This window comes from Acidobacteriota bacterium (assembly GCA_028875725.1).
GTDB lineage: Bacteria > Acidobacteriota > Thermoanaerobaculia > Multivoradales > Multivoraceae > Multivorans.
Genome location: JAPPCR010000006.1, coordinates 1,495,368 through 1,609,225 on the forward strand (window position 1 = coordinate 1,495,368; position 113,858 = coordinate 1,609,225).

The following is a 113,858-nucleotide window of genomic DNA, read 5'->3' on the forward strand; positions in this document are numbered from 1 at the left end:
TGCCCTGGAGGCGCTGGTCGAGGCCCTGCCGGCCGGGGCGGTCGTGCGAGTGGACGGCGGCGCCCGCGTCGCCGGCAGCCGCTGAACGCCCCACCAAACGAAGGAGAAACGTCGATGATCGAGCGAAAGCGCGGCCGGTCGCACTCGTGTTCTGCTGGTCTGCTCGCCGCGGCGGCGGCTCTGGTCGCCGGTTTGATGGCGCCGGGCGTTCACGCCCAGGAGCCCGACGCCGGCGTCGAGTTGCTGCCCGAATGGACTTACGAGCTGGACGAGGTCCTGCCCGAGGATCCGGCGGTGCTCACGGGACAACTCGACAACGGCCTCCGCTACTACGTGAGGAAGAACGGCCGGCCCGAGAACCGCGCCTTCCTGCGGCTCGTCGTGCGCGCCGGTTCGGTGCTCGAGGACGACGACCAGCTTGGTCTGGCCCACTTCGTCGAGCACATGGCGTTCAACGGCACGGAGCACTTCGAGAAGGCGGAGCTGCTGGACTACCTGCAGAGCATCGGCATGCGCTTCGGTGCGGACGTCAACGCGTACACGAGCTTCGACGAGACGGTCTACATGCTGGAGGTGCCGACGGACGACCCGGACATCCTGGACAAGGCGCTTCTGGTGCTCGAGGACTGGGCCGGCGCCGTCACCCTGGACGACGAGGAGGTCGAACTCGAGCGCGGCGTCGTGATCGAGGAGTGGAGGGGCGGCCGGGGTGCCGGAGCGAGGCTTCTGGACGCCGAGATCCCCTATCGCTTCCACGGCTCGCGCTACGCGGAACGGCTGCCGATCGGTGATCCGGAGATGCTGCGCGAGGTTCCGCCGCAGCGGCTGCGGGACTTCTACAGGGACTGGTACCGGCCGGACCTGATGGCCGTCGTCGCGGTCGGCGACTTCGACGCGGAAGCGATGGGGGCGAGCATCAGGAGCCGCTTCGCCGCGCTCGAGGGACCCGACGAGCCGCGCGAACGCTTCGAGGCGGAGATTCCGCCTCACGAGGAGACTCTGGTTTCCATCTTCACCGATCCCGAGTTGACGCGTTCCTCGATCTCGGTTGCCTTCAAGGGCGAAGCGGACGAGTTCGTCACCGTCGCCGACTACCGGAAGCGGCTGGTCCGCGGCCTCTACAACGGCCTGCTGAACAACCGTCTGGCCGAGCGCGCCGAAGAGGCCGATCCGCCCTTCATCGGCGCCACGAGCAGTCGCGGCACGCTGGCCCGGACCCGCAGCCTCTACCTGCTCCGGGCCGGGGCCCGGGAGGGCGCCGAAGTCCGGGCCCTCGAGGCGCTGCTCACCGAATCGGAGCGTGCCCGTCGCCACGGCTTCGAGGAGAGCGAACTGGAACGGGCCCGGGTGAACACGCTGCGCTCGATGGACCGCGCCTACGACGAACGGGACAAGACCCACTCCGCCGCCTATGCCGGCGAGTACGTGCGGAACTTTCTCAGCGACGAACCGTTCCCGGGGATCGCTTACGAGCGCGAGCTGGCCCGCCGCTACGTCCCCGGGATCACGCTCGCCGAGGTGAACCGCGTCGCCGACGGGTGGATCCGCGACGAGGATCGCGTCATCCTCGCCAGCGGACCGCGGAAGGAGGGTCTGGAGCCGCCGGTCGAGGAGGAGCTGCTGGCCGTGTTCGACCGGGTAGGCGAACTGGAGGTCGCGGCCTACGAGGACGATGTCGGCGAGGGCGCCCTGGTGCCTGTTCCGCCGACTCCGGGCCGGATCGTCGAACGATCGGCGATCGAGGAACTCGGCGTGACCGAGTGGCGGCTGTCGAACGGTGTCCGGGTGGTCTTGCGGCCAAGCGACTTCAAGAACGATGAGGTCCTGGTCGGCGCCTTCAGTCCGGGGGGCGCCTCCCTTGTTTCGGACGAAGACTGGCTGGAGGTGAACCTGGCGACCTCGGTGGTGCAGCTCTCCGGCCTGGGAAGTTTCAGCCTCACCCAGTTGAACAAGGCGCTGGCCGGCAAGGTGGCGCGCGTCGGGCCGGTCATCGGGCCCCTGTTCGAGGGCTTCAGCGGCCGGGGCTCGCCCAAGGACCTGCAGACGCTCTTCGAGTTGATCTATCTGAGCGGGACGTCGCCCCGCCGCGATGCCGAGGCCTACGAGTCCTTCCTTACCCGTCAGGGTGCGTTGCTGCGCAACCAGAGCGCGATGCCGCAGTACACCTTCCTCAAGACGTTCGTGGAGATCCTGAGCCAGGACCACCCGCGGCGCCGGATGATCACCGAGGAGATGCTGGAAGACCTGGATCAGGACCGCATCTTCGCCGTCTACGAAGACCGTTTCCGGGACTTCTCCGACTTCACCTTCTTCCTCGCCGGCAGTTTCGAACTCGAGGCGATCGAACCGCTCGTCGAGACCTGGCTGGGCGGCCTGCCGTCGACCGGTCGCGAGGAGGCCTGGCGAGACGTCGGAGTTCGGACTCCCAAGGGCCTCATCGAACGGACGGTGTACAAGGGGCTCGAGGACCAGAGCCAGGTCGCCCTGGTGTTCAGCGGACCCTTCGAGCAGAGCCAGTTGAACCGTTACCGTCTGAACTCCATGGTCTCGTTGCTGCGGGACCGTCTGCGAGAGCGCCTGCGCGAGGAACTCGGCGGAACCTACGGTGCGAACGTGTCCGGAGGGGCCGAGAGGATTCCGGTTTCGCAGTTCTCCGTGCAGATCCTGTTCGGCTGCGACCCGGCTCGCGTCGAGGAGATGCTCCAGGCGGTCCAGGAGGAGATCGAACGTGTTCGGACGGAACTTGCCACGGACGAGGAAGTCGGCCAGATCCGGGAACAGCAGCGACGGGGCCGCGAAACGGCGAAGGAGACGAATGGCTTCTGGCTGGGCGTGCTGCAGACCGTGTACCAGTACGACGACGACCCATTGAGCATCCTCACCTACGAGGAACTGTTCGAAGAACTCGACGCGGAGATGATCCGCGGCGCCGCCGTGGACTACCTCGGCGGCGAGAACCGGGTCCAGGTGCTGCTGCTGCCGGAGGCGGCCGAAGCACGGGACGACAGCGCCGGCGAGGAGGCCGCCGAGCCGGCCGCGGCCAAGGAGGCAGCGTGAACGAGACGAGAGAGGAATCCGGACGCCACAAAGGGCGCGTCGTGCAGCGGGCCGCGATCTGGTGCCTCCTGACGGCGGTGTCATGCGTACTGCCGGCGAGCGAGCCGGAGTGGCCGAACTGGCGAGGACCCGAGCGGAACGGCTACAGCGCGCACACCGGGCTGCCCAGCGAGTGGTCGCACGAGGGCGACACGGAGCGGAACATCCTCTGGAAACTGGCGCTGCCGGACCGTTCCGGCTCGACTCCGATCGTGGTCGGCGACATCGTGTTTCTGAACGTCGCCGAGGGCGACGACCTGTCCCTGTGGCGCGTCGCTGCCGGTTCGGGCGCTGTTGTATGGAAGCGGTCGATCGGCGGCGGCAACCGCTTCCAGCGCAAGCACAACATGTCGTCGCCCTCTCCGATCACTGACGGCGAGCGGGTCTGGATCTTGACCGGAACCGGCGCCCTGCAGGCCTACGACTTCGACGGCAACCAGCTCTGGGCGCGGGAACTCGAACAGGACTACGGCGCCTTCGGCCTGAACCACGGCTACGGCTCGTCCGCTCTGCTCTGGCGGGAGGTGCTCTACGTGCCGGTCCTGCACGGCATGAAGACGGACGACCCCTCGTACCTACTGGCCATCGACGCCGACTCGGGCGAGACGATCTGGAGGCAGGAGCGGCCGACGAACGCCCGGATGGAGTCTCCGGACGCCTACATCACGCCCGCGCTCGTCGAGAGCGGCGACGGACACGTCCTGGTGCTGAACGGGGGTGACGTCGCCACCGGCCACGACCCGGGCGACGGCCGTGAGTTGTGGCGCGTGGAAGGCTTCAACCCGAGGAACAGCCCGATGTACCGCGTCGTCGCGTCGCCGGTAGCTTCAGGCGACCTGGTCTTCGTTCCCACCCGCGTCAGTCCCATGAAGGCGCTGCGGCTCGGAGACGGCGGCGAGCCGGAGATCCTCTGGGAGACCGACCGCGGACCCGATGTGCCGACCCCCGCGACGGACGGCGAGACGCTCTATCTCCTTCGCGACAACGGCCTCCTGTCACGGCTGGACGCCAGGACCGGCGCGGCGGACTGGGAGAACCAGCGTCTGGAGCCGGGCACCTACAGCGCCTCGCTCCTGGTTGCCGACGGCAAGATCTACGCGACCAGCGAGGACGGCGTGACCACGGTGGTCCGGGACGGGCCCGAGTTCGAAATCCTGGCCAGGAACCAGGTCCAGGGCTTCACGCTGTCGTCGCTGGGCGTGGCCGAGGGGCGGCTCTACCTGCGAACCGACAGTTTCCTCTACTGCATCGCTGAACCGTAGAGCGGAGGCCCGCGACCGGCGAGTTATGATCGCCTGCCGCGCCCGTCCGGTGCGCCAACCTTCCGTCACCGAGGTCCCGTCGATGAAGAACCGCCTGCTCATGCTCCCGTCGGTACTCGTCCCGCCGGCACTCGTGCTTGCGCTTGCCTGCGCGGGCGGAGACGGAGCGGACGGCGGCGCCGGCAACCCGCGGTTCCTCAGCATGGGCACCGCGCCGGTCGGCGGCGCCTTCCCGGTCGTCGGCGGCGCGATCGCCGAAGTGCTGAACGACAACCGCGGAGAGAACAACTGGCGGGTCCAGCCGCGCGGGACGAAGGGCTCGCAGGAGAACATTCGCCGGCTCGCGCGCGGCGAGCTGGAACTTGCCATGTCGAACTCGGCCATCAGCTACTTCGCGGTCCTGGGGGAATCGGGCTGGGAGCAGAGCTACGACATCCGCGCGGTCGCCACGCTGGCGCCGAACATCGCGACGTTCATCGCCAAGGCCGATTCGGGCCTCGCCGCCATGAGCGACCTGGCGGGCAAGCGGGCGATGGTCGGCGTAGCCGGCGCCGGCTTCGAGATGTTCGTCGAGCCGCTGCTGGCGGCGCATGGCGTGACCTACGACGACTTCACCCAGGTCTACGGCACCCAGAGCGGGGCCGTCGACATGCTGGGCGACGGCTCGATCGACGCCGCCTTTCTCGGCGGTGCGGTGCCGACCGGCGCGGTGACCCAGGCCAGCAGTACGCACGACATCGTCTTCCTGCCGTTCGACGAGGAGAGGCGGCAGGAGCTCGCGCGTGACTATCCCTTCTTCCAGCTCGCCACGATTCCCGCCGACGCCTACTCCGATCTCACCGAGGACTACCCCGGCCTCAACGTCGGTTCGATGCACCTGATCACTTACGCCGACGCGGACGAGGAACTCGTCTACCAGGTCACGAAGACCATGTGGGAGAACCGGCAGGCAATCGCCGAGAAGCACCCCGCCGGCCGTGCGATCAACGAGGCGAACGTCGCCCGCAACACCGGCACGCCGTTCCATTCGGGGGCGGAGCGCTACTACCGCGAGATCGGTATCTGGCCCGAAGCGGACGGTTGAACGAGGCCGCCGAGCGCACGCGCCGGGGCCTGATCGGGGCACTCGGCGTCGCCCTGTGCTTCTTCGTTCTGCTCGAGGTGAACTTCGGGCTGCTGCTGCCGCAATCTTCCCTGGCCGTGTTCGTCGGCCTCGGATTGCTGCTCTGCTTCCTCGCCTTTCCGGTTCATCCCAAGCTCGGATCGAACCTCTGGCTGCGGGGCCTGGACGTGCTGTTCGGGCTCATGGCCCTGGCGGTCTGCGCCTACGTCGTCGTGCAGACGGAGCCGGCGTTCGAGCACCTGTGGTCGGGCGGCAGGTCCCTCGGAAACCGGGCCGGCATCGAGACCACGGCGGACATCGGCCTCGGCCTGGTCGGCCTCCTGCTCGTGCTCGAGGCTGCGCGGCGGAGTATCGGCTGGATCGTTCCCGCCCTGGGCCTGACTTTCGTCGCCCACACGCTCTACTGCTACTTCAGCCTGCGCAACGGCTGGGCGCTACTGCCGGACTGGCTGTTTCCCCACGCCGGCCAGAGCCCCCGCGACGTGGTCGGCACGACATTCCTTCAGAGTCTGGGCGTGTTCGGCCCGGCGGCCTCGGTCATGTTCCGCTACGTCTTCCTGTTCGTCGTGTTCGGCGCGTTTCTCGAGATGTCCGGTGCGACCCAGTTCATCATGCGCTTCGCGGAGCGGGTGTTCGGCACCAGGCCGGGCGGACCGGCGAAGGTGGCGGTGCTGAGCAGCGGACTGCTGGGCTCCCTTTCCGGCAGCGCGGTGGCCAACGCGGTGACCACCGGCGCCTTCACGATTCCCATGATGAGGAGCAACGGCTTCAGGCGCCACGTGGCGGCGGCGGTGGAAGCCGCGGCGGCCTCCGGAGGCGCCCTGGTGCCGCCGGTCATGGGCGCCGGCGCCTACATGATGCTCGAGATCGTCGAGCCCCAGGTCACCTTCCTGCAGATCGTGCAGGCGGCCCTGCTGCCGGCCGTCCTTTTCTACCTCTCGCTCTTCCTTATCGTCCACTTCTATTCGCGGCGCGTCGGTACGCCGGAGCGCGAGGGCGAGCCGCCTCCGGTGAGGCGCTTCGACGCGCTGGTCTTCATCGCCGGCCTGGCCACCCTCATCCTGCTCCTGCTGCTGCGGTTCTCGCCGTTTCGCGCGGTGACCGGGGCGCTGATCGTCATCCTGGTGCTGGCGGTGCTGCGACCGGAGATCGACCTTCCGCGCAGGCTGCGCCGCCTGGCCCTCGGCTGTTTCGCCGGCGTGGCCCTTCTGCACCAGGTGATCTGGGGCGACCTTCCAGCGGACCCGTCGTTCCGGCAGGTCTTCGAGTCCTGGCTCTCGTCCGGCATCGTGGCGATGTTCGGGTTGATGGCGTTCGGCCTGATACACCGCGTCTTCCGGCCCCGCATCCTCGGCGCCCTGACCCAGGCGGCGCGCAACGGAATTCCGCTGGTCGCCGCCAGCGCCTGCGTCGGCGTGGTCATCGGCATCGTCCAGCAGACCGGCATCGCGGCGGACTTCTCGGCGGCGATCAAGGGCGTCGTGGCGACGAACCTGTTCCTGGCCCTGCTCGGCATCATGGTCACGTCGCTCGTGCTGGGCATGGGGGTGCCGTCCGTCGTCTGTTACCTGCTGATGGCGACCCTGATGGGTTCCCTTCTCTCGGAACTCGGGGTCATTCCCCTGGCGGCACACCTGTTCATCTTCTATTTCGGGATGATGTCCATGGTGACGCCGCCGGTCGCGCTCGCCGCCTACGCGGCTTCGAGCCTGGCCCAGGCGCCAGTCATGCCGACCGCGCTGGCGGCGTTCCGCTTCGCCCTGGTCGGCTTCACGCTGCCCTTCATGTTCGTCTACCGGCCCGCGCTGCTGATGATGGACGAGGGCGGGTCGAGCCTCTTCGCGTCCGGAGCAGCGGGGCTGCCGCCTCTGGTGCTGGCGCTCGGGACGGCCGTCGTCGGCATCGTGGCCCTGGCCTCCGGGATCGGCGGCTACCTCCGGTCCGAACTCACCCTGCCGCTGCGGGTCCTCCTGCTGGTCGCGGCCGCCCTGCTCCTGGTTCCCGATCTCGGCGGTCCGACCCTCGGGCTCGTCGTGAACGGCGTGGGTGCCCTGCTGTTCGCGGCGCTTCTCGTGTTGAACCGGCCCGACCGCGGCGCCGGTCCAGCGACTAGTCCAGGAACGTGAAGCGGTTCGCCTTCAGTTCGTACCGGGGGAGCGAACCGGCGTCGGCGATCTGGACCGGGACCCTCAGGCTGAGCCGCTCCTCGAACAGGTCCTGGAGCCTGGACCTGAGACTTCGGGATTCGGCGCCAGGCTCGGGTTCGACCTCCAGTTCGAACTCGGCCATCCGGGAGCGCCGACGAACCGTAGCGCGGTACTCCGCGACGCCGCCCACCTCCCGGATCAGGGCCTCGACCGCGCTCGGGTAGATGTTCACTCCGCGCACGATGAACATGTCGTCAGCGCGCGCGACCACGCCGCCGTCCAGGTAGACAGTTGGCCGGCCGCTCGGGCAACCGGCGGCGCGCAGGCGCGCGACGTCGCCGGTGCGGTAGCGGATGACCGGACTGCCGATCCGCCCGAGGTTCGTCAGGACGAGTTCGCCGAGGTCGTCGGCGCCGGCTTCGCCCGCGGCCGCCTCGACCGGTGGCCGCGGAGCCCCGGTTTCCCGGGCGATCCACTCGACGATGAACTCGTCCTCCAGGATGTGGAGGTTCTCACCGACGCCGCAGGGGACGCCCCAGGCGCCCACCTCCGTCGCGCCGGCGTGGTCGAAGACACGGGCGCCGAAACCCGCCGCGAGCTGCTGCTTGACCGCGGGGACGCCAGCGCCCGGTTCGCCGGCGTGGATCGTCCGCTCGACGGCGCCGCCGGCGAGGTCTATACCGAGTCGGCGGGCCGACTCGAGCATCCGCAGGGCGTAGGTGGGCGTCGACAGCAGCACCGTGCTGCCATCGTCCCGCATCATCTGCAGCCGCTGTTCGGTGCTCAGATGGCCGCCCGGCTGGACCAGGCAGCCGAGCTGCTGCGCGGCCTCGAACGCGGTCCAGAAGCCGATGAAGGGACCGAAGCCGAAGGCGGCGAAGACACGGTCCGCGGAGGTGACGCCGGCGCCCTCGTAGACTGCGAGCCAGCAGTCCAGGAACCACTGCCAGCTCGCCGGCGTATCGAGCCATCGAAGCGGGCGGCCGGCGGTACCCGACGTGCGGTGAACGCGGACGTACCGGTCGAGGGGGAAGGTGAGGTTCGTGCCCCAGGGGGCGTTCGCCTCCTGGTCGGCCGCGAGCTCGTCCTTCGTGGTGAAGGGGAGGTCGGCAAGATCGTCGAGGGTCGGCGGCGAATCGAAGCCCGCGGCCCGCCACTTTGCGCGGTAGAAGGAGTTGTGCACGTAGACCTGGTCCGCCATGCGGGCGAAGCGATCCGCCTGCCGCGCCCGGAGCCGCTGGCGGCTCCGCGCCAACCGGTCGGTCAAAGTCGTGGTTCCTCGGTGACCGGAGGCCCCGGGTCGACAGCCGGGTCCAGATCGACCTCGTCCCGGAAGCGCACGTCGATGCGGTAGGCCTCCACGTCCTCGCCGAACTGCGAGAGCAGGAACGTGCGCACGAAGTCGGCGGTCCTGCGCCGGCCGAGCTCGCGCACGAGGGCGATGTTCTCGCCCGCGCGGGCGGCCAACTGGTCCGTGATGCGGAGGCGGAGCTGCTCAAGGACCGCTTCCTCGTCGCGCAGGATCGAATCCCCCTGAACCCGGTACTCGATCGCCGAGGCGTCGACGGCCGGCCGGTTGGCTCGCACGCCGGGCGCCAGGACGTGAACCGTCGTTCCCTCCAGGGTCAGCGACCACTCGTCCTCCAGGTCGAGGTAGTAGGTGTATCGGACCGGGACCCGCGCCTCGACGACCACGTCGGGCAGCCTGAGCCGGCCCCATAGCAGGCTGGCCGAGTCCGTGCGCTCCAGCACTTCGGTCTGGTCGAGGGAGGCGAACTGGAGAAAGGAGCTGCCCGAAACCTCCGTGGCGTAACTCATGAAGGATGTCTGCACGCTGCCGGTCCGGAACGCCCGCGCGATGCGTTCCACGCTCTCCACCGCGGCGCGGCCGATCTCCCGGCCGCTTTCGACCATTTCGCCTGGCACCTGGGTCAGCCGGATGATCACGTAGCCGATCACGATGACCACGACCATGCCCAGGATCAGCGTGATGAAGCCGAGCCGCCACAGCATCTGGCTGCGCGGATTGCGCGGACCGCGGCCAGGGAAGCCGCCCTGCTGTCGGGGTGCTTGGACCATCGGAGCGCAGTCTATGTCCGACCTGCCGGCGACCTGCTAGCCTCGCGCGCGTTTCGCTCCCTCGAACCCGGACAAAGACCCAAGACCCTGGAGACCGGACCATGGAACTAGGACTGCTCGCTGGCGCCTTCGGCAGCCAGATCACCGTTGACATCGATCGCATTCGGCAGGCGGAAAGCAACGGCTTCACGTCGGTCTGGACCGCGGAGGCGTACGGCTCCGATGCCGTGACAACGGCGTCCTGGATTCTGGCCCAGACGGAGAGGATCAAGGTCGGCACGGCGATCATGCAGATGCCGGCGCGCAGCCCGGCGATGACCGCGATGACCGCGATGACCCTGAACCAGCTCTCCGGCGGGCGCTTCCTGGTCGGTCTCGGACCGTCCGGCCCGCAGGTCATCGAGGGCTGGCACGGCGTCGCCTACGGTCGGCCGCTGACGCGCACGAAGGAGTACATCGAGATCATGCGCAAGGTCTTCGCCCGCGAGGAGCCGGTGACCCACGAGGGCTACCACTACCAGTTGCCCTATCGCGGCGAGGATGGAACGGGTCTCGGCAAGCCGCTCAGGAGCATTCTGGCGGCGGATACCTCGATCCCGATCTACACCGCCTCGATCAGCCCGAACGGCCTGGCCTGCAGCGCCGAGGTCGCGGACGGCGTCTTCCCGATCTGGATGAACCCCGAGCGATATGACCTGATCGAGGACGCCCTCGAACGCGGCTTCGCGGCCGCCGGCAACGGCAAGAGCCTGGACGACTTCAAGGTCATGCCCTTCGTCACCGTCGTCATGGGCAACGACGTGGAGCAGTGCCGCACGCCGGTCAAGCAGAGCATGGCCCTGTACATCGGCGGCATGGGGGCGCGGGACAAGAACTTCTACAACGACTACGCCAAGCGCCTCGGCTACCCGGACGAAGCCCGCGCGATCCAGGACAACTTCCTCGGCGGCAAGAAGAGCGAGGCGGTCGGCGCTGTGCCCGACGCCCTGGTCGACGACGTCGCTCTGGTCGGGCCGCGGGAGCGGATCGTCGACCGGCTCGCGGCCTGGAAGGAAGCCGCCGGCAACGGCCAGGTCGCGTCGATGCTGCTCGGCTGCCGGCAGCCGGAGGCGCTGGAGGCGATCGCGGAGGCGGTGCTGTAGTAGGCGCGCCGTCCGTTTCAGCCGGGCTTGCGGCCCACGACGACCGTGATCCCGACCTCATGCCAGACGCACTCCGCCGCGAAGCCGGCCGACGCGACGGCGGACAGTTCGTCCTCCAGCGGGAAGTAGGTGTCCTCCTCCGACCACTCCTCGAAGTGCTCGAAGGCGCGCCGCTCGTCGATGCCGTGGGCCATCAGGTGGTCGGCCCAGCCGCGCCAGGTCGTCTCCCGGGCGACGGGCTCCCCGGGCATCGTGGCGTCCGCGTTGACGAAGATGCCGCCGGGCTCGAGTGTCTGGAACACACGACGGTAGAGCACTCTCTTGTCGTCCATCGCCGGGATGTGATGCAGGGCGAGTGAGGCGGCGGCGCCGCGACAGCGGGGCAGGGGTTCCAGGAAAGAGGCCCTGGCGAAGCGGGCCCGGTCGCCGAACCGTGCGAGGCGCGTTCGTGCCTGGTCGAGCATCTCGCCGTCGACGTCGATGAGTTCGACGACGGCCGCCGTGGAGGATTCGAGGATCGCCTCCGACAGGGCGCCGGTACCGGCTCCCAGGTCGATGATCGGGCCGGGCGCCGCCGGAGCCAGGGCCTGGGCGGCAACGGCGAGCATCTCCTCGTAGCCGGGGATGAACCGGCGAATCGCCGCGTCGTACTCGTCGACGGCGATGCGCAGGTGGCGGCGAACGGAATGGGATGCGGCGTCCTTCATCGCCGATCGTTCGCCCGCGGCGGTCAGGCGAGAGCCTCCGTCCCGGTCAGGAAGCGTCCAGGCCCGGACGGACGAGGCGCAACGGACCGTCGCGCTCGTAGCGGTGGGCCGGGTTGTTCAGCACTGCGGCCAGCTCCGCTGCCTGGAACGACGCCTCGACGCGTTCGGGCGGCGGCGTTCCGTAGGCGGTCGTCCGCTGCTTCGGCACGCGGCCGGCGTCGCGGATAAGCTGCTCCATCCCGGACGGCGGCAGTTCCTGTCCGTGGGCGGCGCCGGCCGCCCGGGTGATGCTCTCGTTCATCAGGGTGCCGCCCAGGTCGTTCACCCCCGCCTCGAGGCAGGCCTTGACCCCCTGCGGCCCCATCTTGACCCAGGAGGCCTGGACGTTCCCGAACCAGGGGTGAAGCGCCAGCCGGGCCACTGCGTGCATGAGAACCGCCTCGCGGAAGGTCGGTCCCTTGCGGGCGCGGCCCTTGAGGTAGATCGGCGCCTCCATGTGGACGAAGGGCAGGGGCACGAACTCGGTGAAACCGCCCGTCCGTTTCTGCAGGTCCCGCAGCCGGAGCAGATGCCGGGCCCAGTTCCGGGGACCCTCGACATGGCCGTACATGATTGTCGCCGTCGTCCGGTAGCCGACGCCGTGGGCGGTCTCCATGACCTCGAGCCACTGGTCCGTGTTCAGCTTGTCGGGGCAGATGACGGCGCGGATCTCGTCGTCCAGGATCTCGGCAGCGGTCCCCGGGAGGGTCCCGAGCCCGGCGTCCCGGAGGCGGAGCAGGTAGTCGCGAAGCGCCATGTCGAGCGTCGCCGCGCCCTGCCAGACCTCGAGCGGGGAGAAGGCGTGGACGTGGATTTCCGGCACGGCCTCCTTCACCGCGCGGCAGATGCCCAGGTAGGTCTCGCCGGTGTAGTCGGGGTGAATTCCGCCCTGCATGCAGACTTCCGTCGCGCCCCGCTGCCAGGCCTCGACGGTACGGCGCATGACCTCCTCGAGTTCCAGGTCGTACGGCTTGCCGCGCAGGTTCTCGCTCAGCTTGCCCTTGGAGAAGGCGCAGAACTGGCACTTGAAGTAGCAGACGTTCGTGTAGTTGATGTTCCGGTTGACGACGTAGGTCACCGTGTCGCCGTTCACTTCGCGCCGGATCGCGTCCGCGGCGGCGCAGACGGCGGAGAACTCCGGTCCCCGCGCCGCGAACAGCCGGGCGATCTCGTCCTCCGAGAGGTCCTCGCCCCTCCGCGCGCGGTCGAGAATGGGAGCGATGCCCGTCGCACGGTGTGGCTCCGCGCCGTTGCCGTTCGAGGCGGGGGAGGTCGCCACCGCGGCGAGGACGTCAGCCGGCGGCGCGATCTCTTCTCCCGGAGACCAGTCGTCCGTGCGGGCGAGGCCGGTGGCGTCGACCCGTTGCAGCACCGCCGTGCGGACGCCACCCAGCCGCCTGATCTCCCGGCTCTGGCCGCGGCCGTCATCCAGCCACTTCTCCCCGTCGAGCGCCCATTCGGGGTACACCGTCAGCCTCTCGACCAGCGTCTTGCCGGCGGCGGCCGTCTCCTCCGCGAGGCGCTCCAGGTGTGGCCAGGGCGCCTCGGGGTTGACGAAGTCGGGCGTCACGGGCGATACGCCGCCCCAGTCGTCGATACCGGCGTCGACGAGCCGCGGCAGCACGCCGGGGCTCAGGTTGGGCGGCGCCTGGATGTGCATCTCCGGCCCGAGCACCAGCCTCGCGGCGGCGATCGTCCAGAGCAGGTCCTCCAGCGTGGGCTCGGGCGCGCTGGCCATCCGGGTCTCTGGCTTGGCCCGGAAGTTCTGGACGATGACTTCCTGGATGTGGCCGTACTCGTCGTGCAGGTCGCGCATGGCGAGCAGGGCGTCGATCCGTTCCTCGCGGGTCTCGCCGATACCGATCAGGATGCCGGAGGTGAAGGGCACGCGGGCCTCGCCGGCGAGCCGCAGGGTCTCGAGGCGCCTCGACGGGACTTTGTCCGGACAGCCGTAGTGCGCCTGACCTTTCTCGTGCAGCCGCGTGGAAACGCTCTCGAGCATGATGCCCATGGACGGGCCCACGGGGCGCAGATGCTCGATGTCTTCAGCCGTCATCAGCCCAGGGTTGAGGTGGGGCAGAAGGCCCGTCTCGAGCAGCACCCGCTCTGCCGCCTCCCGCAGGTAGGAAAGAGTCGTCTCGTGGCCCAGCTCGGCCAGGCCGTCGCGGGCGGCCTTGTACCGTAATTCCGGCTTGTCGCCGAGCGTGAACAGCGCTTCCTTGCAACCTGCCTGGGCGGCCAGGCGGGCCTGGCTTAGCACGGAGTCGAGCGGCATGTACGCCGCCTCGCCCTTCTTCGGCGGCCGGGCGAAGACGCAGTAGTGGCAGATGTCTCGGCACAGGTGGGTCAGCGGCAGAAAGACCTTGCGCGAATAGGAAACGAGGCCGCCGTGGCCCCGATCCCGCAACTCGCCGGCTACCTCGAGCAACCGCTCGAGGTCGGCGCCAGGCTCGATGCGGGCGAGCGTACGGGCCTCATCAGGGGTCGGGCGACGGTCCAGAAAGGCGCTGAGTGGAGGGGACATGGGGATGACTGCGGCAGGCGCTGAACCGGCCGCCAGTGGGGATAGCGAACGGTATCAGTCCCGCTTCAGCGGGCGCTCCAGCCGTTCCGGCACGCCGAGTCCGCGCAGGAGTCGGCCGGTCCGGCCCTCCCGGCCGGCACGGTCGAGCCGCAGCAGTTCGGCCAGGTCGTCCGGATGGTCCACGTCGAGTCCCAGGTTCGCCAGGACGATGCTGGAGTGAGCCGCTCCGGCCCGCTCGGCTTCCCGCAGGTGCGCACGGAAGCTGCCGTCGCCGAAGCGGAACGGGATGCAGCCCGGCGGCGAACAGACAAGAGCATTCGTCCCCGATCGGAAGCGGTCGGGGGCGACGGTCACCGCCGGTCCCGGCGCCGAGTCGTCCCCCTGGCTGCTCCGATCCTCGAGGTGCCGGGCGCGGAGTTCCTCCAGGTCCGCCGCCGTCACCAGCGGCAGATCGATCGGCAGCACCAGCATCGTCGCCTCACCGCGGCGCCCGAGTTCCTCGGCGGCCGTACCGAGCGCCCGGTTCAGGCCTCGCCTGGGCTCGGACAGGACCTCGCAACCGGCTTCCTCCAGGTACGTTGCCGCGACGCCGTCCGCGGTCACGGCAAGCGTGCCCGTGACGTCGGGCACGCCCGCGATCGCGGCAAGCACGTCGTCGAGCATCGATTGGGCCAGTTCCTCCCGCTCACCGGTGCTGAGGACGGGCGACAGCCTCCGCTTGGCCTCGGACCAGGCCTTGACCGGCAGGACCGCCCAGAGACTGCCGGCGTTCACGCGGACGGTTCCGGCGGCGCGGTTTCCGCCCTGTCGCCTCGCCGGGTGTCGAGCCCGCGGGCGAAGTCGATGGTCTCCGTGGCCAGGCGTTCCCGGTCGGCCAGCGTTTCCATCACTGTGCCGGTCACCAGGGTGAGAAGGCCGAGATCCTCGATCTCCGCAGCCTGGCCGGCATCGGCGTGATCGATCACGAAGCCGTCGAGGAGGTCCCGTTGCCGGTAGTGGCGGGCAACCTCGACCGGCGTGACCGGCATCCCGAGTTCCGCCATCATCTTGGCGGCCGGTCCCTTGATCGCCGCGCCGCCGACGATCGGCGAGACCGCGACCACGGGCGCGGCCGCTCGCCGAAGCGCGACCTCGACGCCGTCGAGGGCGAGGACGGGATCGACGCTGACGAAGGGGTTCGAGGGGCAGACGAGGATCGCCGCGGTCGTGTGGTCCTCCAGCGCCTGGAGGAAGGCGGGCGCCGGTCGGGCCGTGTCGATCCCGTCGAAGCGAAACCCGGAGACGGTCGGGGCGCAGCCATCGCGAACGAAGTAGTGCTGAAAGCTGAGTTCGCCGGTCTCCGTCAGCACGACCGTGCGCACCGGGTCGTCGCTCATCGGCTGCACGCGGGCGGCGATGCCGAGCGCTCCGCAGAGGGCGGCGGTGACCTCGGTCAGGGACTCGCCGGCGCGGAGACGTCGCGTTCGCTCCACGTGGGTCGCCAGATCGCGGTCGCCGAGCCGAAACCAGGTCTCGCCGCCGAGGTGAGAGAGCGCTTCCAGGAAGGACCAGGTTTCGTGGGCCTGACCCCAGCCGGTGTCGCGGTTCGAGATGCCGCCCAGCGTGTACATCACCGTGTCGAGATCCGGGCAGATCCGAAGACCCAGGTGATCGAAGTCGTCGGCCGTGTTGCAGACGACGGTCAGCGAGTCCCCGGGCAGCACCCGCGACAGCCCGAGCGCCAGCTTGGCGCCGCCGACGCCGCCCGAAAGAGCCACGCAGTGTCTCGGGGAGTCCTTCGTCATCGCGGACCCGCCTTCACCGGAACAGGTCCTGATCGCGCGGCCTCAGCAGGTCGCGGGCCGTCTGGGCCGGTCCGAGCGGCTCGAGGCCGCGGACGCGCACGACCGGCGTGCCCTCGTCGCCCTCGCCCTGGACGATCTGGGCGGCGCTCGCGACCTGGTCGGCGATCCCGGTTTCCGAGACCAGGAGTTCTCGCTCGAACAGGTCGCGGTCACCCCGCAGGTCGCGGAGCGCCGTCATCCCGGCGACGCCGATGGCGAGCCCGACAGTGCCCAGCCGCCAGGCGCGACCGACGCTGTCGTTGACGATCACGCCAAGGCGCTCGACTCCGAAATGCGCCGTCAGGGCTTCGCGCAGGGCCGCCGCCGAGGCATCCGGATCCTCAGGCAGCAGCAGCGCATGCCCGTGGTCGTCGCCGGGACGCAGGTTGGACTGGTCGATCCCCGCGTTCGCCAGCACGAGACCGAGCCGGTGCTCGACGATGATGACTCCGGGGACGGTGCGCAGCACCGAGGTCGATGCCCGAAGCACGAGTTCGATCAGGCGTGGGTCCTTGTCGCATTTGGCCGCCAGCCGGACGGCTTCGGGACGCGCTTCCACCGTCGCCAGATCGACGATTCGGCCTTCCGCCTTGGAGACGATCTTCTGCGCGACGACGAGCACGTCGCCGGCACGCAACTTCATCCGTGCCTGCCGCATCGTTTCGGCGATCAGGACGGCCAGGTCGTCACCCGGCTGGATTTCGGGCAGGCCTGGTACCGGCTTGATGTTCAGCATGGTCTGGGAGAGCGCGGTGCTCGAAAGCCGAAGGCTACCCGCCTCCGCAAGCCGGGTGTCGCGTTCGCGGCGATCGAGCGCCGACCGTCTTCAGGGCGCGCGGGTCGGTTCGCCGGTGATCCGGATGCCCGCGCCCGCGATGCCGTACTTCCGGTTCAACTGGATCAGGACGGAGGTCAGCGCCTCCGCGGCGGCAGCGTTGTCGAGCGGCCCGGCGTGCCAGCCCCGCATGCCGAGCGCCTCGATCAGTTCGATGACCTCGGCGCGGGCGGCGGGATCGTTGCCGGTGACCAGAACATCGCAGTCGACCGCATCGTCCTCGCGCAGATGGGCGGCGCCGACGTTCTGGAAGGCGGAGACGACCCGCACATCCGGACCGACGGCCTGCTGGGCGATGACCGCGGCGCAGCCTTCGTCGGGAAGCTGCACGCGCGCGACCTTCGGCGGCACGAGCGGCACCGTGCAGTCGACCAGGATCTTGCCCTGAAGCGCCTCGCGCACCGCCTCCAGCGTGGCCCGCTGGAAAGCGTACGGCACGGTCAGCACCACGAGGTCGCCCTCCTGGGCGGCGGTCAGGTTGTCCGTACCGCGTACGGTCGCCGGCAGGCCCAGACCCCGGAGCTGCTGGTTCACGTCCTCCGCCGACCCGGCGCCCTTCTCCCGCGACCGCGAGCCGATGACGATCGGGTAGCCGGCCGCGGCCCAGCGCCGTGCGAGACCTCCGCCGAGGTCGCCAGTGGCGCCGAGCATGGCGAGCGTGGGTAGGGAGTTGGCGCCTGGCTGATTGTCTGACATGACCGTTCCCGTGAGTTGCCGTGTCGCTCTTCGCCTCGTGACAGACAGGTGATCCGAGGGCGGCGATCGTACACCGCCCGGCTCTGGCACCGCCTGCGTCTATTTGTGCCGGCGGTGGAGCGTCACGGTGTCCACTTCTCGCTTCCGCTCCCACCAGTTCTGGTAGAGGTCGAGCGCGAACATCAGCAGCAGGATGAAGATGACGATCCACTGCGGGATGTACGGAGTCGGGGAGCCGTTGACGACCATGTGAGCGCTGTGGCCCGCCTCGAGGATAAGCACGAAGCCGATCAGCAGGAGGACGAACAGGCCGAGGATTTCGAACTCCGGGTTGGAGCTGAGAAACCGCGAGATCGGGCCGGCGAAGACCAGCATCAACGCCACGGAGATCAGCACGGAGCCGACCATCACCGCGAAGATGTCCGTCATGCCGACGACGGTGAGGATCGAGTCGACCGAGAAGATGAGGTTCATGCCGACGATCAGGGCGACGACCTCGGCGAAGCGGTTCGCCTTCGCGACTTCGTGCTCGACCGCCTTCAGCTTGACGCGGAGTTCCTTCACGCCCTTCCAGATCAGGAACAGGCCTCCGATCACCAGCACCAGGGACTTGCCGTCGACGCTGCCGGCCATTTCCACGCCGAGGAACGAGCCATCGAAGCTCCAGAGTTCGGCCGTGGCCGCCCCGAGCACGAGGCTGAGGAGCAGGAGCAGCAGGATGCGGAGCGCCATCGCCAGCAGCAGGCCCAGCTTGATCGCCTGCTGGCGCCTCGCCTCCGGCAGCTTGTTCGCGATGATCGTGATGATGATCAGGTTGTCGGCGCCGAGCGCGATCTGGATCAGTGTGACCGAGAAGAGGGCCGCCCAGAAGGACGGTTGTGCCAGTAGATCCATCACGAACACTCCCGCGACGTTGCGTTCCTGTGGCGCAAGCTCCTAGACTTTGCGCCCTTCGCCTTCCAAGCCTTGACCATCAGCAGCCGACCTCCAGGAGATGTCCTGAACCATGAAGCTACACGAAGCCGCCACCGCCCCTAACTGCCGCCGCGTTCGCATCTTCCTGGCCGAGAAGGGCATCGAGGTTCCCGTCGTGCCCGTCGACCTGGGCCAGGCCGAGAACCGGCAGGAGCCGTTCCGGCAGAAGAACCCGATGGGCCGCGTGCCGGTGCTCGAACTCGACGACGGTACGTTCATCGCCGAGTCGGTCGCGATTTGCCGCTACTTCGAGCAATTACAGCCGGAACCCGTCCTGATGGGCGGCAGGGACCCGGAAGAGGCGGCCCGAATCGAGATGTGGCAGCGGCGGATGGAGCTCGAGATCGCCCTGCCGATCATGCAGGTCTTCCGCAACACCCACCCGTACTTCGCGGACCGCATCGAGCAGTACCCGGACTACGGGGAGGGTCAGCGCGGCCACGCCACGAAGCGGCTGGAGTGGCTGGACAGGGAGCTCGCCGACCGGGAGTTCGTCGCCGGCGACGCGTACTCGATCGCCGACATCACGGCCCAGATCGGTATCGACTTCGGCCGGGTGACGAAGTTCAAGGTCACCGAGGAGACACCGAACCTCCTGCGCTGGCACCAGGCGGTGTCGGCGCGGCCGAGCGCGAAGGCCTAGGCGCCGCCGGTCAGCGGCAAAGCCGGGTTGCCTGGGTCTCCAGCTCTTCGCGGAACTCGGGTGCCGCAATCCGGATCAGCCGCTGCGCTCGCTCGACGCTGTCCAGGCCGCGGACCTCGGCGATACCGTACTCGGTGACGAAGAAGTCGGCGTCGGTGCGCAACGCCGTGGCGGCATGTTCGGGCGGAAGCGCCGGGGCGATGCGGGAGAAGCGGCCGCCGCCGGCGGTCGCCTCGAGGGCGACGATCGAACGTCCGCCGGCCGACATCCGGGCGCCCCGCATGAAGTCGACGGCGCCGCCGGTGCCGCTGATCTGGCGGCCGCGGACCATCTCCGAGTTGACCTGGCCGAAGAGATCGACCTCGACCGCCGAGTTCAGCGCAACGAAGTTGTCCAGCCTGGCGATCACCCGCACGTCATGGGTGTAGTCGACGGTACGCAGGTCGATCAGATCGCAGCGGCTCGCCCAGTCGTAGAGCGCGGGTGAGCCGAGGACCATGGCCGCGACCAGACGACCGTTGTCGATCGCCTTCCGAGCGCCCGTGACGGCCCCTGCTTCCACGAGGTCCTTCACGCCGTCCGACAGCAGGCCGGAGTGGAAGCCCAGGTCACGGTGTCCGTGCAGCGCCGCCAGCACCGCGCCCGGGATCGCGCCGACACCGGTCTCGATGCAGTCGCCGTCGCGAATCAGTTCCGCGACCAGCGCGCCGATGCGCTCGGCCACGGGACTGGGGCGACTGGCCAGCGTGGGCGGTTCGACCTCGGTCTCGACGACGTAGTCGAAGCGGTCGGCCGGTACCGCCGGCGCACCCGGCAGGCGGGGCAGGGAGCCGTTCCATTCCGCGACGAAGGGGATCTCCGGGCGTTCCAGCAGCGCCGGCAGGAACCCGGCGCCGATGCCGAGGGAGCAGTCGCCGTTCCCGTCCGGCGGCGTGAACTGGGCGATCGCCAGGTCGAAGGGCGCCGCCAGAAGATCGTCCCAGACGTGCCGGTACTGCATCGGCACGAAACGGACCGAACCGGCCTCGAAGCCCGCGCGCATCTCCGGCGTGACGAAGAAGCTCCGCACCGTCGAACCGGCCCAGGGCGCGAGCGTCGGCGAGGAGATGCCGGGGATGCGGGTCACCGTGAACTCCACGCCGGCAGTCGCCTCGGGCCGGGCATGCAGCGCCGCGGCGATTCCGCGAGGTTCGTTGCAGCCGCCCAGGACGGCGACCTTCATGCCGCCGCGGAGCAGTGCCCCAACCTGTTCGGGAGCGAGTTTCTTCATGTCGCGTCGTAGCGTAGCCGCACGCGCGACGGGCGCCCTCTCCCTCTCGGTACGTTGATACTCTGCCGCCGCCATGACCACGACCGCTGCAGCACACAACGGCCTCCCGGCCATCTCCCTCGCCGCCGTTCCTGGTCGGCGCCGACTGACCCTCGACCTGGCGCGGGAAATCGAGCGCCGCGGTTTCAGCGGCATCTACTGCCCGAGCATGGGCGACGGTCTGGCGCTCTGCGAAGCGATTGCGCTGTCCACCGAGCGCATCCACTTCGGCACGTCGATCGTGAACATCTACACCCGGCACGTGACGGAGTTCGCCCACACGGCCTCGTTCATCCACGAGGTGTCCCAGGGCCGCTTCTGGTTCGGCGTCGGCGTCAGCCACGCGCCGGCGCACGCCCGGCTGGGCGTTACCGTCGGCAAGCCGCTGGGGGACATCCGCGCCTTCGTGGACGAAGTGAAGGCGGTGCGGGGCGCCGGCGAACTGCCGCCGATCGTCCTCGCCACGCTGCGCGACCGGATGATCGCCACCGCCGCCGACATCGGCGACGGCCTGGTGTTCGCGAACGGCGCCCGTTCCCGCATGAGCCACTCTCTGGCGGCGGCGGGGGAGAAGGCGACCGATCCGGACTTCTTCGTCGGCAACATGATCCCGACCGTGATCTCCGAGGATCGTGACCTGGCCGCGGCTCGCAACCGCAAGACCCTGAGCCGGTACGCCCTGCTGCCCAACTACCGCAACTACTGGAAGGCGGCCGGCTACGTCGAGGAGATGGAAGCCGTGGAGCAGGCTGTCGAGCAGGGCGAGACGGAGCGCATTCCGGCCCTGCTCTCCGACCGCTGGCTGGCGGATTGCACCCTGTTCGGGACAGCCGCGGAGGTTCGCGAAGGAGTCGAGCGCTGGTTCGACGCCGGCATCCGTACGCCGATCCTGGTGCCGTCGTCGGCGGCGGGCAACCAGATCAAGGCCTTCGAAGAGCTGTTCGCCGCCTTCGACGGGAGTTGAGGGGATGACCACGGTCAGGGAGCGGCTGGAATCACTGGGCATCGAACTGCCGGAACCTGCGGCGCCGGCCGCCAACTACGTTCCCTTCGTGCGCATCGGCTCGCTCGTCTTCGTGTCCGGCCAGGTTCCGGTCAGGGACGGAAAGCTGGCCTATCGCGGCAAGGTCGGCGTCGACTATTCCCTCGAGGAAGCGCGGGAGGCCGCCCGCCTCGTCGGCCTCAACATCGTCGCCGTCGTGGGTGCCGCCTGCGAAGGTGACCTGGAGCAGGTGAAGCGCTGCGTGAAGCTCGGCGGCTTCGTCAACTGCAGCGACGACTTCGAGAACCATCCGGCGGTGATCAACGGCGCCTCGGACCTGATGGTCGACGTGTTCGGCGAGAAGGGGCGGCACGCACGCTTCGCGGTGGGGACGAACAAGCTGCCGTTCAACGTGCCGGTCGAGATCGACGCCGTCTTCGAGGTCGACTGAAGGGCTGACAGCGCGTCATGTCCACCCAGCGAGTCGAGATTCTGGGCGACACGATGCGCCGGCTGGCCCGCCGCGGCGCTCGCCGGAACCTGTCCCGGGTACTCAGCAAGGTGCGGCCGGGCGATGTCGCCGCCGCGCTCAGGAAACTGGTGCCGACCGAGCAGTTGTTCGTCGTCCGGCTGGCCCTGGAGGACTATCCGGATTCGGCCGGCGAGGTCCTGCTGGAACTCGAGCCGGGCGAACGGCGGCCGCTGCTGGAACAGCTCGCTCCGTCCGAGATCGCCGGCCTGCTGTCGCCGCTTGCGGTCGACGACAGCGTGGAGATCGTCGACGGTCTCGAGGACGAGCTGCGGGAGGCCGTGCTGGCGCTGCTCGACCGGCCGGACCGCGACGAGTTGCAGACGCAGTTCGCCTACGAAGAGGACACGGCCGGCCGGATCATGAACACCGAGTTCTTCTCCCTGCCGGAGGGAACCTCGGTCGGCGACGCGATCGCCAAGATTCGCGAACACGGCGAAGTGGAGATGATCTTCTACCTCTACGTCGTCGATCCGGAGGGGCGCCTGGTCGGCGTCCTGTCGCTGCGCGAGCTCCTGCTCTCCGTCCCGAGCCGCACCCTGAACGAGATCATGAACCGCGGCCTGGTTACGGCGAGGACGGACACGGACCAGGAGGAGGTGGCGCAGCTCGCTTCGCGCTACGACTTCCTTGCGATTCCGGTAGTGGACGAAGGCCGGCGCCTGCTGGGGTTGGTGACCGTCGACGACGTGATCGACATCGTCCAGGAGGAGGCAGAAGAGGACTTCTACAAGATGGTCGGCACGTCCGACGACGAGTTGCTGTACCGGGAGCGGGCCTGGCGGGTTGCCGGCATCCGGTTGCCCTGGCTCCTGGTCAACCTCATCGGCCTGACCCTGACCGGCGTGCTGATGAAGCAGTTTCAGCTCCGACTCAACGAGGCGTTCCTCCTTGCCTTCGCGCCGGTCGTCATGGGCATGGGCGGCAACATCGGCAGCCAGACGATGACGCTGACCGTGCGCGGCCTGGCGACGGGCCGGATCGGCGAAGGTGGCGGCAGGATGCGCCGGTTTCTGTTCCAGCAGATCCGCATTGGGCTCGTGGTGGCGCTCGTCTGCGCCGCCGTCGCGGCGGCGGTGGCGGCCTTCCTGGAGCAGAACCCGGCGTACAGCGCGGTCGTCGCCAGTTCACTGTTCCTGGCCATCGTGCTCGCCTCCCTGATCGGCTCGTTGCTGCCCATGGCGTTCGAGCGGATCGGGATCGATCCGGCAATCGCTTCCGGTCCGATGGTCACGACCAGCAGCGACATCACCGGCATCCTCGTCTACTTCGGGCTGGCCACCCTGATGATCGACTGGCTGGTCCGCTGAGCGGCGGCGGGTTCCGGGCATGAAGCAGTACAGCGGCGAGGCGCTGCTGCTCCAGACGACGGACCTGCACGAACGGGACCGCATCGTCGTCTTCCTCAGCCGCGACCGGGGCCTGAAGCGCGGAGCGGCCCGCAGCGCGCGGACGCGCTTCAGCCGATTCGGCGGCGAGCTGCAGCAGCTCGCCAAGGTCCACCTGACGTGGTTCGAGAAGCCGGAGCGCGAGCTCGTGCGGATCGGCGAGGCGGAGATGATCCGCAGCGCGCGGTCCCTGCACGAGGACCTGGAAGGGATCCTCGTTTCGTCCTACCTGGCGGAACACATGCAGGTGTTCGCGCAGGAGGACGAGCCGGAGAACCACCTCTACCGCCTCCTGGACACGACCGTCCAGGCGCTGCTCGACGGTTGCGACCGCTGGCTCGCTTCGCGCTACCTGGAATGCTGGACCCTGCGCCTGAGCGGCGTGTTCCCTGCGCCCCGCCGCTGTCCCGCCTGCGGCAAGGCGATCGCTGACGAGGCCTTCCTGGCAGTCGACGCGGCCGGCCTCCTGTGTCCTTCCTGTGGGGGCGGCGCGGGCGCTAACCGAAGGGTGGGGGCTGAGCCTCTGGACTTCCTGCGCCGGATCGGCGGCTCGGATCTCGCGAGCCTGCAGGCAAACGGACAGGTCGACGAGGCGACGCTCAGAGCGGTCGAGTCGTTGACACGCGAGGTGCGCCGCGCCTTCCTGGGCCGGGAACTGAAGAGCTACGGCGTGATGCAGCGGACCCTGCGGGACATGACGCCCTGATGGCCGGATCCGACCCGGAATCCCCCGGCCTCCAGCGGCTTCCCGACGCGCTGATCTCCAAGATCGCGGCAGGCGAGGTGGTGGAGCGGCCGTCTTCCGTGGTCAAGGAACTCGTGGAGAACGCTCTCGACGCCGGCGCCGGCCGCGTCGAGATCGAACTGGAGAACGGCGGCCGCGACCTGATCTCGGTGGCCGACGACGGCAGCGGGATCGCCACCGAGGACGCATCCCTTGCACTCGAACGCCATGCGACGAGCAAGATCCAATCCTTCGAGGATCTGCTGGAGGTGGCGACCCTGGGCTTTCGCGGGGAGGCCCTGGCGTCGATTGCGGCAGTGTCGAAGTGCGAGCTTCTGACCGCCCGATCGGCCGGAGACGGACATCGGCTGGTGGTCGAAGGCGGTCGGCTTTCGGTCGACGAACCCGTGAGCCGTCCCCGCGGCACCACGGTGACGGTCGAGTCCCTGTTCTATAACGTGCCGGCCCGCAAGCAGTTCCTGAAGCGTCCCGCGACGGAGCTCCGTCGCGCGCTGACCGTGGTCCAGGGTTACGCGCTGGCCCGGCCGGACGTGACCTTCGTCCTGCGCCACGCTCGCGATGCGGAGTCGCCGGGTCGGGAGCTGCTGCGGGCCCAGGCGACCGGAGTCGACGCGGCCGGCCGGCTCGACCGGATCGCGCAGTTGTTCGGCGAGAATCTCGTGAAGCACCTGATTGCGCTGCCCGAGGCAAGGAAGGAGCAGGGCATCTCCGGCTTCGTCGGCGACCGGGAGACGACGAAGGGCCGCCGCCTGTTCCTGTTCGTCAACGGCCGGCTGCTGAGGGACCGCGCCGTCCTGAGCATCTACTACAAGGCGGTCCGTGACTTGATGAAGGGAGAGCGGCCGCCTGCCCTCTTCCTGTTCCTCGACATCCCGCCCGAGTCCGTCGACGTCAACGTTCACCCGCAGAAGGCGGAGGTCCGGTTCCGGGACGCGGCGCTGCTCGGCCGCGTCGGCAGCGCGCTGCGCCGGGGACTCGAGGCCGCCAAGGGGGAGGAACCGGCGCCGCTCCGCGAGTTGGGAGGACCGGTGGCACCGCCCGCCTGGACCGGCGCCGGACAACTGCGCGAGACCGCCGCGGCGGCGTGGCGGCGTCCAGGCGCGGCAGGAGAAGACCACCGGGAAGAAGGGGCCCCGGCGCCGGAGGCCCCCGCCTGGGCGGCCGAGCTTGCCGCCCGCTATGGCGGCACCCAGCCGGGACCTGCAGGAAAGCTGGCGGAGGTCGCCTACCGGCCGCAGCCGTCCCGCCCGGTGCGTTTGTCGGGCAAGGCGCGGGAGTCGCTCCGGCTGATCGGACAGTACAAGGGCACGATGATCCTGCTCGAGGGGCCGGAGTCGTTGCTGGTCGTGGACCAGCACGTGGCCCACGAGCGCATTCTCTACGAGCGGTTCCGCCACAGTCTCGCCGAACGGCAGCCAGCCAGCCAGACCCTGCTCGTACCGCGGGTACTGGAACTCTCCGCGGCTGAGAACGCGGCGCTCGGGGAGTGCTCCGCCGGGTTGGAGCGCTGCGGCTACTCGGTCAGCAGCTTCTCGGGCGGCAGCGCCGCGATCACGGCCATCCCCGCCGTGCTGCCGGACAAGGAAGCGGAGAGCCTGGTGCTGCGGATCGCGACGCAGGTCGCCGGCGGGGATGAGCTGCCGAGCGAGGAGGACGCGCTGGGCGAGTACCTCCTGACGCAGCTGGCGGCTAGCCGGGCCTGCAGGGCCGCGGTCAAGATGCACGAGGCGCTGTCGGCGGAGAAGATGGAGAGCCTGATCGCGGAACTCTTCGCCTGCGAGCATCCCTACACCTGCCCGCACGGTCGCCCGGTGGTGCTGGAACTCACCGACCGGGATCTGGAGCGGCGCTTCAAGCGCCGCTAGAGCCGTCCTCCATCCCGGCCAGAGCCCGGGCGGCGGCCCGACGCTCGGCTTCCTTCTTGGAGTGGCCCGAAGCCGCGGCCACGGCGCGGCCTCCGACCCAGCACTCGACGTGAAACATGGGATCGTGATCCGGCCCGTCACGGCCGACGTGGCGGTAAACCGGGGGTTCGAGCCCCTGACCCTGGAGCGATTCCTGTAGATCGGACTTCGCGTCCGGTGCCTCCATCGCTTCGGTGGCCTCTACCTCGATCCACGGTTCGACCAGGCGGCGGGCGGCGTGTAGGCCGCCATCGACGAACACGGCTCCGATGACGGCCTCGAGGGCATCCGCCAGGAGGGACTGCTTTCCGCTGCCTCCCGACTGCTCTTCGCCGTGGCCGAGCCGGAGCGCAGGGCCGAGATCCAGCTCGCGGGCGCGCCGGGCCAGGGCGTCGGCGCTGACGACATGGGATCGGGTTCGCGACAGCACGCCTTCCGGCGCCGCCGGATGACATCGAAAGAGCCAGGCCGCTACGACCAGTCCGAGGACCGAATCCCCCAGAAACTCCAACCGCTCGTTGTCGTGTTCCAGACCCCGTTCGTTCGCGAACGAGCTGTGCGTCAGGGCCTGCTCGAGCAAGGCGCGGTTCCCGAACCGGTGGCCGAGGCGCGCCTCGAGATCCTCGACCGGGTCCGTCAGGGGTAGATCCGGTCCATCGTTCGCGGATAGGGGATCGTCTCCCGGAGGTGGGGCACACCGGCCATCCAGGCGACGAAACGCTCCACGCCCATCCCGAAGCCGCTGTGCTCGAACGTGCCGTAGCGGCGGATGTCCAGGTACCACTGGAAGGAGTCCAGCGGCAGGTCGTGTTCCTTGAGCCGCGCGAGCAGAAGATCGTGGTTGTGGATGCGCTGGCTGCCGCCGATGATCTCCCCGTAACCCTCCGGAGCGATCACGTCGAGCGCCAGAGCGAGCGACGGATCGTCGGGATCGGGTTCCATGTAGAAGGCCTTGAGCGAGGTCGGGTAGTGGGTGATCATGACCGGACGGTCGAACTCCCGGGTGATCGATGTCTCTTCGGGGGCGCCGAAGTCCTCGCCGAACTCGATCCCGGAACCTTGCGTGCGCAACAGGTCGATCGCCTCCTCGTAGCGGAGCCGCGGGAACGGTCCCTGGATGGCTTCGAGCTTCGAGGGGTCGCGCTCCAGGATCGCCAGCGGATCACCGCAGTTCTCCAGCACCCGGCCCGCGAGGTAGACGATGAAATCCTCCGCCAGTTCGCAAAGCCCTTCGAAGTCGAGGAATGCGGCCTCCGGCTCGACCATCCAGAACTCCATCAAGTGCCGCCGGGTCTTCGACTTCTCGGCCCGGAAGGTGGGGCCGAAGCAGTAGACCTTGCCCAGCGCGGCGGCCGCGGGTTCGAGGTAGAGCTGACCGGACTGGCTGAGATAGGCGTTGCCGTGATCGAAGTACGGGGTCTCGAACAGCGTCGAAGTGCCCTCGCACGCCGCGGGCGTCAGGATCGGCGAGTCGACCAGGTAGTAGCCGCGCTCGCGGTGGAAGTCGTGGATCGCCTGGCAGACCTCGCTGCGTATCCGCAGTACCGCACGCTGCCGGCTCGAGCGCAGCCAGAGGTGGCGATGGTCCATCAGAAAGGCGGTGCCGTGCTCCTTCGGGGTGATCGGATAGCCATCGGCGCCGTGGACCAGGGCCAGGGACGAAACGTGGACCTCGACTCCGCCCGGTGAGCGGGGATCCGCCGCGGCGGTGCCGGTCACGGCGACCGTCGATTCCTGGGCCGCTTGCTGGAGCACCTCCCAGGAGGCCTCGTCGACCTCCTTGCGGCTGACGACAAGCTGAACGGTGGCGCCCGAATCCCGGAGCTGGATGAAGCCGATCTTGCCGCTGGAGCGGCGGCCGTCAACCCAGCCGCGCAGCCTCACCTCCTGGCCGATCAGGCCGCCGAGCTCGGGAATCGAGTTCCACTCCGTCACCGATCGACTCCCACGGCAGGGATCATACCGATGCCGCCGCGGCCACCGGCGGGAACGAGTCGCTACACTAGCGCCCGATGCTTCGCCAGCGTCTCGGGCTTTCGACCCGAAACGTCTCTGCCGGGTCTTCCGGAAGGCCCGGCTGGAGGCGCGTCAGGCTGTTCGCGTTCGTGACGCCAGGTCGGGCCACCGCGGCCGTCGCCGCGGGCTGCTGCCTGGTGATCGGAATGGTCGTGGCGGCGCCGCTTGTCGCCGCATCCGGCGGTCGGGCGGCCACGTTTCTGTACGCGGTCTTCGCCCCGGTCTGCCATCAGCTCGCCGAGCGCAGCTTTCACCTGGCAGGTCACCCCCTCGCCGTGTGCCACCGCTGCTTTGGCTTCTACGCCGGCTTCACTCTGGGACTGATCGTGCTGCCGCTGGTTCGTCCGGCGCGCGACTGGCTGCTCGACGAGCCCAGGCGCATTCTCCTGCTTCTCGCGCCCACGGCGGTCGACTGGCTGCTGCCGATGAACACGCCGGCGAGCCGCTCTGTGACTGCCGTTCTCGCCGGGGCCGCGATCGCCGTCCTGATCTGGGCTGCGATCGGCCAGATCGTCCAAGAGATGCCTCGAAACTTGCCACCCGGAGAAGGCGCAGTGCGTGATGCCGGCGCGTTCTCCGGTTCGACTTCTGAGGAGACTTCATGACACCGAAGAAACTGAAAGCCGCCGCCATCGGCGGCGGGGCGGCCGGGATCGCCTCCAGTATTCCCCTCGTCAACCTGGCCAACTGCGCGTGCTGCGCGCTGGTCGTGGGCGGCGGCATCCTGGCGGTCTACCTGGCGATGCGTGGAGAGGCCGCTACCGAGAAGGCGCCGCTTGGTGATGGCGCCATGATCGGCGTTCTGGCGGGCGTCGCGGCCGCCGTGGTCGGTGCGATCGTTGCAATCCCGCTGGCGGCGGTCGTTGGTGATCCGATGGAGCAGATGCGCTCGATCATGGAAGGGATCGAGGGCATGCCGCCGGAAGTGCTCGAGGCCCTGGGCGGCGAAGAGGCCGATTTCGGGGCGGCGCTCGGGTTGATCGGGTTCCTGTTCAACCTCGTCACCAGCGTCATCTTCTCAGGCATCGGTGGCGTCATCGGCGCCGCCGTGTTCCACAAGAAGCCCACCCTCGAGAGCGGAGCCTAGGAGGTGTCATCGTGACGGGTAAGGAAGTCGGTGCGGCAGCCATCGGCGGAGGAGCGGGCGCCGTCGCCTCGCAGATCCCCGGCCTGCAGTTACTCAACATTGCCTGTTGCGCCCTGGTCGTGGGCGGAGGCATCCTGGCGGTCTACCTGGCCTTGAAGGACGATCCGCCCGCCGCGGCCGCGCCCTACGGTGAGGGAGCGAAGATCGGTGCACTCGCCGGCGTCTTCGGCTCCGTGCTGAGCATTCTGCTGGCCCTCCTGATCCTGGGCGGCATCACGGGCGTGATGGGGATCGGGGCTCTCACGGCCGAATCCGTCGAGGACTTCGAGGCCTTCAGCCTGATTAGCGCGGTCGCCGGCCTCGGCGTCATCGCGATCGTTGCCTTCTCGCTGATCATCAATGTCGCGTTTTCGACGATTGGCGGCGTGATCGGGGCGGCCATCGTTCACAGGAAGGCGCCCGCGGCGGAATAGCTCCTCGCGGCAGGAGTCAGCGGCTGAGGATGGTGCCCGGCCGGTAGTAGCGCTGGTGCCAGATGCCGGCCTGGTCTTCGTCGTCCACCGGCATGCGCCAGGTGCGGACGGACGCCTGGCCGAGAGGTAGGCGGTAGAGGCCCCGCGGCTGGTCGATCGTGGCCTGGATGTAGTCCTCGGCCGCGTCCTCCGGGACGTAGCGGCAGGCGATTCGCCGGTAGCGGTCGCGCCAGACGTCGTCGACGCCGATGTCGTGGACGAGTTCCGCTTCGCCCTCGGCGAGGACCTTGCGGTAGGGGGGGTTCTGCTCGTCGATCGCCAGACAGGTCCGGGGATCGCGGCGCAGGTTGGCGAACCAGACGGAGTTCTCACGCGGCGTGAACCAGATCGCGTCTTCCTCGAAGATGAACCAGATGGGCGTCACCAGGGGCCGGCCGTCGTCGCAAACCGTGCCGATCCGCATCAGGATGCCGGGCTCGGCGAGGAAGGCGTCGCGTTCGCTGTCGGTCATCGTCGGCATGGGTCGCTAGTCCTCCTCGGGGGCGCCGAGGGTCCGCGCCGCCGCGATGTCGGCGGAGTAGTCGCGGAGCTTCGTCGGCATCAGGGTCATCTCCTCGATCACGGTCCGTTCCGGCAACGCCGCGGCCGTCAGGATCGCCTCGGCGATGTCCTCGGAGGCCATCATGCCGGCCCGCTCGTCGGCTGAGGGCGGCCGCGGCCGGTTGTCGAGGATCGGCGTGTCGACTTCGCCGGGCAGGACGCTGGTCGCCCGGATGCCGAGCTGCCGGAGTTCCGCGCCGAGACCGAAGATGTAGTTCCGGGAGGCCGCTTTCGCGGCGCCGTAGGCGGTGCCTGCCATCACGCCGGGGCGCAGAGCCGCCATCGACGAAACCATGATGACCGTGGCGCCGCCGTGGTCGAGCATCGCCGGCAGCAGCGCCTTGGTGAGCATGGCAGGCCCGGTCGCGTTGACCGCGATCACGCTGTCCCACTCTTCCTGGGAGATGTAGCGCGTGCTCCTTACCTTGGAACTGTGTCCGGCATTGTGGACCAGGACGTCGACCATGGCGTGACGCTGGAGGATCGCCGCCGCCAGCCCCTGAACGGCCTCCGGATCCTCCATATCGGCCGAGTGGGCCCAGGCGTTGCCGCCCGCGGCCTCGATCTCGGAAACAACCGCTTCGAGCGGTTCGAGCCGCCGGCCGGAAACGATGATCGACGCGCCTTCGCGGGCGAAGAGCAGCGCGGTCGCCCGGCCGATGCCGGTGCCGCCGCCTGTGACCAGAGCTGTCTTGCCTTCGAGTTTGCCCATCTCAGTGCCTTCCTCCCGCCGGTACTCCCGGGCCGATGAAGCGGCGCGCGGCCATACCGAGAGTCGCAGTCCGCGCCGCCATCAGGCCGACCATGCTGAGCCACAGCAGGTTGTTGTCGTCAAAGTGAACCGCGACCCAGAGCAACGGCGCGAAGCCCAGGCCGCAACTGATTGCCATCGAACGGCTGAGCAGTTTACCTTCGGTGAGACCGAGGTAGAAGCCGTCCAGGGCGTAGGCCAGGGCCGCGAACAGGAGCACCGGAAGCAGCCACGGATTGCTCCCGGCGGCGAGTTCGACGACGTCCTCGTGGTCCGCGAGCAAGCCGTAGATCGTCTGCGGCAGGAGCAGGACGGGTAGCAGGAAGGCGACCGCGCAGAGCTCGGCGACGAGGACCGTGAGAAACAGGACGCGCCGGACCTCGGCCCGGTCGCCGGCGCCAGAGGCCATCCCGGCCAGCGTCTCGCCGGCGAAGGCCGCGCCGTCGATCAGGTAGGACGCCACTCCCAGCAGCCGCAGGATGAGCCCGTTGGCGGCGAGCCTGGCGGTGCCGAAGAGGGCGCTCACGTTCGTGAAGGCGGCGAAGGCCGTGATCAGTAACAGCGTCCGGATTACGAGGTGGCCGTTCAGAGCGACGATGCGGCGCAGCTCTACGGGCTCCAGGAACCGCCGCAGGGAGACGGCCGGTAGGCGGCTGCGAACGGCCAGCGTCAGGCCGATGCCGGTCGCCAGCCACTGCGCGGCGGCCGTGGCGACGCCGGCTCCGTACGCCGCCCAGCCGAGGTGGATGATGAACCACCAGTTGAGCGCCACGTTGGCGAGGTTCGCCGCGGCGACGACGACCAGGGCGCGGCCGGCCTCCGCGCGGCCGAGGAACCACCCCGTCAGGGCGAGGTTGGCGAGGGTCGCCGGCGCTCCCCAGATGCGTGCGTCGAAGTAGCTGCGGCCCGCCTCCTCGACTGCGGGCTCGCCGGAGAGGAGCCGGAAGCCGAGATCACCCATCGGATCCCGGAGCAGCAGGAACAGGGCACCCAGAATGGCCGCCAGGAGCAGCGCTCGGTACAGGTGGGCGGCGATCTCGAACGGGTCCCCCCGGCCCCGCGACTGGGCCGTCATTCCGGTCGTGCTCATGCGCAGGAACGCGCAGCCGAAGTAGAGGTAGTCGAAGATGAGCGCAGCCAGGATCACGCCGGCCAGGAAGCGCACGTCGTCGAGCCGTCCGAGCATCACCGTGTCGGCCAGACCGGCGAGTGGCACGGTGAGATTCGAGGCGGCGTTGAGCGCCGTCAGGCGCGCGAACCGGTGGAGAAGGCTAGTCCCGGGAGCGCCCATCACGGCCGGAGCGCTGGTGGTAGCCTGCGCGCGCTCATGGCGTCAGCACCAACCCCTGGCGGCTTCCCGGCACGTTTTGTGGCCTGGACCGATCGTCTCAATTCGCGTATCGGCGTCGCGGTCTCCTGGCTGACGCTGGCCATGGTCGCGGTTGGAGCGTACAACGCGGTCGTGCGTTACCTGGGCCGGTTCACCGGCTGGAACCTGAGTTCGAACGCCTACCTCGAACTCCAGTGGTACATGTTCAGCCTGGTCTTCCTGCTGGGCGCCGCGTACGCGCTGCTGACGGGCGCCCACGTCCGGGTCGACGTGATCTTCAGCCGGCTGCCGGAGCGCTGGCGGCGGCGGATCGACCTCTGGGGTTCGCTGCTGTTCCTGATCCCGTTCGCCGTCTTCGGACTCGTCATGTCCTGGCCGGCCGTACGGAACTCCTGGGCGGTGCTGGAAGTGTCCTCCGATCCGGGCGGTCTGCCGCGGTATCCGATCAAGAGCGTGCTGCTCGTGGCGTTCACGCTCCTCGCCCTGCAGGGACTCGCGGAGGCGGCGCGGAACTGGCTGCGCCTGCGCGCGCTCAAGGCCGGCGCGGAAGAGGAGGAGCTGCAGCAGGAGGGGCTGCTGTGAGCGGCGACTTCCTCGGCCCGCTGATGTTCGTGGTCGTCTTCCTGTTCATCTTCGCGGGCTACCCGGTCGCCTTCTCGCTCGGCGGCACGGCCCTGATCTTCGCCTTCATCGGCATCGAGCTCGGCCTCTTCTCCTGGAACCTGCTCTACGCCTTCCCCGAGCGGGTTTTCGGCGTGATGTCGAACGGCGTCCTGCTCGCCGTGCCCTTCTTCATCTTCATGGGCACGATGCTTGAGAAGTCCCAGCTCGCGGAGGACCTGCTGCGGACGATCGGCATGCTGTTCGGCCGCCTGCGCGGCGGGCTGGCGTTGGCGGTGGTCGTGGTGGGCGCCATGCTCGCGGCCGCTACCGGCGTGGTCGGCGCCTCGGTGGTCGCGATGGGCCTGATCTCGCTGCCGGTCATGCTGCGCTACGACTACTCGCCGATGCTCGCCACCGGCGTGATCAGCGCCGCCGGTACCCTGGGGCAGATCATTCCGCCCAGCGTCGTGCTCGTCGTGCTGGCCGACCAGCTCGGCATCTCGGTCGGCGACCTGTTCATCGGCTCCCTCATTCCGGGCCTGATGCTGGCGGGCTTCTACGCCGTGTACGTCACCGGCGTCGCGATCGCCAAACCGGCGGCCGCGCCAGCGCTGCCGGCCGAGGAACGGACGCTGGTAGGCGCCGCGCTGGCCCGGCAGGTGGCCGTCGTGATGTTGCCGCCCATGGTGTTGATCCTGGTCGTCCTGGGCAGCATCTTCGCCGGCATCGCGACCCCCACCGAGGCGGGGGCCCTGGGCGCCGTCGGCGCCATCGCCCTGGCCCTTTCGCGCGGGCGGCTGACGATGAAGGCCGTGAAGGAGACGATGGACGCGACGGCGAAGCTGACCACGATGGTCATCTTCCTGCTGATCGGCTCGACCGCCTTCGCACTCGTCTTCCGGGGTCTCTACGGCGACATCTGGATCGAGGACCTGCTGACCGGGTTGCCCGGCGGGAAGATCGGCCTCCTGATCGTCGCGAATCTCGCGATCTTCATCCTCGGCTTCTTCATCGATTTCTTCGAGATCGCCTTCATCGTCATCCCGCTGATCGCCCCGGCGGCGCGCATCCTCGACGTCGACATGGTGTGGTTCGGCGTGATGATCGGCATGAACCTGCAGACGTCCTTCCTGACGCCGCCCTTCGGCTTCGCGATCTTCTACCTGCGGGGCGTGGCGCCCCGGCGGATCACGACGGTCGAGATGTACCGGGGAGTGATCCCTTTCATCGTCATCCAGCTCATCGGGCTGGCGCTGATCTGCCTGTATCCCGAGCTGGTGACGGCGCTGCTGTAGCGGGCGTCAGGCAGGTTCTCAGCCGCCGCCGAAGGAGAAGCGTGCGTACGCCTGCTCGGCGGTGCTGAACCAGCGGAAGGAGGACTGACGGACCTCGTCCCAGGACTCGAAGATCTTCCGGTAGCCGGCGTCCGCGGCCGCGTTCTCGTTCATCAGCTCGAACGCGGCGTCGCGCGACGCGGTCATGATCTCGTCGGAGAACGGTCGCAGCGTGACGCCGCCGTCGACCAGGCGCTTGAGCGCACCCGGGTTGACGGCGTCGTAGCGCGAGATCATGTCGACGTTCGCCTCCGCGGCGGCGGACTGAACGATGGACTGGTACTCGGTCGGAAGACCGTCCCAGGCGGTCCGGTTGACGTACACGGAAAGCGTCGGGCCCGGTTCCCACCAGCCGGGGTAGTAGTAGTTCTTCGCCACCCGCTGGAAGCCGAGCTTCTCGTCGTCGTACGGGCCTACCCACTCGGCGGCATCGACCACTCCGCGTTCCAGCGCGGGATATATCTCTCCGCCGGGAATCGTCTGAACGGTCACTCCGAGACGGCTCAGCACCTCGGCGCCCAGACCGGGGATACGCATCTTCAGACCGCGCAGTTCGTCCAGCGTGCTGACCTCGCGGCGGAACCAGCCGCCCATCTGCCCGCCCGTGTTACCGGCAGGGAAGTTCACGATGTTGAAGTCCGCGAACACCTCGCGCATGAGTTCCAGGCCGCCGCCATGGTAGAGCCAGGCGTTCTGCTGGCGCGTGTTCAGGCCGAACGGCATGGCGGTGTCGAAGGCCACGGCCGGGTTCTTCCCCGTGTAGTAGTAGCTCGCGGTGTGGCCGAGTTCGACCGTGCCCTGCTGCACCGCGTCCAGGACGCCCAGCCCCGGGACGAGTTCGCCTGCGGGGTAGGGGCGGATCCGGAACCGGCCTTCGGACAGGCTCTCGACTCGTTCCGCGAACACTTCCGCGCCGCCGAAGATCGTGTCGAGGCCGCGCGGGAAACTGGAGGCCAGACGCCAGTTCAGGCGGGGCTTCGTGACCACGGCCGGTGCGCCGTCCGGTCCCGCTGCAGGGCCGCCGCAGGCGGCGACGGCGCCCGCTCCCGCGGTGACGGCAACCGCCTTGCCGAGGAAGTCCCTGCGTCTCAGTTTGGTCATCGGGTACCGTCCTTGCTTGGGTGGTGGCCGGTCAGTCTACTTCGGAGAGCCAGCGTTCCGCGTCGATCGCCGCCTGGCAGCCGGTTCCGGCGGCGGTGACCGCCTGCCGGTAGATCGGGTCCATCACGTCGCCGCAGGCGAAGACTCCCTCGACGTCCGTTGCCGTGCCCGGATGGCGGACCTTGAGGTAGCCGACGTCGTCCATCGGCAGCTTGCCCTGGAACAGCCCAGTGTTCGGGTTGTGGCCGATCGCCATGAAGACGCCCTGGCAGGCGAAGTCCGATTCGGCGCCCGTGCGGGTGTCGCGGAGGCGGACGCCGCTGACGCCCTGGTCCTGGGAACCGTGGATCTCTTCCACCGTGGCGAAGAACCGCCAGTCGATCTTTTCGTTCGCGGCCGCGCGCTCGCGCATGATGATCGAGGCTCGCAGCTCGCCGCGGCGATGCACGATCGTCACCTTGCTGGCGAACTTCGTCAGGAAGGTGGCCTCTTCCATCGCCGTGTCGCCGCCGCCGACCACGACGAGCTCCTTGTCGCGGAAGAAGAAGCCGTCGCAGGTGGCGCAGGCCGAGACGCCGTAGCCCATCAGCTCCGCTTCCGATGCCAGCCCCAGTTGGCGGGCAGAGGCGCCGGTGGCGATGATCAGGGCGTCGGTGGAGTACTCCCCGCCGTCCGTCCGGACCCGGAACGGGCGCTCGTTCAGGTCCACGGCCAGGCCCGTCTCGAAGCGCGTATCGGCTCCGAAGCGCCGGGCCTGAGCCCGCATCTGGTCGATCAGCTCGGGCCCCATGATCCCCTTCGGGAAGCCCGGGTAGTTCTCGACATCGGTCGTGATCGTCAGTTGCCCGCCCGGCTGGCCGCCCTCGAGAACCAGCGGCGAGAGATCGGCGCGTGCCGCGTACAGGGCCGCGGTGAGTCCCGCGGGTCCTGATCCGAGGATGGTCAGCCGGTGGCGCTCTGGAGAGGCGGACGGAGCGGTCGTCATCGGCCGCGGAGCGTAGCAGCGCGAAGACGGATCGCCCGGCGGCGTCGCCTGAGGCGGCGAGCGAGCCAGGCGGTCGGTCCGGAGAGCGCGTAGCTGGCCGCGCCGACCAGGAAGAAGACACCGATATGGATCAGCGCCAGCACGGCGATCGAGGCGATGACGAGAACTACCCGGAAACTCCGGCGGCGGCGGAAGTCGATCTCCTTGAAGCTGACGTAGCGGAAGGTGGAGACAGCGAGCAGGCCGACCACGACCAGCGCGGACAGAACGACGATCTGGAACAGAAAGGAGTCGCCCCGCGTGTCGACAAAGAAGAGAATCGAGCCGATCGCCCCCGCGGCGGCGGGCGCCGGCAGCCCGATGAAGTAGGCGGGGTCGGCCGTGCGGCGGCTGACGTTGAAGCGGGCCAGGCGGGCGGCGTTGCAGAGCAGGTAGACGGCCGGCGCCGCGAAGCCCACGCGCCCGAGCTCGTGGAGCCCCCAGAGGTAGCAGAGCAACGCCGGGGCCAGGCCGAAGGAGACGAGGTCGGCCAGCGAGTCGTACTCCCGGCCGAAGGGGCTCGCGGTTCCGGTCAGGCGGGCTATCCGGCCGTCCAGCGTGTCGAGGCAGGCCGCGGCGAAGAGCATCAGCACGGCGGCCTGGAACTGCCCCTCGAGACCTGCCAGCAGAGCGTAGAAGCCGAGCAGCATGTTCGCGGTCGTGAAGAGGCTGGGGATCACGTAGGCCCCGGCCCGCAACGGTCTCGGTTTGCGCGGCTTCCAGTTCATGATTCGTCTCCGGTTCGGACGGCGGGTCGCCGGACCGGAAGGTCCTCCGGCGGCGGCGTGGACGGGTCCGTGGGCATGGCGAGCGGCGTTTCGCCGGAGATCACGCGCTGGCCCTTCTCAACCAGGGGGTCGTAGGACAGCGGCACGAACACGTCGACGCGGGAGCCGAACTTGATCAGGCCAAGGGGCTCGCCCTGGATCACGCGCTGGCCGGCCTGGACATGGGCAACCACGCGTCGGGCCACGAGACCGGCGATCTGGCGCACCGCGATGAGATCGCCCTGGGGCCGGCGCAGCAGGGTGAGGTGGTTCTCGTTCACGTCGCCCGCCTCCTTGCGGAAGGCGGGGAGCTTCTTCCCAGGCGTCGCGATGCTGCCGATCACCACGCCCTCGACCGGCGTCTTCTGCGTATGGACGTTGAAGACGGACAGGAAGATCGAGATGCGCCGCCAGGCTTCGTCCCCGAGGGCGCTGTCGGTGATCACCTCCACGGCCATCACCGTTCCCTCGGCGGGAGAAAGGACGACGTCGGGCGGTCCCTCGTAGTTCCGCGTGGGGTCGCGGAAGAAGAGGAGGACCAGGACGCCGAGGACGGCCATCGTGCCCGCGGCTACGTGCCAGCCAAGGGGCCATAGGACGGCCGCCGCGGCGAGGAACGGCAGCACGAACGGCCAGGCCTCCCGGGCGAATCTCATCTAGCACCCCGCGCCGCAGACTTGCTTCGCTTGCGTTCTGCGGCGCAGGTTCCTAGCTGGCTGCTTGAAGGGCGTGGGACCGGATGATCGACTCCATGCGGTCCTTGAGAGCGAGCTTGTGGAGCTTGATGCGCTTGGCCTCGGACTGATCCGTCGGCGAGAGGACGGGGCGGCCGACCAGTTCTTCGAGTTGACTCTCACAGGCCTGATGCTCTTCGTAGAGCTTCTTGAACTCGCCCTCCTGCGCCAGAAGTTCTTCCTTGACTGCGTCATCGCTCATTCGGTGCGCGCCTCCCTTCGTGGTCGTTCGGTGGCCTTCCGCGGAGCTTGCTTCGAGCGTACCAGCTTGGGCGGGCTCGTCGCGGGCGGGCGCAGGTAGAGAGGTTCGACGAGCGTCGAGGGATCCCAGCGAAAGTCACCGCTTTGCATCAGGTGCAGCATGCTCGGGGCAAGCTCCTTCGCTTCGACCGCACCGGCCGGAACCTCAAGCGCGGCCGCGCCGTGGCCGACGAGAGGAATAGCGGTCCGGTTGAGATCGGTCCGACTCATGATCTCAGCCGGCCCGTCGACCTGGGGCGTGCCGTTCGCTCTCAGCAGCACGCGCTGTGCGAACCAGCGGTCCCGATGCGCATCGACGACCGCCAGCACCACTGGCTCCGGCGCTGCCGCGCGCTCGGCGTAGTGACCGGCCAGGACCTCGAAGGTCGAGACCGCGCCCGCGCGCACTCCGGAGGCCTGGTGCAGGCCGATCGCGGTGGCCAGTCCAACCCGCAGGCCGGTAAAGCTGCCCGGTCCCCTGGCTGCCCCGATCCCTGCCAGGTCCTCGGCTTCGAGACCCGCGCGGGCCAGTAACTCGTCGATCATCGCGATGAGTTCGCGCGACGAACGGCCCTGAGGCGTGGCGAGCGTGTCGACCCGGTCGGGAAGAGCGAGCGCCACGCTGACGACGGCCGAACCGGTGTCGAACGCGAGCAGCGGCCCGGAAGCCATGGCCGCTCACTATACTGGCGGCCGTCCGTGGACGGGAGCGCTGCAGAGAACGCGGGGGATTCACGGACACCCGCCGGTCGATCGGCTGGGCCGGCCCGGGACGTCGCCACCCTCACGCCGATGCTCCGGCACTACCTGACGGTCAAGGCCGACTACCCGGACGCGATTCTGCTCTACCGGATGGGCGACTTCTTCGAGCTGTTCTTCGAGGACGCCACGACCGCCGCACCGGTACTCGATGTCGCCCTCACCGCGCGGCAGAAGGGAACCGCCAGCGAGGCCCCGATGTGCGGGGTGCCCCACCACGCGGTCGACTCCTACATCGCCAGGCTGCTCGACGCGGGCTACAAGGTCGCCGTGTGCGATCAGGTCGAGGATCCGGCGCAGGCCCGGGGGCTGGTGCGCCGGGAGGTCACGCGGATCGTGACGCCGGGAACGATCAGCGACCTGGAGATGCTCGATCAGAACCGGCCGAACTACCTTGCCGGGATCCGCTTCAACGGCGGGGCGGGCGCCGGTGCGTTCCTGGACGTCTCGACCGGCGAGTTCTTCGTGCGCCGCTGGCCGGACGCTGCGTTCGCGGTGGACGATCTCGAACGGCTCGCGCCGCGTGAGGTTCTCACGTGCGGCGCGGACTTCGAGAGGGGTGGCGCCGACCCAGCCGGTCAGCTTCCGGCCTGGATCGACCGTGCCGGAGTTCCGCATACGGCGGTCGACAGCTCGGACGCGCTGCGCTCAGCCTCCGCCGAGCGCGCCCTGCGCCGGCAGTTCCAGGTCGACAACCTGCGCGGCTTTGGTCTGGTCGAGGGTGAGGCCGCGGTTGCAGCGGCCGCCCTCGTGCTGGAGTACGCACGTAGCGCCGCCAGATCGGACATAGATCACGTAACGGGTCTCGAGGTTCAGCACGACGACCGTTGCGTGGTGGTGGATGACACGACGCTGCGCAACCTGGAGGTCTTTCGGCACCTCCAGCACCAGGGCGGACGGACTCTCGTCGACGTGCTCGACCTCACGCTCACGGGGCCCGGCGCCCGCGCCCTGCGGCGCTGGCTGAGCCGGCCGCTCCGGGAAGCGGGCGCCCTGGAGGAGCGCCACGACGCGGTCGACGTGCTGCTCCGGAACATCTCGCTGCGGGAGTCGCTTCGCTCCCGATTCAGGGGCATGGCCGATCTGGAGCGGCTGACGTCGAGGCTGGTCCTGGGCCGGATCACTCCGCGCGAGGCGGCGGCCCTCCGAGACACGCTGCGCGACGCTCCTCCCACACTCGCGGCGGTGGCGGGGCTGGATGCCGACCTCCTCGCACGCATGGCAACGACCGACGCGCTGCCCGGGCTGCGAGCGAGGTTCGATGCAACACTTGCGGAGGCACCGGGCTCGCTGAGCGACGGTGGCGTGATCGCAACCGGCGTCGATCCGGAACTCGACCGACTCCGGTCCCTGGCGCGGGACGGCAAGGAGCACATGGCGGCCCTCGAGGCCGGGGAGCGGGAGGCGACGGGGATCCCTTCGCTGAAGGTCGGCTACAACCGCGTCTTCGGCTACTACCTGGAGGTCCGCAAGACCCAGCAGGAGCGGGTTCCCGACCGCTACGTGCGTCGGCAGACCCTGACCAACGCCGAACGCTATGTCACGGAGGATCTGAAGACGCTGGAACAGCAGATCCTGGGCGCCGAGAGCGGCCAGCTTGCGCTGGAACAGGAGCTCTTCGAGTCGCTCCGGGCCGAGGCCGCCCGGGAAGCCCCGCGCCTGCTTGCCCTGGCAGCCGCCTTGGCCCGGCTCGACTGTCTGATCGCACTGGCGGAGGCCGCGGGCCGCTACGACTACGTCCGACCGCGGATGCTGGCCGCGGCCGGCAGGATCGACATCCGCGAAGGCCGCCATCCCGTGGTCGAACGATCGACGGCGGCCATCCGCGGCGCTTCCGGTTTCGTACCGAACGACGTGTGCCTTGATCGGGACCGGGAGCAGATCATCCTGCTGACCGGTCCCAACATGGGCGGCAAGTCGACCTATCTCAGGCAGACCGCGCTGATCGTGTTGATGGCTCACGCGGGGTGCTTCGTGCCCGCCGGGAGCGCCGAGATCGGTCTGGTCGACCGGGTCTTCACCCGTGTCGGCGCCAGCGATGACCTGGCTCGCGGCGAATCGACCTTCATGGTCGAGATGGTCGAGACCGCGAACATCCTGCGTCACGCGACGCCTGACAGCCTGGTCGTCCTGGACGAGGTCGGCCGGGGCACATCGACCTACGACGGTCTTTCCCTGGCGTGGGCCATCATCGAACGCCTGCACGAGCACAACGGCTCGCTGGCGCTCTTCGCCACCCATTACCACGAACTCACCGGCCTGCCGGCGACGCTTGCGCGGGTCAGGAACTCGCGGATGGCGGTGAAGGAGTGGCAGGACCAGATCCTGTTCCTTCACAGGGTCGCGGAAGGCCGCGCCGACAAGTCCTACGGTCTGCACGTGGCGCGTCTGGCCGGTGTGCCTCGGGAGGTCGTCGAGCGCGCTGCCGCCGTGCTCTCGAACATCGAGTCCCAGCAGTACGGCTTCTCCGGCAGGCCCCGGGTCGTCGACGGCGCTTCCGGAGCGCCGCCGAGTCCCGGCGCGGACCAGCTCGCGCTGTGGGGCGGCGAAGACGAGGCCGTGATCGAGGCGCTGAAGACGGTCGACGTGGATCAGTTGACGCCGGTGGCCGCCCTGAACCTCCTCCAGACCCTGCAGAGCAGGCTTGGCGTAAAGCGCTAGCTAGCGCTAGAACGGGATGTCGTCGTCCTGTTCACCGGCGTCGAAGCCCTGGTCCTGCGGCGCCGGCTGGCCGGCGTCGGGCCGGTTGCGCGAGCCGTAGCCCTGTCCGCCGCCGTCGGCCCGACCGCCAAGCATCTGGAAGTTGTCGCAGATGATCTCCGTCCGATAACGCTTCTGGCCGCTCTGCTGATCGTCCCAGGAGCGGGTCTGCAGCCGCCCCTCGACCGAGACCAGGCGGCCCCTGGTGAGGTACTGCCCGGCAACTTCCGCCTGACGGCCCCAGCAGACGATGTAGTGCCACTCCGTCTCTTCCTGGCGGTTGCCGTCGCGGTCCCGCCAGCGCCGCGTCGTGGCGACGCTGAAGTTCGCGACCGTCTGGCCGGACTGGGTGGTGCGGATCTCCGGGTCTCGTCCCAGGTTCCCGATGAGGATCACCTTGTTCAGCATGTACTTTTTCCTTTCAGAATGACTTGAGGCGGCGGCCTGACGCCGACCGCCAGGGAAACTCGTGTTCACGGGCCGCAGCGAAGCCCGGAAGCCGCGTCGCGACGGCCGGGCCTTTCCTGGCCCTGGCCGTCGATCGTAACCCCGGCAGGCTTTCAGAGCTATCGTGCGGGCATGCGGCTGGTCGTTCAGCGAGTGGCGCGAGCCGAGGTTTCGGTCGACGGCCGGACGGTGGGGAAGATCGGTCCGGGCATGGTGGTCCTTGCCGGCGTGGAAACCGGCGACGGACAGGATCAGGTGGAGGCGGCCGCTGCCAAACTGGTCGGACTCCGGTTCTTCGACGACGAGCAGGCGCGGATGAACCTCGACGTGCGCCAGTCAGGCGGAGCGGTGCTTCTCGTGTCGCAGTTCACACTGGCCGCCTCGACGCGCAAGGGGAGGCGGCCGTCGTTCGACCGGGCGGCGTTGCCGGAAGTGGCCGAGCCTCTGCTCGAGACGCTGCGCCTCCGGCTGGAGGCGGCCGGCGTGCAGGTGGAGAGCGGCCGTTTCGGAGAGCGAATGCGTGTGGACCTGGTCAACGATGGACCGGTCACCTTCGTCCTGGACTTCTAGCTAGAGGTTCTTCAGTTCCTTGCCGAGCTTGAAGCGAACCGTCTTGCCGGGGGAGATCGTTACCTCGACGCCGGTCTTCGGATTGCGGCCCACGCCGCGCTTGCGATCGCGCACCTGGAAGACGCCGAAACCGCGCAACTCGATCCGCTTGCCGTCGCCGAGTGCGTCCTTCATCGCGCCGAGGATCGTGTCGACGGCGCGGGCCGCCTTGACCCGGGGAAGATCGGAATTCTCCGCGACACGGTTCACGATGTCCGCCTTGATCATCTCGACGCCTCCTCCCTGAATCGGCCCGCCGTCACGACCGGCCACGGTCCGATGTGGACTCCCGAGTCTAACCCGGGCGGCGGTCCCGGTAAAGAGCTGAAGCGGCCGAAGTGGTCACGGGAGAGTGCTACCCTTGGCCGTCCCATGCACCGTGAGGAAACAGGCTTCCGGTCCCTCCCGGGCCGCGCGTTGGGCCTCGTCGCGCCAGTAGCCGCGATCGCGGTGCTTTGCCTCGGAGCGCAGTCGACTCGGGCGCAGGAAGCCTCCGCCACGCTTTCCGGGAGCGGACCGTTCCTGTTCACCGCGGCGCGGCTGCTGGCTGCCGAACCGGACCGGGAGGAGGAGGCGCTCGATCTCTTCGAACGGGCGGTGGCCGCGGATCCGGACGCTCCCTTCCTCCGGATTGGCCTGGCGGAATTCCTGGCCCAGAAGCTGCGTCGTTTCGACGAGGCGGCCGAACACACGCGGGTCGCCTACCGTCTCGCGCCGGACGACGTGGATGTGCTACGCGCCCACGCTGGCGCTCTCGTCAGCCTGCCCAGAGGCAATGGCGGCCGGTACGGCGAGGCGCTCGATCAGGCGCTCGAGGCACTGGAGCGTCTCCGTCGCCTCGCCCCGAGCGACATCGACGGCATGATGCTCCTCTACCGGATTCGAGAGAGCCTGGAAGAATACGACGAGGCCGCTTCGGTACTCGAGGAACTCGTCAGCTACCACAACGGCCACCGGCAACTGCAGGGCATGCTGGTCGATGCGTTCCGGCGCGCGGGCGAGGACGACCGGGCCGAGGCGGTCCGGAACGAGATGCTTCGACTCGACGGTCTCTCCCTCGAAGCCAGAATGGAACTGGCTCATCGGGAGAGCCAGCGGGGCAACCACAGCGAAGCGATCGAACTGCTTGAGGGCGCCGTCGCCGAGCAGCCGGAGAGTATCCCGGTGCGTGGCGCCCTGGCCGAAGAGTACTTTCGCCGCGGGGTCGCCCGCGGACGGACCCCCCAGCAAAGGGCGGACGATCTCGCTGAGGCGCTTGGACGCCTGCGTGAGCTGCCTCGCGCGGCCCGGGCGAACCCTCGCGCTCGCCTCCTGGAGGCGACGATCCTGGCCGAATCGGAACGGACGTCGGAGGCGATCGAGCTGCTCGAAGACCTCAGACGGGAGTCGCAGGACGATCCGCGCATCGTGCGGGAACTCGTGCGCCTGCTGATGCGCGAAGGGGAGTGGCGCCGGATCAGGGACATCGGCCAGACGATGGTCGACCGGGCCGACCGGAGCACCGTCGAGGGCGGGCAGGCGGGAGATCTCGGTCTCAGTCTCGTGGTCGAGGCCTTGCGCCAGTTGGGAGAGATCGACCGCGCGCTGGAGGTCCTGGAAGCCGAGGAGGAGCGGGCCGGAGAGTCCGCGGAACTGGTTCTCAGTCAGGCCGAACTGCTGGCGGAAGCCGGCAGAAAGCGCAGGGCCATGGCCACGCTGCGCCGGGGCGTCGTGGCCAATGAGCGGCTTCTTGTGGCGGGCGACGACGGCGAGCCGGAGTTCCCGGCGCTTCAGAAGAAGGCGAGGCTCTACTTCAACCTGGGTGCGGACAAGCTCGCCCTGAGGGTCTACGAGGACCTGGCCTCGAACGGAGATGTCCGGCGTCTCATGCTCGTCGCCGAGTCCTGCCGCGAGCAGGGACGGTTCGGCGAAGCCATCCCCTTCCTCCTGCGGGCGCTGGCGCGAATCGACGCCGGCGCCGCGACGGAACTGGACATGGACAAGGACGCCCTCCGCGCGGCACTGCGGTTCCAGCTCGGGGAGGCCTACGAACGCAGCCGGCGCTACGACGAGGCGGCGGATCAGTTCCGGGCGGTCCTGACGCTCCAGCCCGAGAACAGTCACGCCTTGAACTACCTCGGCTACATGTGGGCGGACAACGGCGAGAACCTCGAGCAGGCGCTGGAGCTCATTCGACGCGCGGTCGATCTCGACCCGAACAACGGCGCCTTCGTCGACTCCCTGGGCTGGGCCCTGTTCCGTCTCGGCGAGTTCGAGCAGGCCCGGCGTCACCTGGAACGGGCGAACCAGCTCGTGCCCCGGGACTCAACGATCCTCGAGCATCTCGGGGACGTCTATGTCGCGCTGGGCGAACCGCAGCGGGCCCGGGAGGCCTACGAGCAGGCGTTGGCGATCAACGACGAGGAGAACGTCGAATCGCTGCGCCGCAAGCTGAGTGAACTCTCCCGGCGCTAACCGGCTGCAGCCAATCTTCATGCGGCGGTCGTTCCCGCTGTTTCTGCTCAGCCTGGCGTGGCTTGGCGGCTGCGCCAGCACCGGACCTGGTCGCGAAGCGGGGGTTGCCGCTGGCCGTCCGGTTCCGGCCACCGCGCCGTGGGAGATTCCCGAGACGGAATGGCGGACCCAGCGCATCGTCCGCATGCACTACGACGGACCGGAAGGAAACGGCACGCTGCGTCTCGTCCTGCGTTTCGAGGACCCGGAGCGTTTTCACGTCTCGGCCTCCGACCGCCTGGGACGACGATGGTGGGACCTCAACGTGAGGAAAGGAGACGCCCTCGTGCTGTGGGTGCGCGAGCGCACGTTCTGCCGGTATGCGGGCGACCTCGAGGTCCCGGCCCTCTCGCTGGGTCCGGTTCCGGCCCGCGCCGTCGCCGCCCTGTTGATGCGGCGGTTGCCGTCGCCGCCGGCCGATCCCCGCGGATGGGCGGAGACCGCGGTCACCGGACAGTCGGGCCAAAGCGTGGAGATCGACTTCGAGGACAGCCGTGGCCGGCGCTGGACGACCGAAGCGACCCTGGCAGGCCCAAGTCGCTGGACGTTGTGGCATGGCGATCGCGCAAGGGCCTCCTGGAGCGGAGGGGTGGAAGGAGTGGAAAAAGTGGCGCGACTCGTGGAGTCCGACACGGGTCTCGAACTCCGCTGGCGCCAGCGGCGGCCCGCAACGGAACTCGCCGGACTGCTTCCAGCTCCCGAGGTTCCCGCCGGATACCGGCCCGGCCTCTGCGGCTCGGATGCCTGATGCCCGCCGAACTCAGCCTTGCATGCCCGGCCAAGGTGAACCTGAGTCTCCGCGTTCACGGCCGCCGGCCCGACGGTTTCCACGAGATCTCGACCGTCCTGCAGACCATCGACCTCTGCGACCGCCTGGTCATCCATCGCGCCGACCCGGCGAGTCCACTGCGGATCGAGGTCCCGGGCGGCGGCGCTCCGGCCGACGACTCGAACCTGGTGCTCAAGGCGGCGCGCGCCTTCTTCGGCGTCCTCGGCGAGCCAGCGGGCGGCGTCCGTTTCAGACTGGAGAAGCGAATTCCCGCGGGCAGCGGTCTGGGCGGGGGCAGCAGCGACGCGGCGGCGGCGCTGCTCGGCCTCCAGTCGCTCTGGGGAGAACCACTCGACGCCCGGCAGTTGCACGGGGCCGGAGCGGCGGTCGGCTCGGATGTCCCGTTCTTTCTGGAGGGGGGCACGGCGTTCGCGACCGGCCGTGGTGAGCGGGTCGAATCGCTGGACGACATGCCCTCAGCGACTGTGCTGGTCGTCGTGCCGGCGGTCGAGGTGTCGACCGCCGAGGTCTACGGCGATTGGAAGGGTGCGATGGCGGCAGGCAGCAGGGGAGAGGAGGGACTGTCCACCCTGTTGCCTCCTCCCTCACGCCGTGGCGACGCCGCCGCCTGGGTTCTCGGCAACGACCTGGAGCCGGTGGTTCGCCGGCTCCACCCCGAGGTGGACGGCCTCCTCCTGGCGCTCGGGCGGGCCGGGAGCACGGGCGGTGGCGGCGGTCCCCAGGTTTCGGGCAGCGGCGGCGCCGTGTTCGCGGTCGGCGAGGCGCCCGGCATCCAGGCCGCACTGGCCGGAACGGGCGTGCGTGTGTTCCGGACGCGAACGCTGCCTCGGGAAGTTCGCGGGCTCTTCATGTAGTCGTCACTTTCTGTAAGATGGGCCGTCCCGTCTGGGGCGTCGCCAAGTGGTAAGGCACGAGACTTTGGATCTCGCATTCGGGGGTTCGAATCCTCCCGCCCCAACCACGAGTGCGCCGCAGCCAACTCCCCCTGAATTCGAACTGATTCCGAGGTCGCCCGTGTCGAGAGTCTCCGTGCACGCGGATGGTCCCGGCGCGCACCGGCGTCCGGACTTCCCGGAAACGATCGCTGGCGGGTCGCTCAAGTGACCCTCCATCCCAACAACGTCGAACGCACCATGTACACCGAACTCAAGGTCTTCGGCGGACGGGCGCATCCCGCGCTGACCAACGAGATCTGCAACTACCTCGGCATGGTGCCGGGTCAGGTCACGGCCTACAACTTCGCGGACGGCGAGATCTTCTGCCAGATCCAGGAGAACGTGCGCGGCGCCGACGTCTTCATCGTGCAGCCGACCTGTACGCCGGTCAACGACAATTTCGTCGAGCTGTTGATCATGCTCGATGCGGTGAAGCGGGCTTCGGCGGCGCGGGTGACGGCGGTGTTGCCCTACTACGGCTACGCCCGTCAGGACAAGAAGGACAAGCCCCGCGTGCCGATCACGGCCAAGCTCGTGGCTGACGTGATGACTGCCGCCGGGGCCGACCGCCTGCTGACGATGGACGTCCACGCGCAGCAGATCTCGGGCTACTTCGACATTCCGGTCGACCACCTGTTCGCGGCGCCCGTGCTCCTTGACGCCATCCGCGCGCTCGGCATCGAGGATCTGATGATCGTCGCCCCGGACGCCGGCGGGGTGGCCCGGGCGCGGGCGATCGCCAAGCGGCTGCAAACCGAACTCGCGATTATCGACAAGCGTCGGGTGGCCGCGAACCAGGCGGAGGTGATGAACGTGATCGGCGATGTCGAGGGGCGCGACGTGCTGATCCTCGACGACATCATCGATACCGCCGGCACGCTGATCAACTCCGTCGAATCCCTGGCGGCGCAGGGCGCCCGGAGAATCTTCGCCGCCGGCATCCACGGTGTACTCTCCGCCTCGGCCATCGAGAGGATCGAGAAGTCCAGCCTCGAGGGCGTCCTGGTGACGAACACCACACCGCTCGAAGAGAAGCTGGCCCGCAGCACGAGGCTGCGCCCCCATAGCGTCGCCGCCCTGCTCGGGGAAGCCATCCGAAGAATCCACGACAACAGCTCCGTGACATCGCTCTTCGTCTGAGCCTTACGTCACCTGAGGAGTTCGAAGTGAGCGAACCCACCGTTACCGTCCGGCTGCGCGAGCAGACCGGCAAGAACGCGAACCGCCGCCTCCGGGCGGCCGGTGAGATTCCCGCCGTGGTCTATGGCGGCAGCGCCGATTCGGCCGCGATCCGCGTCGACGGCAAGATGGTGCAGGGCCTGATTCGGGAGGGGGGCGAGAACGCCGTCTTCCTGCTCCAACTCGAGGGCACCGAGCGGACGCGCCACACGATGATCCGCGACTTGCAGTGGAATCCACTGACGGGCGCGCTGGTCCACATCGACTTCCAGCGAGTGAAGATGGATCAGGAAGTCCAGGTTTCGGTGCCGATCGAAGTCGTGGGGACGCCCGAGGGTGTGCGGAACGAGGGCGGGCTGCTCGAGTTCATCACTCGGGAAGTCGGCGTCGTCTGCCTGCCCGGCGACATTCCCGTCTCGATCGAGCTCGATGTCTCGCCCCTGCACATCGGCCAGCATGTGGAGGCCGGGGAACTGGTCCTTCCGGACGCCGTGATCCTCAGCGAGGAAGAGAGCAAGGTGATCGTGTCGGTCGCCGCCGCCCGGGTGGTCGAGGAGGAGGTCGAGGAGCCGGAGGAAGGCGAGCTGCTCGAGGCCCTCACCGACGAACCCGAACGGGTCGGCGACGAGGACGAATCCGAAAATGGAGACACGTAGCGAGGAGGCGCGTCTGGTTCTGGGGCTCGGAAATCCGGGCGGGCGTTACGCCGACACGCGTCACAACCTCGGCTTCCGGGTCGTCGACGAGTTGTCTCGGCGTCTGGGCGTTCGACCTCGACTGAACGTGTGCGGGGCGGTCTGGGCCTCCAACGACCGAATCGACCTGGCGATGCCGCAGACCTACATGAATCGAAGCGGCTACAGCGCGCGCTGTCTCTCCGAACGGAATGGCTATGCTCCCCGGAACATCCTGGTCGTCTACGACGAAGTCCACTTGCCCCTGGGGCGGCTCCGGCTTCGTGGCAAGGGGAGTCCCGGCGGGCATCGCGGCATGGAGTCGGTCATCGAGAACCTGCGCACGACGGCGGTGCCGCGGTTGCGTCTTGGCATCGCGCCGGACGAAGCGGCGGCGGCCGCGGCCGGCCGCGGGGAAGACCTGCCGGATTTCGTGCTCGCCCCCTTCGCGGCGGGCGAGATCGAAACGGCGGAACGAATGGTGCGGCGGGCCGCCGACTGCGTCCTGAGCTGGGTTGACCGAGGCGTCGAAGTCACGATGAACGAGTACAACGGATGAGAGGAAACGGATAGTGGACACGATGTACTACCTTCTGCCCGCCTGCGGCGCGGCGGCTTTGTTCTACGCCTTGCTGCGGAGCAGGTGGATCAACAGACAGGACGCCGGCGACGGCGCGATGCCGGAGATCGCCGGCCACATTCGGGACGGGGCAATGGCGTTCCTCGGCCGCGAGTACCGCATCCTCGCCATCTTCGTCGTCCTGGCGGCGGCCCTGCTGGCGCTCGCCAACTGGGACCGCGCCGGCAGCTCCCCCTTGATCGGGCTGTCCGTTCTCGGCGGCGCCCTCTGCTCGGGGCTGGCCGGCTTCTTCGGCATGCGCGTGGCGACATCGGCCAACGTGCGCACCGCGGCAGCCGCCCGCACGAGCCTGAACCGGGCCCTGGCCGTCGCCTTCTCGGGCGGCGCGGTGATGGGTTTCGCGGTCGTGGGGCTCGGCATCCTCGGCCTGTCCCTGCTGTACCTGCTCTACGCCGCGATGTTCGGCAGCGGCGACAACGACTCGCTGGGCCAGGTGGTGACCGTGCTGACCGGCTTCTCGTTCGGCGCCTCATCGATCGCCCTGTTCGCCCGGGTCGGCGGCGGCATCTACACCAAAGCCGCCGACGTGGGCGCCGACCTGGTGGGTAAGGTCGAGGCCGGGATTCCCGAGGACGATCCACGCAATCCGGCGGTGATCGCCGACAACGTCGGCGACAACGTGGGCGACGTCGCCGGCATGGGGGCCGACCTGTTCGAGTCCTACGTGGGGGCCATCGTCGGAACGCTCGTGCTCGGCATCAGCACGACCACCCTGGCCGGGGAGGCGTTCACGCCGAACCTCATCCTGCTGCCGATGCTGCTCGCCGGCCTCGGCATCCTGGTCTCCCTGGCCTCCACGCTGCTGGTCCGCACGAAGGAGGGCGGCAACCCGCAGCATGCCCTGGATCTCGGCACTTTCGCTGCGGCCGGCGTGATGCTGGTCGTCACCTACTTCACGGCGCAGTACCTCCTGGGCGACAGCAGGTACGTCGTCGAGGGGAAGGAATTCGGCTTCATGGGCGTGTTCCTGGCCACGGTCGCGGGCCTCGCCGCCGGACTGCTGATCGGGCTGATCACGCAGTACTACACGGCCGAGTCCAAGGCGCCGGCGCAGAGCATCGCCAAGGACAGCCAGACCGGAAGCGCCACGAACATCATCGGCGGCCTGGCCGTCGGCATGCAGTCCACCGCGCTGCCGATCGTCGTCCTGACCGCCGCCGTCCTCGTGGCCCACAGCCAGGCTGGCCTGTACGGCATCGCGATCGCGGCCCTCGGCATGCTCTCGACGACGGGCATCCAGCTCGCCGTCGACGCCTACGGACCGGTCGCCGATAACGCCGGCGGCATCGCCGAGATGAGCGCTCTTGGTCCGGACGTGCGCGCCCGCACCGACAAGCTGGACGCCGTCGGGAACACGACGGCGGCGATCGGCAAGGGCTTCGCGATCGGGTCGGCGGCGCTTACCGCCCTAGTGCTGTTCGCGGCCTTCCGCACGACGGTCGGCCTGGAGAGCATGGACCTGGTCAACCCGCGGGTCATGTGCGGGCTGTTCATCGGCGCCATGCTGCCGTTCCTGTTCTCCTCGATGGCGATGAAGGCGGTCGGCAAGGCGGCCTTCGAGATGATCGAGGAGGTCCGCCGTCAGTTCCGCACGATTCCGGGCCTGATGGAAGGCGAGGCGAAGGCCGAGTACGCGCGCTGCGTCGACATCTCCACCGCGGCCGCCCTGCGCCAGATGGTGGCGCCGGGCCTGCTTGCCGTCCTGGTTCCGGTGTCCGTCGGTTTCTGGGACGTCGAGGCTCTGGCCGGGGTCCTCGCCGGCGTGACCGCCGGTGGCGTTCTGCTCGCCATCTTCATGGCGAACGCCGGGGGCGCTTGGGACAACGCGAAGAAGTTCATCGAAGCGGGGGCGCACGGGGGCAAGGGTTCCGACGCCCACAAAGCGGCCGTCGTCGGCGACACGGTGGGGGACCCGTTCAAGGACACGGCCGGGCCCAGCCTGAACATCTTGATCAAGCTGATGTCGGTCGTGTCGCTGGTCATCGCGCCGCTGCTGGTGCTGTAGCGGAGGGCCGGCGATCGACCGTGATAGATTCCGCCGCCGACTCGTTCCGGTCCGCAGACCGGCGCACCCTGGCGGCGCGGGAACGCGCCGCCAGCGTCGCGGCCGGAACGCCCGTCGTCGGGCGATCCGGCGCCCACATCAAGAGGATGAACGATTGACACGGACATACGAACTCGTCTTCATCGCCGATCCACGTCTCTCGGATGAGGAGGCCGTGGAGTTGAGCGATGCCTTCGGCAAGCTGCTGGTGGCTGACGGCAAGCTGCGGATCACCCAGGAGGAATCCTGGGGCAAGCGGCGGCTCGCCTATCCGATCAGGAAGTTCACCGAAGGCCGTTACCACATCTACTACCTGGAGTCCGACGGAGGCGACAACGGCCTCGCCGAGATCGGACAGCGGATGCTCCAGAACGAGCAGGTCCTGCGCCACCTGGTGGTGCGGACCGACCTCGACCTGAAACGCGCCGCCAGCAAGGGCAAGGAGCCGGTCCAGCAGACGACCATGGCCAATATCCCGAGCCAGGCGGCTGGAGGCGTCTAGAAATGCCGAAGCGCAGAACCTTCTTCCGCCGCCGCAAGGTGTGCAAGTTCACCGCCGACGGGATCGAGTACATCGACTACAAGGATGTCGCCACGCTGCGCTCCTTCGTGCCGGAACGGGCCAAGATCCTGCCGCGCAGGATCTCGGGCAACTCCGCGCGGCACCAGCGGATGCTCGCCCGCGCGCTGCGACGGGCCCGTTTCCTGGCCCTGATCCCCTACACAACGGACTGACCGCAGGCATCGGCGGCGACCGAGGCGGCGAGGAACGAGGCAATGGAAGTCATCCTGCTACAGGACATGAGAGGACTGGGCACGCGCGGCCAGGTGGTCGACGTGAAGCCCGGGTACGCCCGCAACTACCTCTATCCGCGGGAGCTGGCGGCGCCTTCCACCGAGTCGAACAAGCTCTGGTTCGAATCGCAGAGGAAGAAGTTCGACGCTCGCCACGAAGCGGAGCGTTCGGCGGCCGCCGAGGTCGCGGCGGAGCTCGCGGCGGTCAAGCTGACGATCCCCAAGCGAGCCAGCGAGACGGGGACGCTGTACGGCTCCGTGACCCCCACGGAGGTGACCGAGGCGCTCGCCGCCGCCGGTGTGCAGGTGGATCGCCGGATGATCGATCTCACCGGCGGCATCAAGACGGTGGGCGAGCACCTGGTGCGGGTCGACCTCCACACGGAGGTCATCGCCGAAGTCGCCATCGAGGTAGTGCCTGAAACCTAGGGCCGATAGCGAAAGCTCCGGCGCGGGAGCCTCACCGGAAGTCGCCGACTTCCTGGGAGAACAGCCCACGCGTGATCTCGGCGACTGGCGCCATCTCTGGGAGCGGGACATTCCGTTTCCGATTCGCAGCCATCGCGGTGTCGCCGGCCGTCTGCTCGTCGCCTTCAAGCGGCTTCTGCGCCCCTTCGTTTCGCTGCCCCAGAACGATCTCTGGGAGCGGCAGCGGGTTTTCAACCTGATTCTGCTCGATGTCTTCGAGCACCACCTCCAGGCGTGGAGGGACCACCAGGAACGCGTGGAGCGACTGTTCGAGCAGCGTATCGGCGACTTGGACCACCGGACGCGGCACCTGGAGAACTTCCTCCGCGAAGGGCTCGACGAGGTCATGCGCCACGACGACGCCCTGTTCGGCCGGGTCGACCGCAAGCTGGACCGTTACCGGAGGGAAGCGGACGAACTGGCCGGGTTGTTGCGGTCGGCCCTCGCCCAGAGCCCGGAGGGGCACAAGGAACTCCGAGAGGCCGACGCGGACGTCTCCTACATCGACTTCGAGCACAGGTTCCGAGGCAGGGAAGAGGACATCCGCGACCGCCTCCGCGTCTACTTGCCGCGGCTCCGTCGGGCGGCGCCGGTCCTGGACCTCGGCTGCGGCCGGGGTGAAGCCCTGGCGCTGCTGGAAGCCGAGGGCGTGGAGTGCCGCGGCGTCGATCCCTCCTCGGCGATGGTGCGGCACTGCCGTGAGCAGGGTCTTGACGTCGACGAGAACGACGCGCTGACCGCGCTGGTCCAGACCGAGCGGGCATCTCTGGGCGGCGTCGTCTCCTTCCACGTCATCGAGCATCTCGCTCCGGAGAACATCGAGCGTCTGGTCCGCCTCGCCTTCGCGGCCCTGCGGCCGGGAGGGATTCTGGTGCTGGAGACGCCGAATCCGCTCTCCGTCGCGGTGACGGCCCGCAGCTTCTGGCTTGATCCGACACACGAGAGACCGGTTCATCCGGAGGCGCTGTCCGCGTGCTACGAACAGGCGGGCTTCACCGGTATCGAGCGACTCGACCTTCGGCCGTATCCCGAGGAGGAGCGGTTGCCGGAGATCCAGGTCGACGGGTTGGACGGGCAGAGCCGGGAGCTGGCCGACCGGCTGAATCGGCTCCGCGACGAGCTCGACGACTTCCTGTTCGGCTACCGCGACTACGCCCTGATCGGCCTGCGGCCGGAACGCTAGCGCCGCCAAATCTGTCGCAGGCTCCATGTTTGGCCCCAGCCCCCACCTCACTAGCACCCTGCGTCGCAGCACTTGCTTCGCCGCGTTCTGCGGCGCAGGCTCCTAGAGTCCCTCGGCTCTGTCGCCTTTCTGCCAGCCGCGCATGATCGGCGTCCAGTCGAAGAGGTCTTCCGGCATGTTCTCTCCCGCCTTCGGCTCGCCGTACAGTGCGCGTTGCTGGTACCACGGCAGGTCGTAAACCGCGCGAGTCTCGGGGTCGAACGAAAGGACCGGCTCGGTGCCTACGATGAAGGCCTCTTCGATGACGCGCTGGCCGGACCGGCGCCGCGCCGGCAGGAGGCCGGAGTGGTACTCGACCTGCCGCAGCCGCACCTGGTTGGGCCTGGTGAAGGTCAGAGTGGGGTCCAGCCAGCCGTCCTCGATACCCAGGCGGAGCACCTCGTTCCAGATCGGCAGAGCCGCCACGGCGCCGGTCATGTTCCTTCCGATTCGCTGCTGCTGGTCGTAGCCGACCCAGACGACCAGGGTGTACCGGGGTGTGAAGCCCGCGAACCAGGCGTCTGTGAACCCGTCTGTCGTACCGGTCTTCCCGGCGACGGCCGCGAGGCCGAGAGCCCGCGCAGACTGGGCTGTGCCGCGCTGGACCACACCCGAGAGGACGTGGGTGAGCAGGAAGGCGACCTCGGGCGTGACGACGGTCGATGCCTGTGGCACGTGAGCATCGAGTTCGCGGCCGTCGCGGGTCGTGACGCGCTCGACGAAGTAGGGCTCCACGTGGACACCCAGGTTGGCGATCGTCGCGTAGGAGGTCGCCACCTCGAGCACGGTCAGGTCGGCCGCGCCCAGGGCGAGGCTCGGATAGGGAAGGAGCGGCGAGCGGATGCCCGTGCGGTGGGCGAAGTCGACGACCCGTTCCGCACCGACGATGTCGTGGAGCTTGACCGACGTGACGTTGATCGACCTTTCCAGGGCCCGCCGCAAAGTCACGATGCCCAGATACTGCCGGTAGAAGTTCCGGGGACTGTAGTTGAGCTGGTTGTCGGCGCCCAGGAACGCGGCGGGCGCGTCGAACAGGGTGTCGGCGGGGGTGAAGCCGTGCTCGAAGGCGGCGCCGAACACGAGCGGCTTGAACAGGGAGCCGACCTGGCGCCGGGCCTGAAAGGCGCGGTTGAACTCGCTGCGATCGTAGTCCCAGCCTCCGACCATCGCACGCACGGCACCGGTCGCCGACTCGAGCAGCAGGACCGCGCCCTCGATCCGCGGTTCCTGGACGAGCTCCAGCTCGAAGCGCGCCTGGTCCGTGCCCTCGTCGCCATCCGTAGCGGCATCATCGCTGACAGACCGCAACTCGAACCACGCGACATCGCCCCTCCGCAGCGGCGGAGAATCCCTGCGCGTCCACTCGTAGCCCGAGGCCTCCAGCATGAAACGGTGATCCGCGATCCGAATCTCCGCGTTCTCCCGCCCGCGCTGGAGAACGACACCCGGCGCCCAAACGCCCACCTCGGGCTCGAAGCCGACCCACCTGGCCAGGACGCCGCCGAATGACTCGGCCAGGTCCGGAGCGGTCAGATCGTCCTCGTTCACCCGGGCGACCGCTCCACGGTAGCCACGCAGACGGTCGATCCTCACCAACCCTCCGCGCAGCGCCTGCCCCGCAGCGCTCTGCATTCTCTGGTCGAGAGTCGTCTGCACCTGCAGGCCGCGCTCGTACAACCCCTTCTGCCCGTACGAGCGGTACAGGTCGAGGCGGACCTTCTCCGCGAAGTAGGGCGCGACCGGCTTCGGCTCTCGCTGCGTGACGACGTTGAGCGATGTCGCTGCCGCCTCGACGGCCTCGTTCCGCGTCATCACGCCGCGTTCGCCGAGCATCCGCAGGATGGCGTCGCGTCGTGTGCGCACGATCTCCGGCCGAAGGTAGGGCGTCCACACGCTCGGACTCGGCACGATCGCCACCAGGGTCGCCGCCTCGCTGTAGGTCAGTTCGGCGGACGGCTTGCCGAAGTAGTAGAGGGACGCGGATTCGACGCCGTAGTTGCCGTGGCCGAAGTAGGTGAGGTTGCAGTAGAGAGTGAGGATCTGCTGCTTGCTGAGACGCTTCTCGAGTTCGACCGCCAGCAGGGTCTCCCGGATCTTCCGACGCCAGACCTTGGCCCGGTCCAGGAAGAGCATCCGCGCCACCTGCATGGTGATCGTGGAGGCGCCCGAGAAACGCTCCCCGCGCCGCCAGTTCTGCAGGACCGCGCGAAAGACGCCGATGATGTCGAAGCCGGCGTGGGTGTAGAAGCTCCGGTCCTCGGCGGCGAGCAGGACACGCGCGAACGGTTCCGGCACCTCGCCCTCGGCGAGCAGGATGCGCTTCTCGACGGAGTAGCTCCTGAACGGCTCTCCGTGGCGGTCGCTCAGCCGGGTGATCTGGCTGGGCGTCAGTTCGGCCACGGTCTCGACCTGCGGCAGATCGATCACCGCGGCAACGCCGACGCCCAGGAGCACGCCCGCGATCGGGGTGACGGCGACCGGCGCCAGCCAGCGCCAGTGCCTGACGCACCAGCCTCGCACCGCGTCCGGGGCTTTCCGCACCGCGTTCATCTCGCGAATATCATAAGGCGCGTTCCATGACTCCCGAAGCCGACCAGGCGTCCGACCTGCCGCCGCTGCCGGAACCCTTCCCCGAGCCGACGGCGGCTCAGCCGGCGGACCCGGATCGGAAGCGTCGCGGCTGCCTGGTCGGAGGGCTTGTGGGCTGCGGCCTGATCGTCGTGCTGTTGCTGGTCGGCCTCGGCGTTTTGGTCACCCAGGCTGACGAACTGCTCGAATACGTCCTGGACTTCAGCCGGGAACGGATCGTGACCGAGCTGCCGGAGGACGTGCAGCACGCCGAACGTCAACGTCTGGAGCGGGCGTTTGATTCCGTGCTCGAGCACTACCGGAGCGGAGCGGCCACGCCGGCAGACAATCGCCGCCTGCAACTGGCGCTCACCGACGCGCTCCGGAGGCTCGAGCGGGGCCTCTTCGATCAGGACGACCTGCGCCGGCTGACGGAGCGCCTTGAGAACATCGCGGCGTCCGACCCGGGAGGCTGACTTGCGGCGGGCCGTCGATTCCCGGGCCGAGTTCCCCTCCGACGCCGGGAGTACCGGACGTTTCGAACTCGTGTCTCCCTTCAGCCCGCAGGGCGATCAGCCGGCGGCGATCGGTGAACTCGCGGACGGAGTCCGGACCGGCCTCCCCGAACAGGTTCTGCTCGGAGTGACCGGTTCGGGCAAGACCTACACCGTGGCCAAGGTGATCGAGGCCGTGAACCGGCCGACGCTCGTCCTCTCTCACAACAAGACGCTGGCGGCCCAGCTCTACCAGGAGTTCAGGAGCTTCTTCCCGCACAACGCGGTGGAGTACTTCGTCTCCTACTACGACTACTACCAGCCCGAGGCCTACGTTCCTCAGTCCGACACCTACATCGAGAAGGAGACGAGTATCAACGACGAGATCGACCGCCTGCGGTTACGGGCCACGATCTCCCTGTTCGAGCGCCGCGACGTTCTGATCGTGGCTTCCGTCTCCTGCATCTACGGTCTTGGCGCGCCGGACGTCTTCTTTTCGATGCTCCAGTTCTTCGAGCGCGGGGTCGAACTGCCGCTCGAACGGGCCCAGCGGAGCCTGGCCGAGATGCAGTACGAGCGCACCCGCCTCGATCTCTTCCACGGCAGCTTCCGGGTGCGCGGCGATGTGCTCGAGATTCTCCCCGCCTACGACGACCGCGGCATCCGGGTCGAGTACTTCGGCGACGAGGTCGACCGGGTCTGCCGCTTCGACGTGATCAGCGGCCGGGTCCTCGAGGAGGTGGACCGAATCCCGGTCTTCCCGCGCAATCACTACGTGACGCCAGAGGAGCGGATGCGGCGCGCGATAGCGTCGATTCGGGAGGAACTCGGCGAGCACCTGGCGGCCCTCGAGCGGGAGAACCGTCTGCTCGAGATGCAGCGGCTGGAGCAGAGAACCCGCTACGACCTGGAGATGCTCCGCGAACTGGGCTCCTGCGCCGGGATCGAGAACTACTCCCGCCACCTCTCCGGACGGGCGCCGGGCGAAGCGCCGCCGACCTTCCTCGATTACCTGCCCGAGGACTTCCTGCTCGTTGTCGACGAGAGCCACCAGACGATTCCGCAGGTCGGCGGCATGTACCGCGGCGATCGGGCGCGCAAGGAAACCCTCGTGGAGTTCGGCTTCCGGCTGCCGAGCGCGCTGGACAACCGGCCGCTGCGCTTCGACGAGTTCGAGGAGCGTTGCGGCCAGCGAATCTACGTGTCGGCGACCCCGGGGCCGTTCGAGCTGGAACGAACCGGCGGGGTCGTGGTGGAGCAGATCATCCGGCCGACCGGACTGCTCGATCCGAGGATCGAACTGCGGCCTTCGGCGAATCAGATCGACGACCTGGTGGCCGAGGCCCGCGAGGCCATTGACCGTGGTGAGCGCGTCCTGGTGACGACGCTGACCAAGCGCATGGCGGAAGAACTCACCCAGTACCTGAACGAGCTCGGTCTCAGGGTGCGCTATCTGCACAGCGACATCGACACCCTGGAACGGGTCGAGATCACAACCGCCCTGCGCCGCGGCGACTTCGACATTCTGGTCGGCATCAACCTCCTGCGCGAGGGCCTCGATCTGCCCGAGGTGTCGGTCGTCGCCATCCTGGACGCTGACAAGGAGGGCTTCCTGCGTAGCGAGGTGTCGCTGATCCAGACGGCGGGCCGGGCGGCCCGCAACCTGAACGGCCGGGTGATCTTCTATGCCGACCAGCGGACCGAGTCGATCGACCGGTCGATCAGCGAAACGGAGAGACGGCGCCGGGTGCAGGAGAGCTACAACCGGGAACACGGAGTCGAACCGGCCTCCATCCTGAAGGAGGTGCACAGTCCTCTGGTGCAGATGAGCAACCTGGACTACTTGCACAAGGCGGGAGCGGAAGCGGAGGCCGCGGTGGAGGACCTGTTGCGCGAGGACGCGGCCGAGATGCCGCTGGAACGTCGAATCGCGCGCCTCGAGAAGGCGATGAAGCAGGCTTCGAAGCGACTCGAGTTCGAGCAGGCCGCGGTGCTCCGGGACCGGCTCAGGGAACTCCGGGAACTCAAGGTGATGGGCTGATGCACCCGGAGCTCTCCCGCAAGCTCGGCGAACTGCCGGACCTGCCGGGGATCTACATCTTCAAATCGGAGGCGGGGGAGGCGCTGTACGTCGGCAAGGCGAAGTTCCTCAGGCGCAGGGGCGCCGCCTACCGCAAGCCGGCCGACGATCCGCGCATCGCGCTGATGCTCCACGACGCGGTCGACGTCGAGTTCGTCGTGACCGACTCCGAGGCGGAAGCCCTGCTGCTCGAGAACAACTGGATCAAGAAGCGCCAGCCGCGCTTCAACATCCGTCTCCGCGACGACAAGACCTACCCGTACCTCAAGCTGACCCTGACCGACGGACATCCGCGGCTTGCCTTCACCCGCCGCATCCGTCGCGACGGGGCGGAGTACTACGGTCCCTACCTGCCGGCCGGGCTGGCCCGCAAGGCGATCAAGCTGACCCAGAAGCTGTTCGGCATCCGGGTTTGCCGGATCGACATCGACGGCAGCCTGCCGCGGCCCTGCCTTTACTACGACATGAAGCGCTGCCTCGGTCCCTGCGTCGACGGGCTGACCACGGACGAAGCCTACGCCGAGGCGGTGGAGAAGGCCCGGCTGTTTCTGGCCGGCCGGAACGAGGAACTGCTGAAGGACCTGCGTGCCCGGATGCGGACGCTCGCGGACCAACTCGAGTTCGAGGCGGCGGCCCGGCTGCGCGACACGATCCACGAGGTCAACGAGGTCAGCCAGCGCCGCAAGCTCAGCTCGGCCCGCGGGGAGGACGTCGACATCTTTGGCGTTCACACGAGCGGCGACAACGCGGCAGTCACTGTTCTGGTCATGCGGAGCGGTCAGGTGCTGGACCGCCGCGAGCTGTTCTGGGAAGGCGTCCCCAGGATCACCGCCGAGCGCCTGCTCTCCGAGCTGCTGCCGCAGCTCTATGACCGGACGACGCTGATTCCGAAGGAGGTCCACCTGCCGGTGCCGATCGAAGGCGAGGAGGCGCTGATCGAATGGCTGAGCAGCCGCAGGGAGTCCAGGGTCTACCTCCGCATGCCGTCGCGCGGGCCGAAGGCGCAACGCATCGCGCTCGCCAACCGCAACGCCGCGATGGCCTTCCGCCGCCGGTTCCGCGGCGGGGGCGCGGGCGGCGAGGCCGGCTCGGCGCTACGGAAGGCGCTCGACCTGGCCGATCCGCCGCGGCGGATCGAGGGCTTCGACATCTCGACCTTCGGCGGCAGCCAGACCGTCGCCTCGCTGGTCGTCTGGAGCGACGGGCGGATGGTCAAGGGCCAGTATCGCAGCTTCAACATCCGCGGTCTCTCCCAGGCCGACGACTTCGCCGCGATCCGCCAGGCGGTGAGCCGCCGCTACCGTCGCGTGCTCGACGAGGTCGGAGAGATGCCCGACCTGATCCTGATCGACGGCGGGCGTGGACAGTTGAACGCCGCGCTGGAAGCCCTGGTGGACTTGGGGGTGGACGAGACCCCGGTGGTCGGGCTTGCCAAGAAAAAGGAGGAGCTCTACGTTCCGGCCCGTCCCGCGCCGCTCAGGCTGAGGCGGAGCCATGCGGGCCTTCGCGTGCTGCAACAGGTTCGGGACGAGGCCCACCGCTTCGCCGTCTCCCGCCACCGACGCCGCCGCTCCCGGAGGGCATTGCACAGCCGGTTCGACGACCTCCGGGGTATCGGGCCGCAACGGCGCAAGCTGCTGGTGCGACGCTTCGGCAGCTACGCCGGCGTAGCCCAGGCCTCGGAACAGCAACTGCGCGAAGTGCTCGGACCGAAGCTGGCGCGCTCGGTCCACGCCGCGATCCACGGCGAGCGCTCACGCTCCCGGCAGTGAAGGGACGGAAACCGCGGCGCACGCTGCTAGTCTCTGCCCTGCCGGAGGACTGGACGCGGTCGCTGCCGGCGGGAAACCGCCGGGGGAGGAAAGTCCGGACTCCAACGGACGGCATGCTTGCTAACGGCAAGGCGCGGTGACGCGACGGAAAGTGCAGCAGAGAGCAGACCGCCCGCCCTCGACCCTCGGGGTCCGAGAGGATCCCAGGGATTGTCGAGGGCAGGCAAGGGTGAAACGGTGCGGTAAGAGCGCACCGCTCGGCCGGCGACGGTCCGAGGCGATGGCAAACCCCATGTGGAGCAAGACCAAATAGGGAGAGCGGATCGGGTTGTCCGTCCCGGTTCCGGCCGCTCGCGGCGCGGGACGTTCTCCGGGTAGGTCGCATAGATGAATGGCCGCCTCCCGAAGCCCTCGGGCTATGGGATGAACAGAATCCGGCTTACGAGGTCCTCCGGCACTTGACCTTCCAACCCGGCCAGCGTGTTTCCGCCGCCGAACGTCCCCCCGCGGCGAAGCCCGGCGACCGGGTGGGGATCGCCGCGCTTTCGGGCCGAATCGACCGGGACCGGCTGGCCGCCGGCGTTGCCGGCCTGGAGGAACTCGGCTTCGAGCCGGTTCTCGCAGCCAACCTGCGGCCCGAAGCGTCGCTCAGCGGACGGCCGCTGTTCGCGGGCTCGGACGCAGAGCGCCTGGAGGCTTTCCATGAACTTGCGGCCGACGTCTCGATTGCGGCGATCGTCTTCGCGCGCGGGGGCTACGGCGTCCCCCGCATCCTCGGACAGGTCGACTGGGCTCTGCTCGCCGCCAGGCCGCGCCCGTACGTCGGCTACTCGGACCTGACGCCCCTGCTCCTGGCGCTGGTCTCGAGGACGGGGACGATGGCCTTTCACGGCCCCATGGCGGTGGACTTGGCGCGGGGTCTCTTGCCCGAGGAGCGCCGTTCTTTCCTGGACGCGCTCGCGGGCCGGCTTTCGGGCCCCTGGGCGCTCGACCGGGTTTCCGCGGGATCGTCGGCCGGCCGACCTCCGGCGATCGAAGGCCGTCTGCTCGGAGGGTGTCTCACGATGTTGGCCGCGTCGGTCGGAACGGGGCTGCTGCCGAGCTTCCAGGACTCGATCCTCGTCCTCGAGGACATCGACGAACCGGAGTACCGGATCGACCGGCTGCTCACCCAGCTTCGGACATCCGGTCAGGCGACCGGTGTTCGCGCCGTGATCGCCGGCCATTTCACGAACTGCGATGCGCGCGCCAGCCTGATCGACTTCGCCGCTGCGCTCGGCGCGCCGCTGTTCACCGGACTGCCGGCCGGCCACCAGGCGCCGAACCACACCGTGCCGTTGGGCGCCAGTGTGTCCCTCGACGTCCGGAACGCGACGCTCGAAGTCGAACGGTAGCTCTGGCGGGGACGATGGACGCGCGCGATCCGATCACCAGTGCGCGCGGCGTCGGGCCGGTGCTGGGGCGCCGTCTGGCCGCCGGTGGCTGCCGGCGGATCGCGGACCTCCTGGCGCACCTCCCGCTCCGCTACGAGGACCGTCGCACGCTGGGCCGGTTGCCCGGAGCCGACGACGACGCAACCGAGTCCGTGCAGCCCGGCCTCCTGACCGTGGTCGCGCGACTTGAGAACCTGAAACGAGTGTTTGGGCGGCGACGTTTCTCCCGCGTGGAGGCGGTCGCCTGCGACGGTGCAGCCAGGGTCGGCGTGGTTTGGTTCAACCGCCCCTACCTGGCGCGGCAACTCGAAGAGGACGTGCCCTACCTCCTGCACGGCCCACTCCGCCGACGCGGTGCGGACGGTCCCTGGCAACTCTCGAATCCGTCCGTCGAGCGGATCGGTGGCGGAGAATCCGACGGCGGCGGCGTGCGGCCGGTCTACGGGCGGATCGGGGAGGTACCGCCGTCCCGAGTGGCTCGGCTCGTTGCCGGTGCGATCCGGACGCTGCGGGACACCTCGGGACCCGAGTGGATCGAGGAGTGGCTTCCACGCGAGGAGCGGACGAAGCACGAGCTACCCCGACTGGCGGAGGCCCTGACGGAAGTCCACTCGCCGTCGCGGGAAGCCTCGATCGGGGAACTGAACGCCAGGCGGAGTCCGGCCCATGCCCGCCTCGCCTACGGGGAGTTCCTGCTCCAGCAGTTGCAACTCGCCGTGGTCCGTCGCCAGCGGCGTCGATCCGGGAAACCCCATCGCTACCGCGCCCACGCCGACGCGTGGGCGGCGGCGACCCGGCTTCTGCCGTTTCGCCTGACCGGCGCGCAGGAACGGGTGCTCGGAGAGATAGGCGACGATCTCGCCGGAGAGGAGCCCATGCTCCGTCTGGTACAGGGCGACGTGGGCAGCGGCAAGACGGTCCTGGCGGCCCTCTCCTGTCTGATCGCCGCCGGGAGCGGCCTGCAATCGGCGCTGATGGCGCCGACCGAGCTCCTGGCCGAGCAGCACTTCGCTTCCCTGGAACGACTGCTCGGCTCCAGCATGACGGTCGCCCTCGTCACTTCGGGGCAGCGCGTGACCAGCGACGGCGGCCCGGTGGAGGAGGGGATCGCGGACGGCCGGGTAGACCTCGTCGTCGGCACGCACGCCCTGATCGAGGAACGTACGAGGTTCGCGCGGCTGGGCCTCGCCGTGATCGACGAACAGCATCGTTTCGGCGTCGTCCAGCGCCAGTCCCTCGTTCGGAAGGGCCAGCGACCGGACCTCCTGGTCATGACGGCGACCCCGATTCCCAGGTCGCTGGCGCTGACGGTGTACGGTGATCTCGACGTGTCGATCCTGGACGAGATGCCTCCCGGTCGCCGCCCGATAGAGACCAGGGTGACGACGGACGGCGGGATGGAGGAGGCGGTGAACGACGTGCGGAGGCGACTGAAGCGTGGCGGCCGGGCCTACGTCGTCTTTCCCCTGATCGACGGCGGGGAGGGTGCTGCCGCCGGACTGCCTTCGCTCACGGAGTCCGGCCCGAAATGGGCGCGCGCGCTCGCGGTTCCCCACGGCGTCGTGCACGGACGCCTCCGGCGCCAGGAGCGGGATGAAACGATGAGCCGCTTTGCCGGTGGGTCGATCCAGGTCCTGCTGGCGACGACCGTGATCGAAGTCGGCGTCGACGTGCCCGAGGCGACGGCGATGGTCATTCTGGGAGCCGAGCGTTTCGGTCTCGCCCAGTTGCACCAGTTGCGGGGGCGGATCGGTCGCGGTACGGATCCACGGCTGGGAGAACCGCTCTGCATCGCGATCGCGGGGGAGCCCTCGGCCGAGGCGGAACGGCGGCTGAGCGTGTTCGCGGACTCGACCGACGGTTTCCGGATCGCGGAAGAGGACATGCGGCAACGGGGACCGGGCGAGATTCTCGGTACGCGTCAGGCCGGTCTGCCGCAGTTTCGGTTCGGCGACCTGGCGCGCGACTGGGATTGGCTGGTGGCGGCGCGGCGGGACGCGTCCGAACTGCTGGACCGTCTGGCGGATCCCGAGAACGACGCTCTGCGGCGACAGGTGGGGCGGCGCATCCCCGGCTTTCTGCCATGAGAGTGTTGCTGGTCGCCAACGTGCTGCCGCCGAAGGACCTGTCCGGCGCCGGGGAACAGGTGCTGCAGCTCGCCTGGGGGCTGAGGCAGGCCGGTTGCGAAGTCGACATCATGGGTCGTGACCGTTGTGGACCGAACGTCTCGAAGGTCGCCTTTCCCTGGCGGGCGCGGAGTGCTGTCCGGCATGTGGTCCGGGAGTGGCGGCCGGAGATCGTGCAGGTGCACGAAAGCGACGGCGGCCTGGTGATCCGCGATCTCGCGCGGCTCGACCGCGCGTCGAGGCCGCTGCTGGTGGCACTCCAACAGGTGAGCTACGTGCGGGAACGTCAGGCGGTCCGCCCACTCGTCGATCGTGACCAGGATGCCAGGGTGGTCGCCCGACCCGTTCGGAGCGAATTGCTGTTCCGGGCGCTCCGGACTCCCCTGCACATCGCGCTCGGCCGGCTGACCGCGAGGCGGTCGGACGTGCGGCTCGCCCCGAGCCGGGCGACCGCGCGCGAGATCGAGCGTGACTACGGCGTGGAGGATGTGCGCGTGGTGCCGAACGTCACCGGCGCGCCGTTCGACGCACGCGCGGGGGAGTCGGCGGCCGCCGCCGGCCGGGACGAACCGGTTGTCGGCGAACCGTACGTGCTGGCCGTGGGCCGGCTGCGAATACGGAAGGGAATGGAGATTCTGTTGCAGGCGATGGCGCAGGTCCGTGATCGCGGCCACCGCCCGCGCCTAGTCGTGGCCGGCGACGGCGAGCGCCGGGGGGCGCTCGAGGCAATGTGCGAACGGCTCGGACTTGACTCCTGCATTCACTGGGCGGGACGCTGCTCGCGGTCGGAAGCGGCGCGGTTGAGGCGGCGGGCGACCGCGCTGATCGTGCCCTCGACCTACGAGGGCATGCCTCTTGTCGTGCTGGAAGCGATGAGCGACGCCGTCCCCGTCATCGCGTCCGCGGTCAGCGGCATTCCCGAGGTCGTGGTCGATGGGGAGACCGGCTGGCTCGTCCCGCCTGAACGCTCGGCCGCGCTCGCCGCCGCGCTGATCGAGGCGATTTCCGATCCTGGTGCGGCGCGAGTTCGCGGCGAGGCTGGACGGCAGCGCCTCGATCGGCGGTTTCGCCCGCACCACGCGGCCCGGCACTGGTTCGAGGCTGTGGGCTCGGCGGGCCTTTCGGTGCCGGCAGTGTGGGAGAATCCACCCGGATGAAGCTCGTGGATGGGCACGGCAGCCTGTTGCCGGCGTCGTGGAGGGTCCAGCTCCCTGCTTTCGAGGGTCCGCTCGACCTGCTTTTGCACCTGGTCCGCATCAACGAGATCGAGATCACGGACATCCCGGTCGCGCTGATCTGCGACCAGTTCCACGAGTATCTGGCGCTGATGGACGAGCTCGATCTGGACATAGCCGCCGAGTACATCTACGAGGCTGCACTGCTGATTCAGCTCAAGGCCAGGGTGCTGCTGCCCCGACCCGAACCGGAAGCGGGCGAAGCGCCCGAGGACCCGCGACGGGAGCTGATCGAACGCCTCCTCGAGTATCAGCGGCTGAAGGAAGCGGCACAGACGCTCGCGGAGGTCGACGATCTCCGCCATGGGCTGTGGACGCGGAGCGGCACGCCTGCCGCGGCGCCCGGGGACGACGACGAGGAGTTCGACATGGGGGATCTCTCCCTCTTCGACCTCCTGCAGGTCCTGCGCAACGTGCTGAAGCGCTACGACGAGGAGCATCCGAGTCCGCTGACCTACCAGGGCGAGACGTTCAGCGTTCGAGGCCAGATCGAGAGGCTTCTGCGGCGCTTCGATGGCGGCCGGTCGCTCGACCTCCAGGATGACCTCTTCGCGCTGTCGAGCCGGGCCGAGGCGATCGCCTGCTTCCTGGCGGTGCTCGAGATGGCGAGACTGAACCTGGTCCGGCTCCACTCATCCGGGGACAGATCGGTACTGATCTTTCGCACGACCCGGCCGCTGGATCCGATCTTGCTTGAGGACTTCACCGGATGACCGACCAGGCGGAGATGGCAGCGGTGTTCGAGGCGTTGCTATTCGCGAGCCCGGATCCGCAATCCGAAACGAAGCTGCTCGAGGTTTTCCCCGAGAACTCCCGGGAGCAGGCGCGCGAAGCTCTTCAGACCGTCCTGGCGCGCTACCGCGCCGATGAGTCCGGCGCGCAGCCTGACCGCGGAGTCGTCGTCGATCACGCCGGCGGCGGCTACCGGCTCGTGACGCGCCCGGACCTCCATGCCTATCTGCGGAAGTACTTCGATGTCGCCGGCCGTAGCAAGCTCTCGATGGCCGCGGTGGAAACGCTGGCGATCGTCGCCTACCGTCAACCGGTGACCACCCCCGAGGTCCAGGACCTTCGGGGCCGCAACTCCGCCGGTGTCCTCAAGACGCTGCTCGAGCGGCGGTTGATCCGTATCGCCGGCCGCAAGGAGGTCGTGGGCAGCCCGTTTCTCTATGCCACGACGCGCGACTTCCTGCTTCACTTCGGCCTGCGCTCACTGTCGGAACTGCCGCCGCTCGAAGAGTTCGAGGAGACCTTCCTGGCGGCGGCGGCGGAAGAGGTCCCTCAGTCCGAGCTCACCCTGGCGCCGGTGGACTCAGGAGATGGCTGAGCGGCGGCGGGGCGAACGGCTCCAGAAGGTCCTCTCCCGAGCGGGTATCGCGTCTCGTCGGGCAGCGGAGGATCTCATTCGGGAAGGGCGGGTCACGATCGACGGCCGCGTGGCGGTGCTCGGCGACCGGGTTGCCCCAGCAGGAGAGCCTCCGGTCGCGGTACTGGTGGACGGTGAGCCGATCCGTCGGCGCGCCGCCTCGCGATACGTCCTGCTGAACAAGCCGTCGGGCTACGTGACCACGCGGTCGGACCCCGAGGGTCGGCCCACGGTGATGGACCTCATTCCTGACAGGTGGCGCCGGCGGCTGAAGCCGGTCGGGCGGCTCGACTACGGCACGGAGGGTCTGCTGCTGGTAACCGATGACGGCGACCTCGCGCATCGCCTCACCCACCCTCGCTTCGGCTGTTCAAAACGGTACCTCGCCAAGGTCCGGGGCCTTCCGGCGGATTCGTCGATCGCGCGCCTTCGAGGCGGCATGGTGATCGCGGGTCGCCGGACCGCACCGGTGAGATTGACCCGGGCGCCGGCCCGGCGCGGCGCCCGCCCGGCCCGTGCCTCGAGTTGGTGGGAGATCGAGTTGGTCGAGGGGAGGACGCGCCAGATCCGCGAGATGTTCTTCCGCGTCGGGCATCCGGTGCAGCGGCTGCGTCGCGTGGCAATCGGCCGCCTTGAGGACGCGGAGCTTCCGCTCGGGTCCTGGCGAGAGCTCTCCCCCGATGAACTCGCCGCTCTTCGCGGGAACTCGGGACCTGGGCCGCGCAAAGGCTCTCCCGGCCGGCGCCGACGGAAACCGCGTCGCCGATGACCGTCGTGGCGATCGACGGTCCCGCCGGCGTCGGCAAGAGCACCGTGGCGCGCCGGGTGGCGGCGCAACTCGGCGTGCCCTACCTCGATACCGGCTCCATGTACCGGGCCGTCGCGTGGAAGGCCCTGGAGGAAGATCTCGATCCGGCCGACGGGCTGGCAATGAGCAGGTTGATCGCGGGGCTCCACTTCGAGTTACGCCCACGCAATGACGAAGCCGAGGTGGTTGTGGACGGGGCAGCGCCGGGCGTTCAGCTCCGAACCCCGCGGGTCGACGCGGCGACCTCGCGGGTTGCCGTCCACCCGGCGGTGCGCTCCTGGCTCGTTGCGAAGCAGCGCGAGTTCGCCGCCAGGGAGGGCGCGGTGGTGGAGGGAAGGGACATCGGCACGGTCGTCTTTCCGGAAACCCCGCACAAGTTCTATCTGGATGCTCCGCTCGAGATCCGGGCCGAGCGCCGGATGCGCCAACTCGCTGGCCGCGAGTGCGGCGACCGCGGCCGGTTGCTGAGGGAGATGCGCGCCCGGGACGAGCGCGACATCCGCCGTAGCGCCTCGCCGCTGAGGCGCGATGAAACCTACGAGCTGATCGACACCTCGGCCGGCGACGAAGAGCAGGTTGCGGCCCGGATCCTCCGGTCCGTACGGGCGGCAGCGACGGAACCATGACTGCCTCGGCGGGCCGGCGCGGCGGAGGTACGGCCGAGCTTCGCATCATCTTCGGCCTGTTTGGTCTGGCCGCCGTCCTGTTCGCGGTCGATCGCTGGCCACGGAGCAGCGACGAGGCGCCGCTACCGACGCGCGCCCAGACGGCCGCGATGGAATCCACCTACCGGGACCTGCTGCTGGATTTGCTGGCGGATGCCGAACGCGCGGCCGAGAGTGTCCGCAGCACCGTCGACGTGCCCCTCGGTTCGGTCGAGGCCAGGCTGAGCGTGTTCGAGGAGCTGGACCGGGCCAGCCGTACGGGAGGACGCACCTTGGTTCTGGTCGGTCCCGACGGCCTGGCGCAGGCCTGGGGCGGTTCGGGACTTCGACACGATCTGCCCCTGGATCGGCTGTTGCCTGGAGGCATCAGCCAGACCGCCGGCTTCACGGCGGTTTCGCTCTATGCAGCCATCGACATGAGCGCGGGAGAGGGCGGTTGGCGGCTGATCGTCGGCAACAGCTTCCCGACCGACTCGTTGCCGTTCCCTACGCCCTTCGGACTCAGGCGCCACGGCGTCAGGTGGTCAGTTCGGGATCACTCCGCGGAACCCCTGACCCCCGCTCTCGAGGCACTCGGCATTCGCGAGCTGGGTCCGCCCGATGGCGTTCCCGGACCCTGGCTACGGCTCCGGTTCGAACCCGCGGCCGAGCCGTCCTCGTCCATCGGCACCTGGTTCACTCTGGTGACCTTCGCTCTCGGGGTCGGCCTGTCGGTGGTCTGGCTGTTTCGGCGCTGGAGCGCCCGGACGCCCGCGAGGCCTCACCCGGGGATCGCGACTCTCGGCCTGACCGGCATCGTGGCGGCAACCGGCTACGGTCTCTTCCGGTGGCGGATCTGGGTGACCGAAGCCACCGGTGCGCCGCCGGATCCGGGGACTTCCTTCGGGGGTCCGATCGGTGACTGGGCGGTGTTGCTGGCGGCCTGGCTGATCCTCGCGGCAGCCTTGTTCTGGGCGCTGGGTTGGTCGCAGGGGCGGGACTGGATGCATGTCTTGTTGACGGCTGCCGCGGCGGCCACGGGCGTCGGCCTGCTTGCGGAAGTCACCCACAGGCCGGCGCTGCGCGCAGTGCTCATGGAGAACGTTCGAGCGGGTCTCGATGCTCCGCCTCCGGAGGGAGTCGCGGCAGTTGCGGAAAGGACAAGCGCGTTCCTCGCGGCGACCGACTTGAGAATGCTGGCCCTGGGTGACCCACACGAACTCGACGATCACCAGGACCTGGCTCTGGAACTCTGGAGCCGATCACCCCTGGCGGCTTCCGAGATGGTCTCCGCACTCGCCGTGATCCGCGAGAGCCCGGTTTCAACCTTCTCCTACGGCTTGCCGGTCGATTCGGAAACAGGCGGCCTCGACGCGGCCAGCGCCCGCTGGCCATCGGGTGATCTCCCGATCTGGCAGCAGCAGCGAAGCGCCTCGGACGAGTTGTCGCTGAGCTCCGCCGGGCAGGAATGGGGTACGGTTCGTTTCTGGACGGCGGCACTGCCGAAAGTCGACGTCTGGAGCCCCGTCACGTCGGGCGCCGGTGGTGAGCTTCAGGTACGCCTGCTTCGGGGCGGCCCGGACCGAAGTCGAAGCGGCTCGGTTCCGTCGGCGAATGCGGAACTTGCCTATGTCGACGGCGCCGGCCGTCCCCTCGTCTCGCCGTGGCAGGAAGACTGGCTGTTGCCGCCGCCGTCCGAGGCCGTGGATCCGCGCCGGTTCCTGAAGGTCGAGACCCCCGCGGGACCGGCCCTGGCCTGGTTCAGCCCTACGGATCTGCCGGGCCTCTGGATCGTCGCGCTGCTACCGGAGGAGGCAGTGGCGGAGCGTCTTTGGCGGATCGCCACGGTGGCAACGCGGCTCGTGCTGGCGGTCTCCGCGGCGGCATTCGCCGTTCTCCTGATCAGCCTGCCCACGGCGAAGCTGCGGAGACGCCTGCTACCCGACATCCGGCGCTACTCCGTGCGCCTCACGGCGGTGCTTGCCCTGATCGCCATCGTGCCGCTGACGCTGCTCAATGGTCTCCTCTTCCGGAATCTGGCGGCCCGGGTTCAGGCAGAGCAGGAGGCCGCGGGCCGTACCGCTCTCGTGTCGCTCGAGTACGTTCTGACGGACTTTCTACTCGGTCTGGAAGCAGGTTTCTCGATTGACGCCCAGTTGGACGACGAGCTTCTGTCCTGGCTCGCGGAGGTCGTGGGCCACGAAGTGAACCTGTATTGGCGGGGCAGCGTCTACGCGTCCAGCAAGCCGGACCTCTTCACCGCCGGCCTCATGCCGGAACGGATTCCGGGGAACGTCTACAGCCGGTTGGCCCTGCTTGGCCATCCGACGGCCGCGCGGGTACAAACCACGCGGCAGGGCACGTCGTACCTGGAGCTGTACACGCCGGTGTCTCTGGGGGAAGTGCGCCCGGGAGAGTCGGGGCTGTTCGTGTCCGTGCCGCTGCTGGCGCAACAGGAGGCGGCTACGCGAGAACTGGCCGCCCTCAGGCGGCAGGCCCTGGTCGTCACAACCGCCCTCGTGCTACTGCTGGTCACCGTCGGCGCGCGGCTCGCGCGAGGATTCACCCGTCCGCTGGTGCGAATGATCGACGGCGCCGACCGCATTGCCGGCGGAGCGGCCTCGCTGGGCTTCGCACCGCGGGAAACGGAGCTCAGGACGCTGGCCGAGGCGATCGACGGCATGGCGGCTCGTATCGCGTCGGCGCGGGCCGATCTGGTCCGCGCGCAACGACTCGAGGCCTGGGCCGAGATGGCGCGGTTGATCGCGCACGAAGTGAAGAATCCGCTGACGCCGATCCGGCTCTCGACCGAACACCTGCGACAGGTGTGGCGGGATGCCCCGGACCGCCTGGAGGAAGTATTCGACCGGTGTACCGGCAACATCCTGAGGCAGGTGGAAGAGCTGGCGCGGACCGCGGGCGAGTTCTCGACCTACAGCAGGATCCCGCTCGCCCGACCGGCGTCCGACGATCTGGCGGAAGCGGCTCGGGAAGTCGTCGAGGGGTACGGAAGCACGGCGCATGGGGCAGTGGCCGTCCTTTTCGAGTCGGAGCCTGGAGCGGCGGATGCCGCCCTCGCGTTCGACCGGCGCCTGATGCAGAGAGCGCTGCGCAACCTGATCGAGAACGCCCTCCGGGCCAGCAGCAAGGATGGAGAAGTGCTCGTGAGAATCGAGCCCGGGGGTCCGGACGGCGCAGTCGCCCTGACCGTCTCGGACCGGGGCCCTGGCGTCTCGGACAGCGATCTGGAGCGGATCTTCGAGCCCTACTTCTCGACCTCGAGCGGAGGCACCGGTCTGGGGCTTCCGATCGCTCGCCGGATCGTCCAGGAGCATGGCGGATCGATCACCGCGGCCGCCAGGCCTGGCGGAGGACTCTCGGTTCGCATCGTCCTTCCGGGGGATCAGTCGCACGAATCGTCCGTCGGAGCCTCCAACTGAATCGTCCGCGTGGGGAAGGCGATGCGCACCCCGAGCCGGTCAGCGAGTCGAAGAATGTCCAGGGCCAGATCGTGACGGAGCCGCAACTCCGTACTCCAGTCCGGGGCCAGGAAGAAGACGTAGAGCATGATCTCCAGGCCGTCGGCGCCGAACTCGTTCAGGTGAATCTCGAAGGCGTCCTGCCGCATCGACTCGTTGGCGCGGACGATCTGCCTGAGCCCCTCGCAGAAGGCGTCGACGGTCTCCGGCGGTGTGTCGTACGTGATGCTGATGCGAGTGCTCCACCGGCGAAACGGCCGCGCGCCGTAGTTGTCGACCGAGGCGTCGATCAACCTGGCGTTGGGGAGGGTGATCAGTGAGGCGTAGAACGTCCGGACGCGGGTGCTGCGGAAGCCGATCTCCTCGACCACACCTTCGACGTCACCGACCTTGACCCAGTCGCCGATGCGAAACGGCCGGTCGAGCAGGACGGTGACCGAACCGAACAGGTTCTTGAGCAGATCCTGCGCCGCGAGGGCCACCGCGAGGCCACTCAATCCCAGGCCGGCGAGCAGCGCCGTCACGTCCCGCCCCTGCTGGGCGAGCAGGAAGACGAGGCCGAGGATGGCGACCGCCACCTTCAGCGTCTTCGTGACGAACGGGACCAACTGGTCCTGGAACCGGTTCTCGGCCCTGGCGGCGCGCGCTCGAAGCGCCGTTCCGAGCAGATCGATCTGGGCGAATGCCACGCGGCCGAGCGCCAGCAGAAACAGCACGAGAACGACCACGTCCAGCCAGGCATGGACGCGGGGCGGCAGGCCGAGCCACTGGAGTCCAAGCCACCACACTCCGGCCATGACCAGCAGTCCGGTCGGGCGCAGGATACGGCGCGCACCCTGGAGATCGAGGGACTCGTAGCGTCTGTTCAGCGGTCCGGACAACAGACCGTAGGCGATCCAGACGACGATACGGTCGATCAGCAAGCCGATCAGGACGAGGATCGGCAGCGCCAGCCACTGCCACGGGTGGAGGACGAAGCCTCCGGTCCGCAGATAGGACGGAACACGATCCCGGAGCCAGGTCGCCGCCGTTACCGGCGCTTCCTCGACCCCTTCGACCACCGATCGGTCCCGCAGATCCTGGTACAGCGTCGGGATGGCTGCCACCGTCTCGCGCGTGAACAGCCAGTTCCCGTTCTCGTCCGGCGCCAGCACGATCGGTGCGGACAGGTCGTCGTTGAACACCCACCGGTCCAGATCGCCGTCAACGGGTATGCCAGCGAGGTCCACGAACTCGAGCCGGTCGATCACGTGCTTCAGTTCGCTGGCCAGGTTCCTTCCCTGCCGCGCCCGCACCGGGAACGGGAGATCCCCCAGATCGAGGCAGCCGGCCGCGGTCTCCAGATCCGGACGACCATCGTCGGTCGCGAAGGCCTCGAGGAAGGCGCGCATCGTTTCCCGTGGACTCGACAACGACTGGTCAGCCGCCGGCTGGGCAAAGGCGAACCAGGCCGCGGCGAGGAGCGCGCCACTGGCGAGAAGACTGACTCTTCGCAGGACGGGAGAGGTCATGGCGGCGACACTCTTCCAACCGCCGCCGGAACCGTCAAGCGTGGCCCAGCGCCACGGGCTGCTAGCGTGGCCGTCGGCACATGCGCAAGACCCTCCCGGCCCTCAGCCTGTTGAGCTTGGCCCTGCTCCTCGCACCGGCGTGCACGCCGGCCGAGTCGAGCGATTCATCGACGAACGATGGGACTGGCCAGCGGCAGCCGGAACCGGAACGCTGGCTGGTCGAGATCCTGGACCGGCGTCCACACAACCCCGGGGCCTACACACAGGGCCTGCTGTGGCGCGATGGAGTGATCTACGAGAGCACCGGCTCCTATGGCGCCTCGAGCCTGCGCTCATGGCGCTGGGACGACGGTTCGGAACTGGCGCGGGTCGATCTCGACCGTGACCTGTTCGGCGAGGGCCTTGCCTTCGTCCCGGGCACGAAGGAGCGACTGATCCAGTTGACCTGGCGGCGAGGCGTGGCCCTGGTGTGGTCCCTGGACTTCACCGAACTGGGCAGGATGCGGTTCGACGGGGAAGGATGGGGGCTGGCCTACGATGGATCCGAGCTCATCATGAGCGACGGCACACCTGTCCTCACCTTCCGCGATCCCGAAACCCTTACGGTACGGCGGCGATTGCGGGTGACCAGGAGCGGAATGCCCGTTGACGACCTGAACGAACTCGAGCTGGTGGATGATCTGCTCTTCGCGAACCTGTTCGGCAGCGACGAGATCGTCGCCGTCGACACGGAGTCCGGAGCGGTGGTCGCCATGGTCGATGCTTCGGGCCTCCTGACCGAGGAGGAGGCGGAGGAGGCGGACGTCCTCAACGGCATCGCCTACCGGCCGGACACCGGGACCTTCCTGCTGACCGGGAAGTACTGGCCCTGGATCTTTGAAGTGCGGATCCTGGGCTACGATCCGCCGCCCGCCCAATGAACCTGAAACACGACGAAACCTGAGGCGCGACGAAACCCAGGGACCGAAACAGGAGTACTTCAGAGCATGAGCGATCAGATCTGGTACGTCGCCGTCGATGGCAAGCAGGAAGGACCGTACAAGGCGGAGGAGATCGAGGAGAGGATCCGTTCCGGCTCAGTCGCGCGCAGCGCTCATGTCTACCGGGACGGCATGGGCAACTGGGCGCCGGTGGTCAGCGAGCCGCGGTTCGCCGCCGCCTTCGGTACGCCGATTCCCAAGCCGCCGGGCGGCGTCGCCGACGAGATCGACTTCGTGATCGTCGGCGAGGAGATGCAGTTCGTCGAGATCACGCTTGATCCGGGCGAGGCCTGTATCGCGGAAGCAGGATCGTTCATGTACATGGACCCCGGCATCGAGATGAACACGATCTTCGGCGACGGTTCGGAGCGTGGCGGCGGCGGCTTCATGGACAAGCTCCTTTCCGCCGGCAAACGGGTTCTGACGGGGGAGTCCCTGTTCATGACGGTATTCGGCAACGGCGCCGGTGCCCGCCGGAACGTGGCGTTCGCCTCGCCCTATCCGGGGCGCATCATTCCCCTCGACCTTCCGGCCCATGGGAACACGATCCTCTGCCAGAAGGACGCCTTCCTCTGTGCCGCCAAGGGCGTATCGGTGGGCATCGCGTTTCAGCGGAAGCTCGGGGCCGGTCTGTTCGGCGGCGAAGGCTTCATCCTCCAGAAGCTGGAGGGAGACGGCCTCGCGTTCGTCCACGCCGGCGGCACGGTGGTCGAGCGCGATCTCGGCCCCGGCGAAACGCTCCGGCTGGACACGGGCTGCCTGGTCGCCTTCGAACGTCAGGTCGACTACGACATCCAGACCGTGCCCGGGATCAAGACCGCGCTGTTCGGCGGCGAGGGGTTGTTCTTCGCCTCCCTGACTGGACCCGGCAAGGTGTGGATCCAGTCGCTTCCGTTCAGCCGGCTGGCGAGCCGGGTCTACGCTGCGGCACCCCAGACCGGCGGGACTCGCAAGGGCGAGGGTTCCGTACTCGGCGGTCTGGGCGGCCTGGTGATGGGCGATCGTCGATAAGGCCCGACGCCCGCTCGGCCCGGCCCGCGGCTCAGGTGGCGACCGACTCGATCTTCAGCATGCGGGCCCACGCCGCGCGCAGGCTCTCAGGCAGGTCCAGGTCGTCGAACAACTCCCGCACATCATCCCGGGAAACGTAGTCCCAGATGTCTTCCCACTGCGCATAGCGCAGCATGCAGGAGATCGCGGTGCAGCGATCTTCGCGGCTCCCGCCATGGAGCATCACTTCGAGTTCCTCGACGGTCACGTCCCGCTCCGGGAAGAAGTAGAGGGGCTGGGAGCTGCGGACCATCAAGCGCGAGGACGAGGGGCGTAACGGTGCACATCATAGCGTCTTTTTCCGAGGTGGGGCCGGGGTGCTTGACCGTCCGCAGGGGCTGGGTTACCTTGAACCCGGTCTGAGCGCCTGCGGGCATAACTCAGTTGGCAGAGTGCCAGCTTCCCAAGCTGGATGTCGCGGGTTCGAGTCCCGTTGCCCGCTCCAGACGCCTCAGCCGGCGTGTAGCCTGGTCCGGAACGAGTCCAAGAGACAGGAAGGGTACAAAGAGCAGATGGCGTTCTTCAAGAAGGATCTCGAGGAAACAGCGGCGGAAGCCGCGCTGACGCCTCCCGGGGAGGTGAGGTCGCCTTCGGCCGCGCCCGCGCGCACCTACGTCGCGCCGGGTTCACACATCGACGGCAGCATCGCGGGCGATGCCGAGGTTCTGGTCGACGGCTCTCTGGCGGGGAACGTGGAGCTCAAGGGCCGTTTCGTGCTCGGACGGCGAGGGCGGATCGAGGCTGACGTGGTTGCCCAGTCCGTCCAGGTTTCGGGCCACGTGAAGGGCGATATCCGGGCATCGGAGAAGATCGAAGTGCTGTCGTCGGGCTCCGTTGAGGGCGATCTGACCGCTCCCCTCGTGTCCATCGCCGAGGGGGGTATCTGCAACGGCAGGATCGAGATGAGCGGCACGCTGGCGATCGGCGCGACGCCAGGTCGGAGTTACGCGCAGGCTGCCGGCGGCCCGGGCGACTCCTGACGAGCGATCGCCAACCCCTGATCCAGGCGACAGGCCTTGCACAGGGTCTGAAGGTCTTCGGGCACCTGAGCGGTGAAGGCGCGCGAGGGTACGCCGCCGAACCCCGGCAGCGTGAGCCGCAGAGCGTGGAGAGCCGGTCGCGGGAACTCGCGAACCGGCCGGCGCATGGATGGCTCGAGGCTTCTCCAGCGTGCCTCGCCGTAGGTCGGATCGCCGACAAGAGGGTGTCCGATCGCCTTGCAGTGAACCCGGATCTGGTGGGTTCTGCCGGTCAGGATTTCCAGTTCCAGCAGTGAAACGCCGGCTGTCTCGGCCAACAGCCGGTATCTGCTGACGGCTGGCCGTCCGCCCCTGGACTCACTCACTACCGCCATGCGGGTGCGCACCGCCGGGTCGCGGCCGATCGGTAGTGTGATCTCACCCTGCGGCGGTTCGGGCCGACCGTAGACCACGGCCAGATAGACCTTGTCGACCTCGCGTTCGGCAAAGGCGCGGCTCAGCCGCCGGTAGGCGCCATCGCTGCACGCGACGGCAAGGGCGCCGCTGGTGCCCGCGTCCAGGCGATGAACGATGCCGGGCCGTTCAGCGGACCCGACTCCGGCGATGCCGGGGCGGTGGTGGAGGAGCCTGTTCACCAAGGTGCCTCCCGGCACGCCGCTTCCGGGGTGCACGATCAGGCCGGCGGGCTTGTCCACGATGAGCAGGTCCTCGTCCTCATGAATCACCGAGACGGGACCGGCCTCAGCGAGCGGCCGCTCCGACGGGGGCGGAGGAAGGCGGTAGGCGATCTCCTCGCCGCCGCGGAGCACGTAGGACGGCTTGAGGGGCGAGCCTCCAGCCGTGACAAGACCGCGGCGGAAAAGACCCTGAACCCGGTTCCGGGGCTGATCGAGAACCCGCGCGAGGTAGACGTCGACCCGCTGGCCGGCCGCCGAGGCCGGCGCCTCGATCGAGGTCACTTCGACGTGCCGGCGCCGACCAGGTCGCTTCGGCCTGCCCTGGCCTTGGTGGTCCGGTTCCCCAACGACGGAACGAAGCTGTGGACCAGCATCAGGACGATGCCGACCGTCACACCGCTGTCGGCAACGTTGAAAGCGGGCCAGTGATGCGTGCCGACGTAGACGTCCAGGAAGTCGGTAACCGCTCGCAGCAGGATGCGGTCGACCAGATTGCCGACCGCGCCGCCGAGCACCAGGGAAAGGGAAAGGAGAAGCAGCGGCTCCCGTTCGGACGTGCGCCGGAAGTAGATCGAAACGATGGCGAGCGCGGCGAAACCGAGGGCGGTCAGCACGAGTGTGCCGCCGAGTTCACGCCCGGCCGGGAACAGTCCGAAAGCGATGCCGGTGTTCTGCACGTGCACCAGATCGAAGAAACCCGGCACGACTTCCACTCGCTCGTGCGGCTCCAGGGCGCCTTCGATCCAGAGCTTGGTCCACTGATCCAGCGCCAGAATCAGAGCGGAAACAACGAGAAACCTAGCTCGCATGGCTGCCCTGCGTGAGCCGTCGAGGCGCGGGATCAGTACAGCTGGGGATCACTGGCGTCACGGGGCCGCATCGTACCAGCCGCCCCGAGCCAGGCGGTCTCGAGATCCACCGCCGCCCGCTGGTCGACAAAGGCCCTGATCGCCGCCACGCCGTGCGCACCGGCGTGGGCGATCGCGGACGCGTTGCCGGCATCGACACCGCCGACGGCGAGCACCGGCAGGCCGACCTTCACAGCCCGCCGAAGCCGCTCCAGACCCTGGGCCGGGCCGAAGCGCCGCTTCTCCGGAGTATCGAAGACGGGGCCGAACAGGGCGTAGTGGGCTCCGGACTCCGACGCGGCCTCGAGTTCCGCCACGCTGTGCGTGGAGACGCCCAGCAGCAGACCCCGTTGGAGAACGCCCTCGCTCAACTCCCGCCACGGCGCGTCGGATGGGAGGTGAACGCCATCGGCATCGCAGGCCACGGCGGCCTCGAGGTCGCCGTTCACGATCAGGACCCCGTCGAAAGCCCTTCGGAGGCTGCGGCCGAGGCGGATCAGGTCGGCCTGATCCAGGTCCTTCTCGCGCAACTGGATGGCCGTACCCGCCGGGAGTGACCGGGCCCAGGTTCCTAGTCCCGCGACGCCGCCGCAGAGTTGCCTGGCACTGATCGCAAGCAGTTCCGGAATCCTGGGCCGCTCTCTCACGCGCTCGAGCAGGCAGAGCCCGGTCACGGGCTCGCCGGCATCAGTTCGTCGTCAGGGAACGAGCGGCGGCGTCCGTCCGCCGCCGCCCGAGGGCGGCGAAGACGAGGAGGGTGAGGAAGAGGGCGGAGAAGACGGCGGCGAGTAGCTTGACGGGCTTGAGGATGGAGGAGAGTAGCTCCTCGGCGGCGAGGAAGATCGTGGCGAAGAAGATCGCGGCGACGAACTCCTGGGCGTGGACCGCACTCGCGTAGGCCGCGACGAGGACCTGGGGGTAGAGGCCCTCGGCGTTGACCGCACCCGCGTTGGAGGCGCCACCTTGGGCGTCGAACTCCGCGGCGTCGACCGCACCCGCGGTGGAGGCGCCGCCTTGGGCGTCGAACTTCGCGGTGTGGACCGCACCCGCGTGGGAGGCGCCGTCCTGGGCGTCGAACTCCGCGGTGTGGACCGCACCCGCGTGGGAGGCGCGGCCCTGGGCGTCGAACTTCGCGGTGTGGACCGCACCCGCGTGGGAGGCGCGGCCCTGGGCGTCGAACTCCGCGGTGTGGACCTCACCCGCGTGGGAGGCGTTGCCTCGGGTGTGGCACTCCGCCGTGTCGACCGCACTCGGGTGGGGCTCGAACTGCCGTCCCGGCTCCGGATGGCGTCCAGTACGCGGCGACCGGCTGTTGGCCGTCGGCTCGGAGCAGGGACGGCGCCAGGGCTCGCGGGCGCTGCTTTCCTGACAGATACGCCCTGCTTCCCGGGTTCGTCGTCCCGGGTCGAGAGAACCGGGGCGGACCGCCGGATCCCGGTTTCCGCATCGCCGTTCCGGACCACGCCGGCGCGGGCTGCCCGGCTTGCCGGAGCTGCCCGAACCCCACCCGCTGTGACGCGGGCCAACCCGGAACTGCTCCCGGAAGGCGGTTCGCGACGCACCGACACGACGGCGGGGTCGCCGTCGCTGCGTCTGATCTCGCCACGGAAGGAGGGGTCGAGGTCGGGAACGCGCGCCACGAAGTTGTCGGCGTTCGGGATCTCGCTTTCGTCCAGGCCGCCGCGCCGGTTGATCAGGACCCGCTGGGTGGCCGCCGGATCGCGCCAGTTCCGGCGGTCGATGCCGCGGGTGTCTGTCGTGATGATGCCGCGCTCGAGTTGGGGATGGTGGCGCCGCAGAGAACGGCCGTAAGTGTAGCCGCGGCCGTAGCCAAAGTAGCCGGTCGGGCAGAAGATCCATGTATTGAACGGATCCCAGTAGCCGCCCGCCCAACCGTAGAGCCCGAAACGGAGGCCATAGCCCAGCCCCCCGTAGTAGTGCTGGTAGTAGCCGCGCGGAATCCAGCCGACGTAGGACGGCCCCCAGTACCAGTAAACATGGCTGGGGGCGTACCGCAGACCTGGGAACCAGATCCATCCCCAGGCCGGATGCATGTTCCAGCTGCCGTAGTGATAGGTGAGCGGACCCCAGGGATCCCGAGCCACCCAGTAGAGCCCGGCGGGAGTATCCGTCCACCGGCCCCGGCTGTAGGGCTGCCAGTTCTGCTCGACCCGCGGCTTCCAGGCCCGCCTATCGTCGACCTCGACCCACTCGCCATGCGCGCCCAGCGTGTCGCGGTAGCCGCCGACATCGACCGCGGCATAGGCCACGAGACTGGCCCGATGGCCTTCCGTCCAGTCAGCCAGCGCGGCCGCCGCCACGCCTGCACCGTTCTGGAGCTCGATCCAGGGGTTGTCGAGACCGTTGGCCACGAGCGTCTCGCCGCTACGAACGATGACCGACCCCCGCTGCGTCACGACCTCCGTGAATCCGGCAAGAACCGTCACCTCGGTCCAGCGGCTTCCGTCGCTGTGAACCTGGTAGCGACCGTCCTGCTTGACGTAGACCCTGGCGTTGGCGGTGTCCACCACCGGCAACGCCGGTTCAAGAAGGTGATCTGCGACGTCCAGACTCAGCCGGCCCCGGTGGAGAACGTAGAGCGAGTCCTGGTCCTCGCCGTCCGGCGATCCGGCAATGCGCTCGAGGGTGATCTCCGAGTCGTGGTCCAGGGCCAGGATCGAACGGTCCGACATGAGGACGGCGAGTCGCGCGCTCGGCGTCGTCCAGATCCGGTCGCCTCGCAGAATCGGCAAGTGGAGTTCAAGTTCGCTCTGAGCGCCGGAACGGGCCGCGAACAGGGTCGCGTCTCCCTCCAGCGCGCCGACAAAACTGTAGACGCCGGCGAGTCCCTCCGCCTGTTCCTGGCCAGGAGTGTTTGCTGCCCAGGCAGCGGATGCGGCAAGGATCATCGGAAGCGCGAGGACGCTGATCGGAAGCGGGTGTCTCATCTCTCGGTCCCCCTGAGGAATCGGAGCGAAGGAAAGTTACCACTCCTCGCTTCGAGCAATCTGCGTGCCAGGGGGTGGGGTGAGCCCGCAGGCGACATCGCACTTTCCACAAGGAGCAGAGCGCTTCGAGTGGGACACGCCTGTCACCTCCAGGGGACGACCGGGGCGTGGTTGGCACCTTCTCCCGTATGATCCCGCCAGCCCCCGCTTCGGCCAGGTAGCGCATGACCGTCCTTCCCATTCGTCAATACCCGGATCCGGTGCTGCGGGCACGGTGCGCGCCTGTGGTCGACTTCGGTCCGGATCTGAGACGGCTGGTCGAGGACATGATCCAGACGATGCACGATGCCCCCGGAGTCGGCCTCGCGGCGCCGCAGGTCGGCGTGGAGTTGCGCGTCGCGGTGGTGGATGCCACGGCGGGCGCGGATCCGGCAGCGGTCCGGGTGCTCGTGAACCCGGAGATCCTCGATACCTTAGGCGTCGAGGCGGAAACCGAGGGCTGTCTGTCGATTCCCGACTTCACGGAGCAGGTCACACGGCCCGCTTCCGTCCGGGTCGCCGCCCGAGATCTGGAGGGGAGGGCGTACGAGATCGACGCGGACGAGCTCGAAGCGAGGGCGATCCAACACGAGCTGGACCACCTTGACGGCATCCTGTTCGTCGACCGTCTCCGCGGATTGCGCCGACAGCGCGCCCGGAGCTTCCTCCGCCGTCTGCGGTCGCCCGAACCGGCCGTCGCCGGCGGCAACTGAGACCTCCGCGTCCGCCGGATCGGTGCGCGTTCCGATGGCAGCGACGATCCTCGCCACGGTGTTCCTGCTCGCCTGCGAGAGTGGGGGAAGAAGTCCGACCGCTCCGGTGAGCCCGGTCACGACCGGCGGGGTCAGCTTCTTGCCTGTGTCGCCCAACGGCGCCGCGATCGCTCTCCGTGGCGGCGCGAGCGGGTCGGCGCTCGAGATCGAGGTCTACGCCGTCGGCGTCGACGATCTCTACGGCCTGAGCTTCGAACTTCAGTTTCCGGCGGATCTGCTGCGCTACGAGAGTCCCGGACGTGGCGTCTTCCCGAACGTGGAGGTGACGGAGGCGACAGCGGGCCGGCTCCTCGTCGGCGCCACCCACCTGGGACCGGTAGCCGGCCTGTCGGGCGGAGGCGCCGTCGTCGTCGCCCGCTTCGCCGCCATCGCCAACGGCACCGGCCGCTTCGACTTCAACGGCGAGGAGGCTCTTGACAGTTTCGGCGACCCGCTGGCCCTGAACTGGCACGGAGGAACGGTCGCGATCGACCTCTGAGAGCGACCCCGGGCTGGTCATTTCGACGGCTGGACCCGGGTCGATGCCCATTGCTACTGTCGCTCCCTCACGCCCGGTTGCCTCCGGTAGCCGACGGAGCCAAAAGTGAAACTCTTCAACTCCCTCGGACGGCGCCTGCAGGAGCTCGAGCCGCTCGAGCCCGGTCACATCCGCCTCTACACCTGCGGTCCCACGGTCTACGACCGTGTGCACATCGGCAACCTGCGCACGTTCATGTTCGAGGACGTCCTTCGCCGCACGCTTCAGTTCCACGGCTACCGGGTCACGCAGGCGATGAACCTCACCGACGTCGAGGACAAGATCATCGCCGCCGCGCTCAAGGCGAAAGTCGACATCGGTACCTTCACTGCGCCCCATGTCGGGTCGTTCTTCGAGGACCTGGCCACTCTTCGCATTGAACGGGTGGAGCACTACCCCCGGGCGACCGAGCACGTCGCCGAAATGGTCGCCATGATCGAGCGTCTGCAGGCGACCGGCTACGCCTATCGCGCCGACGACTCGGTCTTCTTCCGGATCGCCGCCGACGAGGACTACGGAAAGCTGTCGGGAATCGACCTCGATCAGGTTCGGCGCGGCCAGCGCGTGCAGAGCGACGAGTACGACAAGGAAGATGCGCGCGATTTCGTCCTCTGGAAGGGGGCGAAGAAGGGCGAACCCAAGTGGCCGTCACCCTGGGGACCGGGACGGCCGGGATGGCACATCGAATGCTCGGCGATGAGTCAGAAGTACCTGGGCAAGACCTTCGACATCCACTGCGGCGGCGTGGACAACCTCTTTCCCCACCACGAGAACGAGATCGCCCAGAGCGAGTCGGCCAACTGCTGTCCGCAGGCGCGCTACTGGCTTCACTCGGAGCACCTGACGGTGGACGGCGAGAAGATGTCCAAGTCCCTCGGCAACTGCTACACCCTGGGCGACCTTCTCGACCGCGGCCTTTCCGCCCGCTCGATCCGCTATCTGCTGGTGTCGGTGCACTACCGCCAGCAACTGGACTTCACGTTCGACAAGCTGGCTGAGGCCGACCGCGCACTGAAGCGCGTCGACGACATGCGCTTCAGACTCGCCCACGGGGTGGAGAAGGAGAGCGATCCGGCACCGCTGGAACGGGCCGCCGGCGACTTTGAGACCGCCTTCGCGACGGCTCTGGCCGACGACCTGAACACAGCCGCCGCGCTGGGCGCGGTCTTCACGTTCGTGCACGAAGTGAACGGGCTCATCGACCACGGCCTGCCGCCCGGTGGCAGGATCCGGGTCGAGGCCTGCCTCGACCGGGCCGATGAGGTACTGGCCGTACTCGACGCCGCGGCCTGGGCGGAGTCCACGGCAACCGGAGGCGAGCTGAGCGACGCCGAGATCGAGGCCCTGGTCGCGGCCAGGAGCGAGGCGCGGGCGAGCCGCGACTTCGCCGCGGCAGACCGGATTCGCGACCAGCTGAGCGAGGCCGGAGTGGTCGTGGAGGACGCACGGGACGGCAGCCGCTGGAAGCGAACCTGAGCGGACCGGGCGCCGTGTGTCCTGCCAGGGGATCGCCGCCGCGCCTGAGCGGCGCGGAGGCTGAGCGGGCCGCGGCCGACTTGCTCGAGGCACGAGGCCACCGGATTCTGGAACGGAACTTTCGCTCGCCGGTCGGCGAACTCGACCTGATCGCGATGGACGGCGACACGCTCTGTTTCGTGGAGGTCAAGGCCCGCTTCGACCCGCGATTCGGCGGCGCCGCCGCTGCCGTGGACCGCCGCAAGCGCGGGCGTCTGGTTCGAGCCGCGGAGGCTTTCCTGTGCCAACCGGAGCGGTCAGCTCTCCGGCGGGGCCCCTGCCGCTTCGACGTCGTGACGGCGACCTGGTCGGACGCCGAAGGCGACTGGACCTTCACGCACTATCCCGACGCATTCACGGTAGACGACGCCGGGCGCCGAAGCTGGCTGTGACCCGCGCGGCGAGTTGACACTGTCCAGAGGGGAACCGTATTCTCGCGCATCAGGGCCTGTCGGTCGCACGGCCGGGTTCGCTCGGGCGCGGGAATAGCTCAGTGGTAGAGCACAACCTTGCCAAGGTTGGGGTCGCGGGTTCGAATCCCGTTTCCCGCTCCATGCGATCCGCTCGGTCTGAGACCGGTAGCGAGGTCCCCCGAGGCGACGTGGCCAAGTGGTAAGGCGAGGGTCTGCAAAACCCTTATTCGCCGGTTCGAATCCGGCCGTCGCCTCCAGACTTTCGACTCGCAGCGCGAGTTCAACTCGCACCGGAAGGGGCCGGAGTGGCGGAACGGCAGACGCAGGGGACTTAAAATCCTCCGCCCATCAGTGGGCGTGCGGGTTCGAATCCCGCCTCCGGCACCACCGTTCCCCGGCCACGGCGGCAAGCTCGGCCGGCAACTGGTACGCTCCCGGTCCGAAATGGACCGAACCTTGGCCGACGTGGCCGACTCCAGCGACGGGCGGTTGCTTGAGATCGCTGAGGTAACCGGCACCGACGCCGACAGCAGACGCCTCCGGGAGATCGGCTTCTGCGCCGGAGCGCCGGTTCGGTTCATTCGCCGGGCGCCGCTCGGCGATCCCGCGATGTACGAGCTCCGCGGTGCGCTCATGAGCCTCCGCCGCAGCGAGGCGCGGCGGATCCGGGTCCATCGGGCCGGCGCATGACGACGCTGGTCCGGTTGCGACCGACCGCGCCCCCGAAGCGGCCGGGACGTATCGCGATCCTGGGGGCGCCGAACTCGGGGAAGACGACCCTGTTCAACGCCCTCACCGGGCACCGGGCCAAGGCGGGGAACTACCCGGGTGTCACGGTCGATCGTCGCGAGGGCGATCTCCAGCGAAGGTTCGGAGCCGACGACGTTCGGCTGATCGATCTGCCGGGCGTCTACAGCCTCGAGCCGCAATCGGATGACGAAACGGTCGCTGTCCGGGTGCTCGAGGGTGGTTTCGGCGAGCCGGTTCCGGACGGCGTCGTGGTGGTCGTCGACGCAACGACGATCGAACGGGGGCTGCCGCTGCTGGCCGAAGCAGCCGGCCTCGGCCTGCCGGTCTGTGTCGCCCTGACGATGATCGACGAATTGAAGGCGCGACACGGCCAGATCGACACGGAGGAACTCCAGCAGGAACTCGGCGTGCCGGTGGTTGGAGTGGTCGGCAACCGCGGCCTCGGTATCGACGATCTGGGGGCATTGGTCAGCGCGCCCTGGGACTGGACCCAGAGCCCCGGCCTGTCGCAAGGCGCGGAGGCGAAGACTCCCGAGGACCGATTCGCCTGGGCCCGCACGGTCCTGGGCGCCTGCCGCCGGGACGCGCCGGAACCGAATCGCTGGACCCGGCGCCTGGACCGCTTCCTGCTTCACCCGGCCATCGGTTCCGCGGTTTTTCTGGCCTTCGTGGCGTTCTTCTTCCAGGCGATCTTCACCTGGGCCACTCCCGCCATGGACTTCCTGTCCGGACTGATGGACGGGCTTGCCGACCAGGTCCTGGCGACGCTGCCGGACACGGCGCTCACCCGCCTGCTCGCCGACGGCGTGATCCGCGGCGTCGGCGCGGTGATCGTCTTCCTGCCGCAGATCGTGCTCCTCTTCGCGGTCATCCTGTTCCTGGAGGCTTGCGGCTACATGGCCCGGGCCGCTTTCGTCGTCGACCGCGTGATGGGTTGGGTCGGCCTGGAGGGCCGCTGCTTCATCGCCCTCCTGTCCTCCTATGCCTGTGCCGTGCCCGGCATCATGGCAACGCGAACGATCCCGTCGCCGCGCGATCGGCTGACGACGATCCTGGTTGCTCCGTTCGCGACCTGCTCGGCCCGGCTGCCCGTCTACATCCTGCTGATCGCGGCGTTCATCCCCGCCGACCCGGTGTTGGGCCCCTTCACCTGGCAGGGCCTCGCGCTGACGGGCCTCTACTTCCTGGGCACGGCGGCGGCATTGCTTTCGGCGGCCGTGTTCAAGCGCGGCCTGCTGCGCGGCGCCACGTTGCCGTTCTACCTCGAGCTGCCGCCGTACCGGTTGCCCCGGCCCAGCGACATCGCTCTCGGCGTCTGGGACCGGGCGAAGCTCTTCCTGCGCCGAGCCGGCACGATCATCCTCGCTGCCAGCGTCGTCCTCTGGTTCCTGCTCAACCTGCCGCGGCGTTCGGCGGACCCTCAACTGTCCGTGGCCGAGAACCAGCGGGCGGTCCTGGAGGGTAGCTACGCGGCTTCCGCCGGGCGGCTGCTGGAACCCGTGTTCGCGCCCATGGACTTCGACTGGCGGATCAACGTCGGCCTGGTCGCCTCGCAGGCGGCCCGCGAGGTGATGGTCGCCACCCTGGCGCAGATCTACGCCCACGAGGGCGAGGACGGAGAGGGTCTCGGCGTTCTGCTGGCCGGCAGCGGGGAAGGCAGCGCGCCGCCGCTTCTGTCGCGGGCTTCGGCGCTTGCTCTGCTGGTCTACTTCGCCCTCGCGATGCAGTGCATGTCGACGCTGGCCGTGATCCGACGGGAGACCGGGGGTTGGCGATGGCCGGTCTTCACGTTCACGTACATGAACGGCTTGGCCTGGCTGAGCGCCTGGCTGACGTTCGTCCTCGCCTCGGCAGCCGGTGCCTGACTACTCGGTCAGGCGCCGACGAATCGCGGCGGGCGCCGTTCGGTCATGGCTCGCACCCCTTCCGCGAAGTCCGCGGTCTGCCGCAGCCGGTTCTGCTCCGCCTTTTCGTGGTCCGTGGCGGCGCGGATTTCCGCCGCCAGCCGTCCGCGCATCATCTCCCGGATCGAGCGCACCGCGAGCGGCGCCGAGACAGCGATCTCCCCGGCAAGCTCCCTCGCACGCGCACGTATCTGGCCCAAAGGCACGAGATCGTCGCAGAGACCGATCCGCAGCGCTTCCTCGCCCTTGACCCGGCGGCCGGTGTAGAACAGCTCCATCGCCCGCTGGCGGCCGACGAGGCGCGGCAGCGTCACGGTCAGCCCGAAACCCTGTACGAAGCCCAGCCGAGCAAAGTTGGCCGAGAAGCGCGCCTCGGGGCAGGCGACCCGGAAGTCGGGCATCAATGCCAGTCCCAGGCCGCCGCCGACGGCCGCACCCTGGACGGCCGCAACGATCGGGGTCTTCGTGTCGAACAGGCGAACGGCCTCGTCGTAGAGATGGCGCTCGCCACCGTCGCCGGTCGCGTCCCGCCGCGCGTTCAGATTCGCGCCCGCGCAGAAGTGCTTGCCCTCCGAGCAGAGCACGGCCGCGCGGCAGTCGTCCCGTTCGTCCAGTTCCCCGATCACCGTCGCCAGTTCGCCGATCAGGTCGAGATCGAAGAAGTTGTTGGGTGGCCGGTGGATCTCGATCTCGGCGACCAGGTCGTCACCGATCGTCACCGTCACTTCGCCGTTGCCCTGACCGCCATCGCTCATCTCGCGCCTCGCTTCCTCTCCTCGTTGCCGTGGGGGCGAGTCTAGGAGCTTGCGCCGTGAAACGCTACGCGTGAGTGCGCGGCGCAGGCTCCTGGGCCAGGATGGGATGGGCCGAAACCCCGAGTTGCGAGGGGTTCTGGGGCGCTATCCCCCCGGAACCGGCGCGGCGGTGCCCTGGCCCCGGTAGTCTCCGAACAGCATTTCGACTCCGAAACGCAGGATCGGTACGGAGTCCCTGGGCTGACCCGGTTCCTCGCGACGCCAGGCCAGGCCGGGACCGACCTCGAGGAAGAACCACTCCCGGAGGATCTGCTGCCGAAAGATGAACCGCACGAAGTAGTTCTCGACGACAACCGGTGCGCCGGTCTCGCCATTGGCGCCGATCTGGTGCGCGAGAGCGCGGCGGCGGCCCAACCGGTGGTAGTAGCTCAACTCGGTGAACCAGTCGGCCCCTCTCGTGATGTCAGAGACCTTGCCGGCGCCGCGCCATCGCAGCATGGAACCGGCCGGAAAGGCGTGCTCGTAGTCGATCCGGGTTGCCAGCCCCCAGCCGTCGTCCCGCTCCCAGAACAGGGTGTACCGGAATCGGACCAGATCCGCCTCCGAGAGAAAGGAACGGTGCTTGTAGCGAGCCCGGATCCAGGGCTCGACGGGGAAGTTGAAGTTCATGCCAAGGTCGAAGTCGAGGTCGCTGTTGCGGCTCGAGATCGGCCGGTAGCCGAGTCCCACCAGCCACTCGTCGTCTTCGGGGTCGAACATTCGCGGCAGGGAGGTCGCCCCGCGGCGCTGGGCGTCCTCCAGGACGTCCTCCCGGTCGTCGCGACCGATGAAGGCGTTGAGACGGCGTTCCATGTTCGGGAAGTGGAGACGGGCGCGAAAGCTCAGGTCGTCCTCGAACCCGTAGTCCTCGTCCCAGACCACTCCAACGAAGGCGCGCCCGTAGGTCGCTTCCAGCTTCTCGTCCAGACGGTAGTCGCCAAACAGGTGGTCGAACCACAGGGCTGTCTCACAGGCGGTACGGTGGAGGCCGAGGTTCAGCCAGTCGATCCACGATCGTCCCTCCAGGTACTCGGAAGCGCAGGGATCGGCCTCCTCCGCGGTGGTCTCTGCGGCGGCGGCTTTTGAACCGGCCGGCGGATCGCCCTCCGGCTCCTGGCCGGCCGCGGCGGCGCTGATCAACACACCCAGACAGGCCAGCGCCGGCCAAGCGAGCGACGCGAACGGAGAGGCACGTTGGTCCATGGGCTCGTCGCTTCATCTTGGCACGGGGCACGAAATCCGCAGGCTCGCCAGCGGGGCTTCTGGAGCTTGTGGCGGCGCTAGCGCCCCGAAACCCCTCACAAGCTCAGTGTTTCGGCCCATCCCGTCCTCGCCTAGGGGCTTGCGCCGCAAGCTCACCCGTAGCGTTCTACGGCGCAAGCCCCTAGGCTAGGAGCCTGGAGGAAACGTGCGCGCGCCGGTCGAAACCACCCACAGTCTGCCGCACAGCGAGGAGTCAGAGCGTGCGGTGCTGGCCGCGATCCTGCTCGACGCGGAGCGGCACCTGGCCGCTACGTCCAGCCGACTGAAGCCCGAGGACTACTACTTCGAGCGCCACCGACTGCTGTACGAAGCGATGCTGGCGCTTCAGGAAGCGGAGAGTCCCATCGACCTGCGCACGCTCCAGGCCCGACTGGAGCAACGCGGCGAGTTCGAATCGGCCGGCGGCGTGGCCTATCTGGCCACGCTCGAAGTCGACCTTCCCGACCTGGGCCGGGTGGACACCTACGTCGAGATCATCAAGGAGAGAGCTCTACGGCGGCGTCTGATCGACGCCTGCACGAAGATCTACAGGACGGCGCTGGACGGCGGCCTGGAAGCCCAGCAGGCCCTGGCCGAGGCGGAACGGGAGGTCATGGACCTGAGCGAGGAGGCCGTATCGAGGACCTTCGTGCCGCTCGACCAGATCTACCGGGAGACGATCGAGCACCTCGAACAGAGCGCGGCGAACGACTTCCCGGGCCTGCGCACCGGATTCGTCGACCTCGACCGGATGACCCACGGCCTGCAGCCCGGAAACCTGGTCATTGTTGCCGGGCGGCCGGGAATGGGCAAGACGAGTCTGGCGCTGAACATCGCCGCTCACGTCGCCCATCAAGAGGGTCGGGCCGCGGGTTTCTTCTCGCTGGAGATGAACGAGCGGGAGATCGCCATGCGGGTCTTGTGTTCGACAACCGACATCCCGTTTCATCGGCTACGCGGCGGCCAGTTGTCCCCGCGGGACTGGAGCCGCCTCCACCAGGCGGTCTCCAACAGTCGTAACTCGCCGCTGTTCATCGACGACTCGGCGAACCCGTCCTTGCTCGAGGTCGCATCCAAGGCGCGCCGTCTGAAGGTACAGAGCGGTCTCTCTCTGCTGGTCGTCGACTATCTCCAATTGATGAACGCGGGCGGCCGGTACGAGAACCGCAACCTGGAGATTGGCGCCATCACGCGAGGCCTGAAGCAGTTGGCCAAGGAACTGGAGGTGCCGGTCGTTGCCCTGTCGCAGCTCTCGCGGCTACCGGAGCGAAGAGGCAAGGACCATCGGCCGCAACTCGCCGATCTCCGGGAATCGGGGAACATCGAGCAGGACGCCGACATCGTCATGTTCGTCTATCGCGAAGAGGTCTACGAGCCCGAGGATCCTGACGTCGAAGGGCTGGCCGACCTGATCATCGCAAAGCACCGGAACGGTGAGACGGGTTCCGTGCGCCTCGTCTTTCTCGGCGACACGACGACGTTCCGTAACTACGACGGCCATCACGCGCCGCCGGAGGGGCCGAACTGAATAGCAGCCCAGGCGCGCGGGTCGAGATCGATCTCGGCGCCCTGGCGGTCAACCTTCGCGCGGTGCGGCGGTCGGTCGGTCGGGCGGCGGTCTACGGAGTCGTCAAGGCGGACGCCTACGGCCACGGCGCGCCGGACGTGGCTCTGGAACTCGAGCGGCTCGGCATCGACGGCCTGGCGGTGGCGGTCGCCGCAGAAGTCGAGGAGCTCCGCGACGCCGGGTATGGCGGGCGCATCCTGCTGCTCGGCGGCCCGGAGTCGTCCGAGGACCTGGCCCGCGTCGTTCGCCGGGGTGCGACGCCGGTGCTCACGCGCCTCGGGCAACTCGCAGCATGGAGTGTCTGGTTGGGCCGTCGCGGGGCTGGCGCAGGAGAGGCGCTGGAGGTCGTCGTCGAAGTGGACACCGGCATGAGCCGTGCCGGCCTGAAACTGAGCGACTGGCCGGCCGCGCTCGACGACCTGCGTACGGCGCCGGAGTTCCGGCTTGCGGGCTTGATGTCTCACCTGGCTGAGTCCGAGCTGGCCGAAAGTTCCTTTACCGGAGAACAGGAGCGGCGCTTCGCCGACGCCTTCGAGCTTCTCGACTCGGGTGAGCGCCGTTCGGTTCCTGTACACCTCGCGAACTCGTCCGCGGCGCTTGGACGCGCCTCCGCCCGCTGGACCGCGGTGCGGGTGGGCGGAGCCCTCTACGGGCTCGACCTGGCGACCCTGGTCGATGGCTCGGAAACGCCCGGCTTGCGGCCGGTCATGAGCGTCAAGGCCCCGATCGTCGACGTGCGGCCAGTACCGGCCGGCGCCGGCGTAGGCTACGGGCGCACCTGGCAGGCGCCCGATTCGGCCAGGATCGCCCTGATCCGGATCGGCTATGGAGACGGTTTCAGCTCGGGCTTCGGCAGCGGCGAGGTTCTGGTCAGGGGTGATCGTTGCCCGATCGTCGGTCAGATCAGCATGGATTCGCTGACCGTCGACGTCACCCGGGTTCCAGGCGCCGCGATCGGCGACGAGTGCGTCCTGCTCGGAGGACAGGGGCAGCAGCGGATCGGGGTTGGCGAACTGGCTGGCCGCGCCGGCATCGCGGCCTACGAGGTGTGGTGCGGTCTGAGCCGCCGTCTGCCACGCCGCGTGATCGACCGCCGCGACCGCGCTAGAGAACCGGATCGCGGCCGGTGACCCGGCGGAACGCGTCGAGATAGCGCTCCCTGGTCTCGTTGACGACCTCGGGGGTCAGTTCCGGCGGCGGAGAGGCCTTGTCCCAGCCGGTCCCTGCGACCCAGTCGCGGACCGGTTGCTTGTCGAAGGAGACGGGCTCGGTACCGGGGCGCCACTGCGCCGCGTCCCAGTAGCGCGACGAATCCGGAGTCAGCACTTCGTCGATCAGGATCAGACGCCCATCGACCATGCCGAACTCGAACTTCGTGTCGGCGAGGATGAGGCCGCGGCCGGCCGCGAGTTCCCGGCCCCGGTTGTAGAGCTCGAGCGTCACCCGCCGGAGGGTCGCCGCCATGTCGGCGCCGACGCCTTCAACCAGGGTGTCGTAGTCGATGTTCTCGTCGTGGCCCTCCTCGGCCTTCGTCGCCGGCGTGAAGATCGCGTCGTCCAGTTGCTCGGCCCGGGTCATTCCGGCCGGCAGATCGTGGCCGCAGGCGCGCCCAGTCTCCTGATACTCCCGGAACGCGCTGCCGGCGAGGTAGCCCCTGGCCACGCACTCGTAAGGCACGACCTCCGCTTTTCTCACGAGCACCGACCGGCCGTTGAGGTAGTCGGCGTGCGCCTGCACGTCGGCGGGGAAGCGGCGAACGTCGGTCTCGACCAGGTGATTGGGGATGACGTCGCCGAGCCGGTCGAACCAGAAGTTCGTCAACTGGTTCAGCACCTTGCCCTTGTCCGGAATCTCCGGAGAGAGGACGAAGTCGTAGGCGGACACGCGGTCGCTCGCCACCAGCAGCAGCCGGTCGCCGAGATCGTAGATGTCCCGCACCTTGCCGCGGCGGGGCTCCGGAAGACCTTCGAGGACGTTCATGGCGACGGGAATGTAGCATGGGGCTCACTGGTAGAAGGAGTCCCCGGAACGATGCGCACGGGAGGGCGAAGAAGAGCGACCGCAACGTCGGTCGGAGCGCCTCCAGGGTGAAGTACGACGTCGCGACCTTCCGTGGCGACCTGTTCGGAGCGCTGACGGCCACCGTCGTCGCTCTGCCCGTTGCTCTGGCGCTCGGTGTCGCCTCCGGCATGGGAGCGGTGGCTGGCCTGCACGGCGCCATCGCCGTCGGGTTCTTCGCCGCCGTGTTTGGCGGCACGCGGTCCCAGATCTCGGGCCCCACGGCGCCGATGACCGTCGCGATGACGGTCATCCTCACGACCCATGCATCCAACCTCACCGAGGCGTTGACCGTCGTCGTCCTCGGCGGCCTGCTCCAGATGCTCCTGGGCCTGGCGCGGATCGGCCGCTTCGTCGTGTACACGCCTTACGTCGTCGTTTCCGGTTTCATGTCCGGAATCGGTGTCATCGTCATCCTGATCCAGGTCCTGCCATTCCTCGGCGCGCCGCCCGCGGCGGGTGGTGCACTGGGCGCCGTTCGCGCCATTCCGGAGGCCGCGGCCGGGGCGAATCTGAGCGCCTTCGCCATCGGCGCCGTCACCCTGGCGGCCGGCTTTCTGTGGCCCCGGCGGCTTTCGCGGTACCTCCCGGGACCCCTGCTCGCCCTCGTTCTCGGCTCCGTCGTGGGCATCCTCTGGTTGAGCGGTGCTCCGGCACTCGGTCAGGTGCCTGCGGGTCTGCCGACGCTGAAGATCGGTCTGCCGAGCGCGGGCTTCCTGCTGCAGGCCTTCCAGCCGGCCCTCATTCTCGCGCTGCTGGGGTCGGTCGACAGCCTGCTGACATCCCTGGTGGCGGATTCGCTGACGGGCACGCGCCACAAGCCTGACCGCGAGCTGATCGGCCAGGGCATCGGCAACATGGTCTCCGGGCTGTTCGGCGGCCTGCCGGGCGCCGGCGCCACGATGGGCACGGTCGTGAACATCCGGGCCGGCGGCTCGACACCCGTGTCCGGCGCCCTGCGGGCCATCTTCCTCCTGCTCCTCGCTCTGGGCCTCGGGCCGCTCGTCGAACCGATTCCTCACGCCGTTCTGGCGGCGATCATGATGAAGGTGGGCTGGGACATCATCGACTGGCCGCTGGTCGCACGCATCCACCGGATTCGTCGGGAGCATCTCTTCGTCATGCTGTTGACGTTGGGTCTGACGGTCTTCGTGGACCTGGTAACCGCGGTTGCCGTGGGTCTCATCGCGGCGGGGATGGCGCATGCCCGGCGCCTGGAGGGGCTCGAACTCGACAGTGTTGTCTCGGTGCCCCTCCTCGACCGGACGTTCTTCAGCGACGGCGAGGAACGGGCGAACGTCGACCCCTACTCGGCGCGCGTCGGCCTGGTGGCGCTCAAGGGGACCCTGACGGTCGCCTCCTCGAACAAGCTGGCGACCGTGATCGGCGGCGACATCAAGGACCACGAAGTCGTCATCTTCGACTTCTCGGAGGCGGTCTACCTCGACGACAGCGCGGCCATGGTGATTCAGCGCCTCCTCAAGGTGGCCTCGGCCGAGGAGACGGGCGTCGTCATCTGCGGCCTCAAGGGATCCGTCGCGAGGACCCTGCGTACGCTCGACATTCTCCGCGATCTTCCACCGGGTCGGCAGGCCGGCACGCTTGGGGAAGCGCGCCCTATCGCGCTGGGGCTGATCGAAGGCTGACAGGCGCCGAACAGCCCTTCGGCGGGGGCTCCGCGGGCCTCGCCGCGGCATCGCTTAGGCTTGCCCGCCGGCGCGCCAGGCCGGCGCTCCGTGACGATCCGGCGTAGGGTTGCTGAAACAACCTCGCGCCTCTCGCGTCAAAGAGGAAAGACACGACGCGCCGTGACCATCGCGGTCAGGGCGCCGTCGAAGGAAGGACCACAGCCCGATGAACCTGTTCCCAAAGCAGAGCGTCCGCGGATCCGCGGCGCCGATCATCGCACTCTGCACCGTCCTCGTCCCGGCAGCGGTCTGGAGCCCCCCGGCAGCGGGGCAGGTACAGGTCGGTTCAACCTGGATTACCGAGCCGATCGCACCCGATCTGGACATCGCCGATGGACAGCTCCGGCTGGAACTGGACCAGGCGATCGCGATCGCCCTGCAGAACAACCTCGGACTGCTGGTCCAGCGCTACCAGCGCTCCCAGTCGCTGTTCCAGGTGAACCAGCAGTACGGCATCTACGACACGGTGCTCGGGATCAACACCAGCGTCAACAGCGACAGCCGGCCCTCGGCCTCACAGCTCGACGGCGCCCTGGTCACCGAGAATGAGACGATGACGGCGAACGTCGAACTCCAGCAGCCGGTTTCGTCGGGCGGCACGTTCTCGATCAACTGGCAGAACAGCCGGTTCGAGTCCAACTCGCGGTTCTCGGACATCAACCCGAGCCTGCGGTCCAGCCTGCAGTTCGCCTTCGATCAGCCGCTGCTGCGGAACCGGGGAAAGCGGATCACCGAACGGAACCTGGCCGTCGCCCGGCTGAACAGCGACATCAGCATGGGAGATCTCGCGGTCCAGGTCATCGACACCGTGCAGACCGTGGCCAACGGCTACTGGGCGCTGGTAGAGGGTCTGGAACAGCTCAAGGTAGCGGAGGAGAGTCTGGCGCTGGCCCGCGAGCTGCACGAGATGAACCGCATCCAGATCGAGGTGGGGACGTTGGCGCCGCTCGAACTCGTTCAGAGCGAGGCCGGGATCGCGACCCGCGAGGAGGAGATCATCCGGGTCCAGGCCCAGGTTCAGGACGCGGCGGATGAGTTGCGGCGGCTGCTGAATCTGGACGAGCGGTCCTTCTGGGACCTGGAGATCGTGCCGATGACGTCGCCCGAGATTTCACGGGTCGCGATCGACCTGGAGGCGTCGCTGACTTCGGCGCTCAACAAGCGGGTCGAGATCGATCGTCAGGAACTCCGGATCGATACGCTCGAGATCGACTCCACGTTTCTCCGCAACCAGCGCAAGCCCGACCTGAACCTGAGCGTGAGCTACGGTCGGAACGCACTGGGCGGCGACCGGACCGTCTGCGAGCGGCCTGGTCCGCCCAGCATCGCGGATCTCTTCGAGCCCTGCCCGGAGGAGTTCATCCGGGTCGATTCGCTTGACTTCCTGTCGACGCTCGGTCAGTTCTACGAGGGGATTCTGGGCCAGGTCTTCGAGGGCTGGAACGTGGGTCTCAACCTGTCGAAGCCGCTCCAGAACCGCTCGGCGAAGGCGCAGAGCCGGATTGCCGACCTGGCGCTCGACCAGGGACGGCTGGAGCTGCAGGACCTGATGCTGACGATCCGGACGGAGGTGCGGACAGCGGCGCGGGGCGTGGAGACAGCGGGCAAGCAGATCGACTCGGCCCGGGTGTCGCGGGAACTGGCGGAGAAGAACCTGGACGCCGCCCAGAAGCGCTACGAGAACGGGCTCTGGACCAGCTTCCAGGTCCTCGAGATCCAGGAGGACCTGACGGCGGCCCGCAGCCGCGAAGTCGAGGCCATCACGGGCTACCGCCGCGCTCTACTGGCCTACTTCCGGGCGATCGGCGTCCTGCTGGAGCAGGAAGGCATCGAACTCGTCGACGACGCCGACAGCTAGGAGCAGGGTGCCAGCAAGGTGGAGGCTGGGGCCAAACATGGAGCCCGCGACAGGTTTGGCGGCTCTAGCGAAGGACAGTGGTGGTGCCGGAGGTGGGAGTCGAACTCACACGCCCCAGGGGGCGCAGGAGTTACTGGAGTCCCCGACAGGGGACGCGCTACGCGGAAAGCAATGGTGCCGGAGGTGGGAGTCGAACCCACACGCCCCAAGGGGCGCAGGAGTTACTGGAGTCCCCGACAGGGGACGCGCTACGCGGAAAGCAATGGTGCCGGAGGTGGGAGTCGAACCCACACGCCCCAAGGGGCGCAGGAGTTACTGGAGTCCCCGACAGGGGACGCGCTACGCGGAAAGCAATGGTGCCGGAGGTGGGAGTCGAACCCACACGCCCCAAGGGGCGGGGGATTTTGAGTCCCCTGCGTCTGCCATTCCGCCACTCCGGCACGAAGCTGCGCGAGCAGAGGGCTCGCGCGGAGCAAGGTCAGGACAGTAGCAGGACCGGTAGCCCCTGTTCCAGCCTGAAGCCGTCAAACCCAGCGGTGTCAGTGACTTAGAGCCAGCCGTGTGGCGGTGGCGCAAACGGGGCGGGAACAACTTGACGCCAGAGCCCTCTACGGCTACAATCAGCGACCGTTAACTGCGTGATTTTCTGTAACTTAGGCACACAGCGCCAGACAAGCAACTCGCGGCCGATCCCGGAACTGAAGACGGCGTTCCGGCGATCCTGCCGAAGTGTGCACCTGCCACCAGTTTGAAGGGAGATCAGAGTGTTCCGAGTGGGTGAGAAGGTCGTGTACCCCAACCACGGGGTCAGTGTAGTAGAGCGAATCGCGGTGAGCGCACCGGATGGCGGTGAGAAGCAGACCTACTACCACCTCCGCCTGCTGGCGAACGACTCCAAGGTGATGGTTCCCGAAGAGAACCTGGACCGCGTCGGCCTGCGACGCCTGGCCAAGGAACGGGAGATCAAGGACCTCCTCGCTCTGATTGAGGACGGCAACATCGACGTCTACAAGGACTGGAAGGGGCGCTACAAGCAGAACCTGGACAAGATGCGGACCGGTGAGTTGACCGATGCTGCCGAGGTCCTCAAGAATCTCCGTCTGGTGAGTCAGAAGAAGAGCCTCTCGTTCCGTGAAAAGAAGATGTACGAGAAAGCCAGGTACTTCATCGTGAGTGAGGTGCTTCACGTCCGTGAAATCAGCGAAGAGAGCGCCGAGGAGCTGGTCGAGAAGGCGCTTACCACCAGCCTGGACAAGATCTCCAAGGCCAAGGCGAGTTGAGCCCGAGCGGCCGCCGCGGTCCCGACTCCTGACACGCGACCAGGGCAGGTTCGATCAGAAGCCGGGCGTTCAACCCGAAGACCGCAACGGGTTCGCGAGACGGTGACACGGCTCCTCGTCATCCTGATCGCCATCCTGCTGGCGTGGATGTGGATCGCGCGGATGATCCGCGGGGCGTTGCGGTCGCCCCGAGCTGCGGAAGCGCGTTCCCTGCTGAGGCTGCTGCAGGTTTTCCGGCGAACGGCAGGCGGCGGTCCGACCGCCAGCGGAGGAGCGCCGCGCAGCCGTGCCGCGACGACCTCAAGAGGCGGCCAGCCGAAAGCCCTTCTCCGATGCCGGCGCTGCGGAGTCCACGTGCCCGAGGCCCAGTTGACGGCCGGCGTATGCGGAAACTGCCTGAATGAGGACCGCACCGCCCACGATTGAGGCGGCCGAGTACGCTGCCGTCGCGGTTCCGCTGCCGCTGCCCGAACCCCTGACCTACAGGGTGCCGCAGCCGTGGCGTGCGCTTGCCCGGGTCGGAGTGCGCGTCCGGGTACCTGTCGGGCGGCGCCGGCTGGTCGGCTGGATCGTCGATCTGCCGGCGGCGCCGCCCGCCGGTCTGGACAGTGAACTACGATCGATCGAGTCGGTGATCGACTTCGAGCCGTTGCTGCCCGACGACTTGATGAGGCTCGCCGACTTCACGGCGTCCTACTACGCGGCGCCGATCGGCGAAGTGCTGAAGTCCCTGCTGCCGGGAGTGTTTCCTGCCTGGGGTGACCGCCGCGTGGAACTCACGAACCGCGGGGCGCTGGCCGATTGCCGCGATCCGGCGGACCGGGCGTTCCAGCGGTTTCTGCTGGAGCGGGGCCGGGTCGCCCTGACCGAAGTCTGGGACGAACTCGGCGACACCACACTGCCGGACCGGATCGATCGCTGGCGGGAAGGCGGACACCTTCGGATTCACGAGCCGGGCGGACGGAGCGCCCGCTACCGCCAGGCGGTCGAGCTGCCGCCGGGAGACCGCAAGAGCCAGCTCGACCGTTGCGGCCGCTCGCCGGCCGGCAGGGCGGTCGTCGAGTACCTGGCGGCCCTCGGCCGGCCGGCCACCATTCGGGAAGTGCGCGACGGAGTCGGTTGTTCGGCGGCGGTCGTGCGCCGGTTGGTGACGCTCGGCGTCCTCCGTTCCTTCACCCAGATCGACGCGATCGATCTGGGGCGCCATCGCCTCCAGGGGGACGCCGCGACGGCGCCGTTCGCGCTACGGCCCGATCAGGCGGCGGCCGCACGGGAACTCGTGGAGCAGGTCCGCAGCGGTCGCTTCCGGCCCTGCTTCCTGGGCGGGATGACGGGGTCGGGAAAGACGGAGGTGTATCTGCGGGGGGCCGCTGCCGCCCTGCAGGAGGACCGGTCCGTTGTCATCCTCGTGCCGGAAATCGCACTGGTACCCGCGCTGGCGCGCGCACTTCAGGAACGCTTCCACGACCGGGTCGCGATGCTGCACTCGAACCTCGGTAGCGCTGAACGACGCCAGGAGTGGGAGCGGATCCGCGACGGCGAGGCTCGAGTCGTGATCGGACCGCGGTCAGCGATCTTCGCCCCGGTCCGGAAGCTTGGCCTGATCGTCGTCGACGAGGAACAGGACGGCGCCTACAAGCAGGACACGCGGCCACGGTACAGCGGCCGGGACCTTGCTCTCGTGCGAGCTCGGACGTCGGCGGCGACAGCTCTCCTGGTTTCCGCGACGCCGAGTCTTGAAACCCGCCTGAACGTCGAGCGGGGTCGATATCGCGAGCTTCGTTTGACCGCACGGGTTGGCGTCGGTGCGCTTCCCGAGGCGATCCTCGTCGACCTGCGCAAGGAACCCGGTGATCGGCCTCGCCGGCCCGGCGACGTCGCCTTCTCGCGGCTGCTGGTCCAGGAGGTGGAGAGCAGTCTGCAGCGCGGCGAGCAGGTCATCCTGCTGCGCAACCGTCGCGGTTACTCGCCGCAACTGCTCTGCCGCGCCTGCGGCGAGAACATGCCCTGCGAAGACTGCGGCCTGCCGAAGAGCTACCACCGCCGCGAAGGCCGGCTGATCTGCCACTACTGCGGCGGCCACGCTCCGGTTCCGCGCGTCTGTCCCGAATGTGGAGAGGACGCGCTGCAAGCGATCGGGGCGGGCACGGAGCGGGTGGAGGAGGAGGTCCGGAAGCGGTTTCCGGAGGCTGCCGTGGACGTGCTGGACCGCGACACGACACGTCGCGTCGGAGGCGCCGCCGCGGTGCTCGAACGGTTTCGCTCCGGGCGCACCGAGATACTGATCGGCACCCAGATGGTCTCCAAGGGACACCACTTCCCGAACGTCGCTCTCGCGGCCGTGCTGGCCGCCGACTCCTACCTCGGGTTCCCGGATTTCCGCGCGGCCGAACGGAGCTACGCGCTTCTGACGCAGCTTGCCGGCCGCGCCGGTCGAGGCGAGCGTGCCGGCCGCTTCGTGATTCAGACATACCATCCAGACCACTACGCGATTCAGGCCGTCCTGAACCAGGACGACGAGGCCTTCGCCCACCACGAAATGCGCTTTCGCCGGACCTTCCACTACCCGCCGTTCACCCGCATGGTCCAGTTCGTCGTTCGCGATCGGAACCGTGATCGGGGCCGTTCCCGGATCGAGGAGTTCGCCGCCGCGGCCCGCAGGCACGAACTCGCTGCGCGGGTCCGCTTCTCCGGGCCCGCACCGGCTCCCCTGGAGCGCCTCAAGGGGCAATGGCGCTTTCAGTTCCTGATGCGCTCGGCAAACGGGGCGGAGCTGAGGAGTCTGGCCAGAGCAGTGGCGCCTGCGCCGGCGGCCGACCTCACGGTCGACGTCGACCCCCAGGACCTGATGTGACGGGTCGACCTGTCGTGGAGGAGAGACGAACGGACACGGTGGAGTGGCTGGAGAAAGCGACGCCCGGAGCAGCCGGGACGCTGGCGGAGGCGGGCTACGGCCTGCTGTCGGCGCCGCTCGCCCGTAGAGGCGTCAGTACGCCTTCGGAAGCCGACGCCTTCCTGACGCCCCATCGGCGCGGGCTCCACGATCCCTTCCTGCTGCACGGCATGGAGGAAGCGGTGGAGCGATTGCAGGCGGCCTGTCGCGACAGCCATACGGTGGCCGTGGTCGGGGACTACGACGTGGATGGCGTGACCGCCTGCGCTCTCCTCACCGCGGTCCTACGGGCGCTCGGAGCGCAGGTTGTGCCGATCCTGCCGAACCGTCTCACGGAAGGCTACGGCTTCCAGACGCTTCAGGTGGAGAAGGCCCACCTCGCCGGCGTTTCCCTGATCGTCACCGTGGACTGCGGAACGACTTCCGCCAATGCGGTGCTGGCGGCGATCGAACGCGGCATCGACGTGATCGTGACCGACCACCACGTGGTCGGCAGCGACTTTCCCTCGCAGGCGATCCAGATCAATCCGCTCCAGGACGACTGCGACTATCCCTTCCGGCACCTCTGCGGGGCGGGACTCGCCTTCAAACTGGCACAGGCGTTGCTGCGGCGAGGCGGTCGGCACGAGCCGCTGGCTGCTTTGCTGCGCGTTGCGTGCCTGGGGACGATCGCCGACGTCGTGCCACTGGTGGGAGAGAACCGCGTGATCGCCGCGCTTGGCCTGCGAGCCCTCTCGGAGGCGCGCTCACCGGGACTGCGGGCGCTGAAGCGCGTGGCGCGCGTCGCCGGCTCCGTATCGTCGACCGAGGTCGCGTTTCGCCTCGGACCGCGGATCAACGCCGCCGGACGGCTCGCCGACGCCGGCCTCGCGCTTCGCTTGCTCCTGACCAGGGATTCGGCGGAGGCGGACCAGCTCGCAGGCGAGCTCGACGCCCTGAACCGCAACCGTCAGGCCGAGGAGCGGAGGGTCGTCAAAGAGGCCGCCGACCTCTTCGCGGCCCGTGAGCCGCTGCCGGGGATTCTCGTGGCCTGGAGTTCGGAGTGGCATCGCGGTGTGGTGGGGATCGCTGCCGGACGTCTCGCGCGCGAGTTCCACCGGCCCGTGATTCTCCTGGGAGTGGACGGAGACGCCGGCACCGGATCAGGCCGGAGCATTCCGCATCTCGACCTTCATTCCTTCGTCGCCGGCTTTGAGCATCGGACGACCCGGTTCGGAGGTCATCCCCAGGCAATTGGCCTTTCCGTGGCGGTTTCCGAGCTACCGGACCTCCGGGACGCAATGGAGGAAGCCGCGGAGTGGCCGCCGGGAACCCTCGTGCGCCGGCGCGAGTACGAACTGGCGCTTTCCGCCGAACAGATCGGTTCCGATCTCTACGCGGAGTTGGCGCGACTGGAGCCGCACGGAGAAGGGAACCGGCGGCCCCTGATCCGGCTCGGTCCGCTCGAACGGCTCGGGCGGCCGCGTGAGTTCGGCCAGGGCCACGTCAAGCTGCGCGTCCGGGCGGCGGGCGGTGAGGGTTCGGAAAGGGGCAGCCCCGTCTGGTTGCTCGGATGGGGCTGGAAGGAGCGGGCGGCCGATCTCGACGGACGTTTCGAGGTTCTCGGAGCCGTGGAGTGGGATTCCTACCAGGGCGGCCCTGTTGTGAGAATCGAAGACGCCCGGCGGATCGGAAACCACCAGGTGCCGGAACGTAGAATGTCGCCATGACGCCGGACGCCCGTGACGAGCCCCAGGAGTCGACCTCCCTGGAGGCGACGTCCCCGGCAGAAGGGCCCGGCTCCGCCTACGGACCGAAGCGGCGCCGGGCACCCAACTTCGGCAGACGCAGGCAACTGCGCAACCGCCTGCTGAGGGCCGTGCTCCTGCTGGTTCTGGTTTCCGGCGTCGGCGGTCTGACCGCGATGTTCCTGCAGGGACGGGAGGAACGGGCCGCCGCCGACCCGGCGGTTGTCGCCGACGAAACCCTCGAGGCCGTTGAAGAAACGGAGGAGATCGCCGAATCCGCCCAGCTCAGCGCGGAGGAGTTCGAGTCGACGCTCGAGCGCGAGGGCATCGAGGTGTTCCGGATCCGCGGCGCTCAGACGAGTTCGGACGATCAGGGCAACGTTTACCTCAGCCAGGTCGAGGTCGACTACCCGCAAGGCGATGACCACTACTCGCTCCGCGCGGACCGCGCGACCTACAACGAGGAGACGAGCGCGACCCACCTCGAGGGCTCGGTTTCTCTCCAGGGGACCAACGGTCTGGCTGTCGATACCGACTGGATGGAGCTGGCCGAAGGGGGCATGGTCCTGACCGCGGCGGACGACAGCCGCTTCAGTTTCGAGGGTGTCACGGTTCAGGGTGACGACCTGCGGATGAACTTCCGCGAGGAGATAGCCCGTATGGGCGGCGGCGTTCGTCTGGTCGGCGCGGAGGAGTCCGACAGTGGCGTCGAGGCCGACCCATCCCCATCGCTCTCCCTGGCCGCCGAGACCCTGGAGTACCGTTGGCGCGAGGGAATCGTACGGGCGCTCGGCGGAGCCGGGATGGAGATCGGGCGCTTCACGCTGGCGGCCCGCTCGTTGACCCTGCATGAGGGGGAGGCCGGTGGCCTGGCTGGGCTCCAGGCGCGCGGTGAGATCGAGTTGAGGGCTCCGCTCGAAACCACGGAACCCGACGTCGAAGGCACTGGCCGTCTGGCCGGGGAATCCACCCTCGTCCTGCGTGGTGATGCCCTGGACGTCCGATTCGACGACGCCCAGTCTCCGAGCCGGATCGACCTGAGCGGTCCGGGCTGGGGCGGACCCGCCGTGTTGCGGATCGACTACGGAGACGGATCGCAGCGCCGCGTCCGGGCAAGGTTCCTCGAGTTCAGCTTCCTGGATGGCCTGCTGGCCGAGTTCTCGTCGCGGGGCAGGGTCGAGCTTCACGAACGCGTGCCGGACAGGGAACTTCCGCTCCGACAGGCATCGAGCGTCGTTGCCGCCGGACGCTTCGACGAGGTAGGTGTCCTTGTCGAACTGACCCTTGGGGGCAACGTAGAACTGACCGATCGAAGCGAAACGACGGTGTTCGCCCGCGCCGACGAGGCGATGATCGATCCCTCGACGCAACGCGTCGACTTTCGTGGCCAGCCCGCAAAGCTGGTTCTCTCCCAGGGAGAACTCGAAGGCAACAGGGTCCTCTTCGACCAGGGGAACGGATGTGCCGAGGCGAGTGGAGGAGTGCGCCTCACGCTCGACGGCAGCGGCGACGCCGGCGCTGGCGCACTGCCCTTCGGCGGAGCCGCTTCCGATGCCGGTGCCTCGGTCATCACGGCCGGTGAAGCGGTGCTCTGCGAAGCGGGTGAGAGCCGGTTTCGCGACGGCGTGGAGGTGCGACGCGGCCCCGACCTCCTCGCGGCGGCCCAGTTGCGCATCACGGAGGACCGCGGCCGGATGGTCGCGAACGGTGACGTGCGGACTGTCTGGCACTCCCGGCCGCTGGCAGAAACCGCAACCGTCGGCGAAACCGGGACGGAGGGCGCGACAGAGCGGTGGTCGATCTCCGCGGCCCGCATGAACTACGACGAAGACCGGGGAGAGCTGCGTTACAGCGGAGGGGCCGCTGCTGTTCTGGGCGAGCAGAATCTGGAGTGCGACGAACTGACGATCGAAGCGATCCCCGGCGACCAGGACACCGCGAGGGCGGGAACCGAGGCGCAGACGCTCTTCTGCCTCGGCAGCGCTCGGCTCGACGACGCCGGTTACGGTCGCTCAGTAGAGGCGAACCGTGCCGTCTACGCCTTTACCGAGCGGGTGATCCGGTTCTCCGGCAACGTCGTGTTCCGTGGGGGTACGGACGAGTTGCGGGGACCCGGCCTGAACTACTGGATCGACGAGCGCCGCTACGAGATGAGGCCGTCCGGCAGTGCGGCTGCCGGAGCCGCCGGCCCGTGACGGAACCGTCCGCATCCCGCCACCGCATCCGCACCCAGGACGTGCGGAAGGTGTACCGGGGCAGGCCCGTCGTCCAGGACGTGTCGATCGAGGTCGCCCAGGGAGAGGTCGTCGGGTTGCTCGGGCCCAACGGCGCCGGCAAGACGACGACCTTCTACATCGTCGTCGGACTGACTCGACCGGACCAGGGCCGGGTGTTCTTCGATGACACCGAGATTACCGACCTGCCCATGTACCTCCGGGCGCAGCAGGGCATCAGCTATCTCCCGCAGGAGCCATCCGTGTTCCGGCGACTGTCGGTCGAAGGCAACCTCCGCGCCGTGTTCGAGACCCTCGGTCTTCGCCGCGCCGAGCAGCGGCGCCGGATGAACCAGCTGATCGCCGACTTCGATCTCGTCGCGGTGCGGCGCTCAAGGGGGAATCAGCTCTCTGGGGGCGAACGACGTCGCCTGGAGATCGCCCGCGCGCTGGCGATCGGCCCCAGCTTCATCCTTCTCGACGAGCCGTTCGCCGGAATCGATCCGATCGCCGTTCTCGACATCCAGGCGATCGTGCGTCAACTTCGGGACATGGGCATCGGGGTCCTGATCACCGACCACAACGTCCGCGAGACCCTCAGAATCACCGACCGCGCCTACATCATCAACGACGGCAGGATCCTTCGCACCGGCACTCCGGCGGAGTTGTCGGCGGATGAAACAGTCCGCAAGATCTACCTCGGCGCCGAGTTCAGTCTCTGAGGGCCGGCACCTGCCGCGGTGGTGATACCGTCGGCTTGGCATTACTTTTGCTGGGATGGACAGGCCGGCACACAGTTGCGGCAGAGCGGAAGAACGAGCCGCTCTTCGCAGCTCGACACGACCGATTCCCGGAAGACTCCACCGCCCCAAGGACCGCCCCATTCGGTAAGCGATCATGGTGCTCCAACAGAGGCTCTCGCTCAAGCTGGCCCAGCGGCTGGTGATGACGCCGTCCCTGCAGCAGGCGATCAAGTTGCTGCAGATGACGCGGCTGGAGCTTCAGGGCGTCCTCAACCAGGAAATGGTGGAGAACCCGATGCTCGAGGATGTCGGGGACCAGGAAGACTCCGAAGACGCAGAGGAACAGGGCCCGGAAGAAGAGCCGTCGATGCTGGACATCGATCTCGACGCCTACTTCAACGACTACCTGGGGTCCGAGTCGACCGCCCCGAACACCTTCGAGACGAGAGAAGCTGTTCCCTTCGAGAACAGCATCAGCCGGGATCCGGACCTCTACGACCACCTGCTCTGGCAGTTGCGTTTTTCCGATGCGAAGCCGCCGCTACGGGACATCGCGGAACTGGTGATCGGGAACCTGGATGCGGACGGGTTCCTCCGTGCCTCGATCGAGGAACTCCAGCTCCTCGGTGCCCGACCCGCTGAGGTCGAGCGCTACCGGGCGGAGGTCACGATTGCCCGGGAGATGGCCGAGGCCTTCTCGGCCAACCACTCCGGAAACGGAAACGCCGCCGCGGCGCCGGGGAACGAAGGGACGGAACCCGGACACGATCCCGTGCCGGTACCCGGATATCCGGCCGAGTACGTGAACCGCGCACTGGACCTGGTACGGACCTTCGATCCTCCGGGGATCGCCTGGGGCACGCTGCCCGAGTGCCTGCTGGCTCAACTCGAGGCCCGGGGCGAAACCGGGAGCCTGGCGTATCGCATCGTCGATGAGTGCTGGGAACTGCTCGCGCGGCGCCAGTTTCGCCTGATCGCGCGACGTCTCCGCATGCCGCTGCCGGCCCTTGAGGCGCCCGTGGAGGCGATCAAGGCCCTCGAGACCCGTCCGGGCCGGCTCTTCTCACACGAGCGTACGGAGTACGTCGAGCCGGACGTCGTCGCCGTGAAGACGGGAGGGGAGTGGGCGATCCAGTTGAACGACGACGGCCTGCCGAAGCTGCGTATCAGCCGGGCGTACCGGACGATGCTGCAGCGCATTCAGCGCGAGGAAGGCGAGGCCGAGGCCCGTGAGTTCCTGAAGGACAAGATGCGTTCAGCCATGTGGCTGATGAAGAGCCTGGACCAGCGGCAGAGAACGATCTACAAAGTGGCGGAGTCGATCCTGCGACAGCAGCGTGGTTTCTTCGACCACGGCATCGACGAACTACGCCCCATGGTCCTGCGCGATGTTGCCGACGACATCGGAATGCACGAGTCGACGGTCAGTCGCGTCGTCTCGAACAAGTACATCCATACGCCGCGGGGTCTGTACCCGATGAAGTTCTTCTTCCACAGCGGCATCGACTGCGACCAGGGAAGGGAGATCTCCTCCTTGACGGTCAAACGGAAACTCCGGCACCTGATCGGCGACGAGGACGGCCGCAGACCGCTCTCCGACTCGGCCTTGACGCGACAACTCCAGCGGGAGGGGATTAACATCGCCCGGCGCACAGTCGCCAAGTACCGGGATGAACTTGGTATTCCGTCATCGAACGACCGCAAGCAGATTTTCTGAGACGAGCTGAGAGGGAACGGCGGAGCGACGATGGATCTGGCAAGCTTGGCGAAGCCGCAACTCATCTTCCCGGACTTCGAGGCCAAGAACCGGGACGGCGCCCTGCGCGCCCTGACCGAGCGCATCTGTCGGATACTCGGACTGGCGGATCCGGACGTCGTCCTGTCGGCGCTGCGCGAGCGGGAAGAGCTGGGCTCCACCGCGCTCGGAGACGGCCTGGCCGTGCCCCACGGACGGATCCGTGGCTTGCGGGACATCGTGCTGGCGGTCGCGATTTCGCGGCGGGGCGTCGACTATGGCGCCGAGGACGGCCGGCCGGTGCGGGTCTTCTTCGTCCTGCTGTCGCCTCAGGAGAGCGCCGGCCGCCATCTCAAGGCGCTTGCGGCCGTGTCGGAGTGGATGAACCGTGGCGGCCGGGAGCGCCTGCTCAAGGCGAGAAAGCCGCAGGAGATCTACGAGCTACTGTGCGCCAACGGGCGTGTCTGAGTTGCCGGTTCGCCTGTTCGTCATCACGGGGCTTTCCGGCTCGGGCAAGAGCACGGTGGCCCGCTGCTTCGAGGATCTGGGCTATCACTGCATCGACAACCTGCCGCTGCCCCTGCTGCGCCACCTCGTCCGCGAACCGGCCGCCGCCGCACCCTCCCTCGATGCGATCGCCCTGGTCACGGACGTTCGCACTCCCGGTCTGGCCGAGGAGTTACCCCGACTCCTGGACGAGGCGGATCCGGCAGTAGTCGAACCGGTACTCCTGTTCCTCGACAGCTCCGACGGCGTCCTCGTCCGGCGCTACTCGGAGACCCGGCGGCGTCATCCCCTGACGACGGCGGGGGAGCGGGTCATCGACGGCATTCGCCGGGAGCGCCGGCAACTCGCCGAGCTGCGGGGTAGAGCCTCCCGGGTTCTTGACACGACGGATTCGACCATTCACGAACTTCGAGCCCTCATCTACAACGAGTTCGCCGCCAGCGACGCCGGCGGACTGACGGTCAACATCGTCAGTTTCGGCTTCAAGTTCGGCGTTCCTTCAGGCGCCGACCTGATGTTCGACGTCCGATTCCTGCCGAATCCCTACTTCGTGGCGGAGTTGCGGGAGAAGCCCGGCACGGACGCGGAAGTCCAGCGCTTCCTGCATGGACACACGGCGTTCGGCGAACTCGTCGGTCGCCTCGAGGATCTCCTCGCCTACCTCCTGCCCAGGTTTCGCGACGAGAAGCGGAGCTACCTGACAGTCGGGATCGGCTGTACCGGCGGCCGGCACCGATCGGTTGCGGTCTCCGAAGCCGTGGCGGATCGTCTCGCGGCGGGTTCCTGGCAGATCCGCCTGCAGCATCGCGACGTCGAGCGGCACCGGACAGCCGCCATCGCCGACCCATGACAGTCCCGGTCCTCATCGTTTCGCACGGCAACCTGGCCCGCGAGTTGCTCGCATCCGCGAAGGCGATTGCCGGCCAGCACTCGAGTGCCGGCAACGCGCCGATTCACGCGCTCTGCGTCGACTGGCGCGCCAGCCGGGAGCAAGCGGCCAGCCTGATCGAAGCCAGGATCCGCCAGCTCGACCAGGAGCATGGTTCGGGCGTACTGATCCTGACCGAGATGTTCGGCGACACTCCCTGCAACAGCGCTCTGCGCGCCGCCGGAGTGGCCAGGGCCGCCGTGGTTACCGGCGTCAACCTGCCGATGGTGCTCGGCCTGTGCTGCGGCGCTCCCGATCTGGACCTTCCGGATCTCGCGGACTGGACCTGGAGCAACGGCCGCAAGAGCATCCAGCTGGCGGCGACCGGTCTGGCGCGGCCTGCCAGATGAGAGAGCGTGTCGTCGAGGTCGTCAACGAGCTGGGGCTTCATGCCCGGGCCGCGGCCAGGCTTGTGCATAGGGCGAACCAGTTCCAGTCGAGCGTGGTCCTGCGTGCCAACGGTCGCGAGACCGAGGCGAAGAGCATTCTCGGCGTCCTGCTGCTCGGTGCGGGTCCCGGCGCCAGGCTCACCATCCGCTGCCGCGGCGAGGACGAGCACGCCGCCATGGAAGCCCTTTGCGATCTGATCCGGGCCCGCTTCGGGGAGGAGGCTTGAACGGGCCGTCCGGCACGCCGACCGTCCAGGAGACGCTGCAGGGAGCGGCCGCCGCCCCGGGCGTCGCGATCGGGCCGGCCGTGTGCCTTCGCGGTCACGGTGTCCAGGTCCTGCGCGTGCCGGTCCGCAGCCACGACCTGGACCGGGAGGTTGAACGTTTCCGCGCCGCCGTGAGGGCCGTCGAGGTCGAGCTGGAAGCCACCGAAAGCCGGATAGCGGAAACGTTCGGCAGCGATCTGGCGTCCATCTTCCATGCCCATTCGGTGATCCTGCGAGACTCCTCCTTTGCGCGCAGGATCGATCAGACGATTCGGGAAGATCGAGTCAACGCCGAGTGGGCGGTACAGGCGGTAGCCGACGACCTCGGCGAGAAGTTCGCACAGGTCAAGAGCCAGCATCTGCGCGAGCGCGGCGAAGATCTGCGCGACGTCACCCGCTACCTTCTGCGCGCCCTGGCCGGCAAGAAGAGCAGCCCCGGCGTCGGCGTGGATTTCGATCGGAGTGTCGTCGTCGTCAGCCACGAACTGACGCCGGACGAGGTGCTGCGCCTGGGCCGTCGCGGCGCCGTGGGCTTCGCGATCGAGGTCGGAGGTGCCAACTCCCACACGGCCATCGTCGCCCGCGCACTGGACGTTCCCCTGGTCACCGGCATCGTGGACATCACGAACCGCGTTGCCGATGACGATCCGGTGATCGTCGACGGGGAAGAAGGACGCTTCACGCTGCACCCGACGCCTGAGACCCTCGAGCTCTACGGGGTCCTACAGCGCCGCCGCCGGCAGAAGGAAGAGGTGCTCACGACGGCGGCGAGAAAACTCCCGGCAAGAAGCCGCGACGGCGTCGGAGTCGAGCTGCTCGCCAATGTGGAGATCCCCGAGGAGTTCGAGGACGTGCAGCGCTTCGGTGCGGCCGGCGTCGGTCTCTACAGGAGCGAGTTCCTCTACCTCGAGAAGAGTCCGGATCTGCCCACGGAGGAGGAGTACCTGGCCGTCGTCAGGGGGCTCCTCGAAGCTCTGGCGCCTCGGCCGGTGGTGGTCCGTACGCTCGACCTGGGCGGAAGCAAGACTGCGCGCGGCCTTGACGAGCTGGAGGAGGAGAACCCGGTTCTTGGTCTGCGCGGCATCCGGCTTACTCTGGCTCGCACCGACATCTTCCGCAGCCAGTTGCGTGCCCTGTTTCGCGCGGCTGCTTTCGGCAATCTGCGCATCATGGTTCCGATGGTGACGGCGGTGGAGGAGATCCGGGCGCTGCGCAGCCTCTGTGCGGAAGTCTGCTCGGAGCTGACGGCCGAAGGAACCGACCACCGGCGGGACGTCGAGATCGGCGCCATGGTCGAGGTGCCGGCGACGGTTCTGATCGCCCGTCAACTCGCCGCCGAGGTGGACTTCCTGTCGATCGGCACGAACGACCTGATCCAGTACGCGCTGGCGGTCGACCGGACGAACGAGCAGGTGACCAGCCTCTACCAGCCCTTGCATCCGGCCGTTCTGAGCATGATTCAGCTCGTCGTCGAGGCCGGCCGGCGCCAGAGGGTGCCGGTGGCCCTCTGCGGCGAAATGGCCGCCAGCCCCGAGTGCGTGCCCTTGCTGCTTGGCCTGGGCCTGCGTGAACTCTCGATGAGTCCGCGGAACATTCCGCTGGCCAAGGAGGTCGTCCGCACGGTGGACATCGGCGACGCGGAGGAGCTCGCCAGACGCTGTGTCGCCGCATCGACCGCCGGCGAAGTCCGGGAACTTCTCGCCGGGGCTCACGCGTCCGCGGTCTAGGGACGGCGCGGTCCTGTGGGACCCGCGGCCCGCCGGCTTCCGGCCGCGGGAGTAGTAATCTCCGCGCCGTGGAACGCTTCTATATTGAGACGTGGGGCTGCCAGATGAATGAACTGGACAGCCAGCGCATGGCCGGGCAGTTGATGCAGCAGGGCATGCTGCCGACGCGCGCACTCGAAGAGGCCGACCTGATCCTCCTGAACTCCTGCTCGGTTCGCGAGAAGGCGGCCCAGAAGGCCTACTCCCGGCTGGGGGAGTACCGGCTGCTCAAACGGCTCCGTGCGAACCTCAGGATCGGATTCTGCGGCTGCGTGGCTCAGCAGGAGGGCGAAGAAGCGTTGCGCCGGATTCCCGATCTCGACTTCGTCGTCGGTACCGGCCGCGTAGGGGAACTCGGGTCGGTTCTCGGACGCAGCCGCAACGGAGAGCGCGTCCTGGCGGTTGGCTTCCCGGAGGACCGTCCGTACGACTTCGAGGCGATCAGCCGGGACACCGCTCACAAGGGCATGGTGACGATCATCGAGGGCTGCAACAAGCGCTGCACCTTCTGCGTCGTCCCGAACACAAGGGGAGCGGAGCGCTGCCGGCCGATGGCGGACATCCTGCGCGAGATCGAGCATCTTCTGGACTACGGCTTCGTGGAGATCGAACTCCTGGGCCAGACCGTGAACCACTGGCGCGAACCTGCGCCGCCACTCGGCAGCGGCCGGGACCGGGACTTCGCCGACCTGCTGAACGCAGCCGCCGTCCTGCCTGGCCTGAAGCGCCTGCGCTTTGTGACCTCCTATCCGCGCGACTTCACGGACCGGATGATCCGCGCCGTAGCCCGCCACGAGAACATCTCGCCCTACCTTCACCTGCCGGTGCAGTCGGGATCGAATCGCGTGCTGCGCCGGATGGGCAGGGGATACACGGTTGAGGAGTACCTCGCGCTGGTAGACCGCCTGCGAGCGGCACGCGGGGGCCTCGCACTGTCCACCGACCTGATCGTCGGTTTTCCGGGCGAGTCCGAAGAGGACTTCCAGCGCACCCTGGAGCTGGTCGAAACGGTACGTTTCGCGACGGTGTTCGCGTTCAAGTACAGCCCCAGGCCGAACACGGCGGCTATCCGGCTACCGGCGCCGGACCAGGTGCCCCGCGAGGTCGCCGACCAACGGTTGCAGCGTGTCTTCAAGGCACAGTCCCCGATCCAGCGCGCGCTGAACGAGGAACTCGTGGGCGCGGAGTTCGACCTCCTCGTTACCGGTTGGAGTCGGCGTGCCGGACACCAGTCCGGGCGAACGGACTGTCACCGGATCGTCCACTTTTCGGTCGCCGACCGGCCCGTGGAAACGGGCTCGCTGGTACGGGTCCGGACGCTTCAAGCCTACGACCACTCCCTGATGGGCGAACTTCTCGCCAGTGGCGTAGGATGACCGGGATGACGGCGGACGAGGTCAAGGCTCAGTCGACCCGCGGGGAATCCGAGGACCGGAAGATCCCGGCCGAGGTTCACGGCCTGATGATGGAGCCGAACTCCAACCAGCCGATCGTGATCCTGCGCCTGCACGAGCATGACCCGGAAGAGAGCTCCGTCGTTCCGATCTGGATCGGGATCTTTGAGGCGGGCGCCATCCAGCTCGCGATCGAGGGCCGCGATCCCGGCCGGCCGATGACTCACGACCTGCTGAAGAACGCTCTCGACCTGGTGGGTGCCGAGGTCATCGAGGTGGTCGTGAGAGCGATCGAGGGAAACACGTTTCTGGCGGTGGTCGAGCTCGTCGAACGAACCGGCGAGCATCGCCTTCTCGATGCAAGGCCCAGCGACGCCATTGCCCTCGCCCTGCGCGCCGGTGCGCCACTCTTCGTCCGGCAATCCGTGGCCGATCTCGCGCGCGTCAAGCAGTCCGACCAGAGCGATGGCGCCGGCCAGACCCCCACGGCGGGAGCGGACGAGAAGAAGATGAAGAAGTGGCTGGAGGAACTCGACCCGAAGGCGTTGGGAAAGTACGAGATGTAGCCGGCCGATGCCGACGAAGGAAGGCGAGACCAGACCTGACACCGCACACACTGTCGGGGAAGTTCGCCGTCCCGACGGCCGCCCGGTCGGCCGGATGGTGCCTGTGGCCCGAATTGAGCCCGACCCGGATCAGCCTCGGCGCGAACTCGGAAGCCTGGACGGCCTGACCGCCTCGATTCGCGCCAGAGGCGTGCTAGAACCGATCCTGGCGCGGCCGATCGACCAGGTCGGCCCGGACGGGGGGACCTACCGCCGGTACCGGATCATCTCCGGTGAACGCCGCTTCCGCGCGGCGCGGCAGGCCGGACTCAGCGAGATTCCGTTGATCGAGATGGAGGTCTCTCCCCGAGACGCCCTCGAAATCGCCCTGGTCGAGAACCTCCAGCGAGCCGATCTGACGCCGTTCGAGGAAGCCGAGGGCCTGAGAGCCCTGGTCGAACGCCATGGCTACACGCACGATCGGGTCGCTTCCGCGGTCGGCCGGTCCCGGGTCAGTGTCACGGAATCCCTCGGGCTCCTGCGCATGCCCGGAGCCGCGCGCGAAACCGCCGCCGAGCTCGGCGTGGCGTCGAGCAAGTCCATTCTGCTCGAGGTGATGAAGCTGGGCTCGGAGGCTTCGATGATCCGGATGCTGGAACGGATCGCGGAGCACGGCCTGACGCGCGCGGAGATTCGCGCCGAGATCCGGAAACGGCGATCCCTCGCGGATGAGCACGAAGCAGAGGCGGCCGCGGCCGAAACGGGCGCCACCAGGCAGGAAGCCGGGATGAAGGCTCACGTGTTCCGGTTTCGGTCGGGCGATGGCCGGTTCAGCGTGTCTCTCAGCTTTAGGCAGGAGGTCGTGGAAGAGAACGACCTCATCTTGGCTCTCGAGGAGCTTTTGGCCGAGCTTCGCCGGGGCCGGGACGAGCCGGGAGCCTAGGGGCTCCACGCGAGAAGGTCTCGGCGGGGATCGTTTGCCGCTTGCCGCGCGTTCGTGCGTAGCGGGAGTCTGATAATGTCCATTATGTAAACTCCAACACGGCCGCCGGCCGCCCGGGCCGATGAGTCAGAATGGCGGCTGAGACCGCGATGTACCGACTCCTCGACCGCTACATCCTCCGTGAGACGACGGGGCCGCTCGTTCTCGGGCTCCTGGTGTTCACCTTCCTGGCCCTCATGCAGGAGCTCTTCCAGTACGCGGAGATGATCATCGGCCGGAACGTGGAGGCTGCGGTCGCGCTGCAGCTTCTGGCCTACAGCCTGCCGCACATCGTCGTCCTGTCGATCCCAATGGCCTTCCTGTTCGCGATCCTCATCGCGACGGGCCGCCTGGCAGCGGACAGCGAGCTGGTGGCGATGAGGGCCTCGGGTATCAGCCTCTGGGCCATCTACCGGCCGGTCCTGTTCATGAGCCTGGCCCTTGCGGGCCTGACCGGCTACCTGAGCACGGTCACGCTACCCGCGGGCAACAAGGCGATCAGCGAACTCCGCCTGTCGATTCTGACCCGAAACGTCAGTCAGCAGGTCAAGCCGAAGGTCTTCTACGACCAGCTTCAGGATCGTGTCCTCTACGTCTTCGAGACCCCCGA

Annotated in this window: 104 protein-coding genes, 6 tRNA genes and 1 other RNA gene (2 of these 111 cut by a window edge); 76 read left to right on the plus strand and 35 right to left on the minus strand. The window is 68.4% G+C overall.

Going from position 1 to position 113,858, the window contains the following annotated elements; translation table 11 throughout:
• The 5 genes in view from OXI49_08095 to OXI49_08115 are tightly spaced (at most 49 nt apart) and all read left to right on the plus strand, a layout consistent with a single transcriptional unit that may run on beyond the window.
• Window positions 1-85 carry the end of a competence/damage-inducible protein A gene (locus OXI49_08095; GenBank protein MDE2690464.1) on the plus strand. 668 nt of this gene lie to the left of the window's left edge, so only the last 85 of its 753 coding nucleotides appear in the window; its start codon lies beyond the left edge, outside the window; it ends in the stop codon at window positions 83-85.
• Window positions 86-114: 29 nt separating this feature from the next.
• Window positions 115-3,057, plus strand: a complete 2,943-nt coding sequence (locus tag OXI49_08100; GenBank protein ID MDE2690465.1) for an insulinase family protein — start codon at window positions 115-117, stop codon at window positions 3,055-3,057.
• Window positions 3,054-4,358, plus strand: coding sequence for a PQQ-binding-like beta-propeller repeat protein (locus OXI49_08105; GenBank protein ID MDE2690466.1), 1,305 nt, complete (start codon window positions 3,054-3,056; stop codon window positions 4,356-4,358). The genes OXI49_08100 and OXI49_08105 overlap by 4 nt, the downstream gene beginning before the upstream one ends.
• Window positions 4,359-4,407: 49 nt before the next feature.
• Window positions 4,408-5,442 carry a TAXI family TRAP transporter solute-binding subunit gene (locus tag OXI49_08110; protein ID MDE2690467.1) on the plus strand — a complete coding sequence of 345 codons (1,035 nt, stop codon included), beginning with the start codon at window positions 4,408-4,410 and terminating at the stop codon, window positions 5,440-5,442.
• Window positions 5,439-7,607 (plus strand): TRAP transporter fused permease subunit, encoded by a 2,169-nt coding sequence (locus tag OXI49_08115; protein ID MDE2690468.1) that lies wholly within the window; start codon window positions 5,439-5,441, stop codon window positions 7,605-7,607. Before OXI49_08110 ends, OXI49_08115 begins: the two co-directional genes overlap by 4 nt.
• Here the strand turns inward: OXI49_08115 and OXI49_08120 are convergent.
• Both OXI49_08120 and OXI49_08125 read right to left on the minus strand, forming a co-directional pair.
• A complete protein-coding gene (locus OXI49_08120; GenBank protein ID MDE2690469.1) occupies window positions 7,591-8,895 on the minus strand; it encodes a phenylacetate--CoA ligase family protein in 1,305 nt (434 codons plus the stop codon). The two genes, OXI49_08115 and OXI49_08120, sit on opposite strands and share 17 nt — an antisense overlap.
• Window positions 8,892-9,707 (minus strand): hypothetical protein, encoded by an 816-nt coding sequence (locus tag OXI49_08125; protein MDE2690470.1) that lies wholly within the window; start codon window positions 9,705-9,707, stop codon window positions 8,892-8,894. The genes OXI49_08120 and OXI49_08125 overlap by 4 nt, the downstream gene beginning before the upstream one ends.
• Window positions 9,708-9,808: 101 nt before the next feature.
• Between OXI49_08125 and OXI49_08130 the strand changes: the two genes are divergently transcribed.
• Window positions 9,809-10,849 (plus strand): LLM class F420-dependent oxidoreductase, encoded by a 1,041-nt coding sequence (locus OXI49_08130; protein MDE2690471.1) that lies wholly within the window; start codon window positions 9,809-9,811, stop codon window positions 10,847-10,849.
• 17 nt (window positions 10,850-10,866) lie between these two features.
• Here the strand turns inward: OXI49_08130 and OXI49_08135 are convergent, their stop codons facing one another.
• The 7 genes from OXI49_08135 to OXI49_08165 form a co-directional block, all read right to left on the minus strand.
• On the minus strand, window positions 10,867-11,556 hold the full coding sequence (locus OXI49_08135; protein MDE2690472.1) for a class I SAM-dependent methyltransferase: 690 nt from the start codon (window positions 11,554-11,556) through the stop codon (window positions 10,867-10,869).
• Between the two features lie 46 nt (window positions 11,557-11,602).
• Window positions 11,603-14,119 carry a 5-amino-6-(D-ribitylamino)uracil--L-tyrosine 4-hydroxyphenyl transferase CofH gene (gene cofH / locus OXI49_08140; protein ID MDE2690473.1) on the minus strand — a complete coding sequence of 839 codons (2,517 nt, stop codon included), beginning with the start codon at window positions 14,117-14,119 and terminating at the stop codon, window positions 11,603-11,605.
• 54 nt (window positions 14,120-14,173) lie between these two features.
• The gene (gene cofC, locus OXI49_08145; protein ID MDE2690474.1) at window positions 14,174-14,893 is read right to left on the minus strand and encodes a 2-phospho-L-lactate guanylyltransferase; all 720 of its coding nucleotides are present in this window, start codon (window positions 14,891-14,893) and stop codon (window positions 14,174-14,176) included.
• Window positions 14,890-15,903 (minus strand): 2-phospho-L-lactate transferase, encoded by a 1,014-nt coding sequence (gene cofD, locus OXI49_08150; protein ID MDE2690475.1) that lies wholly within the window; start codon window positions 15,901-15,903, stop codon window positions 14,890-14,892. Before cofD ends, cofC begins: the two co-directional genes overlap by 4 nt.
• Before the next feature lie 13 nt (window positions 15,904-15,916).
• Window positions 15,917-16,678 carry a coenzyme F420-0:L-glutamate ligase gene (gene cofE, locus OXI49_08155; GenBank protein MDE2690476.1) on the minus strand — a complete coding sequence of 254 codons (762 nt, stop codon included), beginning with the start codon at window positions 16,676-16,678 and terminating at the stop codon, window positions 15,917-15,919.
• Between the two features lie 90 nt (window positions 16,679-16,768).
• Complete coding sequence (gene npdG / locus OXI49_08160) at window positions 16,769-17,473, minus strand: NADPH-dependent F420 reductase (protein ID MDE2690477.1); 705 nt, start codon at window positions 17,471-17,473, stop codon at window positions 16,769-16,771.
• A 99-nt stretch (window positions 17,474-17,572) separates the two neighbouring features.
• Window positions 17,573-18,367: a TerC family protein gene (locus OXI49_08165; GenBank protein MDE2690478.1), complete on the minus strand. Its 795-nt coding sequence runs from the start codon at window positions 18,365-18,367 to the stop codon at window positions 17,573-17,575.
• Between the two features lie 112 nt (window positions 18,368-18,479).
• Between OXI49_08165 and OXI49_08170 the strand changes: the two genes are divergently transcribed.
• Window positions 18,480-19,091 carry a glutathione S-transferase family protein gene (locus OXI49_08170; GenBank protein MDE2690479.1) on the plus strand — a complete coding sequence of 204 codons (612 nt, stop codon included), beginning with the start codon at window positions 18,480-18,482 and terminating at the stop codon, window positions 19,089-19,091.
• Between the two features lie 10 nt (window positions 19,092-19,101).
• Here the strand turns inward: OXI49_08170 and OXI49_08175 are convergent, their stop codons facing one another.
• Window positions 19,102-20,361 (minus strand): hypothetical protein, encoded by a 1,260-nt coding sequence (locus OXI49_08175; GenBank protein ID MDE2690480.1) that lies wholly within the window; start codon window positions 20,359-20,361, stop codon window positions 19,102-19,104.
• Window positions 20,362-20,434: 73 nt separating this feature from the next.
• Between OXI49_08175 and OXI49_08180 the strand changes: the two genes are divergently transcribed.
• Genes OXI49_08180 through mutL form a run of 5 tightly spaced genes read left to right on the plus strand, consistent with a single transcriptional unit; the run spans window position 20,435 to window position 25,909 of the window.
• Entirely contained in the window at window positions 20,435-21,364 is a 930-nt protein-coding gene (locus tag OXI49_08180; GenBank protein ID MDE2690481.1) for an LLM class flavin-dependent oxidoreductase, read from the plus strand.
• A gap of 4 nt (window positions 21,365-21,368) precedes the next feature.
• Window positions 21,369-21,833, plus strand: a complete 465-nt coding sequence (locus OXI49_08185; GenBank protein MDE2690482.1) for a RidA family protein — start codon at window positions 21,369-21,371, stop codon at window positions 21,831-21,833.
• Between the two features lie 17 nt (window positions 21,834-21,850).
• On the plus strand, window positions 21,851-23,221 hold the full coding sequence (gene mgtE, locus OXI49_08190) for a magnesium transporter (GenBank protein ID MDE2690483.1): 1,371 nt from the start codon (window positions 21,851-21,853) through the stop codon (window positions 23,219-23,221).
• A 19-nt stretch (window positions 23,222-23,240) separates the two neighbouring features.
• Entirely contained in the window at window positions 23,241-24,005 is a 765-nt protein-coding gene (gene recO, locus OXI49_08195; GenBank protein MDE2690484.1) for a DNA repair protein RecO, read from the plus strand.
• The gene (gene mutL / locus OXI49_08200; GenBank protein MDE2690485.1) at window positions 24,005-25,909 is read left to right on the plus strand and encodes a DNA mismatch repair endonuclease MutL; all 1,905 of its coding nucleotides are present in this window, start codon (window positions 24,005-24,007) and stop codon (window positions 25,907-25,909) included. Before recO ends, mutL begins: the two co-directional genes overlap by 1 nt.
• Here the strand turns inward: mutL and rnc are convergent.
• A complete protein-coding gene (gene rnc, locus OXI49_08205) occupies window positions 25,896-26,588 on the minus strand; it encodes a ribonuclease III (protein ID MDE2690486.1) in 693 nt (230 codons plus the stop codon). The genes mutL and rnc overlap by 14 nt on opposite strands.
• Window positions 26,585-27,883 carry an asparagine--tRNA ligase gene (gene asnS, locus OXI49_08210; GenBank protein MDE2690487.1) on the minus strand — a complete coding sequence of 433 codons (1,299 nt, stop codon included), beginning with the start codon at window positions 27,881-27,883 and terminating at the stop codon, window positions 26,585-26,587. Before asnS ends, rnc begins: the two co-directional genes overlap by 4 nt.
• A 227-nt stretch (window positions 27,884-28,110) precedes the next feature.
• Between asnS and OXI49_08215 the strand changes: the two genes are divergently transcribed.
• The 3 genes from OXI49_08215 to OXI49_08225 are packed head-to-tail and all read left to right on the plus strand — an operon-like array spanning window position 28,111 to window position 29,524.
• Window positions 28,111-28,569: a DUF2085 domain-containing protein gene (locus OXI49_08215; GenBank protein MDE2690488.1), complete on the plus strand. Its 459-nt coding sequence runs from the start codon at window positions 28,111-28,113 to the stop codon at window positions 28,567-28,569.
• The gene (locus tag OXI49_08220; protein ID MDE2690489.1) at window positions 28,566-29,051 is read left to right on the plus strand and encodes a hypothetical protein; all 486 of its coding nucleotides are present in this window, start codon (window positions 28,566-28,568) and stop codon (window positions 29,049-29,051) included. Before OXI49_08215 ends, OXI49_08220 begins: the two co-directional genes overlap by 4 nt.
• An 11-nt stretch (window positions 29,052-29,062) precedes the next feature.
• Window positions 29,063-29,524 (plus strand): hypothetical protein, encoded by a 462-nt coding sequence (locus OXI49_08225; GenBank protein MDE2690490.1) that lies wholly within the window; start codon window positions 29,063-29,065, stop codon window positions 29,522-29,524.
• Window positions 29,525-29,540: 16 nt separating this feature from the next.
• Here OXI49_08225 and OXI49_08230 read toward each other — a convergent pair whose 3' ends face one another.
• The 3 genes from OXI49_08230 to OXI49_08240 are packed head-to-tail and all read right to left on the minus strand — an operon-like array spanning window position 29,541 to window position 32,166.
• The gene (locus tag OXI49_08230; GenBank protein ID MDE2690491.1) at window positions 29,541-30,044 is read right to left on the minus strand and encodes a pyridoxamine 5'-phosphate oxidase family protein; all 504 of its coding nucleotides are present in this window, start codon (window positions 30,042-30,044) and stop codon (window positions 29,541-29,543) included.
• Between the two features lie 6 nt (window positions 30,045-30,050).
• Window positions 30,051-30,836 (minus strand): SDR family oxidoreductase, encoded by a 786-nt coding sequence (locus OXI49_08235; protein MDE2690492.1) that lies wholly within the window; start codon window positions 30,834-30,836, stop codon window positions 30,051-30,053.
• 1 nt (window position 30,837) lies between these two features.
• Window positions 30,838-32,166: an MATE family efflux transporter gene (locus OXI49_08240; GenBank protein MDE2690493.1), complete on the minus strand. Its 1,329-nt coding sequence runs from the start codon at window positions 32,164-32,166 to the stop codon at window positions 30,838-30,840.
• A gap of 36 nt (window positions 32,167-32,202) precedes the next feature.
• Between OXI49_08240 and OXI49_08245 the strand changes: the two genes are divergently transcribed.
• Together OXI49_08245 and OXI49_08250 are read left to right on the plus strand one after the other, a co-directional pair.
• On the plus strand, window positions 32,203-32,787 hold the full coding sequence (locus OXI49_08245) for a TRAP transporter small permease subunit (protein ID MDE2690494.1): 585 nt from the start codon (window positions 32,203-32,205) through the stop codon (window positions 32,785-32,787).
• Entirely contained in the window at window positions 32,784-34,103 is a 1,320-nt protein-coding gene (locus OXI49_08250) for a TRAP transporter large permease subunit (protein ID MDE2690495.1), read from the plus strand. The genes OXI49_08245 and OXI49_08250 overlap by 4 nt, the downstream gene beginning before the upstream one ends.
• An 18-nt stretch (window positions 34,104-34,121) precedes the next feature.
• Here the strand turns inward: OXI49_08250 and OXI49_08255 are convergent, their stop codons facing one another.
• From OXI49_08255 to tsaB, 6 genes are read right to left on the minus strand one after another with little or no spacing between them, the layout of a single operon-like run.
• On the minus strand, window positions 34,122-35,234 hold the full coding sequence (locus OXI49_08255) for a TRAP transporter substrate-binding protein (GenBank protein ID MDE2690496.1): 1,113 nt from the start codon (window positions 35,232-35,234) through the stop codon (window positions 34,122-34,124).
• Between the two features lie 40 nt (window positions 35,235-35,274).
• Window positions 35,275-36,228, minus strand: coding sequence for a thioredoxin-disulfide reductase (gene trxB / locus OXI49_08260; GenBank protein MDE2690497.1), 954 nt, complete (start codon window positions 36,226-36,228; stop codon window positions 35,275-35,277).
• A complete protein-coding gene (gene pssA, locus OXI49_08265; protein MDE2690498.1) occupies window positions 36,225-36,995 on the minus strand; it encodes a CDP-diacylglycerol--serine O-phosphatidyltransferase in 771 nt (256 codons plus the stop codon). Before pssA ends, trxB begins: the two co-directional genes overlap by 4 nt.
• A complete protein-coding gene (locus tag OXI49_08270; protein MDE2690499.1) occupies window positions 36,992-37,690 on the minus strand; it encodes a phosphatidylserine decarboxylase in 699 nt (232 codons plus the stop codon). The genes pssA and OXI49_08270 overlap by 4 nt, the downstream gene beginning before the upstream one ends.
• Before the next feature lie 52 nt (window positions 37,691-37,742).
• Window positions 37,743-37,970, minus strand: coding sequence for a YdcH family protein (locus OXI49_08275; GenBank protein MDE2690500.1), 228 nt, complete (start codon window positions 37,968-37,970; stop codon window positions 37,743-37,745).
• On the minus strand, window positions 37,967-38,680 hold the full coding sequence (tsaB, locus tag OXI49_08280) for a tRNA (adenosine(37)-N6)-threonylcarbamoyltransferase complex dimerization subunit type 1 TsaB (GenBank protein MDE2690501.1): 714 nt from the start codon (window positions 38,678-38,680) through the stop codon (window positions 37,967-37,969). The genes OXI49_08275 and tsaB overlap by 4 nt, the downstream gene beginning before the upstream one ends.
• 120 nt (window positions 38,681-38,800) lie before the next feature.
• Here tsaB and mutS point away from each other — a divergent pair, with 120 nt between their 5' ends.
• Window positions 38,801-41,428 (plus strand): DNA mismatch repair protein MutS, encoded by a 2,628-nt coding sequence (mutS, locus tag OXI49_08285; GenBank protein MDE2690502.1) that lies wholly within the window; start codon window positions 38,801-38,803, stop codon window positions 41,426-41,428.
• 6 nt (window positions 41,429-41,434) lie between these two features.
• Here the strand turns inward: mutS and OXI49_08290 are convergent, their stop codons facing one another.
• A complete protein-coding gene (locus OXI49_08290; GenBank protein ID MDE2690503.1) occupies window positions 41,435-41,875 on the minus strand; it encodes a single-stranded DNA-binding protein in 441 nt (146 codons plus the stop codon).
• Window positions 41,876-42,046: 171 nt separating this feature from the next.
• Between OXI49_08290 and dtd the strand changes: the two genes are divergently transcribed.
• Window positions 42,047-42,484, plus strand: a complete 438-nt coding sequence (gene dtd, locus OXI49_08295) for a D-aminoacyl-tRNA deacylase (GenBank protein ID MDE2690504.1) — start codon at window positions 42,047-42,049, stop codon at window positions 42,482-42,484.
• Here the strand turns inward: dtd and OXI49_08300 are convergent, their stop codons facing one another.
• Entirely contained in the window at window positions 42,485-42,751 is a 267-nt protein-coding gene (locus OXI49_08300; protein ID MDE2690505.1) for an integration host factor subunit beta, read from the minus strand. It lies immediately after the preceding gene.
• A gap of 144 nt (window positions 42,752-42,895) precedes the next feature.
• Between OXI49_08300 and OXI49_08305 the strand changes: the two genes are divergently transcribed.
• The 11 genes from OXI49_08305 to rplI all read left to right on the plus strand — a co-directional run bounded on the left by OXI49_08305 (window position 42,896) and on the right by rplI (window position 52,502).
• Window positions 42,896-44,977, plus strand: a complete 2,082-nt coding sequence (locus OXI49_08305) for a tetratricopeptide repeat protein (GenBank protein ID MDE2690506.1) — start codon at window positions 42,896-42,898, stop codon at window positions 44,975-44,977.
• A 19-nt stretch (window positions 44,978-44,996) separates the two neighbouring features.
• Window positions 44,997-45,764 carry a hypothetical protein gene (locus tag OXI49_08310; GenBank protein ID MDE2690507.1) on the plus strand — a complete coding sequence of 256 codons (768 nt, stop codon included), beginning with the start codon at window positions 44,997-44,999 and terminating at the stop codon, window positions 45,762-45,764.
• Complete coding sequence (gene ispE / locus OXI49_08315; GenBank protein MDE2690508.1) at window positions 45,764-46,660, plus strand: 4-(cytidine 5'-diphospho)-2-C-methyl-D-erythritol kinase; 897 nt, start codon at window positions 45,764-45,766, stop codon at window positions 46,658-46,660. Before OXI49_08310 ends, ispE begins: the two co-directional genes overlap by 1 nt.
• 32 nt (window positions 46,661-46,692) lie before the next feature.
• Window positions 46,693-46,767, plus strand: a tRNA-Gln gene (locus tag OXI49_08320).
• Window positions 46,768-46,939: 172 nt separating this feature from the next.
• A complete protein-coding gene (locus OXI49_08325; GenBank protein ID MDE2690509.1) occupies window positions 46,940-47,881 on the plus strand; it encodes a ribose-phosphate pyrophosphokinase in 942 nt (313 codons plus the stop codon).
• 26 nt (window positions 47,882-47,907) lie between these two features.
• Window positions 47,908-48,576 (plus strand): 50S ribosomal protein L25, encoded by a 669-nt coding sequence (locus tag OXI49_08330; GenBank protein MDE2690510.1) that lies wholly within the window; start codon window positions 47,908-47,910, stop codon window positions 48,574-48,576.
• On the plus strand, window positions 48,563-49,153 hold the full coding sequence (pth, locus tag OXI49_08335; protein ID MDE2690511.1) for an aminoacyl-tRNA hydrolase: 591 nt from the start codon (window positions 48,563-48,565) through the stop codon (window positions 49,151-49,153). Before OXI49_08330 ends, pth begins: the two co-directional genes overlap by 14 nt.
• 22 nt (window positions 49,154-49,175) lie before the next feature.
• Window positions 49,176-51,239 (plus strand): sodium-translocating pyrophosphatase, encoded by a 2,064-nt coding sequence (locus OXI49_08340; GenBank protein ID MDE2690512.1) that lies wholly within the window; start codon window positions 49,176-49,178, stop codon window positions 51,237-51,239.
• Window positions 51,240-51,393: 154 nt separating this feature from the next.
• Window positions 51,394-51,780, plus strand: coding sequence for a 30S ribosomal protein S6 (gene rpsF / locus OXI49_08345; GenBank protein MDE2690513.1), 387 nt, complete (start codon window positions 51,394-51,396; stop codon window positions 51,778-51,780).
• A gap of 2 nt (window positions 51,781-51,782) precedes the next feature.
• Window positions 51,783-52,013, plus strand: coding sequence for a 30S ribosomal protein S18 (gene rpsR, locus OXI49_08350; protein ID MDE2690514.1), 231 nt, complete (start codon window positions 51,783-51,785; stop codon window positions 52,011-52,013).
• A gap of 42 nt (window positions 52,014-52,055) precedes the next feature.
• Window positions 52,056-52,502: a 50S ribosomal protein L9 gene (rplI, locus tag OXI49_08355; GenBank protein MDE2690515.1), complete on the plus strand. Its 447-nt coding sequence runs from the start codon at window positions 52,056-52,058 to the stop codon at window positions 52,500-52,502.
• 31 nt (window positions 52,503-52,533) lie between these two features.
• Here rplI and OXI49_08360 read toward each other — a convergent pair whose 3' ends face one another.
• Window positions 52,534-52,851 (minus strand): hypothetical protein, encoded by a 318-nt coding sequence (locus tag OXI49_08360; protein ID MDE2690516.1) that lies wholly within the window; start codon window positions 52,849-52,851, stop codon window positions 52,534-52,536.
• Here OXI49_08360 and OXI49_08365 point away from each other — a divergent pair.
• A complete protein-coding gene (locus tag OXI49_08365; protein ID MDE2690517.1) occupies window positions 52,831-53,724 on the plus strand; it encodes a class I SAM-dependent methyltransferase in 894 nt (297 codons plus the stop codon). The two genes, OXI49_08360 and OXI49_08365, sit on opposite strands and share 21 nt — an antisense overlap.
• Before the next feature lie 102 nt (window positions 53,725-53,826).
• Here the strand turns inward: OXI49_08365 and OXI49_08370 are convergent, their stop codons facing one another.
• Window positions 53,827-56,313 (minus strand): PBP1A family penicillin-binding protein, encoded by a 2,487-nt coding sequence (locus OXI49_08370; GenBank protein MDE2690518.1) that lies wholly within the window; start codon window positions 56,311-56,313, stop codon window positions 53,827-53,829.
• A 26-nt stretch (window positions 56,314-56,339) separates the two neighbouring features.
• Here OXI49_08370 and OXI49_08375 point away from each other — a divergent pair, with 26 nt between their 5' ends.
• From OXI49_08375 to OXI49_08430, 12 genes are all read left to right on the plus strand, one after another.
• Window positions 56,340-56,807, plus strand: a complete 468-nt coding sequence (locus OXI49_08375; protein ID MDE2690519.1) for a hypothetical protein — start codon at window positions 56,340-56,342, stop codon at window positions 56,805-56,807.
• 1 nt (window position 56,808) lies between these two features.
• Window positions 56,809-58,866, plus strand: coding sequence for an excinuclease ABC subunit UvrB (gene uvrB, locus OXI49_08380; protein ID MDE2690520.1), 2,058 nt, complete (start codon window positions 56,809-56,811; stop codon window positions 58,864-58,866).
• Entirely contained in the window at window positions 58,866-60,677 is a 1,812-nt protein-coding gene (uvrC, locus tag OXI49_08385; protein ID MDE2690521.1) for an excinuclease ABC subunit UvrC, read from the plus strand. Before uvrB ends, uvrC begins: the two co-directional genes overlap by 1 nt.
• A gap of 41 nt (window positions 60,678-60,718) precedes the next feature.
• Window positions 60,719-61,136, plus strand: an RNA gene (gene rnpB, locus OXI49_08390) — RNase P RNA component class A.
• The gene (locus OXI49_08395; GenBank protein ID MDE2690522.1) at window positions 61,136-62,071 is read left to right on the plus strand and encodes an LD-carboxypeptidase; all 936 of its coding nucleotides are present in this window, start codon (window positions 61,136-61,138) and stop codon (window positions 62,069-62,071) included. Before rnpB ends, OXI49_08395 begins: the two co-directional genes overlap by 1 nt.
• A gap of 14 nt (window positions 62,072-62,085) precedes the next feature.
• Window positions 62,086-64,197 carry an ATP-dependent DNA helicase RecG gene (locus OXI49_08400; protein ID MDE2690523.1) on the plus strand — a complete coding sequence of 704 codons (2,112 nt, stop codon included), beginning with the start codon at window positions 62,086-62,088 and terminating at the stop codon, window positions 64,195-64,197.
• Window positions 64,194-65,393, plus strand: a complete 1,200-nt coding sequence (locus OXI49_08405) for a glycosyltransferase family 4 protein (GenBank protein ID MDE2690524.1) — start codon at window positions 64,194-64,196, stop codon at window positions 65,391-65,393. The genes OXI49_08400 and OXI49_08405 overlap by 4 nt, the downstream gene beginning before the upstream one ends.
• Window positions 65,390-66,184 carry a segregation/condensation protein A gene (locus OXI49_08410; protein MDE2690525.1) on the plus strand — a complete coding sequence of 265 codons (795 nt, stop codon included), beginning with the start codon at window positions 65,390-65,392 and terminating at the stop codon, window positions 66,182-66,184. The genes OXI49_08405 and OXI49_08410 overlap by 4 nt, the downstream gene beginning before the upstream one ends.
• On the plus strand, window positions 66,181-66,798 hold the full coding sequence (gene scpB / locus OXI49_08415; protein ID MDE2690526.1) for an SMC-Scp complex subunit ScpB: 618 nt from the start codon (window positions 66,181-66,183) through the stop codon (window positions 66,796-66,798). The genes OXI49_08410 and scpB overlap by 4 nt, the downstream gene beginning before the upstream one ends.
• Window positions 66,791-67,606: a pseudouridine synthase gene (locus OXI49_08420; GenBank protein MDE2690527.1), complete on the plus strand. Its 816-nt coding sequence runs from the start codon at window positions 66,791-66,793 to the stop codon at window positions 67,604-67,606. The genes scpB and OXI49_08420 overlap by 8 nt, the downstream gene beginning before the upstream one ends.
• Entirely contained in the window at window positions 67,603-68,271 is a 669-nt protein-coding gene (cmk, locus tag OXI49_08425; GenBank protein ID MDE2690528.1) for a (d)CMP kinase, read from the plus strand. The genes OXI49_08420 and cmk overlap by 4 nt, the downstream gene beginning before the upstream one ends.
• A complete protein-coding gene (locus OXI49_08430) occupies window positions 68,268-71,729 on the plus strand; it encodes an ATP-binding protein (protein ID MDE2690529.1) in 3,462 nt (1,153 codons plus the stop codon). The genes cmk and OXI49_08430 overlap by 4 nt, the downstream gene beginning before the upstream one ends.
• Here the strand turns inward: OXI49_08430 and OXI49_08435 are convergent.
• Window positions 71,693-73,279, minus strand: a complete 1,587-nt coding sequence (locus OXI49_08435; GenBank protein MDE2690530.1) for a mechanosensitive ion channel family protein — start codon at window positions 73,277-73,279, stop codon at window positions 71,693-71,695. The two genes, OXI49_08430 and OXI49_08435, sit on opposite strands and share 37 nt — an antisense overlap.
• 80 nt (window positions 73,280-73,359) lie before the next feature.
• Between OXI49_08435 and OXI49_08440 the strand changes: the two genes are divergently transcribed.
• The gene (locus tag OXI49_08440) at window positions 73,360-74,199 is read left to right on the plus strand and encodes a glutaminyl-peptide cyclotransferase (GenBank protein ID MDE2690531.1); all 840 of its coding nucleotides are present in this window, start codon (window positions 73,360-73,362) and stop codon (window positions 74,197-74,199) included.
• Window positions 74,200-74,265: 66 nt separating this feature from the next.
• A complete protein-coding gene (locus OXI49_08445) occupies window positions 74,266-75,270 on the plus strand; it encodes a TIGR00266 family protein (protein MDE2690532.1) in 1,005 nt (334 codons plus the stop codon).
• A 31-nt stretch (window positions 75,271-75,301) separates the two neighbouring features.
• Here OXI49_08445 and OXI49_08450 read toward each other — a convergent pair whose 3' ends face one another.
• Entirely contained in the window at window positions 75,302-75,562 is a 261-nt protein-coding gene (locus tag OXI49_08450; protein MDE2690533.1) for a hypothetical protein, read from the minus strand.
• A 116-nt stretch (window positions 75,563-75,678) separates the two neighbouring features.
• Here OXI49_08450 and OXI49_08455 point away from each other — a divergent pair.
• Window positions 75,679-75,754: transfer RNA gene (locus OXI49_08455), tRNA-Gly, on the plus strand.
• 67 nt (window positions 75,755-75,821) lie between these two features.
• Window positions 75,822-76,289: a polymer-forming cytoskeletal protein gene (locus tag OXI49_08460; GenBank protein ID MDE2690534.1), complete on the plus strand. Its 468-nt coding sequence runs from the start codon at window positions 75,822-75,824 to the stop codon at window positions 76,287-76,289.
• Here the strand turns inward: OXI49_08460 and OXI49_08465 are convergent.
• From OXI49_08465 to OXI49_08480, 4 genes are read right to left on the minus strand one after another with little or no spacing between them, the layout of a single operon-like run.
• Window positions 76,253-77,248, minus strand: a complete 996-nt coding sequence (locus OXI49_08465; protein MDE2690535.1) for an RluA family pseudouridine synthase — start codon at window positions 77,246-77,248, stop codon at window positions 76,253-76,255. The genes OXI49_08460 and OXI49_08465 overlap by 37 nt on opposite strands.
• Window positions 77,245-77,775 carry a signal peptidase II gene (gene lspA / locus OXI49_08470; GenBank protein MDE2690536.1) on the minus strand — a complete coding sequence of 177 codons (531 nt, stop codon included), beginning with the start codon at window positions 77,773-77,775 and terminating at the stop codon, window positions 77,245-77,247. Before lspA ends, OXI49_08465 begins: the two co-directional genes overlap by 4 nt.
• Window positions 77,776-77,807: 32 nt before the next feature.
• Window positions 77,808-78,488, minus strand: a complete 681-nt coding sequence (locus OXI49_08475; protein MDE2690537.1) for a thiamine phosphate synthase — start codon at window positions 78,486-78,488, stop codon at window positions 77,808-77,810.
• A 24-nt stretch (window positions 78,489-78,512) separates the two neighbouring features.
• A complete protein-coding gene (locus tag OXI49_08480; GenBank protein ID MDE2690538.1) occupies window positions 78,513-80,762 on the minus strand; it encodes a FecR domain-containing protein in 2,250 nt (749 codons plus the stop codon).
• Window positions 80,763-80,986: 224 nt separating this feature from the next.
• On the opposite strand from OXI49_08480, the gene def reads away from it, so the two are divergent.
• The 9 genes from def (at window position 80,987) to OXI49_08525 (ending at window position 86,634) form a co-directional block, all read left to right on the plus strand.
• Window positions 80,987-81,514: a peptide deformylase gene (gene def / locus OXI49_08485; protein MDE2690539.1), complete on the plus strand. Its 528-nt coding sequence runs from the start codon at window positions 80,987-80,989 to the stop codon at window positions 81,512-81,514.
• 34 nt (window positions 81,515-81,548) lie between these two features.
• A complete protein-coding gene (locus tag OXI49_08490) occupies window positions 81,549-82,052 on the plus strand; it encodes a cohesin domain-containing protein (GenBank protein ID MDE2690540.1) in 504 nt (167 codons plus the stop codon).
• Between the two features lie 105 nt (window positions 82,053-82,157).
• Window positions 82,158-83,567: a cysteine--tRNA ligase gene (gene cysS, locus OXI49_08495; protein MDE2690541.1), complete on the plus strand. Its 1,410-nt coding sequence runs from the start codon at window positions 82,158-82,160 to the stop codon at window positions 83,565-83,567.
• Window positions 83,568-83,581: 14 nt separating this feature from the next.
• Window positions 83,582-83,998, plus strand: coding sequence for a YraN family protein (locus tag OXI49_08500; GenBank protein ID MDE2690542.1), 417 nt, complete (start codon window positions 83,582-83,584; stop codon window positions 83,996-83,998).
• A gap of 87 nt (window positions 83,999-84,085) precedes the next feature.
• Window positions 84,086-84,160: transfer RNA gene (locus OXI49_08505), tRNA-Gly, on the plus strand.
• Window positions 84,161-84,201: 41 nt separating this feature from the next.
• Window positions 84,202-84,276 (plus strand) — tRNA-Cys (locus tag OXI49_08510).
• 42 nt (window positions 84,277-84,318) lie between these two features.
• Window positions 84,319-84,406, plus strand: a tRNA-Leu gene (locus tag OXI49_08515).
• Between the two features lie 57 nt (window positions 84,407-84,463).
• The gene (locus OXI49_08520) at window positions 84,464-84,709 is read left to right on the plus strand and encodes a FeoA family protein (GenBank protein MDE2690543.1); all 246 of its coding nucleotides are present in this window, start codon (window positions 84,464-84,466) and stop codon (window positions 84,707-84,709) included.
• Window positions 84,706-86,634, plus strand: a complete 1,929-nt coding sequence (locus OXI49_08525) for a ferrous iron transporter B (GenBank protein MDE2690544.1) — start codon at window positions 84,706-84,708, stop codon at window positions 86,632-86,634. Before OXI49_08520 ends, OXI49_08525 begins: the two co-directional genes overlap by 4 nt.
• A gap of 8 nt (window positions 86,635-86,642) precedes the next feature.
• Here the strand turns inward: OXI49_08525 and OXI49_08530 are convergent, their stop codons facing one another.
• Together OXI49_08530 and OXI49_08535 are read right to left on the minus strand one after the other, a co-directional pair.
• On the minus strand, window positions 86,643-87,428 hold the full coding sequence (locus OXI49_08530; GenBank protein ID MDE2690545.1) for an enoyl-CoA hydratase/isomerase family protein: 786 nt from the start codon (window positions 87,426-87,428) through the stop codon (window positions 86,643-86,645).
• Window positions 87,429-87,572: 144 nt separating this feature from the next.
• Window positions 87,573-88,670 (minus strand): hypothetical protein, encoded by a 1,098-nt coding sequence (locus tag OXI49_08535; protein MDE2690546.1) that lies wholly within the window; start codon window positions 88,668-88,670, stop codon window positions 87,573-87,575.
• A gap of 205 nt (window positions 88,671-88,875) precedes the next feature.
• Here OXI49_08535 and dnaB point away from each other — a divergent pair, with 205 nt between their 5' ends.
• Together dnaB and alr are read left to right on the plus strand one after the other, a co-directional pair.
• Complete coding sequence (gene dnaB, locus OXI49_08540) at window positions 88,876-90,237, plus strand: replicative DNA helicase (GenBank protein MDE2690547.1); 1,362 nt, start codon at window positions 88,876-88,878, stop codon at window positions 90,235-90,237.
• Between the two features lie 26 nt (window positions 90,238-90,263).
• Window positions 90,264-91,406 carry an alanine racemase gene (gene alr / locus OXI49_08545; GenBank protein MDE2690548.1) on the plus strand — a complete coding sequence of 381 codons (1,143 nt, stop codon included), beginning with the start codon at window positions 90,264-90,266 and terminating at the stop codon, window positions 91,404-91,406.
• Here the strand turns inward: alr and OXI49_08550 are convergent.
• Entirely contained in the window at window positions 91,381-92,256 is an 876-nt protein-coding gene (locus OXI49_08550) for a phosphoribosylaminoimidazolesuccinocarboxamide synthase (GenBank protein ID MDE2690549.1), read from the minus strand. The two genes, alr and OXI49_08550, sit on opposite strands and share 26 nt — an antisense overlap.
• 107 nt (window positions 92,257-92,363) lie before the next feature.
• On the opposite strand from OXI49_08550, the gene OXI49_08555 reads away from it, so the two are divergent.
• Both OXI49_08555 and OXI49_08560 read left to right on the plus strand, forming a co-directional pair.
• Complete coding sequence (locus OXI49_08555; protein MDE2690550.1) at window positions 92,364-93,980, plus strand: SulP family inorganic anion transporter; 1,617 nt, start codon at window positions 92,364-92,366, stop codon at window positions 93,978-93,980.
• Between the two features lie 208 nt (window positions 93,981-94,188).
• Window positions 94,189-95,880 (plus strand): TolC family protein, encoded by a 1,692-nt coding sequence (locus tag OXI49_08560; protein MDE2690551.1) that lies wholly within the window; start codon window positions 94,189-94,191, stop codon window positions 95,878-95,880.
• Window positions 95,881-96,234: 354 nt separating this feature from the next.
• On the opposite strand, the gene OXI49_08565 is transcribed toward OXI49_08560, so the two are convergent.
• Window positions 96,235-96,320: transfer RNA gene (locus OXI49_08565), tRNA-Leu, on the minus strand.
• Window positions 96,321-96,653: 333 nt separating this feature from the next.
• Between OXI49_08565 and OXI49_08570 the strand changes: the two genes are divergently transcribed.
• From OXI49_08570 to lptF, 16 genes are all read left to right on the plus strand, one after another.
• On the plus strand, window positions 96,654-97,160 hold the full coding sequence (locus tag OXI49_08570; GenBank protein ID MDE2690552.1) for a CarD family transcriptional regulator: 507 nt from the start codon (window positions 96,654-96,656) through the stop codon (window positions 97,158-97,160).
• 102 nt (window positions 97,161-97,262) lie between these two features.
• Window positions 97,263-97,586, plus strand: coding sequence for a hypothetical protein (locus tag OXI49_08575; protein ID MDE2690553.1), 324 nt, complete (start codon window positions 97,263-97,265; stop codon window positions 97,584-97,586).
• Window positions 97,561-100,014 (plus strand): primosomal protein N', encoded by a 2,454-nt coding sequence (gene priA / locus OXI49_08580; protein ID MDE2690554.1) that lies wholly within the window; start codon window positions 97,561-97,563, stop codon window positions 100,012-100,014. The genes OXI49_08575 and priA overlap by 26 nt, the downstream gene beginning before the upstream one ends.
• Entirely contained in the window at window positions 100,011-101,762 is a 1,752-nt protein-coding gene (recJ, locus tag OXI49_08585; GenBank protein MDE2690555.1) for a single-stranded-DNA-specific exonuclease RecJ, read from the plus strand. The genes priA and recJ overlap by 4 nt, the downstream gene beginning before the upstream one ends.
• Entirely contained in the window at window positions 101,759-103,975 is a 2,217-nt protein-coding gene (locus tag OXI49_08590) for a hypothetical protein (GenBank protein MDE2690556.1), read from the plus strand. The genes recJ and OXI49_08590 overlap by 4 nt, the downstream gene beginning before the upstream one ends.
• Window positions 103,972-104,715 (plus strand): LPS export ABC transporter ATP-binding protein, encoded by a 744-nt coding sequence (gene lptB / locus OXI49_08595; GenBank protein MDE2690557.1) that lies wholly within the window; start codon window positions 103,972-103,974, stop codon window positions 104,713-104,715. Before OXI49_08590 ends, lptB begins: the two co-directional genes overlap by 4 nt.
• A 178-nt stretch (window positions 104,716-104,893) precedes the next feature.
• Window positions 104,894-106,453 (plus strand): RNA polymerase factor sigma-54, encoded by a 1,560-nt coding sequence (gene rpoN / locus OXI49_08600; protein ID MDE2690558.1) that lies wholly within the window; start codon window positions 104,894-104,896, stop codon window positions 106,451-106,453.
• A gap of 30 nt (window positions 106,454-106,483) precedes the next feature.
• Complete coding sequence (locus OXI49_08605) at window positions 106,484-106,939, plus strand: PTS sugar transporter subunit IIA (GenBank protein ID MDE2690559.1); 456 nt, start codon at window positions 106,484-106,486, stop codon at window positions 106,937-106,939.
• 1 nt (window position 106,940) lies between these two features.
• Window positions 106,941-107,828, plus strand: coding sequence for an RNase adapter RapZ (gene rapZ / locus OXI49_08610; protein MDE2690560.1), 888 nt, complete (start codon window positions 106,941-106,943; stop codon window positions 107,826-107,828).
• On the plus strand, window positions 107,825-108,256 hold the full coding sequence (locus OXI49_08615) for a hypothetical protein (GenBank protein ID MDE2690561.1): 432 nt from the start codon (window positions 107,825-107,827) through the stop codon (window positions 108,254-108,256). Before rapZ ends, OXI49_08615 begins: the two co-directional genes overlap by 4 nt.
• Window positions 108,253-108,522: an HPr family phosphocarrier protein gene (locus OXI49_08620; protein MDE2690562.1), complete on the plus strand. Its 270-nt coding sequence runs from the start codon at window positions 108,253-108,255 to the stop codon at window positions 108,520-108,522. The genes OXI49_08615 and OXI49_08620 overlap by 4 nt, the downstream gene beginning before the upstream one ends.
• Entirely contained in the window at window positions 108,519-110,288 is a 1,770-nt protein-coding gene (ptsP, locus tag OXI49_08625) for a phosphoenolpyruvate--protein phosphotransferase (protein MDE2690563.1), read from the plus strand. The genes OXI49_08620 and ptsP overlap by 4 nt, the downstream gene beginning before the upstream one ends.
• A 68-nt stretch (window positions 110,289-110,356) precedes the next feature.
• Window positions 110,357-111,703 (plus strand): tRNA (N6-isopentenyl adenosine(37)-C2)-methylthiotransferase MiaB, encoded by a 1,347-nt coding sequence (gene miaB / locus OXI49_08630; GenBank protein ID MDE2690564.1) that lies wholly within the window; start codon window positions 110,357-110,359, stop codon window positions 111,701-111,703.
• A 5-nt stretch (window positions 111,704-111,708) separates the two neighbouring features.
• Window positions 111,709-112,287 (plus strand): bifunctional nuclease family protein, encoded by a 579-nt coding sequence (locus tag OXI49_08635; protein MDE2690565.1) that lies wholly within the window; start codon window positions 111,709-111,711, stop codon window positions 112,285-112,287.
• A gap of 103 nt (window positions 112,288-112,390) precedes the next feature.
• The gene (locus OXI49_08640) at window positions 112,391-113,209 is read left to right on the plus strand and encodes a ParB/RepB/Spo0J family partition protein (GenBank protein MDE2690566.1); all 819 of its coding nucleotides are present in this window, start codon (window positions 112,391-112,393) and stop codon (window positions 113,207-113,209) included.
• A 131-nt stretch (window positions 113,210-113,340) separates the two neighbouring features.
• Window positions 113,341-113,858, plus strand: partial view of an LPS export ABC transporter permease LptF gene (gene lptF / locus OXI49_08645; protein MDE2690567.1) — the 5' portion only. Its footprint extends 1,924 nt past the window's final position; 518 of the gene's 2,442 nt are visible here — the first part of the coding sequence; the start codon lies at window positions 113,341-113,343; its stop codon lies beyond the right edge, outside the window.

What these genes read in the sequence shown, in the direction of transcription:
- mutL (MDE2690485.1), top strand. Translation starts at nt 24,005, where the DNA reads ATGGCCGGATCCGACCCGGAATCCCCCGGCCTCCAGCGGCTTCCCGAC.
- OXI49_08370 (MDE2690518.1), bottom strand. Translation starts at nt 56,313, where the DNA reads ATGAACGCGGTGCGGAAAGCCCCGGACGCGGTGCGAGGCTGGTGCGTC.
- OXI49_08375 (MDE2690519.1), top strand. Translation starts at nt 56,340, where the DNA reads ATGACTCCCGAAGCCGACCAGGCGTCCGACCTGCCGCCGCTGCCGGAA.
- OXI49_08305 (MDE2690506.1), top strand. Translation starts at nt 42,896, where the DNA reads ATGCACCGTGAGGAAACAGGCTTCCGGTCCCTCCCGGGCCGCGCGTTG.
- cofD (MDE2690475.1), bottom strand. Translation starts at nt 15,903, where the DNA reads ATGACGAAGGACTCCCCGAGACACTGCGTGGCTCTTTCGGGCGGCGTC.
- uvrC (MDE2690521.1), top strand. Translation starts at nt 58,866, where the DNA reads ATGCACCCGGAGCTCTCCCGCAAGCTCGGCGAACTGCCGGACCTGCCG.
- OXI49_08480 (MDE2690538.1), bottom strand. Translation starts at nt 80,762, where the DNA reads ATGAGACACCCGCTTCCGATCAGCGTCCTCGCGCTTCCGATGATCCTT.
- OXI49_08450 (MDE2690533.1), bottom strand. Translation starts at nt 75,562, where the DNA reads ATGGTCCGCAGCTCCCAGCCCCTCTACTTCTTCCCGGAGCGGGACGTG.
- OXI49_08230 (MDE2690491.1), bottom strand. Translation starts at nt 30,044, where the DNA reads ATGCCGACGATGACCGACAGCGAACGCGACGCCTTCCTCGCCGAGCCC.
- OXI49_08130 (MDE2690471.1), top strand. Translation starts at nt 9,809, where the DNA reads ATGGAACTAGGACTGCTCGCTGGCGCCTTCGGCAGCCAGATCACCGTT.
- priA (MDE2690554.1), top strand. Translation starts at nt 97,561, where the DNA reads ATGAGGACCGCACCGCCCACGATTGAGGCGGCCGAGTACGCTGCCGTC.
- OXI49_08605 (MDE2690559.1), top strand. Translation starts at nt 106,484, where the DNA reads ATGGATCTGGCAAGCTTGGCGAAGCCGCAACTCATCTTCCCGGACTTC.
- tsaB (MDE2690501.1), bottom strand. Translation starts at nt 38,680, where the DNA reads ATGGCTTCCGGGCCGCTGCTCGCGTTCGACACCGGTTCGGCCGTCGTC.
- OXI49_08100 (MDE2690465.1), top strand. Translation starts at nt 115, where the DNA reads ATGATCGAGCGAAAGCGCGGCCGGTCGCACTCGTGTTCTGCTGGTCTG.
- pssA (MDE2690498.1), bottom strand. Translation starts at nt 36,995, where the DNA reads ATGAACTGGAAGCCGCGCAAACCGAGACCGTTGCGGGCCGGGGCCTAC.
- OXI49_08400 (MDE2690523.1), top strand. Translation starts at nt 62,086, where the DNA reads ATGGACGCGCGCGATCCGATCACCAGTGCGCGCGGCGTCGGGCCGGTG.
- OXI49_08245 (MDE2690494.1), top strand. Translation starts at nt 32,203, where the DNA reads ATGGCGTCAGCACCAACCCCTGGCGGCTTCCCGGCACGTTTTGTGGCC.
- OXI49_08620 (MDE2690562.1), top strand. Translation starts at nt 108,253, where the DNA reads ATGAGAGAGCGTGTCGTCGAGGTCGTCAACGAGCTGGGGCTTCATGCC.
- lspA (MDE2690536.1), bottom strand. Translation starts at nt 77,775, where the DNA reads ATGCGAGCTAGGTTTCTCGTTGTTTCCGCTCTGATTCTGGCGCTGGAT.
- OXI49_08340 (MDE2690512.1), top strand. Translation starts at nt 49,176, where the DNA reads ATGTACTACCTTCTGCCCGCCTGCGGCGCGGCGGCTTTGTTCTACGCC.
- trxB (MDE2690497.1), bottom strand. Translation starts at nt 36,228, where the DNA reads ATGACGACCGCTCCGTCCGCCTCTCCAGAGCGCCACCGGCTGACCATC.
- OXI49_08310 (MDE2690507.1), top strand. Translation starts at nt 44,997, where the DNA reads ATGCGGCGGTCGTTCCCGCTGTTTCTGCTCAGCCTGGCGTGGCTTGGC.
- OXI49_08635 (MDE2690565.1), top strand. Translation starts at nt 111,709, where the DNA reads ATGACGGCGGACGAGGTCAAGGCTCAGTCGACCCGCGGGGAATCCGAG.
- def (MDE2690539.1), top strand. Translation starts at nt 80,987, where the DNA reads ATGACCGTCCTTCCCATTCGTCAATACCCGGATCCGGTGCTGCGGGCA.
- OXI49_08560 (MDE2690551.1), top strand. Translation starts at nt 94,189, where the DNA reads ATGAACCTGTTCCCAAAGCAGAGCGTCCGCGGATCCGCGGCGCCGATC.
- mutS (MDE2690502.1), top strand. Translation starts at nt 38,801, where the DNA reads ATGCTCCGGCACTACCTGACGGTCAAGGCCGACTACCCGGACGCGATT.
- OXI49_08430 (MDE2690529.1), top strand. Translation starts at nt 68,268, where the DNA reads ATGACTGCCTCGGCGGGCCGGCGCGGCGGAGGTACGGCCGAGCTTCGC.
- npdG (MDE2690477.1), bottom strand. Translation starts at nt 17,473, where the DNA reads ATGTCAGACAATCAGCCAGGCGCCAACTCCCTACCCACGCTCGCCATG.
- OXI49_08490 (MDE2690540.1), top strand. Translation starts at nt 81,549, where the DNA reads ATGGCAGCGACGATCCTCGCCACGGTGTTCCTGCTCGCCTGCGAGAGT.
- OXI49_08520 (MDE2690543.1), top strand. Translation starts at nt 84,464, where the DNA reads ATGGACCGAACCTTGGCCGACGTGGCCGACTCCAGCGACGGGCGGTTG.
- OXI49_08175 (MDE2690480.1), bottom strand. Translation starts at nt 20,361, where the DNA reads ATGAAGAAACTCGCTCCCGAACAGGTTGGGGCACTGCTCCGCGGCGGC.
- OXI49_08290 (MDE2690503.1), bottom strand. Translation starts at nt 41,875, where the DNA reads ATGCTGAACAAGGTGATCCTCATCGGGAACCTGGGACGAGACCCGGAG.
- OXI49_08235 (MDE2690492.1), bottom strand. Translation starts at nt 30,836, where the DNA reads ATGGGCAAACTCGAAGGCAAGACAGCTCTGGTCACAGGCGGCGGCACC.
- scpB (MDE2690526.1), top strand. Translation starts at nt 66,181, where the DNA reads ATGACCGACCAGGCGGAGATGGCAGCGGTGTTCGAGGCGTTGCTATTC.
- OXI49_08135 (MDE2690472.1), bottom strand. Translation starts at nt 11,556, where the DNA reads ATGAAGGACGCCGCATCCCATTCCGTTCGCCGCCACCTGCGCATCGCC.
- OXI49_08170 (MDE2690479.1), top strand. Translation starts at nt 18,480, where the DNA reads ATGAAGCTACACGAAGCCGCCACCGCCCCTAACTGCCGCCGCGTTCGC.
- OXI49_08185 (MDE2690482.1), top strand. Translation starts at nt 21,369, where the DNA reads ATGACCACGGTCAGGGAGCGGCTGGAATCACTGGGCATCGAACTGCCG.
- cofH (MDE2690473.1), bottom strand. Translation starts at nt 14,119, where the DNA reads ATGTCCCCTCCACTCAGCGCCTTTCTGGACCGTCGCCCGACCCCTGAT.
- OXI49_08535 (MDE2690546.1), bottom strand. Translation starts at nt 88,670, where the DNA reads ATGGACCAACGTGCCTCTCCGTTCGCGTCGCTCGCTTGGCCGGCGCTG.
- OXI49_08300 (MDE2690505.1), bottom strand. Translation starts at nt 42,751, where the DNA reads ATGATCAAGGCGGACATCGTGAACCGTGTCGCGGAGAATTCCGATCTT.
- OXI49_08615 (MDE2690561.1), top strand. Translation starts at nt 107,825, where the DNA reads ATGACAGTCCCGGTCCTCATCGTTTCGCACGGCAACCTGGCCCGCGAG.
- OXI49_08215 (MDE2690488.1), top strand. Translation starts at nt 28,111, where the DNA reads ATGGTCGTGGCGGCGCCGCTTGTCGCCGCATCCGGCGGTCGGGCGGCC.
- OXI49_08220 (MDE2690489.1), top strand. Translation starts at nt 28,566, where the DNA reads ATGACACCGAAGAAACTGAAAGCCGCCGCCATCGGCGGCGGGGCGGCC.
- OXI49_08405 (MDE2690524.1), top strand. Translation starts at nt 64,194, where the DNA reads ATGAGAGTGTTGCTGGTCGCCAACGTGCTGCCGCCGAAGGACCTGTCC.
- OXI49_08590 (MDE2690556.1), top strand. Translation starts at nt 101,759, where the DNA reads ATGACGCCGGACGCCCGTGACGAGCCCCAGGAGTCGACCTCCCTGGAG.
- ispE (MDE2690508.1), top strand. Translation starts at nt 45,764, where the DNA reads ATGCCCGCCGAACTCAGCCTTGCATGCCCGGCCAAGGTGAACCTGAGT.
- OXI49_08125 (MDE2690470.1), bottom strand. Translation starts at nt 9,707, where the DNA reads ATGGTCCAAGCACCCCGACAGCAGGGCGGCTTCCCTGGCCGCGGTCCG.
- OXI49_08435 (MDE2690530.1), bottom strand. Translation starts at nt 73,279, where the DNA reads ATGACCTCTCCCGTCCTGCGAAGAGTCAGTCTTCTCGCCAGTGGCGCG.
- recO (MDE2690484.1), top strand. Translation starts at nt 23,241, where the DNA reads ATGAAGCAGTACAGCGGCGAGGCGCTGCTGCTCCAGACGACGGACCTG.
- OXI49_08180 (MDE2690481.1), top strand. Translation starts at nt 20,435, where the DNA reads ATGACCACGACCGCTGCAGCACACAACGGCCTCCCGGCCATCTCCCTC.
- rpsR (MDE2690514.1), top strand. Translation starts at nt 51,783, where the DNA reads ATGCCGAAGCGCAGAACCTTCTTCCGCCGCCGCAAGGTGTGCAAGTTC.
- OXI49_08270 (MDE2690499.1), bottom strand. Translation starts at nt 37,690, where the DNA reads ATGAGATTCGCCCGGGAGGCCTGGCCGTTCGTGCTGCCGTTCCTCGCC.
- cmk (MDE2690528.1), top strand. Translation starts at nt 67,603, where the DNA reads ATGACCGTCGTGGCGATCGACGGTCCCGCCGGCGTCGGCAAGAGCACC.
- OXI49_08275 (MDE2690500.1), bottom strand. Translation starts at nt 37,970, where the DNA reads ATGAGCGATGACGCAGTCAAGGAAGAACTTCTGGCGCAGGAGGGCGAG.
- mgtE (MDE2690483.1), top strand. Translation starts at nt 21,851, where the DNA reads ATGTCCACCCAGCGAGTCGAGATTCTGGGCGACACGATGCGCCGGCTG.
- OXI49_08240 (MDE2690493.1), bottom strand. Translation starts at nt 32,166, where the DNA reads ATGGGCGCTCCCGGGACTAGCCTTCTCCACCGGTTCGCGCGCCTGACG.
- OXI49_08460 (MDE2690534.1), top strand. Translation starts at nt 75,822, where the DNA reads ATGGCGTTCTTCAAGAAGGATCTCGAGGAAACAGCGGCGGAAGCCGCG.
- OXI49_08165 (MDE2690478.1), bottom strand. Translation starts at nt 18,367, where the DNA reads ATGGATCTACTGGCACAACCGTCCTTCTGGGCGGCCCTCTTCTCGGTC.
- OXI49_08420 (MDE2690527.1), top strand. Translation starts at nt 66,791, where the DNA reads ATGGCTGAGCGGCGGCGGGGCGAACGGCTCCAGAAGGTCCTCTCCCGA.
- dtd (MDE2690504.1), top strand. Translation starts at nt 42,047, where the DNA reads ATGCGGCTGGTCGTTCAGCGAGTGGCGCGAGCCGAGGTTTCGGTCGAC.
- OXI49_08325 (MDE2690509.1), top strand. Translation starts at nt 46,940, where the DNA reads ATGTACACCGAACTCAAGGTCTTCGGCGGACGGGCGCATCCCGCGCTG.
- OXI49_08550 (MDE2690549.1), bottom strand. Translation starts at nt 92,256, where the DNA reads ATGAACGTCCTCGAAGGTCTTCCGGAGCCCCGCCGCGGCAAGGTGCGG.
- cofE (MDE2690476.1), bottom strand. Translation starts at nt 16,678, where the DNA reads ATGCTGAACATCAAGCCGGTACCAGGCCTGCCCGAAATCCAGCCGGGT.
- OXI49_08530 (MDE2690545.1), bottom strand. Translation starts at nt 87,428, where the DNA reads ATGAGCGATGGCGGTCAGGGCAACGGCGAAGTGACGGTGACGATCGGT.
- OXI49_08445 (MDE2690532.1), top strand. Translation starts at nt 74,266, where the DNA reads ATGAGCGATCAGATCTGGTACGTCGCCGTCGATGGCAAGCAGGAAGGA.
- OXI49_08525 (MDE2690544.1), top strand. Translation starts at nt 84,706, where the DNA reads ATGACGACGCTGGTCCGGTTGCGACCGACCGCGCCCCCGAAGCGGCCG.
- OXI49_08410 (MDE2690525.1), top strand. Translation starts at nt 65,390, where the DNA reads ATGAAGCTCGTGGATGGGCACGGCAGCCTGTTGCCGGCGTCGTGGAGG.
- OXI49_08440 (MDE2690531.1), top strand. Translation starts at nt 73,360, where the DNA reads ATGCGCAAGACCCTCCCGGCCCTCAGCCTGTTGAGCTTGGCCCTGCTC.
- pth (MDE2690511.1), top strand. Translation starts at nt 48,563, where the DNA reads ATGGAGACACGTAGCGAGGAGGCGCGTCTGGTTCTGGGGCTCGGAAAT.
- rplI (MDE2690515.1), top strand. Translation starts at nt 52,056, where the DNA reads ATGGAAGTCATCCTGCTACAGGACATGAGAGGACTGGGCACGCGCGGC.